General features: G+C 70.4%; 101 protein-coding genes, 2 tRNA genes and 1 pseudogene (2 of these 104 cut by a window edge). 57 read left to right on the top strand and 47 right to left on the bottom strand.

The features are described from left to right. A protein-coding gene (locus ACTWP9_RS22555) for a serine hydrolase domain-containing protein (RefSeq protein ID WP_443248041.1) crosses the window boundary here: on the top strand, nucleotides 1-140 show its 3' end. 1,078 nt of this gene lie to the left of the window's left edge; 140 of the gene's 1,218 nt are visible here — the last part of the coding sequence; its start codon lies beyond the left edge, outside the window; the stop codon is at nucleotides 138-140. Between the two features lie 87 nt (nucleotides 141-227). On the opposite strand, the gene ACTWP9_RS22550 is transcribed toward ACTWP9_RS22555, so the two are convergent. The 5 genes from ACTWP9_RS22550 to rsmI all read right to left on the bottom strand — a co-directional run bounded on the left by ACTWP9_RS22550 (nucleotide 228) and on the right by rsmI (nucleotide 4,489). Beyond that, nucleotides 228-1,160 (bottom strand): 4-(cytidine 5'-diphospho)-2-C-methyl-D-erythritol kinase, encoded by a 933-nt coding sequence (locus ACTWP9_RS22550; RefSeq protein WP_443248040.1) that lies wholly within the window; start codon nucleotides 1,158-1,160, stop codon nucleotides 228-230. Continuing rightward, nucleotides 1,157-2,128 (bottom strand): 16S rRNA (adenine(1518)-N(6)/adenine(1519)-N(6))-dimethyltransferase RsmA, encoded by a 972-nt coding sequence (gene rsmA / locus ACTWP9_RS22545; protein ID WP_443248039.1) that lies wholly within the window; start codon nucleotides 2,126-2,128, stop codon nucleotides 1,157-1,159. The genes ACTWP9_RS22550 and rsmA overlap by 4 nt, the downstream gene beginning before the upstream one ends. A gap of 77 nt (nucleotides 2,129-2,205) precedes the next feature. Then, on the bottom strand, nucleotides 2,206-3,084 hold the full coding sequence (locus ACTWP9_RS22540; RefSeq protein WP_443248038.1) for a TatD family hydrolase: 879 nt from the start codon (nucleotides 3,082-3,084) through the stop codon (nucleotides 2,206-2,208). Nucleotides 3,085-3,151: 67 nt separating this feature from the next. Next, nucleotides 3,152-3,451 carry a hypothetical protein gene (locus ACTWP9_RS22535; RefSeq protein ID WP_443248037.1) on the bottom strand — a complete coding sequence of 100 codons (300 nt, stop codon included), beginning with the start codon at nucleotides 3,449-3,451 and terminating at the stop codon, nucleotides 3,152-3,154. Nucleotides 3,452-3,601: 150 nt separating this feature from the next. Continuing rightward, nucleotides 3,602-4,489, bottom strand: coding sequence for a 16S rRNA (cytidine(1402)-2'-O)-methyltransferase (rsmI, locus tag ACTWP9_RS22530; RefSeq protein WP_443248036.1), 888 nt, complete (start codon nucleotides 4,487-4,489; stop codon nucleotides 3,602-3,604). A gap of 103 nt (nucleotides 4,490-4,592) precedes the next feature. Between rsmI and ACTWP9_RS22525 the strand changes: the two genes are divergently transcribed. From ACTWP9_RS22525 to ACTWP9_RS22500, 6 genes are all read left to right on the top strand, one after another. After that, nucleotides 4,593-6,389 carry a dolichyl-phosphate-mannose--protein mannosyltransferase gene (locus ACTWP9_RS22525; protein ID WP_443248035.1) on the top strand — a complete coding sequence of 599 codons (1,797 nt, stop codon included), beginning with the start codon at nucleotides 4,593-4,595 and terminating at the stop codon, nucleotides 6,387-6,389. 372 nt (nucleotides 6,390-6,761) lie between these two features. Beyond that, nucleotides 6,762-8,405: a penicillin-binding transpeptidase domain-containing protein gene (locus ACTWP9_RS22520; RefSeq protein ID WP_443248034.1), complete on the top strand. Its 1,644-nt coding sequence runs from the start codon at nucleotides 6,762-6,764 to the stop codon at nucleotides 8,403-8,405. A 139-nt stretch (nucleotides 8,406-8,544) separates the two neighbouring features. Then, a complete protein-coding gene (locus ACTWP9_RS22515; protein WP_443248033.1) occupies nucleotides 8,545-9,417 on the top strand; it encodes an EamA family transporter in 873 nt (290 codons plus the stop codon). A 76-nt stretch (nucleotides 9,418-9,493) separates the two neighbouring features. Further along, nucleotides 9,494-11,371 carry an ABC-F family ATP-binding cassette domain-containing protein gene (locus ACTWP9_RS22510; protein ID WP_443248032.1) on the top strand — a complete coding sequence of 626 codons (1,878 nt, stop codon included), beginning with the start codon at nucleotides 9,494-9,496 and terminating at the stop codon, nucleotides 11,369-11,371. 260 nt (nucleotides 11,372-11,631) lie between these two features. Beyond that, entirely contained in the window at nucleotides 11,632-13,443 is a 1,812-nt protein-coding gene (locus ACTWP9_RS22505; protein WP_443248031.1) for an outer membrane protein assembly factor BamB family protein, read from the top strand. Between the two features lie 257 nt (nucleotides 13,444-13,700). Next, nucleotides 13,701-14,378, top strand: a complete 678-nt coding sequence (locus ACTWP9_RS22500; protein ID WP_443248030.1) for a helix-turn-helix transcriptional regulator — start codon at nucleotides 13,701-13,703, stop codon at nucleotides 14,376-14,378. 96 nt (nucleotides 14,379-14,474) lie between these two features. On the opposite strand, the gene ACTWP9_RS22495 is transcribed toward ACTWP9_RS22500, so the two are convergent. Together ACTWP9_RS22495 and ACTWP9_RS22490 are read right to left on the bottom strand one after the other, a co-directional pair. Continuing rightward, a complete protein-coding gene (locus ACTWP9_RS22495; RefSeq protein WP_443248029.1) occupies nucleotides 14,475-14,789 on the bottom strand; it encodes a hypothetical protein in 315 nt (104 codons plus the stop codon). Between the two features lie 28 nt (nucleotides 14,790-14,817). Beyond that, nucleotides 14,818-16,488, bottom strand: coding sequence for a sodium:solute symporter family protein (locus ACTWP9_RS22490; protein WP_443248028.1), 1,671 nt, complete (start codon nucleotides 16,486-16,488; stop codon nucleotides 14,818-14,820). 220 nt (nucleotides 16,489-16,708) lie between these two features. Here ACTWP9_RS22490 and galT point away from each other — a divergent pair, with 220 nt between their 5' ends. From galT to ACTWP9_RS22465, 5 genes are all read left to right on the top strand, one after another. Then, nucleotides 16,709-17,821: a galactose-1-phosphate uridylyltransferase gene (gene galT, locus ACTWP9_RS22485; protein WP_443248027.1), complete on the top strand. Its 1,113-nt coding sequence runs from the start codon at nucleotides 16,709-16,711 to the stop codon at nucleotides 17,819-17,821. Nucleotides 17,822-17,890: 69 nt separating this feature from the next. Beyond that, entirely contained in the window at nucleotides 17,891-18,898 is a 1,008-nt protein-coding gene (galE, locus tag ACTWP9_RS22480) for a UDP-glucose 4-epimerase GalE (protein ID WP_443248026.1), read from the top strand. After that, nucleotides 18,895-20,052, top strand: coding sequence for a galactokinase (gene galK / locus ACTWP9_RS22475; RefSeq protein ID WP_443248025.1), 1,158 nt, complete (start codon nucleotides 18,895-18,897; stop codon nucleotides 20,050-20,052). Before galE ends, galK begins: the two co-directional genes overlap by 4 nt. Before the next feature lie 280 nt (nucleotides 20,053-20,332). Next, nucleotides 20,333-21,274 (top strand): response regulator transcription factor, encoded by a 942-nt coding sequence (locus tag ACTWP9_RS22470; protein ID WP_443248024.1) that lies wholly within the window; start codon nucleotides 20,333-20,335, stop codon nucleotides 21,272-21,274. Nucleotides 21,275-21,382: 108 nt separating this feature from the next. Next, on the top strand, nucleotides 21,383-21,814 hold the full coding sequence (locus tag ACTWP9_RS22465) for a PPOX class F420-dependent oxidoreductase (protein WP_443248094.1): 432 nt from the start codon (nucleotides 21,383-21,385) through the stop codon (nucleotides 21,812-21,814). Nucleotides 21,815-21,836: 22 nt separating this feature from the next. Here ACTWP9_RS22465 and ACTWP9_RS22460 read toward each other — a convergent pair whose 3' ends face one another. Both ACTWP9_RS22460 and ACTWP9_RS22455 read right to left on the bottom strand, forming a co-directional pair. Next, the gene (locus tag ACTWP9_RS22460) at nucleotides 21,837-22,598 is read right to left on the bottom strand and encodes an SDR family NAD(P)-dependent oxidoreductase (protein WP_443248023.1); all 762 of its coding nucleotides are present in this window, start codon (nucleotides 22,596-22,598) and stop codon (nucleotides 21,837-21,839) included. Nucleotides 22,599-22,709: 111 nt separating this feature from the next. After that, entirely contained in the window at nucleotides 22,710-23,207 is a 498-nt protein-coding gene (locus ACTWP9_RS22455) for a MarR family winged helix-turn-helix transcriptional regulator (RefSeq protein ID WP_443248022.1), read from the bottom strand. 71 nt (nucleotides 23,208-23,278) lie between these two features. On the opposite strand from ACTWP9_RS22455, the gene ACTWP9_RS22450 reads away from it, so the two are divergent. After that, nucleotides 23,279-24,082, top strand: coding sequence for a trans-aconitate 2-methyltransferase (locus ACTWP9_RS22450; protein WP_443248021.1), 804 nt, complete (start codon nucleotides 23,279-23,281; stop codon nucleotides 24,080-24,082). A 93-nt stretch (nucleotides 24,083-24,175) separates the two neighbouring features. Here ACTWP9_RS22450 and ACTWP9_RS22445 read toward each other — a convergent pair whose 3' ends face one another. The 5 genes from ACTWP9_RS22445 to ACTWP9_RS22425 form a co-directional block, all read right to left on the bottom strand. Next, a complete protein-coding gene (locus tag ACTWP9_RS22445; RefSeq protein WP_443248020.1) occupies nucleotides 24,176-24,739 on the bottom strand; it encodes a GNAT family N-acetyltransferase in 564 nt (187 codons plus the stop codon). A 103-nt stretch (nucleotides 24,740-24,842) separates the two neighbouring features. Further along, on the bottom strand, nucleotides 24,843-25,496 hold the full coding sequence (locus ACTWP9_RS22440; protein WP_443248019.1) for a TetR/AcrR family transcriptional regulator C-terminal domain-containing protein: 654 nt from the start codon (nucleotides 25,494-25,496) through the stop codon (nucleotides 24,843-24,845). Nucleotides 25,497-25,575: 79 nt separating this feature from the next. Then, on the bottom strand, nucleotides 25,576-26,220 hold the full coding sequence (locus ACTWP9_RS22435; protein WP_443248018.1) for a Uma2 family endonuclease: 645 nt from the start codon (nucleotides 26,218-26,220) through the stop codon (nucleotides 25,576-25,578). Between the two features lie 92 nt (nucleotides 26,221-26,312). Then, the gene (locus ACTWP9_RS22430) at nucleotides 26,313-26,978 is read right to left on the bottom strand and encodes a TetR family transcriptional regulator (protein WP_443248017.1); all 666 of its coding nucleotides are present in this window, start codon (nucleotides 26,976-26,978) and stop codon (nucleotides 26,313-26,315) included. Nucleotides 26,979-27,051: 73 nt separating this feature from the next. Continuing rightward, the gene (locus tag ACTWP9_RS22425; protein WP_443248016.1) at nucleotides 27,052-28,200 is read right to left on the bottom strand and encodes an acyl-CoA desaturase; all 1,149 of its coding nucleotides are present in this window, start codon (nucleotides 28,198-28,200) and stop codon (nucleotides 27,052-27,054) included. Nucleotides 28,201-28,597: 397 nt separating this feature from the next. Here ACTWP9_RS22425 and ppc point away from each other — a divergent pair, with 397 nt between their 5' ends. The 4 genes from ppc to ACTWP9_RS22405 all read left to right on the top strand — a co-directional run bounded on the left by ppc (nucleotide 28,598) and on the right by ACTWP9_RS22405 (nucleotide 35,027). Next, on the top strand, nucleotides 28,598-31,333 hold the full coding sequence (ppc, locus tag ACTWP9_RS22420; protein ID WP_443248093.1) for a phosphoenolpyruvate carboxylase: 2,736 nt from the start codon (nucleotides 28,598-28,600) through the stop codon (nucleotides 31,331-31,333). Between the two features lie 270 nt (nucleotides 31,334-31,603). After that, a complete protein-coding gene (locus ACTWP9_RS22415) occupies nucleotides 31,604-32,080 on the top strand; it encodes a hypothetical protein (RefSeq protein WP_443248015.1) in 477 nt (158 codons plus the stop codon). 15 nt (nucleotides 32,081-32,095) lie between these two features. Continuing rightward, entirely contained in the window at nucleotides 32,096-34,375 is a 2,280-nt protein-coding gene (locus ACTWP9_RS22410) for a hypothetical protein (protein WP_443248014.1), read from the top strand. A gap of 10 nt (nucleotides 34,376-34,385) precedes the next feature. Further along, the gene (locus tag ACTWP9_RS22405) at nucleotides 34,386-35,027 is read left to right on the top strand and encodes a hypothetical protein (protein ID WP_443248013.1); all 642 of its coding nucleotides are present in this window, start codon (nucleotides 34,386-34,388) and stop codon (nucleotides 35,025-35,027) included. A gap of 231 nt (nucleotides 35,028-35,258) precedes the next feature. On the opposite strand, the pseudogene ACTWP9_RS22400 reads toward ACTWP9_RS22405, so the two are convergent. Both ACTWP9_RS22400 and ACTWP9_RS22395 read right to left on the bottom strand, forming a co-directional pair. Further along, a pseudogene (locus tag ACTWP9_RS22400) lies at nucleotides 35,259-35,504 on the bottom strand (helix-turn-helix domain-containing protein); the annotation flags it as partial. Between the two features lie 460 nt (nucleotides 35,505-35,964). Then, entirely contained in the window at nucleotides 35,965-37,137 is a 1,173-nt protein-coding gene (locus ACTWP9_RS22395; protein ID WP_443248012.1) for an epoxide hydrolase family protein, read from the bottom strand. Nucleotides 37,138-37,240: 103 nt separating this feature from the next. On the opposite strand from ACTWP9_RS22395, the gene ACTWP9_RS22390 reads away from it, so the two are divergent. Beyond that, nucleotides 37,241-37,816 (top strand): CGNR zinc finger domain-containing protein, encoded by a 576-nt coding sequence (locus ACTWP9_RS22390; RefSeq protein WP_443248011.1) that lies wholly within the window; start codon nucleotides 37,241-37,243, stop codon nucleotides 37,814-37,816. Between the two features lie 291 nt (nucleotides 37,817-38,107). Here ACTWP9_RS22390 and ACTWP9_RS22385 read toward each other — a convergent pair whose 3' ends face one another. Further along, nucleotides 38,108-38,623: a hypothetical protein gene (locus ACTWP9_RS22385; protein WP_443248010.1), complete on the bottom strand. Its 516-nt coding sequence runs from the start codon at nucleotides 38,621-38,623 to the stop codon at nucleotides 38,108-38,110. 199 nt (nucleotides 38,624-38,822) lie between these two features. Between ACTWP9_RS22385 and ACTWP9_RS22380 the strand changes: the two genes are divergently transcribed. From ACTWP9_RS22380 to ACTWP9_RS22340, 9 genes are all read left to right on the top strand, one after another. Next, nucleotides 38,823-40,043: an SUKH-4 family immunity protein gene (locus tag ACTWP9_RS22380; RefSeq protein WP_443248009.1), complete on the top strand. Its 1,221-nt coding sequence runs from the start codon at nucleotides 38,823-38,825 to the stop codon at nucleotides 40,041-40,043. 152 nt (nucleotides 40,044-40,195) lie between these two features. Further along, a complete protein-coding gene (locus tag ACTWP9_RS22375; protein WP_443248008.1) occupies nucleotides 40,196-40,525 on the top strand; it encodes an ArsR/SmtB family transcription factor in 330 nt (109 codons plus the stop codon). Next, nucleotides 40,522-40,791: a hypothetical protein gene (locus ACTWP9_RS22370; protein WP_443248007.1), complete on the top strand. Its 270-nt coding sequence runs from the start codon at nucleotides 40,522-40,524 to the stop codon at nucleotides 40,789-40,791. The genes ACTWP9_RS22375 and ACTWP9_RS22370 overlap by 4 nt, the downstream gene beginning before the upstream one ends. Before the next feature lie 130 nt (nucleotides 40,792-40,921). Next, nucleotides 40,922-43,309 (top strand): MMPL family transporter, encoded by a 2,388-nt coding sequence (locus tag ACTWP9_RS22365; protein WP_443248006.1) that lies wholly within the window; start codon nucleotides 40,922-40,924, stop codon nucleotides 43,307-43,309. Further along, nucleotides 43,306-43,491 (top strand): hypothetical protein, encoded by a 186-nt coding sequence (locus tag ACTWP9_RS22360; protein WP_443248005.1) that lies wholly within the window; start codon nucleotides 43,306-43,308, stop codon nucleotides 43,489-43,491. The genes ACTWP9_RS22365 and ACTWP9_RS22360 overlap by 4 nt, the downstream gene beginning before the upstream one ends. Nucleotides 43,492-43,496: 5 nt before the next feature. Continuing rightward, the gene (locus ACTWP9_RS22355) at nucleotides 43,497-44,243 is read left to right on the top strand and encodes a methyltransferase domain-containing protein (protein ID WP_443248004.1); all 747 of its coding nucleotides are present in this window, start codon (nucleotides 43,497-43,499) and stop codon (nucleotides 44,241-44,243) included. Nucleotides 44,244-44,401: 158 nt separating this feature from the next. Continuing rightward, nucleotides 44,402-45,115: a hypothetical protein gene (locus tag ACTWP9_RS22350; RefSeq protein WP_443248003.1), complete on the top strand. Its 714-nt coding sequence runs from the start codon at nucleotides 44,402-44,404 to the stop codon at nucleotides 45,113-45,115. Next, entirely contained in the window at nucleotides 45,112-45,759 is a 648-nt protein-coding gene (locus tag ACTWP9_RS22345; RefSeq protein WP_443248002.1) for a hypothetical protein, read from the top strand. The genes ACTWP9_RS22350 and ACTWP9_RS22345 overlap by 4 nt, the downstream gene beginning before the upstream one ends. 332 nt (nucleotides 45,760-46,091) lie before the next feature. After that, complete coding sequence (locus tag ACTWP9_RS22340) at nucleotides 46,092-46,760, top strand: hypothetical protein (RefSeq protein WP_443248001.1); 669 nt, start codon at nucleotides 46,092-46,094, stop codon at nucleotides 46,758-46,760. Between the two features lie 13 nt (nucleotides 46,761-46,773). Here the strand turns inward: ACTWP9_RS22340 and pth are convergent, their stop codons facing one another. From pth to ACTWP9_RS22315, 5 genes are all read right to left on the bottom strand, one after another. After that, the gene (pth, locus tag ACTWP9_RS22335; RefSeq protein WP_443248000.1) at nucleotides 46,774-47,364 is read right to left on the bottom strand and encodes an aminoacyl-tRNA hydrolase; all 591 of its coding nucleotides are present in this window, start codon (nucleotides 47,362-47,364) and stop codon (nucleotides 46,774-46,776) included. Between the two features lie 124 nt (nucleotides 47,365-47,488). Further along, on the bottom strand, nucleotides 47,489-48,094 hold the full coding sequence (locus ACTWP9_RS22330; RefSeq protein ID WP_443247999.1) for a 50S ribosomal protein L25/general stress protein Ctc: 606 nt from the start codon (nucleotides 48,092-48,094) through the stop codon (nucleotides 47,489-47,491). A 228-nt stretch (nucleotides 48,095-48,322) separates the two neighbouring features. Beyond that, a complete protein-coding gene (locus tag ACTWP9_RS22325; RefSeq protein WP_355450850.1) occupies nucleotides 48,323-49,300 on the bottom strand; it encodes a ribose-phosphate diphosphokinase in 978 nt (325 codons plus the stop codon). Between the two features lie 164 nt (nucleotides 49,301-49,464). Further along, entirely contained in the window at nucleotides 49,465-51,048 is a 1,584-nt protein-coding gene (gene glmU / locus ACTWP9_RS22320) for a bifunctional UDP-N-acetylglucosamine diphosphorylase/glucosamine-1-phosphate N-acetyltransferase GlmU (RefSeq protein ID WP_443247998.1), read from the bottom strand. A gap of 131 nt (nucleotides 51,049-51,179) precedes the next feature. Then, a tRNA-Gln gene (locus tag ACTWP9_RS22315) sits at nucleotides 51,180-51,250 on the bottom strand. A 225-nt stretch (nucleotides 51,251-51,475) separates the two neighbouring features. Here ACTWP9_RS22315 and ACTWP9_RS22310 point away from each other — a divergent pair. Next, nucleotides 51,476-53,074: a sensor histidine kinase gene (locus ACTWP9_RS22310; RefSeq protein WP_443247997.1), complete on the top strand. Its 1,599-nt coding sequence runs from the start codon at nucleotides 51,476-51,478 to the stop codon at nucleotides 53,072-53,074. A 41-nt stretch (nucleotides 53,075-53,115) separates the two neighbouring features. On the opposite strand, the gene ACTWP9_RS22305 is transcribed toward ACTWP9_RS22310, so the two are convergent. After that, complete coding sequence (locus tag ACTWP9_RS22305; RefSeq protein WP_443247996.1) at nucleotides 53,116-53,658, bottom strand: SUKH-3 domain-containing protein; 543 nt, start codon at nucleotides 53,656-53,658, stop codon at nucleotides 53,116-53,118. Next, nucleotides 53,655-54,287, bottom strand: a complete 633-nt coding sequence (locus tag ACTWP9_RS22300; RefSeq protein ID WP_443247995.1) for a YwqJ-related putative deaminase — start codon at nucleotides 54,285-54,287, stop codon at nucleotides 53,655-53,657. The genes ACTWP9_RS22305 and ACTWP9_RS22300 overlap by 4 nt, the downstream gene beginning before the upstream one ends. A 186-nt stretch (nucleotides 54,288-54,473) precedes the next feature. Here ACTWP9_RS22300 and ACTWP9_RS22295 point away from each other — a divergent pair, with 186 nt between their 5' ends. The 6 genes from ACTWP9_RS22295 to mfd all read left to right on the top strand — a co-directional run bounded on the left by ACTWP9_RS22295 (nucleotide 54,474) and on the right by mfd (nucleotide 64,854). Next, complete coding sequence (locus tag ACTWP9_RS22295) at nucleotides 54,474-55,340, top strand: hypothetical protein (protein ID WP_443247994.1); 867 nt, start codon at nucleotides 54,474-54,476, stop codon at nucleotides 55,338-55,340. Nucleotides 55,341-55,441: 101 nt separating this feature from the next. Continuing rightward, complete coding sequence (locus ACTWP9_RS22290; RefSeq protein ID WP_443247993.1) at nucleotides 55,442-56,455, top strand: SMI1/KNR4 family protein; 1,014 nt, start codon at nucleotides 55,442-55,444, stop codon at nucleotides 56,453-56,455. Nucleotides 56,456-56,462: 7 nt separating this feature from the next. Further along, nucleotides 56,463-58,985 (top strand): SUKH-4 family immunity protein, encoded by a 2,523-nt coding sequence (locus ACTWP9_RS22285; RefSeq protein ID WP_443247992.1) that lies wholly within the window; start codon nucleotides 56,463-56,465, stop codon nucleotides 58,983-58,985. A gap of 70 nt (nucleotides 58,986-59,055) precedes the next feature. Then, nucleotides 59,056-60,066: an LCP family protein gene (locus tag ACTWP9_RS22280; protein WP_443247991.1), complete on the top strand. Its 1,011-nt coding sequence runs from the start codon at nucleotides 59,056-59,058 to the stop codon at nucleotides 60,064-60,066. A 90-nt stretch (nucleotides 60,067-60,156) separates the two neighbouring features. Then, nucleotides 60,157-61,077, top strand: a complete 921-nt coding sequence (locus ACTWP9_RS22275; RefSeq protein WP_443247990.1) for a cellulose-binding protein — start codon at nucleotides 60,157-60,159, stop codon at nucleotides 61,075-61,077. A 189-nt stretch (nucleotides 61,078-61,266) separates the two neighbouring features. Continuing rightward, complete coding sequence (mfd, locus tag ACTWP9_RS22270; RefSeq protein ID WP_443247989.1) at nucleotides 61,267-64,854, top strand: transcription-repair coupling factor; 3,588 nt, start codon at nucleotides 61,267-61,269, stop codon at nucleotides 64,852-64,854. Here the strand turns inward: mfd and ACTWP9_RS22265 are convergent, their stop codons facing one another. Beyond that, complete coding sequence (locus tag ACTWP9_RS22265) at nucleotides 64,855-66,117, bottom strand: FUSC family protein (RefSeq protein WP_443247988.1); 1,263 nt, start codon at nucleotides 66,115-66,117, stop codon at nucleotides 64,855-64,857. A gap of 252 nt (nucleotides 66,118-66,369) precedes the next feature. Here ACTWP9_RS22265 and ACTWP9_RS22260 point away from each other — a divergent pair, with 252 nt between their 5' ends. Continuing rightward, nucleotides 66,370-67,038 (top strand): SurA N-terminal domain-containing protein, encoded by a 669-nt coding sequence (locus tag ACTWP9_RS22260; RefSeq protein WP_443247987.1) that lies wholly within the window; start codon nucleotides 66,370-66,372, stop codon nucleotides 67,036-67,038. 45 nt (nucleotides 67,039-67,083) lie between these two features. Further along, nucleotides 67,084-68,064, top strand: a complete 981-nt coding sequence (locus tag ACTWP9_RS22255) for a nucleoside triphosphate pyrophosphohydrolase (RefSeq protein WP_443247986.1) — start codon at nucleotides 67,084-67,086, stop codon at nucleotides 68,062-68,064. Between the two features lie 14 nt (nucleotides 68,065-68,078). Here ACTWP9_RS22255 and ACTWP9_RS22250 read toward each other — a convergent pair whose 3' ends face one another. The 7 genes from ACTWP9_RS22250 to ACTWP9_RS22220 all read right to left on the bottom strand — a co-directional run bounded on the left by ACTWP9_RS22250 (nucleotide 68,079) and on the right by ACTWP9_RS22220 (nucleotide 74,931). Further along, nucleotides 68,079-69,038, bottom strand: coding sequence for a Ppx/GppA phosphatase family protein (locus ACTWP9_RS22250; protein ID WP_443248092.1), 960 nt, complete (start codon nucleotides 69,036-69,038; stop codon nucleotides 68,079-68,081). Between the two features lie 2 nt (nucleotides 69,039-69,040). Then, a complete protein-coding gene (locus ACTWP9_RS22245) occupies nucleotides 69,041-69,580 on the bottom strand; it encodes a DUF501 domain-containing protein (protein ID WP_443247985.1) in 540 nt (179 codons plus the stop codon). Nucleotides 69,581-69,635: 55 nt separating this feature from the next. Then, a complete protein-coding gene (locus tag ACTWP9_RS22240; RefSeq protein WP_443247984.1) occupies nucleotides 69,636-70,121 on the bottom strand; it encodes an FtsB family cell division protein in 486 nt (161 codons plus the stop codon). A 110-nt stretch (nucleotides 70,122-70,231) separates the two neighbouring features. Next, nucleotides 70,232-71,512, bottom strand: coding sequence for a phosphopyruvate hydratase (gene eno / locus ACTWP9_RS22235; protein ID WP_443247983.1), 1,281 nt, complete (start codon nucleotides 71,510-71,512; stop codon nucleotides 70,232-70,234). Nucleotides 71,513-71,655: 143 nt separating this feature from the next. Beyond that, complete coding sequence (locus ACTWP9_RS22230) at nucleotides 71,656-72,735, bottom strand: transglycosylase family protein (RefSeq protein WP_443247982.1); 1,080 nt, start codon at nucleotides 72,733-72,735, stop codon at nucleotides 71,656-71,658. A 179-nt stretch (nucleotides 72,736-72,914) separates the two neighbouring features. After that, a complete protein-coding gene (locus ACTWP9_RS22225) occupies nucleotides 72,915-74,189 on the bottom strand; it encodes a cytochrome P450 family protein (protein WP_443248091.1) in 1,275 nt (424 codons plus the stop codon). 82 nt (nucleotides 74,190-74,271) lie between these two features. Continuing rightward, nucleotides 74,272-74,931 (bottom strand): lysoplasmalogenase family protein, encoded by a 660-nt coding sequence (locus ACTWP9_RS22220; RefSeq protein ID WP_443247981.1) that lies wholly within the window; start codon nucleotides 74,929-74,931, stop codon nucleotides 74,272-74,274. A gap of 499 nt (nucleotides 74,932-75,430) precedes the next feature. Between ACTWP9_RS22220 and ACTWP9_RS22215 the strand changes: the two genes are divergently transcribed. Continuing rightward, nucleotides 75,431-76,879, top strand: coding sequence for an NAD(P)/FAD-dependent oxidoreductase (locus ACTWP9_RS22215; protein WP_443247980.1), 1,449 nt, complete (start codon nucleotides 75,431-75,433; stop codon nucleotides 76,877-76,879). Between the two features lie 205 nt (nucleotides 76,880-77,084). Then, nucleotides 77,085-78,503, top strand: coding sequence for a class I SAM-dependent methyltransferase (locus ACTWP9_RS22210; RefSeq protein ID WP_443247979.1), 1,419 nt, complete (start codon nucleotides 77,085-77,087; stop codon nucleotides 78,501-78,503). Nucleotides 78,504-78,592: 89 nt separating this feature from the next. Here the strand turns inward: ACTWP9_RS22210 and ACTWP9_RS22205 are convergent, their stop codons facing one another. Further along, nucleotides 78,593-81,130, bottom strand: coding sequence for an ABC transporter permease (locus ACTWP9_RS22205; protein ID WP_443247978.1), 2,538 nt, complete (start codon nucleotides 81,128-81,130; stop codon nucleotides 78,593-78,595). A gap of 222 nt (nucleotides 81,131-81,352) precedes the next feature. Then, nucleotides 81,353-82,102: an ABC transporter ATP-binding protein gene (locus ACTWP9_RS22200; RefSeq protein WP_443248090.1), complete on the bottom strand. Its 750-nt coding sequence runs from the start codon at nucleotides 82,100-82,102 to the stop codon at nucleotides 81,353-81,355. 531 nt (nucleotides 82,103-82,633) lie between these two features. Between ACTWP9_RS22200 and ACTWP9_RS22195 the strand changes: the two genes are divergently transcribed. Further along, nucleotides 82,634-82,719 (top strand) — tRNA-Leu (locus tag ACTWP9_RS22195). A gap of 151 nt (nucleotides 82,720-82,870) precedes the next feature. On the opposite strand, the gene ACTWP9_RS22190 is transcribed toward ACTWP9_RS22195, so the two are convergent. After that, nucleotides 82,871-83,230: a hypothetical protein gene (locus ACTWP9_RS22190; RefSeq protein ID WP_443247977.1), complete on the bottom strand. Its 360-nt coding sequence runs from the start codon at nucleotides 83,228-83,230 to the stop codon at nucleotides 82,871-82,873. Nucleotides 83,231-83,425: 195 nt separating this feature from the next. On the opposite strand from ACTWP9_RS22190, the gene ACTWP9_RS22185 reads away from it, so the two are divergent. From ACTWP9_RS22185 to ACTWP9_RS22170, 4 genes are all read left to right on the top strand, one after another. Next, nucleotides 83,426-83,854, top strand: coding sequence for a VOC family protein (locus ACTWP9_RS22185; RefSeq protein WP_443247976.1), 429 nt, complete (start codon nucleotides 83,426-83,428; stop codon nucleotides 83,852-83,854). 89 nt (nucleotides 83,855-83,943) lie between these two features. After that, the gene (locus tag ACTWP9_RS22180; RefSeq protein ID WP_443247975.1) at nucleotides 83,944-84,726 is read left to right on the top strand and encodes an SDR family NAD(P)-dependent oxidoreductase; all 783 of its coding nucleotides are present in this window, start codon (nucleotides 83,944-83,946) and stop codon (nucleotides 84,724-84,726) included. Nucleotides 84,727-84,803: 77 nt separating this feature from the next. Then, entirely contained in the window at nucleotides 84,804-86,030 is a 1,227-nt protein-coding gene (locus ACTWP9_RS22175; RefSeq protein ID WP_443247974.1) for an aminotransferase-like domain-containing protein, read from the top strand. A 538-nt stretch (nucleotides 86,031-86,568) separates the two neighbouring features. Beyond that, nucleotides 86,569-87,474: a nitroreductase/quinone reductase family protein gene (locus tag ACTWP9_RS22170; protein ID WP_443247973.1), complete on the top strand. Its 906-nt coding sequence runs from the start codon at nucleotides 86,569-86,571 to the stop codon at nucleotides 87,472-87,474. Here ACTWP9_RS22170 and ACTWP9_RS22165 read toward each other — a convergent pair. Then, entirely contained in the window at nucleotides 87,423-87,932 is a 510-nt protein-coding gene (locus tag ACTWP9_RS22165; RefSeq protein WP_443247972.1) for a MarR family winged helix-turn-helix transcriptional regulator, read from the bottom strand. The genes ACTWP9_RS22170 and ACTWP9_RS22165 overlap by 52 nt on opposite strands. 118 nt (nucleotides 87,933-88,050) lie before the next feature. On the opposite strand from ACTWP9_RS22165, the gene ACTWP9_RS22160 reads away from it, so the two are divergent. Continuing rightward, nucleotides 88,051-88,629: a DoxX family protein gene (locus tag ACTWP9_RS22160; RefSeq protein ID WP_443247971.1), complete on the top strand. Its 579-nt coding sequence runs from the start codon at nucleotides 88,051-88,053 to the stop codon at nucleotides 88,627-88,629. A gap of 182 nt (nucleotides 88,630-88,811) precedes the next feature. Next, nucleotides 88,812-89,690 (top strand): Bax inhibitor-1/YccA family protein, encoded by an 879-nt coding sequence (locus ACTWP9_RS22155; protein WP_443247970.1) that lies wholly within the window; start codon nucleotides 88,812-88,814, stop codon nucleotides 89,688-89,690. Nucleotides 89,691-89,857: 167 nt separating this feature from the next. Here ACTWP9_RS22155 and ACTWP9_RS22150 read toward each other — a convergent pair whose 3' ends face one another. Beyond that, nucleotides 89,858-90,085, bottom strand: coding sequence for a DUF4287 domain-containing protein (locus ACTWP9_RS22150; protein WP_209237481.1), 228 nt, complete (start codon nucleotides 90,083-90,085; stop codon nucleotides 89,858-89,860). A gap of 114 nt (nucleotides 90,086-90,199) precedes the next feature. Between ACTWP9_RS22150 and ACTWP9_RS22145 the strand changes: the two genes are divergently transcribed. Further along, entirely contained in the window at nucleotides 90,200-90,565 is a 366-nt protein-coding gene (locus tag ACTWP9_RS22145; RefSeq protein ID WP_443247969.1) for a hypothetical protein, read from the top strand. On the opposite strand, the gene ACTWP9_RS22140 is transcribed toward ACTWP9_RS22145, so the two are convergent. The 3 genes from ACTWP9_RS22140 to ACTWP9_RS22130 all read right to left on the bottom strand — a co-directional run bounded on the left by ACTWP9_RS22140 (nucleotide 90,552) and on the right by ACTWP9_RS22130 (nucleotide 94,509). Then, entirely contained in the window at nucleotides 90,552-91,604 is a 1,053-nt protein-coding gene (locus ACTWP9_RS22140; RefSeq protein ID WP_443247968.1) for a hypothetical protein, read from the bottom strand. The two genes, ACTWP9_RS22145 and ACTWP9_RS22140, sit on opposite strands and share 14 nt — an antisense overlap. 285 nt (nucleotides 91,605-91,889) lie before the next feature. After that, a complete protein-coding gene (locus ACTWP9_RS22135) occupies nucleotides 91,890-93,110 on the bottom strand; it encodes an acetyl-CoA C-acetyltransferase (RefSeq protein ID WP_443247967.1) in 1,221 nt (406 codons plus the stop codon). A 358-nt stretch (nucleotides 93,111-93,468) separates the two neighbouring features. Next, complete coding sequence (locus ACTWP9_RS22130) at nucleotides 93,469-94,509, bottom strand: SGNH/GDSL hydrolase family protein (RefSeq protein WP_443247966.1); 1,041 nt, start codon at nucleotides 94,507-94,509, stop codon at nucleotides 93,469-93,471. 316 nt (nucleotides 94,510-94,825) lie between these two features. On the opposite strand from ACTWP9_RS22130, the gene ACTWP9_RS22125 reads away from it, so the two are divergent. Further along, entirely contained in the window at nucleotides 94,826-96,214 is a 1,389-nt protein-coding gene (locus ACTWP9_RS22125; protein ID WP_443247965.1) for a cystathionine beta-synthase, read from the top strand. A gap of 179 nt (nucleotides 96,215-96,393) precedes the next feature. On the opposite strand, the gene ACTWP9_RS22120 is transcribed toward ACTWP9_RS22125, so the two are convergent. Further along, on the bottom strand, nucleotides 96,394-96,831 hold the full coding sequence (locus ACTWP9_RS22120) for a hypothetical protein (RefSeq protein WP_443247964.1): 438 nt from the start codon (nucleotides 96,829-96,831) through the stop codon (nucleotides 96,394-96,396). A gap of 147 nt (nucleotides 96,832-96,978) precedes the next feature. Between ACTWP9_RS22120 and ACTWP9_RS22115 the strand changes: the two genes are divergently transcribed. Continuing rightward, entirely contained in the window at nucleotides 96,979-97,830 is an 852-nt protein-coding gene (locus ACTWP9_RS22115) for a MurR/RpiR family transcriptional regulator (RefSeq protein WP_443247963.1), read from the top strand. A gap of 120 nt (nucleotides 97,831-97,950) precedes the next feature. Further along, entirely contained in the window at nucleotides 97,951-98,646 is a 696-nt protein-coding gene (locus ACTWP9_RS22110; RefSeq protein WP_443247962.1) for a GNAT family N-acetyltransferase, read from the top strand. Here ACTWP9_RS22110 and ACTWP9_RS22105 read toward each other — a convergent pair. After that, nucleotides 98,634-99,398 (bottom strand): maleylpyruvate isomerase N-terminal domain-containing protein, encoded by a 765-nt coding sequence (locus ACTWP9_RS22105; RefSeq protein WP_443247961.1) that lies wholly within the window; start codon nucleotides 99,396-99,398, stop codon nucleotides 98,634-98,636. The two genes, ACTWP9_RS22110 and ACTWP9_RS22105, sit on opposite strands and share 13 nt — an antisense overlap. A gap of 4 nt (nucleotides 99,399-99,402) precedes the next feature. Then, nucleotides 99,403-99,810 (bottom strand): VOC family protein, encoded by a 408-nt coding sequence (locus ACTWP9_RS22100; protein WP_443247960.1) that lies wholly within the window; start codon nucleotides 99,808-99,810, stop codon nucleotides 99,403-99,405. A 204-nt stretch (nucleotides 99,811-100,014) separates the two neighbouring features. On the opposite strand from ACTWP9_RS22100, the gene ACTWP9_RS22095 reads away from it, so the two are divergent. After that, entirely contained in the window at nucleotides 100,015-101,190 is a 1,176-nt protein-coding gene (locus ACTWP9_RS22095; protein WP_443247959.1) for a PP2C family protein-serine/threonine phosphatase, read from the top strand. A gap of 78 nt (nucleotides 101,191-101,268) precedes the next feature. Here ACTWP9_RS22095 and ACTWP9_RS22090 read toward each other — a convergent pair whose 3' ends face one another. Next, nucleotides 101,269-102,165, bottom strand: coding sequence for an aldo/keto reductase (locus ACTWP9_RS22090; RefSeq protein WP_443247958.1), 897 nt, complete (start codon nucleotides 102,163-102,165; stop codon nucleotides 101,269-101,271). A gap of 34 nt (nucleotides 102,166-102,199) precedes the next feature. Then, nucleotides 102,200-102,913, bottom strand: coding sequence for a type 1 glutamine amidotransferase domain-containing protein (locus ACTWP9_RS22085; RefSeq protein ID WP_443247957.1), 714 nt, complete (start codon nucleotides 102,911-102,913; stop codon nucleotides 102,200-102,202). 256 nt (nucleotides 102,914-103,169) lie between these two features. Between ACTWP9_RS22085 and hutU the strand changes: the two genes are divergently transcribed. The 4 genes from hutU to hutI all read left to right on the top strand — a co-directional run bounded on the left by hutU (nucleotide 103,170) and on the right by hutI (nucleotide 108,724). Continuing rightward, the gene (gene hutU / locus ACTWP9_RS22080; protein ID WP_443247956.1) at nucleotides 103,170-104,840 is read left to right on the top strand and encodes a urocanate hydratase; all 1,671 of its coding nucleotides are present in this window, start codon (nucleotides 103,170-103,172) and stop codon (nucleotides 104,838-104,840) included. 74 nt (nucleotides 104,841-104,914) lie between these two features. Next, entirely contained in the window at nucleotides 104,915-106,096 is a 1,182-nt protein-coding gene (locus ACTWP9_RS22075) for an allantoate amidohydrolase (protein WP_443248089.1), read from the top strand. Continuing rightward, entirely contained in the window at nucleotides 106,093-107,508 is a 1,416-nt protein-coding gene (locus ACTWP9_RS22070) for a formimidoylglutamate deiminase (protein ID WP_443247955.1), read from the top strand. The genes ACTWP9_RS22075 and ACTWP9_RS22070 overlap by 4 nt, the downstream gene beginning before the upstream one ends. Before the next feature lie 25 nt (nucleotides 107,509-107,533). Then, nucleotides 107,534-108,724, top strand: a complete 1,191-nt coding sequence (gene hutI, locus ACTWP9_RS22065; protein ID WP_443247954.1) for an imidazolonepropionase — start codon at nucleotides 107,534-107,536, stop codon at nucleotides 108,722-108,724. On the opposite strand, the gene ACTWP9_RS22060 is transcribed toward hutI, so the two are convergent. Continuing rightward, a complete protein-coding gene (locus ACTWP9_RS22060) occupies nucleotides 108,664-109,170 on the bottom strand; it encodes a helix-turn-helix domain-containing protein (RefSeq protein ID WP_443247953.1) in 507 nt (168 codons plus the stop codon). The two genes, hutI and ACTWP9_RS22060, sit on opposite strands and share 61 nt — an antisense overlap. Nucleotides 109,171-109,449: 279 nt before the next feature. On the opposite strand from ACTWP9_RS22060, the gene ACTWP9_RS22055 reads away from it, so the two are divergent. The 3 genes from ACTWP9_RS22055 to ACTWP9_RS22045 are packed head-to-tail and all read left to right on the top strand — an operon-like array spanning nucleotide 109,450 to nucleotide 111,442. After that, nucleotides 109,450-110,871, top strand: coding sequence for an MFS transporter (locus ACTWP9_RS22055; RefSeq protein ID WP_443248088.1), 1,422 nt, complete (start codon nucleotides 109,450-109,452; stop codon nucleotides 110,869-110,871). Next, nucleotides 110,868-111,311 (top strand): MarR family winged helix-turn-helix transcriptional regulator, encoded by a 444-nt coding sequence (locus tag ACTWP9_RS22050; protein ID WP_443247952.1) that lies wholly within the window; start codon nucleotides 110,868-110,870, stop codon nucleotides 111,309-111,311. Before ACTWP9_RS22055 ends, ACTWP9_RS22050 begins: the two co-directional genes overlap by 4 nt. Next, the gene (locus ACTWP9_RS22045) at nucleotides 111,308-111,442 is read left to right on the top strand and encodes a hypothetical protein (RefSeq protein WP_443247951.1); all 135 of its coding nucleotides are present in this window, start codon (nucleotides 111,308-111,310) and stop codon (nucleotides 111,440-111,442) included. The genes ACTWP9_RS22050 and ACTWP9_RS22045 overlap by 4 nt, the downstream gene beginning before the upstream one ends. A gap of 88 nt (nucleotides 111,443-111,530) precedes the next feature. Here the strand turns inward: ACTWP9_RS22045 and ACTWP9_RS22040 are convergent, their stop codons facing one another. Then, nucleotides 111,531-112,469, bottom strand: partial view of an RNA polymerase sigma factor SigF gene (locus tag ACTWP9_RS22040; protein ID WP_443247950.1) — the 3' portion only. The gene runs 57 nt beyond the window's last position; only the last 939 of its 996 coding nucleotides appear in the window; its start codon lies off the right edge, out of view; its stop codon occupies nucleotides 111,531-111,533.

Genomic DNA, 112,469 nt, shown 5'->3' with positions numbered 1-112,469 from the left:
GCTCCCTCGGCTTCGCCGACCCGGAGACGGGGGTCTCTTTCGGCTATGTCACTGGTGCGCTGCACCGTTCGGTGACCAGTGACCCGCGTCCGCAAGCTCTGATTCGGGCCTTGCGCTCCGCGGTGGGCGCCGCGGGTTGAGGGTCCCCGCGAAGCTTGGGCAGTCTGTGCCAGGGGCGCAGGGTGGGCAAGCGCAGCCCCCTTTGCGGGGCAAGCTTCGAACGCGGGTCACACCACCGTCGCGCCCGGCGCCGGGCTCGTGGTGGCGCGAGCCGCACGGCAGGTGCCGGACGCGGTGAGATTGTGCGCCGTACGGGCCGCGGAGTCGGCGTCGGCCACCAGGAACGCGCAGGTGGGCCCGGATCCGGAGACCAGCGCCGCCAAGGCGCCTGCGGCAAGGCCGGTGTTGAGGGTCTCGGCGAGGGAGGGCCGCAGCGAGAGCGCGGCGGGCTGGAGGTCGTTGCGCAGCGCACCGGCCAGCGCCTGCGCGTCGCCCGCGCGCAGCGCGGCCAACAGCGCTTCGGAGGCCACCGGTTCGGGCACGTCGTCGTCGGCGCGCAGTCGGTCGCACTCGCGGTAGACGTCCGGCGTGGACAGTCCGCCGTCCGCGGCGGCGAACACCCAGTGGAAGGTGCCGCCCACCTCCAGCGGAGTCAGCACCTCGCCCCGGCCCTCGCCGAGCGCCGCACCGCCCGCGAAGCTGAACGGCACGTCCGAGCCCAGCTCGGCGCAGAGCCCCAGCAGCTCCTCGCGCGGGGTGTTCAGACCCCACAGCCGGTCGCAGGCCAGCAGGGCGCCCGCGGCGTCCGCGCTGCCGCCGGCCATGCCGCCCGCGACGGGGATGTCCTTGGCGATGTGCAGATGCACCTCGGGCGCCAGCCCGTGCCGCTCGGCCAGCAGCTCCGCGGCGCGCGCCGCCAGATTGGTGCGGTCCTGCGGCACCAGCGCGGCGTCCGGTCCGGAAACGGTCAGCCGGGGCTCCTCGGCGCGGGTGGCGCTGACCGAGTCGTACAGGCCGACGGCGAGGAAGACGTTGGCCAGGCTGTGGAAGCCGTCGGGGCGCAGCCCGCCGACCGACAGCTGCACATTGACCTTGGCCGGAACGCGGACCGTGATCGTCCCGGTGGGCTCGGCAGGGGTGGCGGCGGCTGGCTGCGTCACGCGGTGTGCTCCTCGTCTCCGTTCCGGTCGTCGTCCAGCCGGCTCCGGCCGTCGTCCGCCGGTGCGCTGTCACGGCGCGGGCCGGCCTCCGCGATCGCGGCGAACTCGGCGACGGTCAGCGACTCCCCGCGCGCCTGCGGGGAGACACCGGCTGCGCGCAGCGCCTCCTCGGCGGCGGCGCCCGAGCCCGCCCATCCGGAGAGCGCGGCCCGCAGCGTCTTGCGCCGCTGGGCGAACGCCGCGTCCACGACGGCGAACACCTCCTCGCGGCTCGCGGCGGTCGCGGGCGGCTGCGCGCGTCGTACGAGCGAGACCAGCCCGGAGTCGACGTTGGGTGCGGGCCAGAAGACGTTCCGCCCGATCGCCCCGGCGCGCTTGACCTCGCAGTACCACGCAGCCTTCACCGACGGCACCCCGTACACCTTCGAGCCCGGCGGCGCGGCCAGCCGGTCGGCGACCTCGGACTGCACCATCACCAGCGTCCGGGCGATGCTCGGGAACGTCGCCAGCAGGTGCAGCAGCACGGGAACGGCCACGTTGTAGGGGAGGTTGGCGACCAGCGCGGTCGGCGCCGGTCCGGGCAGCTCGGTGACCCGCAGCGCGTCCTCGTGCACCAGGGAGAAGTGCCCGGCGCGCTCCGGCAGCCTGGCCCGTACGGTCGCGGGCAGGGCCGCGGCCAGCACGTCGTCCAGCTCGACCGCGGTGACATGTGCCGCCGTCTCCAGCAGCGCCAGGGTGAGCGAGCCCAGCCCGGGGCCGACCTCCAGGACGACGTCGTCGTCGCGGACCTCGGCGGTGCGCACGATACGGCGCACCGTGTTCGGGTCGATGACGAAGTTCTGCCCGCGCTGCTTGGTGGGCCGCACCCCCAGCGCTTGCGCCAGCTCCCGCACCTCTGCGGGGCCGAGCAGCACGCCGCTGCCGGAGGCGTCGGGCGTGGTGGACGGGTCGGAAGGGGCAGCGCTCACCGCGCCAGTTTACGGCCGCGCACGGGGCGCGGAGACCGCAGCGCGGACCCGGCCCGCAGCAAGCAGGGGCCGGTGCCTCAGTAGCCGAAGGCCAGCGCCGTGTTCGCCGCGATGTGCCGGGCCAGCCGCTCCTCGTCCATGCCCTTGGTGCGGGCCATCGCGCGCAGTGTGAGGGGGATCAGATAGGGCGCGTTGGGGCGGCCCCGGTACGGCGCGGGGGTCAGGAACGGTGCGTCCGTCTCCACCAGCAGCAGCTCGGGCGGCGCCACGGCGAGCGCTTCCCGCAGCGGCTGCGCGTTCTTGAACGTGATGTTCCCGGCGAAGGACATGAAGTAGCCCTTGGCGGCGCACAGCCCGGCCATCTCGGCGTCGCCGGAGAAGCAGTGGAAGACGGTCCGCTCGGGAGCGCCCTCCTCGTCCAGGACGCGCAGCACATCCGCGTGCGCCTCGCGGTCGTGGATGACCAGCGCCTTGTCCAGCCGCTTGGCCAGCTCGATGTGGGCGCGGAACGAGCGCTGCTGCGCGGCGACGCCCTCCGGGCCGGTGCGGAAGTAGTCCAGGCCACTCTCGCCGACGGCCAGTACGTGGGGGAGCGCGGCGAGCTTCTCGATGCCGGCGAGCGCCTCGTCCAGCGCCGCCTCGCCGCCCGCGGCGGCCAGCCGGGGGGCCTCGTTCGGGTGCAGCGCGACGGCGGCCCAGACGTTCTTCCACGCGGCGGCCGTCTCGGCGGCCCACCGGGAGCGCTCCAGATCGCAGCCGACCTGGATGACCGTCGTCACACCCACGGCGGCGGCCGCGGTGAGCGCGTCGGCGACCGCGGACTCCTGCATGTCCAGGTGGGTGTGGGAGTCCGCGACCGGAACGGCGAGCGGCTCGGGCGGCGGCGGGGGTGCCTGCGCCGCCCGAGCCTTCGCGGCGTTCGTCGCTGCGCTGTTCGGGGCCGGGGAGGTGGACATACCGGCGATGATAAAGCGCGGCCGTGTCACTGCTCTCCTGGCGGGGAGGGGCCCTCAGTGGTGCGCTTCAGTGGTGCGGAAGCGCAGCCTCTGCCTTCGAGACGCGACCCGACCGCATGATGCGGACGAGATGCCCGTCACAGAACCGGCACGTGGGCCTGGTGAGCGGCGAGGGAACGCGTTCTCCGTCCTCGTAGTACACGATCAAAGGCTTGCCGTCCGCGTATTCGAGATGCTGGATCTCGTAGTCCTGCTCCCAGCCGTGACCGCACTTCATGCAGGCGAACGCATACGCCTCGTGCACCGTCTCCGGGGCGGTGTGGGACGCGCCGGCTATGTCCTTGCCGATGCCGCTCTCGTCCTTCATGGCAGCTCCCTTCCTTCGGGCAGTGCGCCCACAGCCAGTGCACTCCTCCGATGAGCGCACTGGAAGGAAGCTCAGTAGTGCTTTTCCTTCGTTTGGGGAAATTTGGGCGAAGCGTCAAGGTAACGGGTGTCCATGGACCTTCCCTTTGCTCTACCGCGCAAGTCCTTTACCCGGCGGCCCGCCCTCGCGGGCTCCCCCGGCGTTCTTCGCGGCGACCACTGCGTCGAAGACCTCCCGCTTCGGTACGCCCGCCTCACGGGCCACCTCCACGATCGCCTCCTTGCGCGGCTGGCCCGCCTGCTCGCGCTCCGCCACCCGGCGGGCCAGCTCCGCCGCGTCCGCCTCGCCCGCCGCCGGTGCCTCGGCACCCCGTACGACGACGGTGATCTCGCCGCGCACGCCCTCGGCGGCCCACTGCACCAGCTCGCCCAGCGGACCACGCCGTACCTGCTCGTAGGTCTTGGTCAACTCCCGGCACACGGCCGCCTGCCGCTCCGCGCCGAAGACCTCGGCCATGGCGGCGAGCGTGGCCTCCAGCCGGTGCGGAGCCTCGAAATACACCAGCGTGCGCCGCTCTTCGGCCGCCTCCTGCAGTCTGCTGTGCCGCTCGCCCTGCTTGCGCGGCAGGAATCCCTCGAAGCAGAACCGGTCCACCGGCAGCCCGGAGACCGCCAGCGCCGTCAGCACCGCCGAGGGGCCGGGGACGGCGGTGACCGGCACCCCGCGCTCCACGGCCGCCGCCACCAGTCGGTAGCCCGGGTCGGAGACCGAGGGCATGCCCGCGTCCGTCACCAGCACCACCCGCGCTCCGTCCACCAGCGCCTCGGCCAGCTCGGGCGTACGGGCGGCCTCGTTGCCCTCGAAGTAGGAGACGATCCGCCCGGCCGGTGTCACACCCAGCGCCTGCGTCAGCTTGCGCAGCCGCCGGGTGTCCTCGGCGGCCACGACATCGGCGGCGGCCAGCTCGGCCGCGAGCCGCGGCGGGGCGTCGGAGGGGTCGCCGATGGGGGTCCCGGCGAGTACGAGGGTTCCAGTCACCCGTCCATCCTCGCAGCGTCCACCGGCAGTCCTGGCCCCATCACCCGTCCGACCGGGCACCGGCGGCGACGCGCCCGCACACGGCGCCCCCGCGATCCCTACGATGGCCCGCGTGACGACCAGTGACACCGTGGGGGACGCCGACCGTAAACAGGGCGGGCCCGACAGCCCGGACTGCGAGGGCAGCACCGGGCGCGGGCACGGCCCCCCGAGGCTCCCCAGGTGGCAGGCGCGGCTGCGCCGGTTCGGCTATGCGGCCCGGCCACGCGCCGGTGTCCGCGAACGGCTCACCCCGCCGTTCCCGGAACCGGATCCGCGCCCTGGCGCCGTCTTCGGGCTCGCCCCCGAAGTGTCGCTGCGGCTGGCGCGCTGGGCGGCCTGGGGCGGGCCGCTGCTGATCGCGCTGGTGGCGGGGGCGCTGCGCTTCTGGCAGTTGGGTTCCCCGCATGCCGTCATATTCGACGAGACGTACTACGCCAAGGACGCCTGGTCGCTCATCCACCACGGGTACGAGGGGACCTGGCCGGACAACGCCAACGACAAGATCCTGGGCGATCCGCAGCGCATCCCCCTCTCACCGGAGGGCTCGTACGTCGTCCACCCGCCCGTCGGCAAGTGGATCATCGGGCTCGGCGAGGCCCTCTTCGGGCTGAATCCGTTCGGCTGGCGGTTCATGATGGCGCTGCTCGGCACCCTCTCGGTGCTGATGCTGTGCCGTATCGGGCGCCGGCTGTTCCGCTCGACGGTACTGGGGTGCCTGGCGGGTGCCCTGATGGCGGTGGACGGGCTGCACTTCGTGATGAGCCGCGCAGCGCTGCTGGACCTGGTGGTGATGTTCTGGGTGCTGGCCGCGTTCGGCGCTCTGCTCGTCGACCGTGACCGGACCCGGGAACGGCTCGCGGCGCTGCTGCCACGCGGCGGCACCGATGAGGGGCCGGACACCGGCGTGCCGCTGCCTGACGCCTTCGTGGGGGACCGGACGGGCCTTGGCCTGCGGCCCTGGCGGCTGGCGGCCGGGGTGTGTCTGGGGCTGGCCTGCGCCACCAAGTGGAACGGGCTGTACGTACTGGCCGCGTTCGGCATCCTGACCGTCCTGTGGGACATGGGCGCGCGCCGCACCGCGGGCGCCTCGCGGCCCCTCCTGGCGATGCTCCGCAAGGATGCGCTGCCCGCCTTCGTCTCGCTGCCGGTGGTCGCGGTGGTCACCTACATCGCCTCCTGGTCGGGCTGGTTCGCCACGTCCGGGGGCTACTTCCGCGACTGGGCGGACAAGCAGGGCGCCGCCGGCCCCTGGGGCTGGCTGCCCGGACCGCTGCGCAGCCTGTGGCACTACGAGAGCGAGGTCTACGACTTCCACGTCAACCTCACCTCGGGGCACACCTACCAGTCCAACCCGTGGAGCTGGCTGGTCCTGGGCCGTCCCGTCTCCTACTTCTACGAGTCGCCCAAGGCGGGCACCGACGGCTGTACGGACAAGGCCGAGGGCTGCGCCCGGGAAGTCCTCGCGCTGGGCACCCCGGTGCTGTGGTGGGCCGCCTGCGCCGCGCTCGTCTACGTCTTCTACCGCTGGTTCTTCCGCCGCGACTGGCGCGCGGGCGCGATCCTGTGCGGGGTGGTGGGCGGCTATCTGCCCTGGTTCGCCTACCAGGAGCGCACCATCTTCCTCTTCTACGCCGTGGTCTTCCTCCCCTTCCTGTGCCTCGGCCTGGCCATGGCGGCCGGCGCGCTGGCCGGACCACCGGGTACGGACGACAGACGGCGCACCATGGGCGTGATCACGGTGGGCGTCGTCGGGCTGCTCATCGTCTGGAACTTCATCTATTTCTGGCCGATCTACACCGGAGAGACGATTCCGCTCGGAGAGTGGCGGCACCGGATGTGGCTGGATTCATGGATCTGACGGCCCGGTCTGACGGCACGGTCTGACGGCATCGTCCATCGTCCGGGCATAGTCCGACGGCATCTGAGGACGGCCCGAACACAACGTTCGGATGACCCGAAGATCGCGATTCGGACACATGGCCGTGATCCGGAACCGATCGCCCCATGCTGCTCGTCTGCCTCAGGGCCGCGGGCGCGCGGCCGCCGCGGTGCGGTGGTTCCGCTCTCCGGCAGGGTTTCCCGGAACCGGTGAATCCTGGAAGCCAGATCCGCGGAAGAAGGGGCCGAACGGGCATACCAGGACACGTTCTGTCATGGACGTGCTCTAGGGTGCCTCGCGTCAGGACTTCGGCCGCACAAGGCCAAGGCGGGGTGGAGGGGCAGAACTCGGATGCGCGACACACAGAAGATGGCCGTGATCGGCGGGGTCGCCGCCGTCGTCGTCGGGCTCACCGGCGTCGGCGTCTACGCCCTGGTCGACAGCGACGGTGAGGAGCCCAAGGGCACCGTCGCCGCCGACGGCGAGGGCAAGGCGCCGCGCAAGGTCAAGAAGGGTCCGCTGAGCGCGCAGGAAGTGCGCACCGCCGCGAAGGAGTTCCTCGGTGCCTGGGCCGGCGGCGAGCCGCGGAAGGCCGCCAAGCTGACCGACGACCCCGGAACGGCCGGCAAGGCGCTGGCCGCCTTCCGCAGCAAGGCCCACATCTCCAAGGTCGCCGTCACGCCCAAGGCGGCCGACGGCGAAAAGGTGCCCTTCCACGTCGCGGCGCGGGTCGCCTACGGCCAGAAGCGCTCCGCCTGGACGTACGACTCCGCGCTGGAGATCGTCCGCGCCTCCGGCACCGGCGAGCCGGTCGTCGACTGGAAGCCGTCCGTGCTGCACCCCAAGCTCAAGGACGGCCAGACGATCAGGACCGACGAGTCGGGCACCCCGCCCGTCACCGCGGTCGACCGCGACGGCTCCAAGCTCAGCACCCGAGAACACCCCACCCTTGCCGACGTGATCAGCGACATCGGCAAGCGCTACGGCGACAAGACCGAGGGCTCGCCGGGTGTGCAGACCCGGATCGCCGACGCCAAGGGCAAGACCGAGACCGTGCTGCGGCAGCTGTCCAAGCCCAGCCCCGGCAAGCTGAAGACGACTCTCGACGCCAAGGCGCAGCGCGCGGCCGAGGCCGCCGTACGCGGCAAGCCGAAGGCGTCCGTGGTCGCCGTCAAGCCCAGCACCGGCGAGATCCTGGCCATCGCCAACTCTCCCGCCGGCGGCTTCAACAGCGCTCTGCGCGGCTCGCTGGCCCCCGGCTCCACCATGAAGGTCGTCACCGGCGCCATGCTGCTCGACAAGGGCATCACCTCGCCCGGCAAGGCGCACCCGTGTCCGAAGTACTCGACATACGGCGGCTGGAAGTTCCAGAACCTCGACAAGTTCCAGATCAAGGGCGGCACCTTCGCGCAGAGCTTCGCCCGCTCCTGCAACACCGCCTTCATCACTCAGGCGCCCAAGCTGAAGGACGACGACCTCACCAAGGAGGCCCGCGAGGTCTTCGGTATCGGCCTCAACTGGAAGACCGGTACCGGTACGTTCGACGGCAGCGTCCCCGTGCAGTCCGACGCGCAGATGGCGTCCTCCCTCATCGGCCAGGGCGGCGTGCGGATGAACCCGCTCACCATGGCGTCCGTCTCCGCCACCGTGCAGAACGGCACCTTCAAGCAGCCGTATCTGGTGCCCGCCTCGCTCGACAAGCGCTCCCTCGCCAAGGCATCGCGCGCCATGAAGCCCGGCGTCCAGAAGGACCTCAAGTCGCTGATGAAGCTCACCGCCACCAGCGGCACCGCCGCCAAGGCCCTGTCCGGGCTCAGCGGTGACGTGGGCGGCAAGACCGGTTCCGCCGAGGTCGACGGGCAGAAGAAGCCCAACGCCTGGTTCACGGCGTACTCCGGTGACATCGCCTCCGCGGCCGTCGTGCCCGCCTCCGGGCACGGTGGTGACAACGCGGGACCCGTCGTCCGCAAGGTCCTGGAATCCGCCGGGGGTTGAGCCCCGCGCATGCTCCGGCCCACCCGTCCCCTCAGGGCGGGTGGGCTTCGGCACCCCGCAGGAAGGGGGCCGGTCAACTCGCCGGTAGCGTCCCGTGCATGACGCATTCACCCCGCACGGGCGCAGTGGACGGCGACCGGTGACGCCGATAGTCGTCGCCGCGGTGCTGGCCGCGGCGCTCACCCATGCCACCTGGAACGCCCTCGCGCACGGCATCCGCGACCAGCTGCTCGCCTTCACCCTGGTCGGCGGCGGTGGCAGCCTGTGCGGCGCGGTGCTGGCCTGCTTCGTACCGCTGCCGGCCGCCGGAGCCTGGCCGCCGCTCCTCGTCTCGGCGGCGCTGCACGTCCTCTACCAGGCGCTGCTGATGCGCTCCTTCCGGATGGGGGAGTTCGGGCAGATGTACCCCATCGCACGGGGTACGGCGCCGCTGGTGGTCACCGTGCTCGCGGCGGTCTTCGTGCACGAGATGCCCGACCCCTGGCAGCTGGCCGGGGTGCTGCTGGCCTCGGCGGGGCTGGTCGGGGTCGCCCTGTGGGGGCTGCGGGGCAAGGGGCACAGCGGGGCGGGCACCGGCGCCGGACCGCAGTGGCCCGCGCTGACGGCCGCCGTGTGCACGGGGCTCGCCATCGCCGCGTACACCGTCGTGGACGGGGTGGGCGTACGGGCCTCCGGCACCTCGCTCGGCTATATCGCGTGGCTGATGATCCTGGAGGGGCTGGCGATCCCCGCATGGGCGATCGCCACCCGCCGCCGCGAGCTGGCCGCGCAGCTCCGCCCCGTCGCGCTGCGCGGGCTGCTGGGCGGCGCGCTGTCGGTGCTGGCGTACGGGCTGGTGCTGTGGGCGCAGACGCGGGCGCCGCTGGCACCGGTGGCGGCGCTGCGGGAGTCGTCGATCATCGCGGGGGCCGCGATCGGTGCCGTCTTCTTCAAGGAGCGCTTCGGCTGGCCCCGCACCGCGGCGAGCGTGCTGATGGTGGGCGGCATAGCGCTGATGCTGCACGGCAGCTGAGGCCCTGGCCCCGGCCGCTGCCCGGCGGCGGCCCGCGCGGGACTACCCTTGGGGGCTGGTCCCCAACAGGAGTGAGATGGCTGGCAACCGCGGCACCCCCGTGAACCTCGTCAACATGGAAGCCGTCGACAAGGTGCACGGCACGCGCACCCTCCTCGACGCCGTCTCCCTGGGCGTCAGCGAGGCCGACAAGATCGGCGTCGTCGGCCGCAACGGCGACGGCAAGACCACCCTCATCAAGATCCTGGCCCGCGAGGAGGAGCCGGACGCGGGCCGGGTCACCCACGCCGGCGGTCTCCGCACCGGTGTGCTGACGCAGCACGACTCCCTCGATCCGCAGGCCACCGTCCGGCACGAGGTGGTCGGCGACATGGCCGACCACGAGTGGGCGGGCGTCGCGCGGATCCGCGATGTGCTCACCGGGCTGTTCGGCGGCCTGGACCTGCCGGGCTTCCCGCAGGGCCTGGACACGGTGATCGGCCCGCTCTCCGGCGGCGAGCGCCGCCGGATCGCGCTCGCCAAGCTGCTCATCGCCGAGCAGGACCTGATCGTGCTGGACGAGCCGACCAACCACCTCGACGTGGAGGGCATCTCCTGGCTGGCCGGCCATCTGCGGGCCCGCCGCTCCGCGCTGGTGTGCGTCACGCACGACCGCTGGTTCCTCGACCAGGTCGCCACCCGGATGTGGGACGTGCAGCGCGGTGCGGTGCACGAGTACGAGGGCGGCTACTCCGACTACGTCTTCGCCCGCGCGGAGCGGGAACGTATCGCCGCGCAGGAGGAGACCAAGCGGAAGAACCTGATGCGCAAGGAGCTGGCCTGGCTGCGGCGCGGTGCTCCGGCGCGTACCAGCAAGCCGCGCTTCCGTATCGAGGCGGCGAACGCGCTGATCGAGGGCGAGCCGCCGCCCCGGGACAGCCAGGAGCTGATGCAGTTCGCCAACTCCCGGCTGGGCAAGACGGTCCTGGACATGGAGGACGTGACCGTACAGGCCGGGCCCAAGGTGCTGCTCAAGCATCTGACGTGGCAGCTGGGGCCCGGCGACCGGATCGGCCTGGTCGGGGTCAACGGCGCGGGCAAGACGTCCCTGCTGCGGGCTCTCGCCGACACGGCACGCACCGGCGGCGAGCAGACGTCACCGCTGGTGACCGAGGGCCGGATCAAGGTCGGCAAGACGGTGAAACTGGCGTACCTCTCCCAGGAGGTCGCCGAGCTGGAGCCCACGCTGCGCGTCCTGGAGGCGGTGGAGGCCGTACGCTCCCGGATCGACCTGGGCAAGGGCCGGGAGATGACGGCCTCGCAGCTGTGCGAGCGGTTCGGCTTCGCCAAGGAGAAGCAGTGGACGCCGGTGGGTGATCTGTCCGGCGGTGAGCGGCGGCGGCTGCAGATCCTGCGGCTGCTGATGGACGAGCCCAACGTGCTCTTCCTGGACGAGCCGACCAACGACCTGGACATCGAGACCCTCACACAGCTGGAGGACCTGCTGGACGGCTGGGCGGGCTCGCTCGTCGTCATCTCGCACGACCGGTACTTCATCGAGCGCACCACGGACCGCGTCCACGCGCTGCTGGGCGATGCGACGCTGCGGATGCTGCCGCGCGGTATCGACGAGTATCTGGAGCGCCGGGCCCGGATGGAGGCCAGGGCCGCCGCTGCGGCCCCCGTGGCGGCACCGGCCGGGAACGGGACCGCGGCCAAGGCGTCGGCCACGTCGGCCAATGCGCCCGCCAAGCCCGCCGCGCTTTCCCGTGCGGCGCAGAAGGAGATGCAGCGGATCGAGCGCCAGCTGGAGAAGGCCGAGCAGCGCGAGGCGGCCCTGCATGCCGAGATGGCCGAGCACGCCACCGACTTCGAGCGGATCGGGGGCCTGGACGCTGAGCTGCGTGAGGTGCGGGAGAAGCGCGAGGAGCTGGAGATGCGCTGGCTGGAGCTGGCCGAGTCGGAAGGCGACTGAGGGGCGCGGCAGCGGACGACAGGCACGCGTAGCGGTCCCGCGCGCGTTCCGACTCGGTCCCGAGGTGATTGCGACTCGGTGTCACGGGGGCGGTGGCCGGGAACCGGCGCGGTGGCCGGATCGTGTCCGATGGTAGAAAGAACTTCCGCTCTGAAGTCTGCCATTGGCAGGCCACATGTCCGATTCGCTCGGCCCTACGGGGGTTTGCCCGTAAGGGGTTGAAGGTCCGGCGCCGGTCTGCCCGTAACGAGGGATTGTTCATGTCGCAGCCGCCTCCGCCGCCTAGCCAGCCGCCATCCGGAGGCTACGGCGCACCGCAGGAACCGCCGCGTGATCCGCAGGATCAGCCGTCCTACGGCTACCCGCAGCAGCCGGACCCCGGCCAGTCGTCCTACGGCTATCCGCAGCAGCCCCCGCAGCCTCCGCAGCAGCCCCCGCATTCGCTCGGGAAGTCGTCGGAGCCGCCCACGCCCGCGGCGCCGCCCGGCTACGGCTACCCGCAGCAGAACGCGCACGCGGCGCCCACGCAGGCCGCCTTCGGTGCGGTGTCCCCGCCCTCGGGTCCGCCCGGCCCGCCCGGCCCGCCCCCGGGAACGCCTGCGCCCCCCGGCCCGCCGCCCGGCGGCTACGGGCAGCAGCCCCCGGCCGGTTACCCGTACGCCAACACCTCAGGCGGCATGCCCGGTGGCGGTGGCGGCAACAACAACTCCAAGATCATCGCAGTGGTGGCGGGCGTTGTCGTCGTCGCGCTGATAGCCGTTGCCGGTGTCTTCTTCCTGACCAAGGACGACAAGAAGAACGACGAGTCCAAGGACGGGGAGAAGAACTCGCAGCAGAAGGACCCCAACACGCCGCCGAAGGACCCGCAGGCGAAGCAGATCGTCGACATGAAGGCGCCCGAGGTCAAGGACGTCACCACCGTCGCCGGCGCCTGGGCCACCGACAAGGTGTTCGCCAAGTCCTCGGTACGGGAGATGCTCGTCCAGGACTTCAAGTCGGGCAACGAGACGAAGATCCCGCTCAAGGGCAATGTCTGCGCGGCCTCCAACGAGATGACCAAGGACCACAAGGTCGCCGTCATCGTCCAGGAGACCATCTCCAACAGCGCCGACTGCACCCGTATGGTCATCGTGGACCTGGACGCGAAGAAGATCGCCTGGGACAAGACGATGCCCAACTCGGACACCAGGTCCATCGACAACGTGGCCATCAGCGGTGACACCGTCGCCTCGGCGTGGATCGGCGGCTCGGTCGGCTACAAGATCTCCTCGGAGAAGAAGCTCTGGGAGGCCAAGCCCAGCAACTGCCGTGACACCGGCTACCAGGGCGGCAAGTCGCTGGTCGCCGTTGTGGAGTGCGGCCACGACTTCGACAAGCCGCAGGTCTCCGTCCAGAAGCTCGACCCGGACACCGGCAAGGCCAAGTGGAAGTTCGAGCCGCCCAAGGGCGTCAAGAACGTCCGCATCGCCTCCACGGACCCTCTCGTGCTGGTCACCGGGGCCGGCGACGAGCTGGCCAGCGACGTGTTCACCGTCGGCGAGGACCACAAGCTCAAGGCCAAGATCTCGCTGGGGAAGCGCTACAACAAGCCCTGCGAGCTGGAGGTCAACGGCTGCTACGGCATGGCCGTCGGGCCCGACGCGGTCTACCTCTCCACGACCGAGCACGACGGCGAGAGCGACGACCTGTCCGACACCAACGAGATCATGGCCTTCGACTTCAACACGGGCCGGACGAAGTGGAAGTCGGAAGCGGGCGCCGACCGCAACATCATCCCGTTCAAGATGCAGGGCAGCCATGTGCTGGGCTACAAGACGCCCAGCCTGGGCAAAGGCGGCGAGATCGTCAGCGTCGACCCGAAGGGCGGCAAGCAGACGACGCTGCTGAAGATGCCCGCCTCCGACTTCGACCAGGGCGAGCAGGCGTTCTCCGTCGACGCCTACTCGGTGGACTCCCCGCTGATCTTCGAGAACAACAGGTTCTTCCTCCAGGACAACCTGATCTCGGAACGCTCGTCCATCAGCGACTCGGCGCCGCGGCTGGCCGTCGGGTTCGCGCCGACCAGCGGCTGAGCACAGCTGCCGGCCGCCGGCCGAAAGATGGTTGAACCGGCGTCCGACAAGTGGTCCGAGAGACCGCGTTGGCCCGTCACGGTGCGCCGTGGCGGGCCAACGGCCGTCTTCAGGCACCTGGTTCAAGCCCTACCTTGGGGATTTCACCCCGTAAGGGGCGCGGAACGGCGAGTGAGCGTGTAGCTTCCCGGAGAACAGAGAGGGGCTGCGTTCGGGGGTACGGGGCCATCGGGAGTGTTGTGGGGGGAGCGAGCTTGATGAGCGTGCGGCTCATGGTGGTCGACGACCATCGCCTGCTCGCCGAGGCTCTTGCCTCGGCGCTGAAGCTGCGCGGGCACCGCGTGCTCGCGGCGGCCGCGCCCAGCGGCGGCGCCGCCGAGCTGGTGATCAGCAGAGCACCGGAGGTGTGCCTGCTGGGTACGGCGACGCCCGCCGAACCAGGCGTCTTCGATCCGGTGGTGCGGATCAAGAGAGAGAAACCGCAGATCGCAGTGGTGGTGCTCGGTCCGGTGCCGAGCCCTCGCGGGATCGCCTCCGCCTTCGCGGCGGGGGCGTCCGGCTATGTACGGCACGACGAGCGGATCGAGGGCGTCGAACGGGCCATGGTCAAGGCCCGGGCGGGGGAGGCGGCCGTCGCACCGCAGTTGCTCACGCAGTCGTTCGCCGAGCTGCTGAACCCGGCGGCGGAGCCGGACGACGAGGGGGCCCGGCTGCTCCAGATGCTGACGCCGAGGGAGGTGGAGGTGCTGGTGCGGGTCGCCGAGGGCGAGGACACCCGGCTGATCGCCGCCGGGATGGGCATCGCGCCGTCGACGGCACGTACGCATGTGCAGCGCGTGCTGATGAAGTTGGGGGTCGGCTCGCGACTGGAGGCCGCAGCCTTGGCCGCCCGCACGGGGCTGCTGGAACGGGCGGGCGGTGGTGCGGGCGCGTGACCGGGTGCGCAGCCCCGCGCCCCGAAAGGGGCGCGGGGAACGGCGCGAGCATCCACGGTAGGCCCGCAGTCCGCGGACGGTGGAAAGGGGCAGCCCCTACTCGTCGCTCTCTTCCACCGGTGGTGGCGGAATCGTCGGGCTCAGCCGGAGCCACAGCAAGAAGGCCAGGCCCAGGGCGAGCATGGCGAGGCCCGTCCACAGGTTGATGTTGATGTCCTGTGCCTTCTTGAGGTCCTCGTCCGAGGCGAAGATCCCGGCGATGGTGACGATCACGCCGTAGACCACGAACAGACCGCCGATGATGCGCCGTACGTCGAAGAGGCGGGCCGCGGTCTGTGACCGCCGCTCCAGTTCCTCGACATCCTTGGCCACCTGCTGGGCGGCGGGCTTTGGGGTGCTGTTGTCGCTCATTGCGCTTCAGTGTCCTTCGCGTCGGAGCTCAGAAGGAGAAGGGGATGTAGCAGAGGGCGGCGAGGATCATGGCGCCCCAGCCCAGCAGCGCGGGCTTTCGGTACCACGCGTCGTCGCCCTCGCCGGGCGGCTCCGGCTCGCCCGGCGAGCGGGTGCCGTAGACGAGCCCCGCGAGTTCCTCGGCCGGCTTGGGCTTGGTGAAGAGTGTGACGACCACCATCACCACCGCGCCCACCACGAAGGCCACGATCGAGGAGACGAAGTTGGCGCCCTGGTCGCTGGGGATGTCGATGACGCCCTGCTTGTAGAACCAGAAGTAGTTCACCATCGCACCGACGGTGCCGGTCAGCAGTCCCCAGAAGCCGGCCGCCGGCGTGGTCTTCTTCCAGAACATGCCGATGATGAAGACCACGAACAGCGGCACGTTGAAAAAGGAGAACAGCGTCTGGAGGTAGTTCATGATGTTGCTGAACTCGGAGGCGATGAACGCCGTCCCCATGCCGATCAGCACGCCGACGACGGTGACCCAGCGCGCCGTGGCCACATAGTGCTCGTCGGGCCGGTCCTTCTTCAGGTACGCCGCGTAGATGTCGTTGGTGAAGACGGTGTTGAAGGAGGAGATGTTGGCCGCCATACCGGCCATGAACGCCGCCAGCAGACCGGTGACCGCGATGCCGAGCACACCGTTGGGCAGCAGGTCGCGCATCAGTACCGGGATGGCGTCGTTGTACTGCAGCCCGTCCTTGGTCTTGCCCAGCGTCGGCTCCATGACCAGCGCGATCAGGCCGGGTATGACCACGACCATCGGGATGAAGATCTTGGGGAACGCCGCGATCAGCGGGGTGCGCCGGGCCGCGGAGAGGTTCTTGGCGGACAGCGCGCGCTGCACCTCGGCGAAGTTGGTCGTCCAGTAGCCGAAGCTCATCACGAAGCCGAGTCCCAGCACGATGGTCAGCCAGTTGGCGCCCAGCGGGTTGGCGGAGCCGATCCCGGTGCCGTCCCACGCGGTCATGAAGGCGCCGCCCTTCTCACCGGAGAGGGTGTCGGTGATGCCGCCCCAGCCGCCGACGCGCTTGAGGCCCACGACGGTGAGCGGGATCAGCGCGGCGAGGATCACGAAGAACTGGAGCACCTCGGTGTAGATCGCCGAGGACAGTCCGCCGAGCGTGATGTACGCGAGCACGAAGAAGCCCGCGACCACGACGGAGATCCACAGCTCCCAGCCCAGCAGCGCCTTCAGTACGAGCGCCAGCGCATAGAGGTTGACGCCCGCGATCAGCACGGAGGAGACCGCGAAGATGACCGAGCTGAGCAGGTGGGAAGAGGGCCCGAACCGGTGCAGCAGGAACTCTGGCACCGAGCGGACCTTGGAGCCGTAGTAGAACGGCATCATCACCAGGCCGAGGAAGACCATGGCGGGGATGGCGCCGATCCAGTACCAGTGCACGGTGTAGACGCCGTACTGGGCGCCGTTGGCGGCCATGCCGAGAATCTCGGTGGCGCCGAGGTTGGCGGCCACGAAGGCGAGACCGGTGATCCAGGCGGGGAGCGACCGGCCGGAGAGGAAGAAGTCGAGGCTGGTCTTCACACTGCGCCGGGCGGCGAAGCCGATCCCGAGCACCACGGCGAAGTAGATGCCGAGGAGTGTGTAATCGAGTCCGTTGGTGGGGAGCCGTAGCCCTTCGGCCAGGTGCAACATGGGTCACTCGCTTCATTGCGCGATCGGAACGGACGCGAACGTACCCCTGATGTTTCAAGTTTTGAAAGGTCATGTTGCAAGAGTTTGTTTGATTGTGATGATTCCCCTCGGGGTCTGAGGGTTCGGCGGCGGGCGATCGGTGCTGGCGGCGACCGATGGCTGTTGGCTCCTGGTTCCTCGTGTGTGATTATGTTTGGGTCCAGGACCGAGGAGTCACCCCGTGAAGAAGACCTCAGGCCGTCTGGCCGACGGCCGCGAGATCGTTTACTACGACCTCCGCGACGATGCTGTCCGTACCGCCGTCGACCGGCGTCCGATGCCCGCCATGGAGGCGCTCTCCGAGATCCGGCACGATCCGCTGCTGGACGAGTGGGTCGGCGTGACCGCACACCGCAACGCCCGCACCTACCATCCGCCGGCCGACGAGTGCCCGCTGTGCCCCTCCCGCGACGGGCGGATGAGCGAGATCCCGGAGTCCGACTACGACGTCGCCGTCTTCGAGAACCGCTTCCCCTCCTTCCGCGGCGCACCCGGCAAGGAGGAGAGCGAAGGCCCCTCCGGACTCTTCCGGCATGCGCCCGGTGCCGGCCGCTGCGAGGTCGTCAGCTTCACCTCCGACCACCACGCCTCCTTCGCCGACCTCGACGAGGAGCAGGCCCGCCTCGTCCTGGATGTCTGGACCGACCGCACCGCCGAGCTGTCGCAGTCGCCCGGCGTCGAGCAGGTGTACTGCTTCGAGAACCGCGGCGAGGAGATCGGGGTGACCCTCTCCCACCCGCACGGTCAGATCTACGGCTATCCGTTCACCACCCCGCGCACCGCCCGCATGCTGCGTTCCCTGGCCGAGTACGGCACCGGGCCCGGCGGCAACCTCTTCGACGAGCTCGTCGCGGCCGAACTCGCCACCCGGGAGCGGGTCGTCATCGAGGGCGCACACTGGACGGCGTTCGTCCCCTACGCCGCGCACTGGCCGTACGAGGTGCATCTGTACCCCAAGTCCCGGGTGCCCGACCTGCGGGCGCTCGGCGAGGAGGCCCGCGCCGAGTTCCCCGGGATCTATCTGGAGCTGCTGCGCCGCTTCGACCGGATATTCGGCGAGCACGAGCCCCGCACCCCCTACATCGCCGCCTGGCATCAGGCGCCGTTCCTCCGCGAGGACGATCCCCGCCTCGCAGCGCGCGAGGAGTTCGCGCTGCATCTGGAGCTTTTCACCATCCGACGGGCTCCCGGCAAGCTGAAGTTCCTCGCCGGTTCCGAATCCGGCATGAACGTGTTCATCAACGACGTGCCGCCGGAAGCCGCGGCGAGGCGCCTGCGAGAGGTGGCTTCGTGAATCGCACAGAAAGAGGTGGTTTCGTGGGCGTCGTGCGTGGAGATGGCGACCGAGCAAAGGACAGGCGCAATGGCTAAGTACCTGGTGACCGGCGGGGCCGGATATGTGGGCAGCGTGGTGGCGGCGCACCTGCTTCAGGCAGGACACACCGTCACGGTGCTCGACGACCTCGACACCGGTTTCCCCCAGGGCGTACCGGCCGGCGCCGAGTTCGTCGAGGGCCGTATCCAGGACGCCGGGCGGGTGCTGGACGCCTCGTACGACGGCGTGCTGCACTTCGCCGCGCACTCCAAGGTGGGGGAGTCCGTCGAGCAGCCCGAGAAGTACTGGCGCAACAACGTCGGCGGCACCGTCGAGCTGCTGGCCGCCATGCGGGAGGCGGGCGTGCGCAAGCTGGTCTTCTCCTCCACGGCCGCCGTCTACGGCGAACCCGAGCGCACCCCGATCACCGAGACCGACCCTGCCGCGCCCACCAGCCCGTACGGGGCCTCGAAGCTGGCCGTCGACCACATGATCAGCGGCGAGTGCCAGGCGCACGGTCTGGCCGCCGCCTCGCTGCGCTACTTCAACGTCGCGGGCGCCTACTTCACCGCCGACGGCACCGCGTACGGCGAGCGCCACGACCCCGAGTCGCATCTCATCCCGCTGGTCCTCCAGGTCGCCCAGGGGCGGCGCGAGGCGATCTCCGTCTACGGCGACGACTACCCGACCCCCGACGGCACCTGTGTACGCGACTACATCCACGTCGCCGACCTGGCCAAGGCACATCTCCTCGCCCTCGACCACGCCGCGCAGGGCGCACATCTGATCTGCAACCTCGGCAACGGCAACGGCTTCTCCGTACGGGAGGTCATCGAGACCGTCCGCAAGGTCACCGGCCATGAGGTGCCCGAAAAGGTCGCCCCGCGCCGGGGCGGCGACCCCGCCGTACTCGTCGCCTCCGCCGACCGGGCCCGCCAGGCGCTGGGCTGGCGGCCGGAGCGCAGCGGACTGGAGGAGATCGTGGCGGACGCCTGGCGGTTCGCGCAGCACGCCTCGGGTGTCGCACAGGAGCGCACGCCGGAGGAGACCCCGTGAGCCAGGACGCCCGGGAGGGGTTCCGGGAGGTCTACGGCGCCGAGCCGGAGGGTGTCTGGGCGGCGCCCGGCCGGGTCAACCTCATCGGCGAACACACGGACTACAACGACGGTTTCGTGATGCCCCTCGCCCTCCCGCACACCGTGCACGTCGCTGCCGCACGGCGCGACGACGGCGTGCTGCGGCTGCACTCGGCCGAGGTCCCGGGCGCCGCCTACCAGCTGCGCCTCGACGAGCTGACGCCGGGCGCCGACGGCGGCTGGGCCGCGTATCCGTCCGGTGTCGTATGGGCGCTGCGGGAGGCGGGGCTGCCGGTCGGCGGTGCCGATGTGCAGATCACCAGCACCGTGCCCACCGGCGCCGGGCTCTCCTCGTCGGCCGCGCTGGAGGTCGCCAGCGGCCTTGCGCTGTCCGAGCTGTACCAGCTGGGGCTGTCCCGGCCGGAGCTGGCGCGGCTGTGCCAGCGCGCCGAGAACGACTTCGTCGGCATGCCCTGCGGGATCATGGACCAGATGGCCTCTGCCTGTTGCACCGAGGGCCACGTACTCCACCTGGACGCCCGCAGCCTGACTCAGCGTCAGGTGCCCTTCGACCTCGCCGCCGAGAGGCTGCGGATGCTCGTCGTCGACACCCGCGTCAAGCACACCCTGGCCGACGGCGCCTATGCGGGACGCCGCCGGGCGTGCGAGGCGGGCGCGGCTGCGCTCGGCGTGCCGGCGCTGCGCGATGTGGCGTACGAGGAGCTCGACGCGGCCCTCGCACGCCTGGAAGCCCGGCTGGACGATCCGGAGGTGCGCAGCTGTGTGCGGCACATCGTCACGGAGAACCGCCGGGTCGAGGAGACGATCGAGCTGCTGGACGCCGGCGACCCGAGCGCGGTGGGCGCGGTGCTCACCGCGGGGCACGCCTCCCTGCGGGACGACTTCCGCGTCTCCTGCGAGGAGCTGGACCTGGTCGTCGACGTGGCGCTCGCCGCGGGCGCGCTCGGTGCCCGGATGACCGGCGGCGGCTTCGGCGGCTCGGCGATCGTGCTGGCCGAGGAGAGCCGGACCGAGAAGATCGGTGAGGCGGTGACCTCGGCGTTCGAGGCGGCGGGCCACCTGGTGCCGCACGTGTTCGAGGCGGTACCGAGCGCGGGCGCGCGGCGCTTGTGAGGCGCACGTGTCTCCGCCCGCATACGCGCGCTCCCGACGCGCCCTGGTGCACCCCCGCGGGGTCACGAGTAGAACGACTTTTGTGATTTGCCTTCCGTTGTCACAGCTCGGCCGTACTCTGAACCTTGTGTGCAGCATCGGTGGGGGCCGGTGCTGATCAGGGGGCGAGACAGCCGGGTACGACGCTCAGGGGCGGGGTAGACAGCGAACACGGCGGCGGCCGTGTCGATAGCGCGCTTTCCCGCGCATGGGCGCCGTGCCCGCACTGCCAGGGGGTGCCATGCAACGTATTCGCGTGCTGGTGGTCGACGACCACCGCATTTTTGCCGAGTCCTTGGCCGCCGCGCTCGCGGCCGAGCAGGATGTCGAAGTGGGCGCGGCGGGCAGCGGTGCGGCGGCGCTGCGTCATCTGGAACGCGGCGCGGCCGAGGGCCGCCGGTTCGACGTCCTGCTCGTGGACGCCGACCTGGGTGCGTCGCTGAACGGGACAGCACCGTCACCGTCCCACCAGGGCGCGCTGCCCGCGCCGGGGCCGGTGCCCGGCCAGGGCGGGCCGCCCCACCCGGGCATGGCGCGGTCGAACGGCGAGAAGCCCGCATCTGAACCCGCCCCTGCCCCCGGGAAACTGCTCGGCGTGCCGGACGACACCGCGGTGGGCGCGAGTGCCGCCGGATCCGCCGGCGGCGCGTCCGCAGCGGCCGACGTCCCCGCCGCCGTGGTAGCAACGGGCGGATTACCGCTGGTGGCGCGCGTGCGCGCCGACTATCCTGCGGTGCGCACCGTCGTCCTCGCCGAGCGCGACGACCCCCGGCACGCCGCTGCGGCGCTCCAGGCGGGCGCGGGAGGCTGGGTCGCCAAGGACTGCTCCCTCTCCCGGCTCCTCCAGGTGATCCGCGGTGTCCTCAAGGACGAGACGCATCTGCCGCCCGCGCTCCTCACCGGCGTCCTCAAGGAGTTGACCGCCAGCCGCAAGCACCGCACCGAGAGCGAACGCCTCGTGGAGTCCCTGACCCCGCGCGAGCGGGAGGTGCTGCGGTGCATGGTGGCGGGGCTGGGCCGCAAGGCCGTCGCGGAGCGGCTGTATCTGTCGCCGCACACGGTGCGGACCCATATGCAGAACGTCCTGGGCAAGCTGGGCGTCCACTCCACACTACAGGCCGTCGCCCTGGCCCGGCGCGCCGGGGTGGGCCCGGCGGAGCTGGAGCCGGCGGGAGCACGCTGACGCGCTTGCGCCGTGGCGTCGGGCCTGGTTGTCGGCCCCTCGCTCTAGGCTCTGCGGTCTGATCACTTCTGATCACATCGGAAGCCCGACGACCGTGGAGACATGGCAATGCAGCAGATGACCGAAGCCCAGTGGCGCGACTTCGTCCTGACGGGCACCCGCACCGGCAAGTTGGCGACCACCCGCAAGGACGGCCGCCCCCATGTCACCCCGGTGTGGTTCCTGCTGGACGACGAGGGCCGGCTGCTGTTCAACACGGGCAGCCACTCGCTGAAGTACCACGGCCTGCGCCGCGATCCACGCTTCGCCCTGTGCGTGGACGACCAGGAACCCCCTTTCAGCTTCGTGATGCTGGAGTGCGTCGCCGCGGAATTCCTCGACGACCTGGAGCTGATGCGCGAGTGGGCCGGCCGCATCGGCGGCCGCTACATGGGCGCGGACCGCGCCGACGAGTACGGGCAGCGCAACGCCGTCCCCGGCGAGTATCTGGTCCGGGCCCGCGTCGAACGGGCCGTCGCCTACGCCGACATCGCCGACTGAGGCGGGAGGGGCCGGGGCCCGCTCACACCGAGTTCTTGAAGACGCTCCAGCCCCCGTCCACCACCAGGCTCGCGCCGGTCACGAAGGAGGCGTCCTCCGAGAGCAGGAAGGCGATGGCGGCGGCGACCTCGTCGGGGCGCCCATGGCGGCCGATCACCGTCTCCGTCGCGGCCTGCCGCCGGTCCTCCTCCTCGACCCCGTCCCAGGCGGGCGTCATGACCGGGCCCGGCAGCACGGAGTTGACCCGTACCCGGGGGCCGAAGTCCGCGGCGAGCTGGCGGCCCAGCCCGGTCAGCCCCGCCTTGCTGGCGGCGTACGCGGGCCGCCCGTGCAGTCCGACCAGGGCGTGCACGGAGGAGGTCAGCACCATGGCGCCGCCCCGCTCGCGCAGATCGGGCACACAGGCCCGTACCCCGAGGAAGGCTCCGGTCAGATTCACCCCGAGCTGGGCCTCCCAGTCGGAGAGGGAGATCTCGTCTGCGGCACCGGTGCGCACCAGCGCCGCATTGCAGACGAGCCCGTCCACGGGGCCGAACCCCTGACGTGCCGTCTCCACTGCGCGGGCCCAGGCCGGTTCGTCCGTGACGTCACCGAGGACGAACGCCGCCCGGCCGCCCGAGGCCGTGATCTCCCGCGCGGTGCGGTGCGCCCCGGCCTCCTCCTTGTCGAGGATGACGACGGCCGCTCCCTCGTCGGCCAGCCGGTGCGCCGTCGCGGCACCGATGCCGGAGCCGCCCCCGGTGATGACGACCGTACGTCCCTCGAACCGCGCGCCCATGGCCATGCGCGTGATCGTACGGCCCGGAACAGGCGCGGGGTAGGGCACTTGGCCGACCCGGCCCGGTCGCGGAGGGAGCTCGGGCGGGGCGCCGCCGGGTGGGCCGGGATCCGCGGCTCAGATGGGGATGTTGTCGAACGGTGCCGTCAGCTGCCGCAGCAGTGAGGCCAGTTCGCCGCGCTGCACGGGGGAGAGCTCGGCGAGGATGGCGCGTTCCTGGTCGAGCAGTCCGGCCAGGGCGCTGTCCGCTCGGTCCTGTCCCTCGATGGTGAGCCGGACCAGCACGCCCCGCCGGTCGCTGGGGTCGGGCAGCCGTTCGACCAGCCCCTTCTTGGTGAGGCGGTCGATGCGGTTGGTCATCGTCCCGGAGGTGACCAGCGTCTGGGTGAGCAGCTGGCCGGGGGAGAGCTGGTACGGGGTGCCCGCGCGGCGCAGCGCGGTCAGTACGTCGAACTCCCAGGGCTCCAGTCCGTGCTCGGAGAACGCGATACGGCGGGCGCGGTCCAGATGCCGGGCCAGTCTGCTGACCCGGCTGAGCACCTCGAGCGGTTCGACGTCGAGGTCAGGGCGCTCCCGACGCCAAGCTGCCACCAAACGGTCGACCTCGTCCTCCATGGGATCAGTGTAGAGGTTGTGTCGACGTGAAGTCTCTTGACGTCAAGAGAGGCTGCATGCACCCTGCTGCCATGTGGGACCCCCAGCAGTATCTCCGGCACTCCGGCCCTCGCCTGCGCCCCGTACTCGATCTTCTCGCACATGTACCCGACCGACTGCCCGGTCATCCCCGCGTCCGGATCGCCGACCTCGGCTGCGGTCCCGGCGGCCCCAGCGCGCCCCTCGCCGAACGCTGGCCCGAAGCGCACATCACCGGATACGACAACTCGCCGGAGATGCTCCGCGAGGCGGCGGAGCACACCCGGCCCGGCCGCCTCGACTTCGCCCACGCCGACCTCGCCCGCTGGCGCCCCGACCCCGCCGAGAACTTCGGTCTGCTCTTCTCCAACGCGGCCCTCCACTGGGTGCCCGGCCATCAGCACGCCTTCCCCGACTGGATCGCGGCCCTGCCGTCCGGCGGCACCCTCGCCTTCCAGGTGCCCGGCAACTTCGCAGCGCCGAGCCACACCCTGCTGGCCGAACTGCGCGACTCCCCGCGCTGGCGCGACCGCCTCGGCGCCCCCTCCCGTACCGCCTCCGTCCTCACCCCCGCCGAGTACGCGGACATCCTCGCCCCGCTCGGCCCGAACGGCTGCGCCGTCGAGGCATGGGAGACCACCTATCTCCACCGGCTGACCGGCCCCGATCCCGTCCTCGAATGGGTCAAGGGCACCACACTGCGCCCCGTACTGGCCCGCCTCGCCGACGACCCCGCAGCCCGCGACGGCTTCCTCGCCGAGTACGCGGAGGCGCTACGCGAGGCGTATCCGCCCGGCGCGGACGGCACGACCGCGTTCCCGTTCCGCCGCGTGTTCGTCGTCGCGGTGAAGCGGTGAGGGGGTGCCCCTGTCCGTCGTACGCGGACTGCGGGTGAGTTGTGGTTTGTCGCGCAGTTCCCCGCGCCCCTTCGGGGCGAGGGTACGCAAGACCTACGGCTGCTGCTTCGCGGCCCGCCACTCAGGAGCTAGAACTGACCAGATCTCCATGTCGGCCCGATTGCCCCGGTAGAAGAAGCTCTCCCGCAGCACGCCGTCCCTGGTCATGCCGAGACGGCGGGCCACGGCGATGCTGGGCTCGTTCGACGAGGAGACGTGCCACTCGACGCGGTGGATGCCGCGCTCTTCGACGGCCCAGTCGATGATGCGGCGTGCCGCCCGGGTCACCAGGCCCTTGCCCACCGCCGACGGCTCCAGCCAGCAGCCCGCCTCGGCGGTGCCCTGGGCCAGGTCCATCGTGCGGAAGAGCACCCCGCCGACCAGCTTGCCGTCCGCCGTCCAGATGCCGTGGATCCGCCCGGTGTCGGTGGCGGCCTTCTCCGCGTACGACTGGAGGAAGGCGCGGGCCGACTCCAGATCCTTGTTGGCGTCCGGCAGCCCCACGTGCTGCCCGATGAACTCCCGCCCCCGCTCGATGTGGGCCAGGAACTCCTCGGCCTGCCACGGTTCGAGCGGGCGCAGCTCGGCGCCGTCGTCACCCAGGGATATCGCGAACATCCTCGTCCTCCGCAGTGAACGTGTGCACACCCAAGGGCACACTGCGGGGGGAGCTTCGCACACGCCGGCGCGCGCACCGAGGGATTTTCCGGCGCAGCGCCGCTCAGCGCTCCGTGCCGCCCTGTGCTCCCTCCAACCGGCACCCTTCCGGGGCGATTTCGCGGGCGATGCCGTCCAGGACCAGCTTCAGGCCGTGCTCGAAGTCGCCCTCGGTGAGACGGAAGGTGCTGTGCTCGCCGGTGAGGGCCGCAGCAAGGGTGGGACGGTTCGCCAACTCCTCGGGCGTGAGCGGGATCCCGGGGCCGACGGCGGTCAACGTGGCGCCCAGCGCGTACGACTCGGTCAGCAGCACGGCACGGGCCGCGTCCTGCACCGGCCAGCCCGCTGCTGTCAGCACGCTGAGCACGGTGTCGAAGCTGTCGAGGGAGCGCTGGTTGCGGGTGGGACGGTGCATCACCAGGGGCACCGCGTTGGGGTGCCGGCGGAAGGTGTGGAAGTAGCGGCGGGCCAGCCCGTCCAACTCCGCGCGCCAGCTTCCCTTCGGGCTCCAGCCCTCGTTGATCTCCTGGACGATCGCGTCCACGACCGCATCGAACACGCCCTCCCGGTCCCGTACGTACTTGTAGAGCGACGGGCTGGTCACCCCCAGGCGCTGCGCCAGCCTGCGCATCGACAGGGCCTCGATGCCCTCCTCGTCCAGCGTGCGCAGCGCCTCGTCGAGCACTGCGGTGCGGGAGATACGCGGCGGGCGAGGCATGAGGGAACTCCTGGGACTCGCGGGAGATGGCGCGCCCGATCCTAGGGGGGTACCTGGTGGGAGGGACTGCGACAGAACGTCAGAACTCGTCGAGCGCTTCCAACGTGATGTCGATGTCGAGTGCGAACGGCACGCTTACCTTGAGCCGGTCGTGATGGATGCCGGTGAGCGCATACGCCTTCGTGACCGGGTCCAACTCGTAGACCCGTACGACGGGGTGCTCATCCGCACCTGCTCGTTCCACCAGCCAGAAGTTCGGGATACCTGCTGCGGCGTACTTGTGAGGTTTGGTGTCGTGATCGCGGGCTTCCGACTCGGGGGAGACGACCTCGACTGCGAGGTGGACATCCTCTGCGGCGAACCGGGTCAAGCTCCGGTCGGTGACGGCCTTGGCGTTCACAACGCAGATGTCGGGCTCGGGAGCGTTCTTCCGGTCCAGCACGACTGCCATCTCGCGGCGCACCTTCAGAGTCTTCGGGACGCTGGTGCGCAGTCCCGCCAGCAGCAGATCGATCATGGTGCTGTGGTAGTACTGCTGCGGACTTACGAAAACCAGACTCCCGTCGATCAACTCCGTGTGCGGCGGGAGGTCGGGCAGCGTGAACAGGTGGTCCACGGTGTATCCGTCCTGAGGCGGCCTGGGCCAGCGCCTGCCGGGTTCACGCGCAGTCTGACGCTCGGGCTCGGGATCGGGCTCGTGCCCTGCGATCGGCTCGGCAGTCATTGTTCCTCCCATAAGCGGGATTCTGGCCAGCGTCTCCGCAGTAGCGGGCGGATCCGAAATGGCTCACCACAAAGAGTGACAACCGCGGAGGTTTACGACCGCCTGTGACCTATCAGCCGCGGCTTCTGTTCCAGGCCGTCGAGGCCGTGCCAGGCGAGGTTGACGAGGTGGGCCGCAACCTCGGCCTTCTTGGGTTTGCGGACATTGAGCCACCACTGTCCCGTCAGGGCGACCATGCCGACGAGGGCCTGGGCGTAGAGGGGGGAGAGCTTGGCGTCGAAGCCGCGGTTCTTGAACTCGCGGCCGAGGATGTCCTCGACCTGGGTGGCGATGTCGGAGATCAGCGAGGCGAAGGTGCCGGTCGACTGGGGGAGCGGGGAGTCCCGCACCAGGATGCGGAAGCCGTCGGTGTACTGCTCGATGTAGTCGAGCAGGGCGAACGCGGCCTGTTCCAGCAGCTCACGGGGGTGCCCTCCCGTGAGCGCCCCCGTCACCATGTCCAGCAGGCGCCGCATCTCGCGGTCGACGACGACCGCGTACAGGCCCTCTTTGCCGCCGAAGTGCTCATAGACGACCGGCTTGGACACGCCGGCCTTGTGGGCGATCTCCTCGACCGACGTTCCTTCGAAGCCGCGTTCGGCGAAGAGAGTGCGGCCGATGTCCAGCAGCTGCTCGCGGCGCTCTTTGCCGGTCATCCGGCGGCGGGCGCGCTTCTTGGGACTGCTGCTGGACGGCGGCGTCGTCTCGTCGGTCGGCACGGGGTGGGCCTTCCCTGTCGTATGGCTTGCTGGGAGCCCAGGGGTCTGGCCTGGCCCCTGGGTCAGCACAGCATCATGCCGCCCTGGCCGACTGCTCCGGACGGCGGGAGTCCGAGCCGGACGCGTCGTTGGCCGCCGAGTCCTGTTCCGAGCTGTGCGGGGCGCTCTGCTCCGGTTGTGCCGTCTGCTCCGGCTGTGCTGTCCTACGGCGCCGCGAGCTGTCCGTGTTGCGCCGCGAGTCCAGCCGGTCGTGCTTCGGCCAGCGCACGTCGTACGCCCAGCCGGCCTTCTCGAACCAGCGGATGATGCGCGCGCTGGAGTCGATCTGTCCGCGCTCGACACCGTGCCGGGCGCAGGTGGGGTCCGCGTGGTGCAGGTTGTGCCAGGACTCGCCGCAGGAGAGGACCGCCAGCCACCACACGTTGCCCGACCGGTCACGGGACTTGAACGGGCGCTTGCCGACGGCGTGGCAGATGGAGTTGATCGACCAGGTGACGTGGTGCAGCAGTGCGACGCGCACCAGCGAGCCCCAGAAGAACGCGGTCACCGCGCCCTGCCACGACCAGGTGGCGAGTCCGCCGATCACCGGCGGGATCATCAGCGAGACGACCGTCCACATCACGAACTGGCGGGAGACGGCGCGCAGCGCGGGGTCCTTGACCAGGTCGGGCGCGTACTTGTGCTGCGGCGTCTGCTCCTCGTCGAACATCCATGCGACGTGCGCCCACCACAGGCCCTTCATCAGCGCGGGGATCGTCTCCCCGTACCGCCACGGGGAGTGCGGGTCGCCCTCGGCGTCGGAGAACTTGTGGTGCTTGCGGTGGTCGGCCACCCAGCGCACCAGCGGGCCCTCCACGGCGAGCGAGCCCATGACGGCGAGTGCGATGCGCAGCGGTCGCTTCGCCTTGAAGGAGCCATGCGTGAAGTAGCGGTGGAAGCCGATCGTGATGCCGTGGCAGCCGATGAAATACATCGCGACCAGCAGCCCCAGATCCAGCCAGCTCACCCCCCACCCCCAGGCCAGCGGCACCGCGGCCACCAGCCCGACGAACGGAACGGTGATGAACAGCAGCAGCGCGATCTGTTCCGCGGAGCGGCGCTTCTCACCGCCCAGCGTCGCGGAGGGCAGTGGGTCGGGGGCCTGCGGCGAGCCGGGGCCCTGCGGCGAGTCGGCGGGGGCGGCCTGTGGCGAACTGTCGAGCACGTCCGGGCTTGTCGTCATAGATGTCCCTCATTGGACCTCGGCTTGGCTACGGTTCCGTAACCTACGGCGACGTAAGTATGGCAGCCGTAAGTCACGGGACAAGAGGGGTGCGCACCGGGGCGGGGTCCGCCGCGCTGCCCACCCCTCGGACGGGAGTCCTGTACCACGCTGAGGCCGACCTATCCTTGTTCCGTCGGACAGCGCGGTCCGCCACCTGCCCGAAGCAACCCCGCAAGGGAAGCAACCCCGCAAGGGAGCCGCACCTGTGAGCAGCGCCGACAGCAACCAGCGAACCCCCGAGCCGTCCGAGAACCTGCCCGGATCGAGTGACCCCGGGACGGTGGGAAGCGCCTCCGGCTGGAAGCCTTCCGGCGGGGTGTCCTCCGGGGAGTCACCGGGCAGCCACGGCGTCAGCGTGGACAGCGTCGACGCGGCGGCGTCGACCTCCGCGCTGCGTGCCGACATCCGCCGGCTGGGTGATCTGCTGGGCGAGACGCTGGTCCGCCAGGAGGGCGCGGAGCTGCTCGATCTCGTCGAGCGGGTACGCGCGCTCACCCGCAGCAACGGTGAGGCAGCCGCCGAGCTGCTGGGCGAGACCGATCTGGAGACCGCAACCAAGCTGGTGCGGGCCTTCTCCACCTACTTCCACCTGGCCAACGTCACCGAGCAGGTGCACCGCGGCCGTGAGCTGCGGCAGCGCCGTTCCGGGGACGGCGGGATGCTCGCCCGTACCGCCGACATGCTCAAGGACGCCGATCCGGGGCACCTGGCGAACACCGCGCGTCACCTCTCCGTACGCCCCGTCTTCACCGCGCACCCCACCGAGGCGGCCCGCCGCTCGGTGCTGACGAAGCTCCGCAAGATCGCGGAGCTGCTGGAGGAGTCCGACGGGCAGCTGGGCGGGGCCGAGCGCCGCCGTGCCGATCTGCGGCTGGCCGAGAACGTCGACCTGATCTGGCAGACCGACGAGCTGCGGGTCGCCCGCCCGGAGCCCGCCGACGAGGCGCGTAACGCCATCTACTACCTGGACGAGCTGCACCGCGGCGCCGTCGGCGACGTGCTGGAGGACCTGGCCGCCGAGCTGGAGCGCGCAGGAGCGCCGCTGCCGTCCGGCACCCGCCCGCTGACCTTCGGCACCTGGATCGGCGGCGACCGCGACGGCAACCCCAACGTCACGCCCGAGGTCACCTGGGACGTGCTGCTGCTCCAGCACGAGCACGGCATCACCGACGCCCTCGCACACGTGGACGAGCTGCGCGGCGCCCTGTCCAACTCGATCCGTAACTGCGGCGCCACACAGCCGCTGCTGGACTCCCTGGAGAAGGACCTCGCCCGGCTCCCGGAGATCAGCCCCCGCTACAAGCGCCTCAACGCGGAGGAGCCCTACCGGCTCAAGGCCACCTGCATCCGGCAGAAGCTGCTGAACACCCGCACCCGGCTGGCCGAGAAGCTCCCGCACACCGAGGGCTGGGACTATCTGGGCACCGGCGAGCTGCTGGCCGACCTCGCCCTCGTCCAGGACTCGCTGCGCGAGCACCGCGGCGGTCTGGTCGCCGACGGCCGCCTGGAGCGCGCCATCCGCACGACGGCGGCCTTCGGCCTCCAGCTGGCCACCATGGACGTCCGCGAGCACGCCGAAGCGCACCACCACGCGCTCGGCCAGCTCTTCGACCGGCTCGGCGAGGAGTCCTGGCGCTACGCCGACATGCCGCGCGACTACCGACAGCGGCTGCTCGCCAAGGAGCTGCGCTCCCGCCGCCCGCTCGCCCCGAGCCCGGCGCCGCTGGACGCGGCCGGTGCCAAGACGCTCGGCGTCTTCGAGACGGTCCGCAAGGCGCTGGAGACCTTCGGGCCCGAGGTCATCGAGTCGTACATCATCTCGATGTGCCAGGGCGCCGACGACGTGTTCGCCGCCGCCGTGCTCGCCCGCGAGGCCGGGCTGATCGATCTGCACGGCGGCTGGGCGAAGATCGGCATCGTGCCGCTGCTGGAGACCACCGACGAGCTGAAGATCGCCGACGAACTGCTCGACGCGATGCTCTCCGACCCCTCCTACCGCAAGCTGGTCTCGCTGCGCGGCGACCTTCAGGAGGTCATGCTCGGCTACAGCGACTCCTCCAAGTTCGGCGGCATCACCACCAGCCAGTGGGAGATCCACCGCGCCCAGCGCCGCCTGCGTGACGTAGCACACAGGCACGGCGTGCGATTGCGGCTCTTCCACGGCCGGGGCGGCACCGTCGGCCGCGGCGGCGGCCCCACCCACGACGCGATCCTCGCCCAGCCCTGGGGCACCCTGGAGGGTGAGATCAAGGTCACCGAGCAGGGCGAGGTCATCTCCGACAAGTATCTGGTGCCCTCCCTCGCCCGGGAGAACCTGGAGCTGACCGTCTCGGCCACCCTCCAGGCGTCGGCCCTGCACACCGCGCCCCGCCAGTCCGACGAGGCGCTGGCCCGCTGGGACGCCGCCATGGACACCGTCTCCGACGCGGCGCACCGTGCCTACCGCAAGCTGGTCGAGGACCCGGACCTGCCCGCGTACTTCTTCGCCTCCACCCCCGTCGACCAGCTCGCCGAGCTCCATCTGGGCTCCCGCCCCTCCCGCCGCCCCGACACCGGCGCGGGCCTGGACGGGCTGCGGGCCATCCCGTGGGTGTTCGGCTGGACCCAGTCGCGGCAGATCGTCCCCGGCTGGTTCGGGGTCGGTACGGGCCTGAAGGCCGCCCGTGAGGCCGGGCTCGACAGCGTGCTCGAAGAGGCGCACACGCACTGGCACTTCTTCCGCAACTTCCTCTCCAACGTCGAGATGACGCTGGCCAAGACGGATCTGCGGATCGCCCGCCACTACGTCGAGACGCTGGTCCCCGAGGATCTGCGGCACGTGTTCGCCACCATCGAGGCCGAACACGCCCGCACGGTGGAGGAAGTGCTGCGTATAACAGGCGAGAGCGAGCTGCTGGAGGCCAACCCGGTTCTCCGGAAGACGCTGAAGATCCGCGACGCCTACCTCGACCCGATCTCCTACCTCCAGGTCTCCCTGCTGCACCGCCAGCGGCAGGCGGCGGCACTGGGCAAGGAGCCGGACGAGAACCTGAGCCGTGCACTGCTGCTGACCGTCAACGGCGTGGCGGCCGGCCTGCGCAACACGGGCTGACGTCCGGCCGGGGGCCGGGGGCCGGGGACTGAGGGCCGAGGGCTGAAGGTCGAGGGCCTGAGGGCTGTCTCAGAAGCTGAGCAGCGCCCAGGCCCTCCCGTGATTCAGCGCCACCAGACCGGCCCGCACAAGGAGCAGGAGCCCACGCTCAGCCACTCTCCTGACTCTTGGTGACCTCTCCACTACACTCGCCGGTAACTGTCCGGGGGGGCGCGCTCACGCTACGCGCGTCCGCGTGCCGGTGAGCGAGGGGGAGAGGGGCGGCGCTGTATGTCGTTCAAGAACGAATGGGAACAGCACAAGCAGAACGGGGGGTCACCGGGACTCCAGCTCAACCAGGCAACCACTCCGGATCTTGGCCCTGGCGGCGGAAGGCGGACGGACGGTTCCGGCTGGCTGGTCGTCAAGGACGAGGAACTGGGCAAGATCGGTCATGCCGCCTTCGGCCTCTACCAGGGGCTGAAGAAGAACGCGGACATCGAAAACGCCGGGGACAAGGCAGCGATCACCCGGGCCGCCGCGCACTTGAGCGCGCACTCCTTCCTGCTGGGCAAGGCCCTCGGCCGCACGGCGGAGGTGTGGGGCTCGCAGCTCAAGACGGTGATGCAGGGATGCGCGCACATCTCCAACCACCTGGACTACTCGAAGAGTTCACAGAAGGAGGAGGACAGGAAGATCGGCGCGCAGATCTTAGGGAAGGACGGCACGGCTCTGCCGCCGTCCAAGATCTCCCGCCTGCTGGGCTGAGGGGCGGAAGGCCGTATGCCGGAATCACAGCTCACATACACGGACCTGATCACCGTCAACTTCGGCAGCTTCGGTGCGACCGTGGGGGACTGGAAAAGAGTCCAGAGCGCGCTGAAGCGGTTAGCGAAGCAGGCGCGCAGCGACATGCGGGCGAAGTCGGAGAGAGCAGACTGGGCGGGCGCCAACGCCGACGCGGTCCGCCCCTTCATCCGGAAGATCGCGAATGAGGTCGGCGACCTCCACACCGAGGCCCAGAGCATCTGGAACGTCATCGACGACGCCCACCGCGAACTCGTCAGGATCCAGGGTCGCATCGAGGACGAGCGGGAGAGGGCGAAGCGGAAACAGATCTCGATCAAGGACAACGACGATGGAACCGTCACCTGCGACTTCGCGGCCGGCACAGACGGGGCCACGACAGCCAGCGGCTACTACGTCGGCGGATCCGCGGACTCGGACAAGCCCAACGAACCCCGCAGCAAGGCCGACCGTGAGGCGAGGGACGACATCCAGTCCCGCATCAACCACCTCATCGGCAAGGCCCGCGAAATCGACGCCTCAGCGAGCCGCGCCCTCCAGCGCAGCCACAAGGGCGACCGGCACAACGCGGGGCACGCGTCGTACAAGTCCCTGGACCACGCGCAGGCATCCGAGGCGAAGGGACTGGCGGAAAAGCAGCTGAAGCTCTACCGAGAGGGCAAGGAACTCAGCAGCAAGGACCTCGCCCGCCTGGCCGAAATCACCAAGTACAACGCCAGGGACGCGGAGTTCAGCACGACCTTCTACCGCGACCTGGGTCCGAAGAAGGCGCTGCTCCTCCATGCCCAGATGGGCATTGATGCCTCGACCGACGGCGGAGAACACCGCCTGGAGCTGGCCCGCACCGTCCAGAATTCCATGGGAACGGGACTCGCGACGGCCACCCAGACCCCCGGCAACCCCCTCGGCGCCGACGGCGACCGCACGCATCTGGGCGAGAACTGGATCGCCACTCTCAAGCGGGTGGGCAAGGACGAGCTCCCCCTCAGCAACGGCGGCAACCAGCGGACACTGGGATATCAGGTCCTCGGGAACGTTCTGCGGCACGGCGAATACGACAAGAAATTCCTCAACGTCGTCGCCAACGACATGGTCACGTACGAGCGCAAGCACGGCGGCCCGGGCCGGGCCTGGCCACTGCCACTGACCCCCGAGAACGGGGGGCCGGACCTCAACCTGGACAAGGGTAAGGACCGGGGTTTCGACCCCATGACCGGCCTGATGAAGGGGTTGGGACACAGCCCGGATGCGGCGACTGAGTTCTTTCGGGGGTCAACGGAGGCTGACGGTAAGGAAGTCGACAACTTCGATTACTTCCTGGGCGACGAAGAGGGAAAGAAAGTCCGGGACTGGCCGACGGGCGATTCCGGCAAGGACGCCCTCGGCGGTGCGCTTGAGGCAGCCACGACGGGGCGCCCGGCGGGGGATGAGGGGAAGCCGGTAAAGCACACCGAGGAACAGGCGGCTCTTTTTTACGAGGTGGTGGAGCGTCTCGGCAGTAAAGAAGGCTTCTCGCTGGTGCGACATGACGGCGAGTTGGCTCCGCTGCAGGGGCATATGGGAGCAATGGCCGCTGACTATATGCGCGGAGTGCACAGGGGGATGACAGATTCCCCCGGTGGAATGATTGGTATGCGCGGGGCGGATCCGGGACTGGGCGAATTGGGTGGGGATGCTCTTAAGCGATTTGTCCGTAGCGCTTCACAGGACTCCGATGGATACGCATCAATCATGCATTCCTCTCATGTCGTCTCGCGAGAGTCGATCCAGGAAGCGATGACCCATCCGGCCTCAGACCACAGTCCGTCAGAAGCGGCTTCAATGGGCGCGGAGCCCGGAGCGAAAGTAGCTGCCGCAGCCTCCGAGGGACGAGTGGATGGCATCGAGGCTGCCGAAGACAAGATCGGGGCAGCCGAGCGCTACAACGAGTCGCTCGAAGCAAAACAGGAAGTTGTCGGGCAGATTGTGGACGTGGGCGTGGGGATGATGCCGAGGGGCGGGGAGGCAGTGGGGCTCGTGGTCGGCGAGATCCAGGACGCCATCTTCAACGGCTACAGAAAAGATCCGGAGGAGATCGCGGAGCAGGTTCAAGAAAGCCGCAGGGATGTCCTGGCAGGAGAGCGCAAGCGGGAAGGGGAAACAATGGAAAGGATTACGCGAAGCGCTGGCCAGGGCGCAGGGCTGGATCCCCGTTCAGTTGACTGGGCGGCGTCCAGAGTGCATAACGATGTTGAACGTGGGTTCCCGGACAAGTAGTGGAGTCGACATGCCGGGCAAGCGAATCCTCGCAATTTGTGGGGTAATGGCTCTTGTTATCGCAGGATCAATGACCTGGTGGCTTCAAGGGAGAGGGGAGGAAAACCTGGGGGTGCCTGAGAAGGTGTGCAACGAGAGCTTCTCCGGTGATGAAGTGGAACCCCTTTTCCCAAGCGTGAATGGAGAGTTGGATTCCCTGGTCCGGGAGAGCTTTCCGGGGCCGTTTGAGAATACCTCTGGATTCAGCGCATCGACTTCCTGTGAAATGACAATAGATGGCCATGGCGTCAGCTTCCGGGTGAGCCATCCGAGCTACTCGGATCCGCCTGGCCGGATGGCCAAGGAGTACGAATATATCGCCGAGCTTGGAGATGTGTATGGCGCGTACTTCCCCAGGGGGGGAACGCTGAGGACAGTTGTGCGCTGCCCGGTTCCTGGCAACGAGAGGGACAAGCTCGTGATTGTCACGGGAGCGGACGTTGCTGAGCGGGGAAGTGATGCGTATGAGGGATTTGATAAGGGTGTGGGGAAGCTCGCTCAACTGAGTGGGTACGCTACGCGAACGCTCGCTCGGAAGGTCTACAAGTGCAAGGGGGCAGGTGAAATCCCCCGGGGCCCAGTAAGGATAAAGCCCGGTAAAGGGGGTAGCTGAAGGGCGGAAATGGTGAATATTTCTACGCGTCTGACCGTAGCGGTGGTAGCAGTTCCAGTACGTTTGCGCTGGCTGAGTGCGGAGCTGATGGCGGGTCCGGCACCAAAGAGAATATCGAGGGTGCGAAGAATCTTCTGAGCTCGTAACACGATCTTGTTGAAGGTGTTCTGGCCGAGCGTGGGTGTCGTGAGTGTTCCGCCCGCACAGCGGATTCGACGCCCAGTTCCATCATCAGGTTTGGCTGAAGGTGCGTCGGTAGGCGCCGGGTGTGGTGCCGAGATGGGCCCGAAAGCGGCGGCGCAGGTTGACTGCTGAGGTGAGTCCGACGCGGGTGGCGATGGCTTCGCCCGGCAGGTCGGTCTGTTCCAGCAAGACACGTGCCGCGTCGATGCGTTGGTCGAGCAGCCACTGCCCTGGGCTGGTGCCGAGTTGTTCGGTGAAGCGTCGGGCGACGGTCCGGCTGGAGAAGAGACCTGCATTCGTTTGCCGGATCAGCTCGCCATGCTGTCAGCTACAGCTCCGCCTGCACTCGCTGGCGGTACTGGAAACTCCGCGAGCCCTCCCCTATGGATGTGGGCCCCCGGCAAGTCCAACGAGATCAAATCCCGCGTCGGCTTCCAGTCCCACAACGTCCCCCACCGGCGGCACCCCCATGACACCGGCCCCCGCCGCGAGCGGTGGGAGCCGCCCTCCAGATGGTACGAACCCCGCATTACCGGTTCTTCGCAGTTGAGGGTGTAGTCGGGCGTATTGGCGGGTGGGCGTCGAGGTCTACCTTCCGAAAGACCTCGACATGCTCCACGCTGTCTTCGCCGCGGCCTGTCCGACCACGTTCTGCCGTCTCGATGAACTCGGTCGGGGTGAACTCGGTCGGGAAGCCGTCGGGCAACGCCTTGAGCCGGATCAGGCGGTGATGGAGGCCGACACCCAGCCGCGTTCACCGATTGGCGGCCAGCACTGCCGCGAGGCCCTCTTGCAGGTCCTTGACGAAATACTCGGGAACCTCCAGCGCCGGGAAATGCCCCCCGTTTTCGGGCGTCCTCCACCGGACGATCTGTCGGTACCGCTCCTGTGCCCAGGGGCGCGGGCACTTCTCGACGTCGCGGGGATACATAGTGAGTGCTGAGGGGACGTCGACCCGAAGTTCGGGGTCCAGCGAGTTGTGGCTTTCGTAGTAAATGCGGGCCGCCGATGCGCCGGTCCGCGTCAGCCAATACAGGGTGACGTCGTCGAGAACGCGATCTCTGGAAATCGTCTCGAACGGGCTGTCCTCGGTATCTGACCACTCGGCGAACTTGTCGAGGATCCAGGCGAGAAGCCCGACCGGTGAGTCGACGAGCGAGTAGCCGATGGTCTGCGGACGGGTCGCCTGCTGCTTCGCGTACGCCGCGCGGTGGCTCCAGAAATCGCGGGTTTCCTCGACCCACTCGCGCTCGACCTCCGTCAGTCCATCCGTTGTCAACCCGGGCGGTCCTTCCGCGAACGTTGTGTGGATGCCGAGAACGTGCCCCGGGAACCTGCCGCCGAGAACCGTGGTGATATTGCCTCCCCAGTCGCCGCCGTGGGCTACGAACTTGCTGTAGCCGAGCCTTCCCATCAGTTCCACCCACGCGGCCGCGATCTTTTCGGTTCCCCAGCCGGTGGTGGCCGGCTTGTCGCTGTAACCAAAGCCCGGCAGCGACGGGGCAACCACGTGGAACGCCGGCGCGGCTGCGTCTTTCGGATCTGCCAACTCGTCCACTACATCGATGAACCGGGCAATGCTGTCCGGCCAGCCGTGCGTCAGGATCAGCGGAGTGGCATCCGCGCGCGCGGATCGGCGGTGCAGGAAGTGGATTCCCAGATCATCAATGGTCGTACGGAACTGGCCGATCTGGTTGATGCGCTCTTCGAACGACCGCCAGTTGTACCCGGTGCGCCAGTAGTTCACGACATCGACGAGGTCGGCGAGCGGAACGCCCTGTTCCCATCGGCGAGGGTCGGGCGCGGCGCGATGGACCGTCTCGGCCTCCGGCAGCCGCGCCGCGGCCAGTCGCGCGCGCAGATCGTCGAGGTCAGCGTCAGTTGCGTGGGCTTCAAATGCTTGCACGTCGCTGGTTGGGCGGGGCATGAGACCTCCTGGCCATCGCGGAACCGGCTACGACCTGTCGCGAACCGGCTAAGACGGTTCTAGCATGTCTACGTGTCGGCGAGCAACCAGCTAAGGTGGTTCCATGCGTACTGGCTTCCCTGACTTCCGCCTCGGCAGCGTGCTGGCGACCAGCTTCACGGGCACTCTGTCGGAGCGTCATGGCGACGCTGTGGAGCGCATTCCCACGCCGCAGCGACTCGTCGACTGGCTGGCGGTGTACGGCCTCGCCGTGGACTCCTGCACCACCGCCCAGCTCGACCTCGCTCGGGAACTGAGGGAGTCGATTCACGCCGCCGCGACAGCGGCCGCGATCCAGGACGCTCTCCCTGCGTCTGCTGTCCAAGTCATCAATGACTTCAGCGCTCAGGGTCGGGCCGCGGCGATCCTGACGCCCGAGGGCAATCGTCAATGGCGGCTCAGCTCGGCTTCCTGCGTGGAAGATGCCCTCAGCGTGATCGCCGCCGACGCGATCAGCATCATCGCAGGCGAACGAGACGGAAAATTGGCCCTGTGCGCATCGCCAACCTGCCAAGCTGCCTTCTTCGACACCAGCCAAAGTCGCAGCCGCAAATGGTGTGACATGAACACGTGTGGGAATCGTCAGAAGAAGGCGCGCTTCACTGCCAAACAGCGCAAAAACCCCAGCTCAGCGGAGTGATCGTTACCTCGGTACATCCAAGTGGGCCCCACGCCTCGAAAGCCGACGGTCGGCACGGCGAGGCCAGCCACGAAGGCGGTGGGTCAGGCGGCAGGAACGGGGATGTCCACCGGGCTGACAACGGCAAACCGGGGTGACAAGGGCAAGTGGTACCGACCGCGACTGAGCTGTCTCTCGTTCATGAGGGCGGTCAGGACGATGGCGCAGGCCAGCGCACTGGGGCACCGCGATCGTCGTCGGTACCCGGACCGCGCCGCGCGCCCCGGCGTACCCGGACCTTCTTCTGGGACATCAGAAGCTGAGCAGCGCCCAGGCCCCGCCCATGATCAGTGCCCCGCACACCCCGGTGAGCAGGGCCGTCTTCCGCATCCGCAGGCCGCCCGCGATCACCAGCGAGGCCAGCAGCAGCGCACCGCCCAGCGGCACCCACGCATACAGCACCCCGGCGGGCCCGGTCCGTATGACGTGGTCCGTACCGGGCTGTACGGCCACATCGAGCGTCTGGCCCTTGCCGCCGGAGACGAACTCGGAGACGGTCACCTTCTCGGGCTTCGACGTCTTCTTGTTGAGGAACGTCCCGGTGCACTCGTCCTCCCCGCACTTCTTGACGGTGACGGTGCCGCGCTCGGCCCCCGACATGGCGGTGTTCGCGGTGTCCCATGACGTCCACACCCCGGCCACCACCAGCACCAGCGCAATCAGCGCCATCAACCCGGCCCGCGCCAGCAGCAGCATCCCGAAGGCGCTCTCGCCGAGCCGCCGCATCCGGCTGCGCCTGGCGTTGGACTGTGCGGCTCGTGAAGACATGGCGGAGATCCTGGCCACTTGACGGTAGTCGGTCAACCTCGGCTGACCGGCTTGCGCATGCTTGGGTCACTATCGGAGTCGCGTCTTCCGGTGCCGAGGGGCAGACTGCTCGCGATTCCGGGGATGCGATTCCGGAGATGCGAGGTTCCGCAGATGCGGCATTCCGGAGATGCGCGGCTCCGGGGACGAGGGGGATGACATGGCGGCGGACTCACCCACGCGTCCATGGCGTCGCCTGGACGCTGCATCGCTCCCCGAGACCCTGCGGCACGAGCCGAGCCGGCGCTTCCTCACCGAGGTCGGCCTGCCCGAACAGGCCGCGGAACTGGACTTCACCAGCCTCCGGGACGGACACCTGCCACCGCTCACCGAGGACGTGTCGGAGGACGGCGCGCCCGTCGCACTCGACGGACGGTTCCTCGTTCTCGGCCGCACCGACCACTGGGAGGCCCGGCTGGTGCTCGACGGCGACGGAGGCGGAGTGCACCTGGTCGCCTGGGAGGGCGAGGACCTGTGCCACGACCTGATCGCTTCCGGGCTGCCCGAACTCGCCGGGCTGATCCGCGAGATCGAGGCCGTCTCCGGGAGCCCTCGCGACCCCGTACCACCAGGTCAGCAGCGCGGGATGGCCGCTTTGGCGCGGATACGCGAGGAGACCGCGCGGCGGCTGCGCCGTATCGACCCGCGCCTGTATGCGCTGTACGACGCGGAAGAGCCGGTCCGCGAGCCCGCGCACTGGGGCACCGCGCTGCTCGTACGCACCCTGCACCGGGCGGCACGGCCGGGCGCGCCGGGGGAGCTCGCGTACGAGATCGAGCCGGAGATGGTCGCAGAGCTCGCCGAGGGCGGAGGCGGAGGCGGCGGCGGGATACGCCGGTTCACCGAGGCCGAGCTCCCCGCCGGGCTCACCCACGCGCCCACCCGCCGCCTGCTCACCGAGATCGGACTGCCCCGCGCGGCTGACATGTACGCCCTCTTGGACGGCCCCCTGCGCACCATGGCAGAGGCCCACCCGCACTACTTCGAGGCCGACGCCGAACTGCCCACCCGCGGTTACCAGCGCGACTTCTTCGCCCTCGGCTGGTGGGCGCCGGACCTCGCGCTCGCCCTGGACGGGGCCACCGGCTGCGTGGAACTCCCCGACTGGTACGACCACGGGAGCCCCGCCGCCTATCTCCACCAGGACCTGTCGGCCCTGTTGTTCGCCTGCTGGACCTACCAGCAGGCGCACCGTGCCTGGGCCCGCTGGGACATCGGCGCGGGCGGCGAGCCCGCGCCCTGGCTCGTCTACTCCCCGAAGGACCTCCTGGAGTGCCGGGTGGCCTCCCTGGTGGAAGCCGTCGACCCCGCCGCATGGGCCACCGAGTGGCACTGGTGGTCCCAGATGGAGAACGACGACCACACCGGTGGCCTGCTCTGATCCTGATATCGCTCCTGATGCTTCGTCTTCCGCGCCTCAGGGTCCGCTCGGCCCGCGTATCAGGGTCTGCTCAGGGTTCCGTCGCCGGCCAATGAGCGCAAGCACCTGCTAACCTTTTTTTGCATATGCTGCTGCTGGTGCTGGATGGTGCGATGAGAGACCCCACGTCGACGGGCGACGACCTGGTGCGGGTGCTGGCCACCCTCTCCAACCCGCACCGGGTGCGTGTCGTAGCGGCTCTCGCGGGCGGGCGGAACTACGTGAGCCGGCTGGCGCGCGAGCTCGACATCAGCAGGGCGCTGCTCCAGGTCCATCTGAAAAAGCTGGAGGCGGCCGGTCTGGTCTCCTCCCAGCTGGAGCTGTCGGAAGACGGAAAGGCAATGAAGTTCTACGAGGTGAACCCTTTCTCGGTCCACCTGACACCGGAACTCCTGGCGAGCGCCGCCGAGACGCTGACCATCGAGAAGGGAACACCGCGATGAACGAGCACGAGTGGCAGGAAGTCATAGGCACCATCGGCATGTTCACTCTGCTCATTGCCGTGGTCGTCACAGTCATCTGGCAGACCGCCGCCGGGCGGCGGGCCAAGGCTCAGCTGGCCGGGGAGAGCGAGTACAAGAAGCTTGCCGAAGCCGCTGCCACCAGACAGCAGCGGATCGAGGAGCAACTGACCGAGATCGGCAGCCAGGTCTCCGATCTGCGGAGCCGAACAGACACGATCGAACGGGTCCTCAAGGACGTCGAATAGCCCCTTTCCGCCCGTGGACACCCCGGGCCGTCGAGCTGCAACTCGACGGCCCGGGCAACGGGGAGCCGAACCACCTCGCCGCAGGCGAGTTTGCGCAGGAACACTCCACCGAGAAAGAGGAGAGCAGCTCATGCTGCCCAAAAGCAAGTCTGTCCACAGCCCACCCGACAGCACCGCCGCGGGCAGTACCAGCAGTGCGGATGGCCGTGCGGACGGCAGCGCGGACGGCAGCGCGGACCCCGCGGACGACTCGGGCGGCGAGCGCCTGCCGACCGGTTCGGGGACGGTCACGCCGGAGCGCCGGGGAATGATCGAAGCGGTGGCCGTGTGGTCCACCCGCCACCGCACCCTGGCGATCAGCGGGTGGCTGGTGCTGGTCGTGCTCGCCGTACTGTCCAGCATGCCGGTGACGGGGGAGCCGGCCCGCTCGGTCGACCCCGGTGAGGCCGGTCGTGCCCAGCAGCTGGTGGAAGCCCAGCGCAGCGGTGACTCGATCCGGGAGAACGTGCTGATCCGGTCCCGTGCTGCCGACGGCGACCGGCAGTTCGCAGCCGATCCCGAACTGCGTGCAGCCACCGAGGACCTGGTGGCCGAGCTGCGCCGGGCGCCGGGCGTGGTGCGTGACCTCGGCTCCCCGCTGGAGGGCCAGGGCCGGCGCTGGATATCGAAGGACGGCAGCTCCGGGCTGGTGACCTTCGAAGTGGCCGGTCCTGACGACCGGTTCGAGAAGCACTACGCGGCTGCCGTCAAGGCCGTGGAGCAGGTACGGGAGCGCCACCCGGGCGTACGGCTCGCCCAGGCGGGCGACCGTAGTCTCTCCGAGGCGGTCAACGAGGGGATCAAGGACGACTTCACGCGTGCGGAGACGACCTCCCTGCCGCTCACGCTGCTGGTCCTGCTGGCCGTCTTCGGTTCGCTGATCGCTGCCGGGATACCTCTGCTCCTGTCGGCGACGACTGTCGCGGCCGCGTTCGGGCTGCTGCAACTGGTCAGTCACTGGGTGCCGTTCAACAGCGCCGCCTCCTCCATCGTGCTGCTCATCGGCATGGCGGTAGGCATCGACTACTCGCTGTTCTCGCTGCGCCGGGTACGCGAGGAAAGGGCGGCCGGACACTCGGTGCCCGAAGCGCTGCGGATCACGGCACGTACCTCCGGCCATGCCGTCGTGGCCTCGGGCTTGACCGTGATGGTCTGCATGGCCGGGCTGCTGTTCACCGGTGTGGACGTCTTCAAGGGCCTGACCGCCGGAACGGTCCTGGTGGTCGGCCTGGCGGTGCTCGGCTCGGTGACGGTGTTGCCCGCGCTGCTCGCCGCACTCGGTGACCGGGTCGACAAAGCGCGGATTCCCTGGCTGGGCAGGCGCAGGATTGCGGCACAGGAGTCGCACTTCTGGGGGCGGGTGGCGGGCTGGGTCGTACGGCGGCCGCTGATCGCCGGAACGTCGGCGGCCGTGGCACTGCTGGTCATGGCGCTGCCCGCGCTCGGTATCCGGCTCCAGGACGCCGCCGTCACGGCCAGCCTGCCGCCCGGCGTCTCGGCGGCGGTGGACGCGGCGACCGAGATGCAGGAGCAATTTCCGGGTTCGGCCACCGCGGCCCGGGTGGTCATTGACCGTACGGACGGCGCGTCGGCCGACACCCCCCGGGTACGGGAGTCGATCGCCGAGCTGCACGAGCAGGCCGCCGACAGCGGCGGCGCGCTGCGGGAGCCGATCACGGCCGTGCCGGTCGGCGACGCCATGGTGGTACGGGTACCGCTCGCGGGCGCCGTCACCGATCCTGCCGCGGACCGCGCCCTGACGACCCTGCGCGATCAGGCGCTTCCGGGCGCCTTCGGCACGGTGGAGGGCGTCGAGTACGCGGTCGCGGGCAAGACGGCCATGCCGCACGACTTCGCGGAGCGGGTGAACAGCCGGACCCCGGTCGTCTTCGCCTTCATCCTCGGACTCGCGTTTCTCCTGCTCATGGTGGTGTTCCGGTCGTGGACCATCCCGCTGGCGTCGATCCTGCTCAATCTGCTGTCCATCGGCGCCGCGTACGGTGTGCTGGCCTGGGTCTTCCAGGACGGCAACCTGGAAGCACTGCTGGGATTCAACTCCTATGGTGGCGTGGTCAGTTGGCTCCCGCTGTTCATGTTCATCATTCTGTTCGGCCTGAGCATGGACTACCACATCTTCATCCTCAGCCGGGTCAGGGAGCGATGGCTCGCGGGTGCGGGGCCGCGCGAGGCGGTCGTCGGCGGAACTGCCGCCAGCGCCGGTGTTGTCAGCGGTGCGGCACTCATCATGATCGGTGTCTTCTCGGTCTTCCTGACCCTGTCCGCCATCGAGTACAAGATGCTGGGCCTCGGTATGGCATCGGCCATCCTCATCGACGCGACCGTCGTGCGCGGTGTGCTGCTGCCGGCCGTGATGTCCCTGCTCGGCGAGCGTGCCTGGCGGCTGCCGCCCCCGCTCCGACGAGGCCCGGGCAGGTCCGCGCCGTCGGCTCACGGGCCCCGGACACGTGTGCCCATGTGACAGCTCGGCAGCTGCGGCAGTCCGCGGCCCGCGGCGCGCAGCCCCGCATCACCGCAGTGGCGGGGCTGCGGCACCTCGGACAACGACTGGCAGCCATCGAGGAGTTGCTACTGGCCGACAGGGTGACAGCCGCTGATATGGACGCGCAGAGCCACCCGGCGGGCACGCCTTTCGCATACTGACCGGCATGGCCACCTACGACACGCTGGGCACGACGTATGCCCGGACACGACAGCCCGATCCGCGGATCGCCGCGCAGATCCACGCCGCACTCGGAAACGCCTCCGACGTGGTCAACGTCGGAGCGGGAAGCGGCTCGTACGAACCGCCGGAGACGGTCCTCGCGGTCGAACCCAGCCAGGTCATGCTCGCCCAGCGCCCGCCGGAATCCGCGCCCGCCGTACAGGCGGTCGCCGAGCACCTCCCGCTGCGCGACAACGCCGCCGACGCCGTCATGGCGCTGCTGACCGTCCACCACTGGGCCGACCTGGCAGCCGGAATCAGCGAGCTGCGCAGGGTCGCCCGCCGCCGGATCGTCATCCTGACGTGGGACCAGGACATCTTCCGCGAACGGTTCTGGCTGGTGCGGGACTACCTCCCGGAGGCTGCTGCCTTCGACGACACCCGCGCCGTCCCGACCGGCCGACTTGCCGACCTGCTCGGCGGGGCGCGCCGACAGCCGGTCCAGGTCCCCCATGACTGCGCGGACGGATTCGGCGCCGCGTTCTGGCGCCGCCCGCACGCCTATCTCGACCCGCAGGTGCGCGCGGGGATCTCCATGCTCGCCCAGACCGGAGAGGACGCCGTCGCCCCCGGTCTGAACCGCCTCGCCGACGACCTGACGACCGGCCGCTGGCACACCCGCTACGCCGAGCTGCTCGCGCAGGAAACCCTCGACGTCGGATACCGGTTGCTGGTGGCCGAAGGCCCGTAACTCCCGTGCCTGCGAAGGCCCATCCCCCGTACCCGGAGTGCCGTAATCCTCTCCCCAGAGAGTGACAAGGCCACTACTCTCCCCGAGAGTGCCTGTACGTAACAGTAGAGACACGGCCCGTGGGTGGCGGCCCGGGAACGGATGGAGCGGTGGACGGGGTGTCCTTCGAGCAGGAGTGGAACAACCTCAAGAGCGGCGCGGGCGGGACGGAATCGACTGCCCTGCGGCTCAATCAGGCCACCACGCCCGACACCGGACCCGGAGGCGGTAGTCGTACGGACGGATCCGGCTGGCTGATCGTCGAGCGAGACGATCTCGGACACGTGGGCCATGCCGCCTACAACCTTTGGCGCAAGCTTCGTAAGTCCGCCGACCTCGATGGTGGCGACGGCGGCAAACGCTCGGGCGCGACCGAACGCGCCGCTGTGCATCTGAAGGCCCACTCCCTCCTGGGCGCTGAACTGGCCCGCACGGCGAAGTTCTGGACTTCCCAGGTGAACACGGTGCTTCAGGGATGCGCTCATATCTCCAACCACCTGGATTTCTCCAAGAACTACCACGGTGAGGAGGACCGGAAGATCGGCGCTCAGATTCTGGCGAAGGACGGGAGTGAATTGCCGCCGTCGCAGGGGGAGCTGAAGTCGGACACCATCTGCGGCTTCCCAGGAAATCGTCGCGACTCGAAAGCCACTCTGTTCCTCAACACGGGAGCGAGCATGGCCCGCGAAGGCGAAAAGGGAAGCAAAGCGAAGCTCGCAGACCTGACCGGCTACGCGGCCCGCGCCCTCGCCCAGAAACTCTACAAGTGCAAGGGCGCCGAGGAACTTCCGAAGGGGCCCGTCCAGATAAAGAGAGGAGAGGGAAGCCGGTGAGCTCATTCATGCGGGCAGCAATGGTGACGGCGGCGGTATCCGGTCTCGTGTTGCTGAGCGCTTGCGGTGGCGGCGACGGCTCCGGCAAGAGCGACGACATCGAGGGGGCGAAGGATGGCAAGAAGTCGCCCTCGGCGTCGCCGAGTTCGAGTGCGTCGGAGGATTCGGACGCGCCGGAGTTCGACTTTCCCAAGGGCTTCCGCGTTGTCTTCGAGGACGACATCACGGGGGACCCGAAGAAGGACGAGGTCCTGCGGGACCACGAGTATGCCACCAAAGCAATATCACTATCCTATGCGAAAGGTGACCCGGACCTGCCTGTGGCAAAGCGGTATGTCCAGGACGCGGCGGGGGAGACCTTCCGATACAACCTCAAGAAGTACCGGAAATCGGGAAAAGTATCGACGGGTACCACCCGCTACTACAACCGCAAGGTGGAGCTGGGCAAGAAGGCTGCAGCAGTGACCTTCTGTGAGAGCCAGCGGGATGCGTTCGCCAAGATGGTGGACACCGGGAAGGTCGTCCGTACAAAACCCAGTCTGAGCGACTTCACGAGCGTGAAGGACATCATGGAAAAGCGCGGTGGAACCTGGGTTGTCATATCCAGTAGCGCGAAAGGAAGTGATGAAAAATGCGCTCGCTGAACTTACCGCGGAAAGCCACACTGGCGCTGGTCACTGCGGTGGTGCTGGGAGCGCCTGCACCCGCAGTGGCCGGTGGAAGCGGCCAAAGAGAGGATTCCGCGAAGCCGGTGCCGCACCGAGAGGGGGGTAAACCCAACGACATCACCTCCCGCGTCCAGTTCTCCCTCCACAACACCCCCGAATCCGGCGGAACTCACATGGCCCCTGGGCGAGGTGCGGAATGGGAGCCGCCCGTGTGCTGGTACGAGCCTCGGTACTCGCCCGAGGAGTTCTCCGCGTACGCGACGCAAGTGGATGTCCGGCATGGGGAAGCGAGGGACGGGAAAGGTGGGGTGCGGGAGAAGTACCCCGATATGCATATCGGGGACAAAGGCGAGTGGTACGTCATGCGGTATGACACCGACACAACCGGCGGCACCCCCAAGGAGTGTCTGGACCAGAACGGCTTCGTATTCATCGGGCCGGACGACCCGGCACCGCCGAATGCACCGGTTCTCGATCCGGAAATCCTTGCCGGGCTCGCCTACAAGAAGACCACCCTGCCCGCGCCCCCGCTCACCCTTTCCCCGAAGCCCGGGAATCAGGTGGTGAATCTCGACACCCATGCCCGCTTTTCCAAGAAACTGAGCCGCGTGTGGGTGACTGCCCGCATCCAGGAGGCGGGGCTGGATCTGGCCGCGACCACCGTCGCGGAACCCGATCGGCTGCGGCTGGAGGCGGGTGCGCGCGACGCGGACCCCGCGTCGTGCACGTACGACCTGGGCAAGGGCAGCGACGGCGGCTATGCGGTGAACACCAAGAACGCCGACTGCAACATCACTTACCGCCGCGCCACTGCAAAGGGAGCGCCCCGCACGCTCAAGGCGTATCTGATATGGCGCGTCTCCTGGGCGGAGGGGGACAGTCCGGACGGAACCCCGCGCCATGGGATGCCCCAGGGGGAGTCCGTCGAGGAAGTAGCGGTCACTGTGCGGGAGATCCAGTCCATCAACCGCGACTGACCGCGACCGGGCGTCAGCTGTTGTACGTGCTCTGAGCCCTCTCCAGGCCGTCGGTGATCAGGGACTCGCAGGCGTCGGCCGTGCGGTCGACGAAGTAGGCGAGTTCCTTGCGCTCCGCGGAGGAGAAGTCTTTGAGTACGTAGTCGGCGACCTGCATCCGGCCGGGGGGTCGGCCGACGCCGAAGCGTACGCGGTGGTATTCGCGGCCGAGGACCTTGGTGAGGGACTTCAGGCCGTTGTGGCCGTTGTCGCCGCCGCCGAATTTGAGGCGGAGGGTGCCGTAGTCGATGTCGAGCTCGTCGTGGACGACGACCAGGCGGTCGGTCCCGATGCCGTAGAAGTCGAGCAGTGCTTTGACGGGGCCGCCGGAGACATTCATGTACGACATCGGCTTGGCGAGCACCACGCGGGTGCTGGTGGTGCCGGGGATGCCGATGCGGCCCTCGAGCACCTGGGCGCGGGCCGCCTTGTGGGACTTGAAGGCGCCGCCCATCCGGCCGGCGAGCAGGTCCGCGACCATGAAGCCCACGTTGTGTCGGTTGCCGGCGTAGTCGGGGCCCGGGTTGCCGAGTCCGGCGATGAGCCACGGAGTGGTGGCCGACATGGGTGGTCCTCCGGTCGTCAGATGTTGCCCGGCTGCGCCGGTCCCCTCGGGGTTCCCGGTCCGCGAGCGCCGGACGGACCACTGTCAGCAGGCCGTCCGGCGCTCGCAGAACACAGGGTGGGTCTTACTCGGCGGCCTCGGCAGCCGCGGCCTCGCCCTCGGCCTCTTCGGCCTCGGCGGTCGGCTCCTCGGCCTGCGCGGCGAGGATCTGGATGACGGTCTCGTCGCCCTCGATGGCGAGCGAGGTGCCGCCCGGCAGGGCGATGTCCTTGGCGAGGATCTGGTCGCCGGCGTTCAGGCCCTCGACGGAGACGGTCACCGACTCGGGGATGTGGGTGGCCTCGGCCTCGACCGGCAGCGAGTTGTAGACGTGCTCGATCAGGTTCTGGCCCGGGGCCAGCTCGCCCTCGATGTGGATCGGGACCTCGACCTGGACCTTCTCGCCGCGCTTGACCGTCAGCAGGTCGATGTGGACCAGGAAGCCGCGGATGGCCTCACGCTGGACGGCCTTGGGGATGACGAGTTCCTTCTTGCCCTCGACGTCCAGGTGGATCAGGACGTTCGGGGTCTTGAGCGCCATCATCATGTCGTAGCTGGGCAGGGCCACGTGGACGGGGTCGGCGCCGTGACCGTAGATGACGGCGGGGACCTTCTCCTCGCGGCGGAGACGACGCGCCGAGCCCTTGCCGAACTCGTTGCGGATGGTCGCGCTGATGTTGACGTCAGCCATGCTGCGCTCCTCGTAAGCGACGGTGGTACGGATGTCTGCGGTGCCACTCGGTCCCGACGGACCTGCTACGAAGAGCGCGCGTCGATAACGGAGCATCCGGCCCGTATGCACAAGACGTACGTACGGAAACGGACCGGCCTCCCTCGCCGAGCGACTCGCAGAGTCTACGCGGCGGGGGAGGCCGGCCGGAAATCGATCAATCGATCAGCTGCTGGGCGCGCCCGTGAGCTACGCCTGCTCGTCGAAGAGGCTGGTCACCGAGCCGTCCTCGAACACCTCGCGCACCGCGCGAGCGATCGTGGGTGCCATCGACAGCACCGTGATCTTGTCGAGCTCCAGTTCGCCCGGGGTGGGCAGCGTGTTGGTGAAGACGAACTCGCTGACCTTGGAGTTCTTCAGCCGGTCGGCGGCCGGGCCGGAGAGCACGCCGTGCGTCGCGGTGACGATGACGTCCTCGGCGCCGTTCGCGAACAGCGCGTCAGCCGCCGCGCAGATGGTGCCGCCGGTGTCGATCATGTCGTCGACCAGGACGCAGACCCGGCCCTTCACATCGCCGACGACCTCGTGCACGGTCACCTGGTTCGCCACATCCGGGTCGCGGCGCTTGTGGACGATGGCCAGCGGGGCGCCGAGCCGGTCGGCCCAGCGGTCGGCCACCCGGACCCGGCCCGCATCGGGCGAGACGACGGTGAGCTTGTCGCGGTCGGTCTTGGCCGCCACGTAGTCCGCCAGCAGCGGCAGCGCGAACAGGTGGTCGACCGGGCCGTCGAAGAAGCCCTGGATCTGGTCGGTGTGCAGGTCCACGGTGAGGATGCGGTCCGCACCGGCGCACTGGAACATGTCCGCCATCAGCCGCGCCGAGATCGGCTCGCGCCCGCGGTGCTTCTTGTCCTGCCGGGCGTAGCCGTAGAACGGGACGATCACGGTGATGCTCCGCGCCGACGCCCGCTTCAGGGCGTCGATCATGATGAGCTGCTCCATGATCCACTTGTTGATGGGGGCCGTGTGGCTCTGCATCAAGAAGCAGTCGGCGCCGCGCGCGGACTCCTGGAAGCGGACGTAGATCTCACCGTTCGCGAAGTCGAAAGCCTTGGTCGGGACCACGCCGATACCGAGCTGCTTGGCGACCTCTTCGGCGAGTTCGGGGTGGGCGCGGCCGGAGAAGAGCATGAGCTTCTTCTCGCCGGTCGTCTTGATCCCGGTCACTGCTGTTGTCTCCCTGTGTGGTGCGCCGCACGGCGGCTCAGCGGGGGGCGGCGTCGGTTTGCGGGGCCGCATCGGTCAACGGGGGCGGCGTCGGTTTTCGGCCGCATGGCCAATCAGGCTCCTCATAACCGTACGCCCAGCGTCTTACAACCGGATACCCGGTCTTAACCCTCTTCGGCGGGAACGTGCCCGGACGCGGCCCTGGCGGAACGGGCGGTTTCGGCCCCGTCGGAAGCTGTTCCGGAGTGCGCTCCTGCCGCCCCCTGGGCACCTGCCGCAGAGTTCTTCTGCGCCTCCTGGCCGTCTGCCGCATGCCGCTCCTGGGCCTCCTGGGCGGCCTGCGCCGATGCGCTGCCCGGGCGCTTGCGGGCCACCCAGCCCTCGATGTTGCGCTGCTGGCCGCGCGCCACGGCCAGCGAGCCGGGCGGCACATCCTTGGTGATCACGGACCCGGCGGCGCTGTAGGCGCCGTCCCCGACCGTGACAGGAGCCACGTACATGTTGTCCGCGCCCATCCGGCAGTGCGAGCCGACGGTCGTGGTGTGCTTGTTCTCACCGTCGTAGTTCACGAAGACGCTCGCGGCGCCGATGTTGCTGTGCTCGCCGATCACCGCGTCACCCACGTAGGAGAGGTGCGGCACCTTCGTGCCCTCGCCGATCTCGGCGTTCTTCATCTCCACATAGCTGCCGGCCTTCACCTTGCGGCCCAGCCGGGTGCCCGGACGCAGATAGGTGTACGGACCGACGGAGGCGTCCTCGCCGATCTCCGCACCCTGCGCGACGGTGTTGCTGACCGTCGCGCCCGTGCCCACCCGGGTGTCCGTCAGCCGGGTGTTCGGGCCCACCTCGCTGTCCGCGCCCAGATGTGTGCTGCCGAGCAGCTGGGTGCCCGGGTGGACCATGGCGTCCGGCTCGTAGGTCACGCTCACATCCAGCCAGGTGGTGGCCGGGTCGATGACCGTGACCCCCGCCAGCATGGCGTCCTCCACCAGCCGGCCGTTCAGCATCCGGCGCGCCTCGGCCAGCTGGACACGGTTGTTGATGCCCGCGATCTCCCGGTGGTCGCCCGCGACCGCTGCGCCCACCCGGTGACCGGCTTCCCGCAGGATGCCGAGTACGTCCGTGAGGTACTCCTCGCCCTGGCTGTTGTCCGTACGGACCTTGCCCAGCGCCTGTGCCAGCAGCCGGCCGTCGAACGCGAACACTCCCGAGTTGATCTCCCGGATGGCGCGCTGCTCCTCGCTCGCGTCCTTGTGCTCCACGATCGCGGTGACCGGGCCGCCGCCGCTCTCCCGCACGATGCGGCCGTAACCGGTCGCATCCGGGACCTCGGCCGTCAGTACGGTCACGGCGTTGCCGTCCGCGTCATGGGTGTCCGCCAGCTGCTGCAGCGTCTCACCGGTCAGCAGCGGGGTGTCGCCGCAGGTCACCAGTACGGTCCCGGCGGGGCCGTCCCCGCCCAGCTCTTCCAGGGCCATCCGGACCGCGTGCCCGGTGCCGTTCTGCTCGTGCTGCACGGCGGTTCGGATACCGGCGTCCAGCTGCGCCAGATGCGCGGTGACCTTCTCCCTCGCATGCCCGACGACCACGACCAGCTGCTCGGGGTCCAGCGCCTGGGCGGCGCTCACCACATGGCCGAGCAGCGAACGGCCGCAGATCTCGTGCAGGACCTTGGGGGTCGCCGACTTCATGCGGGTGCCCTCACCCGCTGCGAGAACGACGACGGCTGCCGGGCGAGTGACGCTCACGGATGTGCCCTTCGGCTTCGGGGGTGGGTGCTGTCCCGCAGGATACCGGTGGGTCGGCGCGCGGCGGCGTCGACGGGTACGCGTGGCAGCGGTGCGGGGAAGGGGAGATCACCCGTGAAGGGAAAACAGGGCTCCCGGGGAGGGATTCGAACCCCCATCGACGGCACCAAAAACCGCTGACTTGCCCTTAGTCGACCCGGGATCAACTGTATGTCCGACGCGCCGTTCCGGCTGATCGGCACCCCATACTATGCCGCACGATCAGGCCCGCACGCGACGGTAATGGCGAGCAGACAGGGGTGTTGTCCGGTCGGACCGCCCGCCATGTTGCCCAGTGAAACCGTCCGGTCACGGACGAACGAGCGGAATGGGATGTTCCGGGGATCGGCCGGACAAGGTGGCGGCCTGCGGTCGTAGGGTGGTCGGTATGACCGAGACGGGGGAAAACCGTACGCGGGGCGGGCCGTGGTGGTGGGAGAGACCACGGAGTGCGGTGCTCGATATCGCCCTGGGCGCGGGCTCCGCCGCGGAGTGTGCCATCCAGGGGCAGGGCTTCGCCCAGGAAACGGGGATCCCCGGTGTGCTCGCGGTGCTGCTGGGTGCTGTCGCGGGGGCGACCCTGGTGCTGCGCCGCCGCTGGCCGATAGCCGTCGTCCTGGTCGCCATCGCCGTCATACCGGCCGAAATGGGCACCTTCCTCAGTGTCGTCGGCCTCTACACGCTCGCCGCGACCGAGGTGCCGCGGCGGATCACCGGCCTGCTGGCCTCCATGGCCGCCATCGGGATGCTGGTGATCACCACTTACCGGCTCGAGCAGAGCATCGGACAGGACCCCGACTTCAACCCCTCGGCCTGGTTCGTCCCCCTCGTCTCGGTCCTCATGTCGATCGGTGTGACGGCCCCGCCCGTGCTGGCCGGCCTGTACGTGGGGGCGCGGCGGCGGCTCGTGGAGTCGCTGCGGGAGCGTGCCGACGGCCTGGAGCGCGAGCTGTCGCTGCTGGCCGACCGGGCGGAGGAGCGCGCCGAGTGGGCGCGCAACGAGGAGCGCACCCGTATCGCGCGGGAGATGCACGATGTGGTCGCACACCGGGTGAGCCTGATGGTGGTGCACGCGGCGGCGCTCCAGGCGGTTGCGCTCAAGGACCCGGAGAAGGCAGCCAGGAACGCCGCACTGGTGGGCGACATGGGCCGCCAGGCCCTCAACGAACTGCGCACCATGCTGGGCGTACTGCGCTCCGGCGAACCGGAGAAGGAGAAGGGGGAGAAGAAGACGGAGATGGCGGAGAAGAAGGCGGAGAACGGGGAGCGGGCCGGTCTCGACGGTGCCTCCCCGGCCGATGCCCCCGCCTCCTCCGGCGCTTCCACTGCCTACGCCGGTTCCGTCGCATCCGGAGCCTCCCGTGCCTCCGGAGCTTCCGGGGCTTCCGGGGCTTCCGGCACCCCGGACGCTCCCGCTCTCCGGCAGTCCGGTGACGGTACTGCCGAGGCGTCCTCGCGGCTGGCCGAGTTCGCCGCGGCGGCAGCCGGGCGGGTGAGCGCAGGTGCTGCGGACGCCCGGAAAGAGGGAGCGCACAAGGGAGCGCAGGACGGTGCGCTCCGCACCGACCACGGTGCGGCGTCCTCCGGCGCACCCTCGCTCGCGCAGCTCGACGTGCTGGTCGGACAGTCGCGGGCCGCGGGAATGACCGTGGAGCTCAGCGTCGAGGGGAGCCCCGACGGCGCCTGCCCGCCGCCCGTACAGCAGACCGCCTACCGGGTGGTGCAGGAGGCGCTGACCAACGTGCACAAGCACGCGGCGGGCGCGGCCACCCGGGTGCGGGTCGCGCACCGCGCGGCAGAGGTCGCGCTCCAGGTCGAGAACGACCCGGCTGCCGACGGCGCGGCCGACGCGGGCCTGCCCAGCGGCGGCAACGGCCTGGTCGGAATGCGGGAGCGGGTGACGGCGCTGGGTGGCGGCTTCGTCTCTGGGCCGACGGACGCGGGCGGCTTCCGCGTCTCGGCGATCATCCCGTACGCGCGCCCGTAAGCCTGATACGCAGCCTGATACGCCTTCGTGAGCACCCTCGGTCATCCCGTATGCGCGTCCGTGAGTCCCTCGGGCCCGGTGCTCTCCTGGTGGGGAACGGGCGGCGGCGGGCTGGTGCTCAGTCTGGCCGGGACCAGGCCCATCAGCAGCGCCGAGAGCGCGGAGTCGAAGTCGGTGCCCAAATACCAGTCGCCGGTCGCATCGATGCTGTAGACGCGGCGCTCGGCGTCGATGGCCAGCAGCGCCTCGTCCTCGCCCTCGGTGCCGATCGGGCAGACCTGGGTGCCGAGCGCGCGGCCCAGGTCGGAGAACGTGCGTGCCGAGTACAGCCCGGGGAGCGGGTCGATGTACACGGCGGAGGGTGCGAGGTGGCGGCCGGGGCCCGTGGGCGTGATGTGCAGGGTGCCGAATTCGGCCCACACCTCGACGGCGGCGGGGAAGACCGCGTGCCGGTGGCCGCCGGCCGAGATGTGGCCGCGCAGGGTGTCGGCCCACTGCTCGGCCTGCCGGATGTCCCAGCGGCCGGGCTTCCACCCGGCGTTGCGCAGCGGGTCGTCGACGGCGACGGGGAAACGGGTGGTCACTGCGCGCTCTCCCGTGCCGGGTCGACGGCCCGCACCCCGAAGTGGGCCAGCAGGGCTCCGCAGGAGCGGCACGGTGGCGCGTAGCTGCCGTGCAGCGGGTCGCCGTCCTCGCGGATACGGCGCGCGGTGAGCTTGGCGTGTTTGAGGGCGCGCTTGGCCTCGTTGAGCGTGAGTGGCTTGGGTGCCTTCGCGGAACGCGACCCCCTGCCTGCCGCACCCCGGCCGCTCTTGGCGCGCCCGCTGCGCTTGTCCGCGCGGGCGGCCTCGGTGGCGGTCAGATAGCGCGACAGCAGTACGGCCTCGGGGCAGCGGCCCGTCTGGCGGGAGCGGCGCTCCGTGGTGAGGGTGTCCAGGAAGTCCTGCACCAAGGGGTGGTGGGCGGGCGGACGTTCGCCCTTGCTGCCGGTGCAGGTGAGGGTCTCGCCCCGGATGGACAGCGCGGCGGCGACGGCTGGCAGAATGCCGTCGCGGCGCTGGAGCAGTACCGGTGCGGTGGCGCTGAGGGAGTCGACGGCGGCTATCCAGCCGACGCGCGGGTCGCCGCTGCTGTACGAGGTGGCGTACGAGCCGTGCTGCGACTGCGGCGCTTCTTGCTGCCGCGGCGTATGCGCCTGTGGTGCCGTGTGCAATGGAGCTTCCTCCCGAAGTGTCCCCTCTGCGCCGGGGCTCGCCCAAGTATGCAGTGTGGCGTACGAGTCGATCATTCCGCCGGTGATGTCATGGAATTGTGGCGACGGTGATGGTGCGGTGAAGGGTGCCTTGTCGCCCCCCGGGGGGCAACGGATGATGGCCAGTCCCAACTGAGAGGTGTGGCCATGACCCGCACGACGAGGCGTGCGCGTTTCCGCGCGCTGCGCCGTACGTTCGCGGCTGCCGCCGTACTGCCCGCGCTGCTGCTGCCGCTCGCCGCCTGCGACAGCGGTGGAGACGACGGCGGGGGAGCCAAGAGCAGCGGCAAGAACAGCGGCGGCAGCGATGAGGGCGGCAGCGAAGACAGTGGCAAGGGGGGTGAAGCAGACGGCGGCAAGGGCGGCGAGGACAACGGCACGGGCGGCGGTAAGAACGACGAGACCGGCAAGCCCGACAAGGGCTCCGCGAAGCCGCTCAGCGAGGAGCAGTTGCGCTCCGCGCTCCTCAACTCCAAGGAGGCGCCGGGCTATCGGGCGCAGGAGAGCAAGTCGGCGCTCGACGAAGACCCCCCGCAGACCGGCGAGGAGTGCCGTCCGCTGATCGACCTCTTCAGCAAGGACTCCGAGCAGAAGCGCACCGCATGGGTGGCTGCCAGCCTGGTCAAGGGCGGCAAGGGGCAGTTCAGCACCCAGAGCACGATCCACCAGATCCTGCTCTCCGCCTACAAGCCGGGCGATGCCGAGACGTTCCTGGGGAACCTGAAGACGGCGACGGACAAGTGCCCGGAGATCGTCGATACGCCGGACGGCAGCGGGAAGCAGGAGAAGGTGCTGGTCGAGCCGCAGCCCTCGCCGGGACTGGGGGACGATTCGGTACGGTTCGCCATGACTAGTGCCGAGGACAAGCCTTCTGGGATTCAGGTGACGGTTGTCCGTTCCGGTGCCAACACCATGACCTTCATGTCGACCTCGCTGACGGGCAAGGGGCCCGAGTCGCCGAAGCAGCTGGTGGACAAGCAGTTGGCGAAGCTGGAGAGCGCCGGGGAAGGCTGATCACGGGCTGATCACGGGCCGACCACCAGGGGCGGTGTCTGCCTGCTGCCGTACCGCATAGGCTGTTCGGTACCAGCCAGAAGCAGCAGGGAGCCAACGCCATGACGACAGGTCGGCTTGGGGTGGGGGCACCTCCCGGCCCCCAGGGCCGGGAGAATGCCGCCGCACCACCGAACCGGGCGTACGCCGGGCAGGTCGTGAATTTCCCGGATCCCGTCAGGGCGGCGCGCTACCCCCAGGGGGTGCGCGTCGACCACAGCGGGTTCCCGGACTTCTCCGCGTACGCCCGTGCGGCTGCGGAGATCGCGGAGCCCCCGGAGGGCTTCGGCGGTGACGAGCTGCGCCTGACGGACTATGTGTCGGCCAACGCCGCGCTGCATGCCGAGGGGCACGAGCTGTGGGCGGACCTGCCGCCCGTGGCGACCCCGCACGGCTGGACGTGGCACCACGTACCGCACAGCCGCCGGATGGAACTCGTCCCCGTCGAGGTCAAGGCGCTGCTGCGGCACCACGGCGGGCTGACGACGGCGGCCGTGGATCACGAGAAGACCGGTACGCGTCCGCTCCAGGAGACCCGGCCCGCGCACTTCGCCGTCCCGCACGGCCCCGAGTCGGCGGTGAGCGAGCGGCAGATCGTGGACATCGAGGAGCGGCTGGGCTACCGGCTGCCCGGTGCCTACCGGACCTTCCTCAAGGTCGCCGGCGGCTGTGCCCCGCAGGGTGTCGCGCTCGACGCGGAGCTGGGCCTGCTGGTGGACCAGCCGTTCTTCACCGTCCGCGACGACGCGGCGGTCAACGACCTCGTCTACATCAACAAGTGTCTGCGCGACCACCTCACCAAGGACTACCTCGGGGTCGGCTTCGTACAGGGCGGGCTGGTCGCCGTGAAGGTGAAGGGCGACGCGCTCGGCTCGGTGTGGTTCTGTGCGTACGACGATGCCCGGGACTCCGACGGCCTGCAGGTCCAGGAGCGGGTGGAGCGGCTGCTGCGGCCGTGCGGCGCGGACTTCGACGAGTTCCTGCTGCGGCTGGCCGGGAACCCGCCGGAGCTGGAGACCGTGGCGAACCTGATGGTGGACGGCGGCTTCGCCCGCGCCGTCCCGTTGGAGAGGTGAGAGCGCGATGGTGACCTTGGCGCAGGCCCAGGAGCGCGCCGAGCGCTGGGTCAACGGTGACGTACCCGCATACCAGCACCGTGAGGTGCGTGTCCGCGAGTTCGACCTGGGCTTCGTGGCCTGGGCCGAGGACCGCGAGAGCGGACCGGCCTCGGACGGCGGCAACGTCCGGCTGGTCATCGCCCGCGACAGCGGGGAGACGACGCTGTGGCCCGCGCTGCCGGTGGGCGAGGTCATCCGCCGCTACGAGGAGGAGTACGGCGAGGAACCGGCCGCGACGCCCCCGCCGCCTCAGCAGCGGCTCGACCTGGAAGCGACCTCGTTTCTGCTGACGCCGCCCGAGTGGCTCCAGCAGGCGGCCGACAAGATGGGCATCCCGGACCGGCGCACGGACGGCCCGGCCGGGCCGGGTGCGTCCGACGGCGCGGGTACGTCCGCCGCGCCCGGTATGCCGGACACGCCGCAGCCCGTCGCCCCTGCCGCTCCCGCCGTCTCCGGCGAGGACTCGCTCGGTGGGAACGCCGCCGGAGCCAGCCCCTGGGACGGCGCCGACACCGGGGGTGCCGGAAGCGGTGAGGCGCAGGCCCCGCCGGCGACCGTGTTCGCGCCGCCGCTGATGGGCACCGACGAGGACGACACCCCGCCGCCGCCCGGTTCGGAGGCGCGTACGGCACTGCTACCGGAGGGCAGCGCGCTGCCCAGAACGACTGTGGCACCTGCGATCGACGCCGGTCCGGACGCCGACTTCGGGCAGTCGCTGTCCAAGGCGCCGGACCAGGCCCAGCCGCCGCAGATCCCGCCCCAGCAGCCCCCGCAGGCTCCGGGGCAGCCGTCCCAGGGTGGTGCTCCGGGCGGCGTAACCGGTTCAGGCGGTGACGATTCCCGTGGTGGCGGAGTGCACCACGCCGCCACCATGCTGGCCGACCCCTCCCAGGGTGGCCTCCAGATGCCGGGCGCCCCCGGCGCTCCCGGCGCCGATGACATCTCGGACGCCGCGACCAGCCGTGCCCCGCGCGGCGCCGCCCCCGCGCGGCCGGCGTCCCGCGGCACGGGCCCCTCCGTACCGCCGCCGCCCGGTGCCCCGGGCGCCCCTGGCACACCGGGCGCCCCCGGCTCCCGCTCCGGCGCCGGCGGCCACGGCACCCCGCCGCCGCCCTCCGCGCCGGGAGCGCCCGCCGCGCCCGGTGCTCCGAGCGCCCCGGGCGGCGGTGGCTATGTGCCGACGCAGATGGTCTCGTCCGACGAGCTCGCCGAACAGATCAAGCAGAGCGGGCAGCAGCCGAAGGTCGACACCCCCACCCCCGGCGACTCCGCCACCCCGCCGCCCGGCGGCACGGGCGGCGGCAGCGTGCACCAGGCGGCGACGATGCTCGCCGGCCCCGGCCCCGGTGGCCCCATCGCGCCCGTACCCCCCGGTGCACCCGGAGCCCCCGGTACGCCACCGCCCGGCGCCCCCGGCATGCCGCCGCCCGGCGCTCCCGCTCCCGCCATGGGGCCCGGCATGGGCGCGCCGCAGCCCGGCGCTCCGCAGCCGCAGCCCGGGCAGCCCACGGTCGGCCCCGGATATATGGCCGTGCTCCGCTACCGCGCGCCCGACGGCTCCGAGCAGCAGCTGATCCGCCGCTCGGCGCCGGGCACCCCGCACCCGGAGTGGCAGCTGCTGCACGAGCTGCGGGCCATGAACGTGCCCCCGCAGCAGGTCGTCGAGCTCCACACCGAGCTGGAATCGTGCGACCTGCCCGGCGGCTACTGCGCGCGCATGATCCGCGAGAACTGGCCGCAGGTACGGGTCAGCCACACCGCCTCGTACGGCACCGATCACACCTCCCGGCAGCAGGGCATGCGGCATCTGATCGAGCATCAGGGCGAGCTGCACCAGGTCGCCGACGGGCCCGCGCGGCCCGCGCCCAACCGGGTGCCGCTGCCGCCGCCGGGCCAGATCCCGCCGGCCCCGCCGATCCCGCCCGACGCCATCGGGCAGGAACTCATGCAGGCGTTCGGCCCGCAAGGCGTCTTCCGCTTCGACCAGCGGGCCGTCTCCCGCGCGGGAGTGCCGGACATCGTGGCGCAGACGCTGGTCTGGGCGGGCGTCCCCATCGACATAGGTCCGTTCTTCTGGGGCCAGGCCCAGCCCGGCCGCCCGGTGCCGACGCTGGCCGAGCTCGCCCAGGAGCGCGGCGTGCAGCCCGCTTCGGACGCGGGGTCCTATCTGGTGATGGGGACGGACTTCGGGCGGCAGCTGTGCGTTCAGTACGGCACGGCGAACATCGTCGCCGTACCGCTGGAGGCGGGGCCCGGTGGGCAGCCCGCACCGCCGCAGTTCGTGAACACCGGGCTGCCGGAGTTCGTGCGGTGCATGGCCATGCTGGGGCGGATGTGGCGGCTGCGGTTCGGGCTGACCCCCGATCAGGCCGGCCGCTGGACTGTCGACTTCCAGACCCAGCTCGCCGCGCTGGACGCCGCCGCTCTGGCCTCGCCCGAGAACTGGTGGTCGGTGCTCCTCGAACAGATGTGGGACGGCTTGTTCTAGCGGTCGGAGGACTCCGGCGGACGGACCGTTCCGGCGTGCCGACGGGCGCACTGTGCGGGACGCTCGGTCCATGTACGGGGAGAGCAGCACCCTCTACCGCGCCGGTGGCCCGCGAGGGCGGCGCAAGTGGCCCCGGGTCGCACTGCTCGTGCTCCTGGTGTTGCTGCTGGCCTGCGCAGTCGGGCTCTCCGTCACCTACGGCTGGGCGGAGAGCCGGGTGCGGCACACGGACGCGTTCCCCGGCTACCCGGGCCGGCCCTCTCCGGGCAAGGGCACCAACTGGCTGATCATCGGCACCGACACCCGCGCCGACCTCAGCCCGCGGCAGCGCGAGGAGCTGCACGTCGGCGGGGGCGGCAGGCGCAACACCGACACGGTGATGGTGCTGCACTACGGCAAGGCGGGCCCGTATCTGGTGAGCATCCCGCGCGACTCGTACGTCACCGTTCCGGGGCACGGCCGCGGGAAGATCAACTCGGCCTATGCACGCGGCGGCCCCCGACTGCTCACCCGCACCGTCGAGCAGGCCACCGGGCTGCGTCTCGACCACTACGCGGAGATCGACTTCCTCGGCTTCACCCGCGTCGTCGACGCCCTCGACGGCGTACGGATCTGCCTCGGGAAGCCACTGCGGGACAGCAAGTCCGGCGCCGATCTGCCCGCCGGCTGCCAGCGGCTCGACGGCGAGCAGGCGCTGGCGTTCGTCCGGGCGCGCCACAGCGATCCGAAGGGGGACCTCGGACGGGTCGAACGGCAGCGCCGGCTGCTGAGTGCACTCGTGAGCGAGGGGTCAGGACCGGCAACTGTGGGGAACCCGTTCCGGTTCTATCCGTTCCTCGGTTCGGCCCTGGACGCGGTCACCGTCGACAAGGGGAGCTCAGCGCTGTCACTCACACGAATGGGCTGGAAGATCAGACGGCTGACGGAGGGCGACGGGGGTACGACGACCGTTCCCGTGGCGAACCCCGGGCTCAGCGTGCCGGGCGCCGGAAGCGTGGTCGCTTGGGAGCCATCCGGGTCACGTTCTCTTTTTCATCAGTTGCGGCAGGATGTGCCGATTACGGCAACCCCTGTGAAATAGCGCATCCTGGGGCGGGCCGGTCTCGTACGTGATCGTGGGGATCGACGAGATCGCAGAGAGTGACGGGATAGCCGAGATAAGGGGCTCGATATGAGTGCGTCGTCGCCGCACGGCTTCACGGTCGTCCGGGGCCGCGGATACCGGCCCGAACAGGTCGACGTCCGCGTGGCCGAACTGAACGCGGAACGCGAGGCCGCCTGGCACCGCACCGCACAGCTCACGCAGCACACCCAGGAGCTGGCCGAGGAAGCGGAACGGCTGCGCGGTGTCGCCGCCGCGCTGCCCCCGCAGACCTACGAAGCGCTCGGCCCGCGTGCCCAAGGGCTGCTGGCCACCGCCGAGTCCGAGGCCGCCGAGGTACGGACAGCGGCCGAGACGGAGGCGCAACAGCTGACCGAGCGGGCCGAGGAAGAGGCCCGCGACGTACGCGACGCCGCCCGCGAGGCGGCCGCCCGCCGCCGCGCAGACGCCGAGGCCGCCGCCGCCAGGACCCTCGACGCCGCCCAGGACCGCGCCGACGAGCTGCGCGCCCAGGCGCGGACGCAGGCCGAGAAGATCAGCCAGGAGGCGTCCGATGCGCTGAAGGAGATGTCCCGCAGGTGCGCGGCGCTCCTCACCGAACAGGAGAAGGAACAGGCAGCCCAGGCGGACGCCACCGACCGGGAGCTGGCCAAGCAGGAGGCCGACTTCCAGGCGTACGCCGCCGAGCTGGAGGAGCGCGGCCAGCGCGCCCTCGCGGACGCCAAGCGGGAGCACGCGGAGGCCGAGGAGGCGGCGCGGCACCGGCAGGAGGACGCGGAGGCGCGTGGCGCGGAGATCCTGGCGGAGGCAAGGGTGCGGGCCGAGGGCATCGAGCGGGAGACCGAACGAGTGCTGAGGGAGCACGCCGAACGGTCCGAGGAGTTGCGGCAGCACATGGCGCATGTCCGCTCCTCCCTCGCGGCCCTCACCGGCCGCACCCCGGATGACACCGCCCTCCCCGCCCAGCAGGCGGCCTCCGCGACGGACTGAGGGGCCCGTCCGGCCGGGGGCCGCCCCGCGGCCGGGCGGGGGTGTCACCGGTGCGGCGTACCCTGGGAGGAACCCGGTTTGCTTGCGAGCCGGGCTCTCGTCGTGCGCGCCCAGCACGACGGAGCCCGCACCCGCGCCTCGCGCAACAAACCGTGCGCCCCCGGACGGAAAGCCGAAAGCGAAGCCCTCATGAGCCTGCACGGTCTGCTCGACGCCGTCACCAAGGACCCCGCGCTGGAGGAGGCCGTCAAGGCCGCCGCCGACGGCAATCGGCACCACGTCGACATCGTCGGCCCGGCGGCGGCCCGCCCCTTCGCCGTCGCGGCGCTGGCCCGCTCGGCCGGACGGCCGGTGCTGGCGGTGACGGCGACCGGCCGGGAGGCGGAGGACCTGGGGGCTGCACTGCGCTCGCTCCTCCCGGAGGAGGGCATCGTCGAGTACCCGTCGTGGGAGACGCTGCCGCACGAGCGGCTCAGCCCGCGGTCCGACACGGTCGGCCGCCGCCTCGCCGTACTGCGCAGGCTGGCGCACCCGGACCCGTCGGACCCGGCGACCGGCCCGGTCTCGGTCGTCGTAGCGCCGATCCGATCGGTGCTCCAGCCGCAGGTCAAAGGGCTGGGCGAACTGGTGCCCGTATCGCTCAAGCAGGGGCAGAGCGCCGATCTGGAGGAGACGGTCGACGCGCTGTCGGCTGCCGCGTACGCGCGCGTGGAGCTGGTGGAGAAGCGCGGCGACTTCGCGGTACGCGGCGGCATCCTGGATGTCTTCCCGCCCACCGAGGAGCACCCGCTCCGGGTGGAGTTCTGGGGCGACGAGGTGGAGGAGATCCGCTACTTCAAGGTCGCCGACCAGCGCTCTCTCGAAATCGCGGAGCACGGCCTGTGGGCGCCGCCGTGCCGCGAGCTGCTGCTGACGGACGACGTCCGGCGGCGCGCGGCGGAGCTGGCCGAGGTCCACCCGGAGCTGCACGAACTGCTCGGCAAGATCGCCGAGGGGATCGCGGTGGAGGGTATGGAGTCCCTGGCGCCGGTGCTGGTGGACGAGATGGAGCTGCTGCTGGACGTACTGCCGGCGGGCAGCATGACCGTGGTGTGCGACCCGGAGCGGGTGCGTACCCGCGCCGCCGACCTGGTGGCGACCAGCCAGGAGTTCCTCCAGGCGTCCTGGGCGGCGACGGCCGGCGCGGGTGACGGGGATGGCGCCAAGGCCCCCATCGATGTGGGCGCGGCCTCGCTGCGCGGGATCGCCGAGGTCCGGGAGCACGCCCGCGAGCTCGGCATGATGTGGTGGTCCGTCAGCCAGTTCGCCGCGGACGCGGAGGCCGAGGGCGACGGGGACACCCTCCAGCTCGGCCTGCACGCCCCCGAGTCGTACCGCGGTGACACGGCCCGCGCGCTCGCCGACACCAAGGGCTGGCTGGCCGAGGGCTGGCGGTGCGTGTACGTCACCGAGGCGCACGGTCCCGCAGCCCGCACCGTCGAGGTGCTCGGCGGGGAGGGCGTGCCCGCGCGGCTGGGGGCACCTCCCGGACGAAGCCTGGGGGAAGGGCCCGAGCTGGCGCTGGACCCCTCACTGGTGCACGTGGCGTGCGGCTCCCTCGACAACGGTTTCGTCGCCCCCGGCCTCAAGCTGGCGGTGCTGACGGAGACCGATCTGTCGGGCCAGAAGGCGGCGGGCAAGGACGGCACCCGGATGCCGGCGCGCCGCCGTAAGCAGATCGACCCGCTCACGCTCCAGCCGGGCGACTACATCGTGCACGAGCAGCACGGCGTGGGCCGCTACATCGAGATGGTGCAGCGCACGGTGCAGGGCGCCACCCGTGAGTATCTGCTGGTGGAGTACGCGCCCGCCAAGCGCGGCCAGCCCGGCGACCGGCTGTTCGTGCCCACGGACCAGCTGGAGCAGATCACCAAGTACGTGGGGGGCGAGCAGCCCACCCTGCACCGGCTGGGCGGCGCCGACTGGACGAAGACCAAGGCGCGGGCCAAGAAGGCGGTCAAGGAGATCGCCGCCGACCTGATCAAGCTCTACAGCGCGCGGATGGCCGCGCCGGGGCACGCGTTCGGCGCGGACAGCCCATGGCAGCGGGAGCTGGAGGACGCGTTCCCGTACGTGGAGACGCCGGACCAGCTCACCACCATCGGCGAGGTCAAGGAGGACATGGAGAAGTCGGTTCCGATGGACCGGCTGATCTGCGGGGATGTCGGCTACGGCAAGACGGAGATCGCCGTGCGGGCCGCGTTCAAGGCGGTGCAGGACGGCAAGCAGGTGGCCGTCCTGGTGCCGACGACGCTGCTGGTGCAGCAGCACTTCTCCACGTTCACCGAGCGGTACGGCCAGTTCCCCGTCAACGTCCGGGCGCTGTCCCGGTTCCAGTCGGACACCGAGGCGCGGGCCACGCTGGACGGGCTGCGGGAAGGCACCGTCGACATCGTCATCGGCACCCACCGGCTCTTCTCCTCGGAGACGAAGTTCAAGGAGCTGGGCCTGGTCATCGTCGACGAGGAGCAGCGGTTCGGCGTCGAGCACAAGGAACAGCTGAAGAAGCTGCGCGCCAACGTGGACGTACTGACGATGTCCGCGACGCCGATTCCCCGGACGCTGGAGATGGCCGTCACCGGCATCCGCGAGATGTCCACCATCACCACGCCGCCGGAGGAGCGGCACCCGGTGCTCACCTTCGTCGGCCCGTTCGAGGAGAAGCAGATCGGCGCGGCGATCCGCCGTGAGCTGCTGCGCGAGGGGCAGGTCTTCTACATCCACAACCGGGTCGAGTCCATCGACCGCGCCGCGGCGCGGCTGCGGCAGATCGTGCCGGAGGCCCGGATCGCCACCGCGCACGGGCAGATGAGCGAGCAGGCGCTGGAGCAGGTGGTGGTCGACTTCTGGGAGAAGAAGTTCGACGTGCTCGTCTCCACGACGATCGTGGAGAACGGCATCGACATCTCCAACGCCAACACCCTTGTCGTCGAGCGCGGCGACACCTTCGGGCTCAGCCAGCTCCACCAGCTGCGCGGCCGGGTCGGGCGGGGCCGCGACCGCGGTTACGCCTACTTCCTCTACCCGCCGGAGAAGCCGCTGACGGAGACCGCGCACGAGCGGCTGGCCACCATCGCCCAGCACACCGAGATGGGCGCCGGTATGTATGTGGCGATGAAGGACCTGGAGATCCGCGGCGCGGGCAATCTGCTCGGCGGCGAGCAGTCCGGACACATCGCCGGGGTCGGCTTCGACCTGTACGTACGGATGGTCGGCGAGGCGGTCGCCGACTACCGCGCGGCCCTGGAGGCCGGGGAGGCGGGCCCGGTGGAGGAGGCGCCGCTGGAGGTCAAGATCGAGCTGCCGGTCGACGCGCACGTCCCGCACGACTACGCGCCGGGCGAGCGGCTGCGGCTCCAGGCGTACCGGTCGATCGCCTCCGCCAACACGGAGGAGGACATCGCCGCCGTACGGGAGGAACTGACCGACCGCTACGGACCGCTGCCCGAGCCGGTGGAGAACCTGCTGCTGGTCGCCGGACTGCGGATGCTGGCCCGCTCCGCGGGGGTCACCGATATCACCCTCCAGGGCAACAACATCCGTTTCGGCCCCGTCGAGCTGCGGGAGTCCCAGGAGCTCCGCCTCAAGCGCCTCTACCCGGGCTCCGTCATCAAGCAGGCCACCCGCCAGGTGCTGGTCCCCCGTCCCAAGCCCACCAAGATGGGCGCCAAGCCCGTCTCGGGCCGCGAACTCCTCGCGTGGGTGGGGGAGTTCCTGGCCACGGTGCCGGGGGCCTAGTCAGCGTTCCTCCTCCCACTCCAGTTCGCGCTCCTCCTCCTGCTCGCGTTGGCGGGCGCGTTCCCGGTTGCGGAGCTGGCGGATGCGGCGGAGGACGGGGTTCTTCTCGCGCTGCTCGCGGGACTGGCGGTCCAGCTCCTCCCACAGGCGCTCGGAGCGCTTCTCCACGTCCAGCTCGTCGAGGAGCCGGTCGGCCTCGGCGAGCAGGGCGCCGTGCAGCTGCCACTGCCGGGGATGCTCGCGGACCTTGTCGAGGAGCTGGAAGGCGACGGTGTCCCGGCTGGCGCGGCTGGCCTCCAGCTCCCGGACGAGCCGGTCCTCGGCCTCCTCCGCGTTGGCGCTGACCGGCGTGGTGATCAGCACGGCGAACGCCTCGACCGCGGCGGACATGTGGATGTACAGCTCCCGCATGCTGGTGGCGATCTCCTCGCTGAACAGCGGCTCGTCCAGACGCTTCTTGGCCAGGTCGGTCACCGTCCGGGCCGTCGTACGCAGCACGACGGCGCAGATCTCCAGGGCGTCCAGCCCGGTGCGCATCACGACGCGGGAGAGCAGGCCCTCGCGGACGCGCGGGTTGAGCCGCAGGCTGTCCTCGGCGCGCCGCAGCTCGACGTCGACCTCCACGATGTCGTGGTCGAGCTGGCGTGCCTGGTGCAGCCGTTCGGCGGCCTGGCTGACCGGGGTGAAGCCGCACACGTCCTCGCCGAGGCCCACCAGCAGCCGCCGCATCCGGCCCGCGAGGTCGATGACCGCCTCCCCGGCGGGCTGCACCCATACGGGTGGGACGAACAGCACGTTGAAGCCCAGCCCGACGATCGCGCCGATCAGTGTCTCCAGAATCCGGTCCCAGGCCATCTGTGCCACCTGGTTCTGGGTCACGCCCAGCACCAGCATGGCGCTGATCGCCGTCTCGGGGACGAACTCGCCGGCCTTCACGAAGCGGCCGACGATCAGCGCCATGAGGATGACCACCCCCAGGCTCCACCAGCTCAGCCCTACCAGTGCGCTGAAGCCGCTGGCCAGCAGCACGCCGGCGACCACGGAGTTGACGCGGCGCATGCCTGTCCGCAGCGTCGTGTAGAGGGTCACCTGGGTGACCAGCAGCGCGGTCAGCGGCGCGGTCAGCGGCGCGGGCTCGGTGCTGAGCTCGAGGGCGACGGCGTAACTGATCACGGCGGCGATGGTCGACCGGGCCGTCTGGGCGACCACGGGCTCCCGGTGCCGCCGCACCAGGTTCAGCAGTGGGTCGGTGACTTCGCGCACCCTGCGTCCCTCCCCGCTTTCCCTCCCGTTGCCACAGGCAGAGCGCCGTCGGGGTGACACCGGGCCGCCGGGTGCGCACCCGGTGCGGGGTCGACCGGCCGACGAGTGCGCGGAGGAGAGCTACCCAACCGCTTCCGAATCGTTGGTCGATTTGATGTCGAACCGGTGGTCATGGACCCGTTCGACTCCCTACCATCGATCACCGCCGGGTCGCGCGAGGACGCGTGACCGTAGCCGCCGCCGGGAGGCCCCATGGAAAGCCGTCACCGCAGGTCCGCGCTCACCCTTTCCGCCGTCGCGGCGCTCGTCGCCGCGGCACCGCTGCTCACCGCGTGCGGTGACGACGCGCACCCCGGCGCGGCAGCGCTGGTGAAGGGCGACCGGATCAGCATGGCGCAGCTCCAGTCCCGGGTCGGGGCTGTGCGGGACGCGCAGCGCGAGGCGCCCCAGGGCGAGCAGATGATCAAGCAGAGCGGCAAGCTGACCCGGTCCACGCTGGACGGCATGATCCGCGAGCGCATCGTCGAACAGGCGGCCGACGAAGCGGGGGTGGGCGTCAGCCGCCGCGAGGTCCAGCGCATCCGCGGGCAGCTCGAAACGCAGGCGGGCGGCAGCAAGCAGCTGGAGTCGATGCTGCTGCGGCAGCAGAGCGTCGCGCCCCGCGACATCGACGACCGCATCCGTATGCAGCTCCTCGTCGAGAAGATCGCCAAGGCCAAGGGCATCGACCCGACGTCCCCGCAGGGGAACCAGCAGCTCACCACGGAGCTGGCCAAGGTCTCCAAGAGCATGAAGATCAATGTGAACCCGCGGTACGGCAGGTGGGACACGGGCCGCTCCACGCTCACCGGGGCGAAGACCCCATGGCTGCGCGATCTGACCGGCGAGGCGGCGGACCGGGCCCAGGCCCAGCAGCTGTAGCCCCTGTCGGAGAAAGTCCCCGGCAAAACGCAGTACGTTCGTAGGGTGAACGAGATCCCCGAGACCGGCCGTGTCGTCCTGCTGACCACCACCCACCGGGTGGCGCCCGGACTGCTGTCCTGGCCCGCCTGGGAGGCGCTGCGCACCGCCGACCGCGTGCTGTGCGCGGACCCGGCCCACCCGCAACTGCCGTATGTACGCGACGCCGGCATCAAGGCCGAGGAAGGCGTCGAGCTGGACGCGCGGGCCCTGGTGGAGGAGTGCGCACAAGGCGGTGGCCGCTCGGTCGTGGTGCTGGCCACCGCCGAGGGCGAGCCCGCGCTCACCGAAGGGCTGGCCCGGCTGGCGGGCTCCGGCCGCCTGGCCATGCCCGAACTGGAGCTGCTGCCCGGCTCCTACGACCTGCCGGGCGCCCGGCTGCTGGACGCCGTACAGGTCATGGACCGGATCCGCCGCGAGTGCCCGTGGAGCGCCCTGCGCACCCACAAGGACCTGCTCAAGTACGGCGTCGAGGAGGTCTACGAACTCATCGACGCCATCGAGCGCGGCGACCGCGCAGAGCTGCGCGAGGAGCTCGGCGATGTACTGCTCCAGGTCGTCTTCCACGCCCGTATCGCCCAGGACGACCCCGACGAGCCGTTCGGCATCGACGATGTGGCCGCAACCCTGGTGGAGAAGCTGGTGCACCGCCACCCGCATGTGTTCGGCGACGACGTCGCCGAGACCGCGGCCGAGGTCGAGACGCACTGGCGGCGCCGTAAGGCCCTGGAGAAGAATGAGCGGGTCTCGGTGACCGAGGGCATTCCGCTGGGCCAGCCCGCACTCTCGCTCGCCGCCAAGCTCGCGGGCCGCGCCCGCACGGCGGGCCTCGCAGCGCCGGAGGGCGCCGGCAGAGGGGTGGGCTACGCCCTGCTGGCCCTGGCCGCGGAGGCCGAGCGGGAGGGCGTCGACCCGGAGTCGGCGTTGCGGGCTGCCGCCCGCGAGTACCGCGACCTGATCCGGGAGAGGGAGCAGCGGACGGAGTAGCCGGGCCCTGGCACCTACGAAGGCGACTCGCTCGCCGCGTGGAACGCGATGCCGTCCAAGATGTCGTGTTCGCTGACCACGACCTCCTCGGCGCCGATCCGCTCCATGATCGTCAGCAGCACGAGGGCACCCGCGTTGATGACGTCGACGCGGCCCGGGTGCATGACCGGGATGGCGGCGCGCTCGTCGTGCGTTGCGGTCAGCAGCCGGTCGGTGAGCTCGCGGACCCCCGGCAGCGGGATGCGGGTGTGGTGGATGCGGGACGAGTCGTAGGCGTCCAGGTCCAGGGCGATACCGCCCAAGGTGGTGACGGTGCCCGCCAGGCCGACCAGGGTGCGGGCCCGCTCCAGCGGCACGGTGCGGGCCACCTCGTCCAGCGCAGCGTCCACATCGGCGCGGACCGCCTCGACCTGCGCCCGGGCCGGGGTCTCGGTGAGCACGCCGTCCACCGTGAAGTGACGCTCCATCAGCCGGACGCAGCCGATGTCCACACTGCGGGCCGCCTCGACGCGCTCGGCACCCAGCACGAACTCCGTTGAGCCGCCGCCGATGTCCACCACCAGATAAGGCGGTGCGAACGTGCCCTCAGCCAGCTCCTTGGTGGCTCCCGTGAACGAGAAGTCCGCCTCCTGGCCGCCGGTGATCACCTCCGGCTCGACGCCGAGGATGTCCAGCACGCCGCGGACGAACTCGTCCCGGTTCTCCGCATCCCGGGAAGCGGAGGTGGCGACGAACCGGGTCCGCTCGGGCGGTACGCCGAACTCGGCGATGACATCGGCGTACCGGCGGCATGCCGCGAACGTCCGCTCCAGCGCCTCGGGCGCCAGCCGCCCGGTGCGGTCCACGCCCTGCCCCAGCCGGACGATCTCCATCCGGCGGTCCAGGTCCGTCAGCGCGCCCGTCTGCGGGTCGAGGTCCGCCACCAGCAGGCGGATTGAGTTGGTGCCGCAGTCGATCGCGGCCACGCGGCTCATCGTCATGCCCGACCGTCCTCGCTCTCCTCCGGCACCGTCACACACGGGCCCTTGCGCCACCACTCGGGCAGCATCGCCAGCGCCTCGTCGCCCAGCGGATTGACGCCGGGGCCCGCGACCAGCGAGTGCGCCACCAGTACATGCAGGCACTTCACCCGGTCGGGCATCCCGCCCGCGCTGGGGAAGCCGACCAGCTCCTCGATGGCGTCGCGGCGTGCCAGATAGTCCTCGTGCGCAGCGCGGTAGGCGTCGGCCAGCTCCACGTCCTCGCGGAGCCGCGCCGTCATCTCCTTCATCACACCGTCCGCCTCCAGCGTCCCGATGGCGGAGGCGGCGCGTGGGCACGTCAGGTAGTACGTGGTGGGGAACGGCGTACCGTCCTCCAGCCGGGGCGCGGTCTCGACCACGTCGGGCAGTGAGCAGGGGCAGCGGTGGGCGATGGCGCGCAGCCCGCGCGGCGGGCGGCCGAGCTGCTCCTTGAAGGCCGCGATGTCCGCGTCGGTGGGCGGAGTCGGCTCGGTCCGGGGCGGTGGGGTGTCCATGGGTGAGGGTGCTCGTCGCTTCGTCTCGTCGAGGGAGGGTGTGGCCCGGGGCAGTTCACTCGGCCTGGCCGGCCTGGTCAGCGCTGTCCACACCGTCCCACATGTTCTGGTACCAGGCCCGGTCGGCGGGCCCGTGCTCGCGGGGGCGGCGTACCTCGGCCGTGCCGTCCCGCATGGTGTAACCGGTCTCGCCGGGCCGTACGAAGTGCAGATGCGCGCGTGCCTGCCGCTCCACGTACGCGGGATCACGCCAGCGGGCCCGCTGCTCGCGCAGCCGCTTCACCTCGGCCCGCGCCTGCTCGGCCTGCCGCCGCTGGTCGGCGATCTCGGTGCGCTGGGTGACGTACTGCCGGGTCGGATACGCGAGCGCCACGACGAGGGAGCACAGTACGAGCGCCAACAGCGCGGCCCGGCCGGTGAGCCGCCCCTTGCGCGGGGTGCGTACTTTCCGCCCCTGTGCGCGGTAGACCCGCTCGGCGGCCTGGGCGCCGAGGGCGCGCAGGCGCGTCGCGGTGGAGAAACGGTCCCGGTCCGCTCCCATACCTCTCCCCTGCGGGTGCTACCCGTGGTGCCGTACCCCCTCGACCACGAGGTGGTACGGCACCGTGGGTCGGCCGACTGCTCAGCGTCCGATACTCGGCGTTCCGATACTCAGCGCTTGTAGCGCGGGAACGCCGAACGGCCGGCGTAGACGGCCGCGTCGTCCAGGATCTCCTCGATACGCAGCAGCTGGTTGTACTTCGCGACGCGCTCCGAACGTGCCGGGGCACCCGACTTGATCTGACCGCAGTTGACCGCGACGGCCAGGTCGGCGATCGTCACGTCCTCGGTCTCGCCCGAGCGGTGCGACATCATGCACTTGAAGCCGTTCCGCTGCGCCAGCTCGACCGCGTCCAGCGTCTCGGTCAGGGAACCGATCTGGTTGACCTTGACGAGCAGCGCGTTGGCCGCGCCCTCCTCGATACCGCGGGCCAGCCGCTCGGGGTTGGTGACGAACAGGTCGTCGCCCACCAGCTGCACCTTGTCGCCGAGCTTGTCGGTGATGGTCTTCCAGCCCGCCCAGTCGTCCTCGAACAGCGGGTCCTCGATGGAGACCAGCGGGTAGTCGGCGACGAGCTGCTCGTAGTACTCGGTCATCTCGGCGGCCGAGCGCTTCTGGCCCTCGAACGCGTAGACACCTTCCTCGTAGAACTCGGAGGCGGCCACGTCCAGTGCCAGCGCGATGTCCTGGCCCGCGTTGTAACCGGCCTTCTGGATGGCCTCGATGATCAGATCGAGGGCCTCGCGGTTCGAGCCCAGGTTGGGCGCGAAGCCGCCCTCGTCACCCAGCCCGGTGGCCAGGCCGCGGTCCTTGAGCACGCCCTTGAGCGCGTGGTACACCTCGGCGCCCCAGCGCAGCGCCTCGGAGAACGACTCCGCGCCGATCGGCGCGATCATGAACTCCTGGATGTCGACGTTCGAGTCCGCATGCGAGCCGCCGTTGAGGATGTTCATCATCGGCACCGGCAGCTGGTGCGCGTTCGGGCCGCCGAGGTAGCGGAACAGCGGCAGGTCGGACGCCTCGGAAGCGGCGTGTGCGACGGCGAGCGAGACACCGAGGATGGCGTTGGCACCCAGCGACGACTTGTCGGCGGTGGCGTCCAGGTCGAACATCGCCTGGTCGATCAGGCGCTGCTCGGTGGCGTCGTAGCCGACCAGCTCCGGGCCGATCTGCTCGATGACGGCGAGGACGGCCTTCTCGACGCCCTTCCCGTTGTAGCGCGCGGCGTCACCGTCGCGCAGTTCGAGCGCCTCGAAGGCGCCGGTCGAGGCGCCGGACGGTACGGCAGCACGGCCGGTGCTGCCGTCGTCGAGGCCGACCTCGACCTCGACGGTGGGGTTGCCTCGCGAGTCGAGGATCTCGCGGGCTACGACGACGTCGATGGACGGCACGAGGTTTCTCCTTCGTCTGGGACGACTTTCTCCGCCCAGAGCCTAACCGTCCCACCCAGCCCACCCACGCGGCTGTCCCATTTCCTCCCCGGGTGTCCCACCCGGGGCCCTCGTCCCGCGCCGCCGACGGCGGGCAACAGGGGTCAGAACTTCAGGTGCTGACCCGGGCGGAGGAGGTCGGGGTCGTCGCCGATCGCCTCGCGGTTCCGCTCGTAGAGCTCGGCCCAGCCGCCCGCGACGTTCTGCTCCGCAGCGATCCCGGAGAGGGAGTCCCCGGCCCGGACGGTGACCCGGTGCTTGCCGCCGCCCTCGCGGGAGTGATCGCGGTCCTTGCCGCGCGAGGCGCGGTCGTCGTCTGCGGGGCGCCCACGGTGCTTGCCCTTGCCGGACTTTCCTGGCTTGTCGGGCTTCTCGGCCTGCTCGGGCTTCCCGGCCTCCTCGGACGGGGACTGCAGCCGGTCCGGGCCGCCCGGCCCCAGGCCGGACCAGCCGGAGGAGCCCGAGTCGGCGGATTCGTCGTCGGACGGGCCGGAGTCGGGCGAGCCGTCGTCGGACGGCTTCGACGGCTGCGGCGGCTTGGAAGCCCCGCCCTCCGGCGCGTCGGACTCCTCGTCCGACGGCGACGGGCTCGCGCTGTCGTCCGGCGTCGGTTTCGCGTCCGGCGAGCCCTTGCCGGGCTTGTTGGGCTTGTCCGGCTTATCGGTCTCATCGGGCTTGCCGGAACCATCCGGCTTACCGGATTCGCCGGCATCGTCGGAGGGGGTCTCGGACGGCGTCTCGGAGGGAGTCTCCGACGGCGTCTCGGGCGGCGCCGGTTCCGCTTCCTGCGGTTCGTCGTCGTCCAGACCCGGTACCTCGACCTCAAGGCCGTCCGAGCACTGCGGGAAAGCGTGCGGGCCCTCGGCCTCGAGGATCTTCTCGCCGACGGCTATCTGCTGGCTGCGGCTGGCCAGGTCCGGCCGCTCGGCGTACATCGTGCCGCCGTAGTACTTCCAGGTGTCCAGGTCCAACTGGAGCCCGCCGTAGTACCCGTTGGAGTCGTTGGCGCTCCAGACCCCGCCGCTCTCGCAGTCGGCGACGCGGTCCCAGACGCCGGCGTCGGCGGCCTGGGCGCCGGTGGCGCCGAGCAGCGGAATGGCGATCCCGGCACCTGTGACCCCGGCGGTGACGAGCAGAGCGGGGGCTTGGCGGGGGCGGCGATGCCGACCGTTCCCGGAGCGCATGGTTGACCTCTCGTAAGCGGACAAGCGGGACGACTACCGAAGTCGGTGAGGATAGTCGATGACCGAAGTCGGTGACCGAACGTAGCTGCGAACGCCGACAGTCACAAGCCAATGTCGTCCACATCACGCCGCGATCACATAAGTGACGCCCCATCACATCGCCCGCACATCTCCCGCCCTCAGCTGTCGGCCGCGGTGAACTCCACCGGCAGGGTCCGCAGTCCGCGCATGATCAGTCCGCCGCGCCACCGCAGCTCGGCGGGGTCGGCGGCCAGCCGCAGATCGGGGAGCCGGCGCAGCAGCGCGGCCAGCGCGGTCTGCCCTTCCAGCCGGGCCAGCGGTGCGCCGAGACAGTAGTGGATGCCGTGCCCGTATCCGAGGTGCTGGTTGTCCTGCCGGGTGAGGTCCAGGGTGTCGGGCGCCGAGAACTTCTCCGGATCGCGGTCGGCCGCCGCGAGGACGACCAGCACCGGCTCGCCCTCCCGCACCCGCTGCCCGCCGATCGTCAGCTCGCGGGTGGCGAAGCGCCAGGTGGCCAGTTCGACGGGGCCGTCGTAGCGCAGCAGTTCCTCGACGGCACCGGCCAGCAGCCCCTCGTCCCCGTCGGCGACCGCGCGCTGGAGGACGGCCCGCTGCCCGGGGTGGCGCAGCAGCGCGTACGTACCGTTCCCGATCAGGTTGACGGTCGTCTCGAACCCGGCGAACAGCAGGATGAACGCCATCGCGGCGGCCTCGTTCTCGGTGAGGTGCTCGCCGTGGTCGGAGGCGCGGATGAGCCCGGAGATCAGATCGCCCGACGTCAGCTCTTCGCCGCCCTCGGCACCGGCCGGTTCCGCACCTGCCAGTTCGGCGCGCTTGCGGTGGATCAGCTCAGCGAGGTAGCCGCGCATCCGCTTGACCGCGCGCCCCACGCCGCCGCGCGGGCTGCCGGGCTGATGGAGCATCATGCCCGCCCAGGTGCGGAAGTCCTCCTGGTCCTCACGCGGTACGCCGAGCATCTCGCAAATTGCGTAGATCGGCAGCGGAAAGGCGTACTCGTGGATCAGATCGGCCTCGCCCCGCGTCGCGAAGGAATCGATGAGACCGTCCGCGAGTTCCCGTACCCGGGGCGCGAAGGCGGCGACCCGGCGCGGGGTGAACGCCTTGGAGACCAGCCGGCGCAGCCGGGTGTGGTCCGGCGGGTCGATATTGAGCAGATGCGTCATCAGGTTCGCGCTGCGCTCGCCCGGAATGCCGACCTTGCCCTTGCCGTGTGCGCCCTGTTCGCCGTGATGGTGCGGGTTCTTGCTCAGCCGCGGGTCGGCGAGCGCCTGCCGCGCGTCGGCGTACCGGGTCACCAGCCACGCCTCCACCCCGCTGGGCAGCCGCGTCTTGCGTACGGGCGCGTGCTCGCGGAGCCAGGCGTACGCGGGATAGGGGTCCGCCGCGAACCGCCAGTCGAAGAGCGGCGGCATGGGCGGCGCGGACGCGGGCGCGGAGCTGGGGTCGTTCGGGGCGTGCACGTCCACGACGGTAGGCGCTGACCGCGGGTCGCGCTCAGGCCGGTGCGGGGGACGGTGCGCGCTCCAGCCAGCCCGTCGTGATGAGGTACTGGCCCAGCAGATACCCCGCCATGATCAGCACTTCCTGGGAGGGGAACTCGTGCCCCGCCGCCTGGAGCCCGATCAGCGCGTCGGAGGCGATGAACGCCAGCGCGCCGGTGGCGACTTTGCCGCCGACGCCGAGCGCCGCGGCACCCATCGCCGCGAGCGCGAGGCTGTAGCCCGCCACCGGGAGGCGCAGCCGCCGCTCCAGCGTGGGGGCGAGCACCGCGTTGACGGCCCCCCATGCGGCGAACGCGGCGGCGGCGCGCTTCGGGCGGGCGCGCAGCCCTCGTACGGCACCGAGCTGCGCCGTCATCCCCGCCGTGTAGCTGACCTGGGTGCCGAGGAAGGCGGCCATACCGGTCAGCAGCGCACGATGGTGGCGGTCCCAGAGCAGTGCGGTGTCGCCGGCGGTGGCACAGGCGAGCCCGGCCAGCAACGCTGCGGGCGGGCGTCCAGGCTGTGCGGAGCGCCGGGCGTGCGCCGCGAGTGCGGGCATGAGGAAGGGCTTCGCCGCGCGTGCCGGGCCTCTCGGGGCCTTCGCGGTGGCGTACAGGTCCGCGGCGGCCAGCGCGGCGAACGTTCCGAGGGTCTTCCCCTTGCTGATCGCCATCCGGGCAGTGTTACTGCCGAGTAGAGCGCCGTCAACCCTGCGAAGGGACGCCGGTGAGGGGCGTCGGCGAGGGGGCGGCAAGCTCTCACTTGAGCAGAGCATCTCTCTGCTGATAGGTGTTGGAGGGGCCTCACGAGGGCCCGTGAGCGCTGCGTCGGACGAGTTTCGTGAATTGTTTCACATGAGAAAGTGCCCGGTGAGCCAAGGTTTTTGGGTTAGAAGGCAGGGTTCCGGATGTGCCCTCGCCGCAACGGGCACCCGCCGTCCGGTCAGCAGGACATGAGCGGCTTCGCCACCGTCGCGTGGTCTACCCGATGCTCCGCTGATACCCGCAGCTCAAAAGCTCCAGCAACGCCGCACGCCGCCCGGTGGTTCCCCGTACGCCTCATGAAAAGTGTGTGGGCTCGATCACGGGGCGGCGCAGTGTAGCAGAGGGTGCGCCCTTGCTTGTGAAGGCCCTCACGAAGTGACCCCCACAGGTGGGTGGATACTCGATTTCATGAGCACCACGGAGCGTCCCCGAATCCTCGTAGTGGGCGGCGGGTACGTCGGTCTGTACGCAGCGCGGCGCATCCTGAAGAAGATGCGCTACGGCGAGGCGACCGTCACGGTCGTCGACCCGCGGTCGTACATGACGTACCAGCCCTTCCTCCCTGAAGCTGCCGCCGGCAGCATCTCACCCCGCCACGTCGTGGTCCCCCTGCGACGCGTGCTCCCCAAGGCTGAGGTTCTCACCGGCCGCGTCACCTCCATCGACCAGGACCGCAAGGTCGCCCACGTTGCGCCGCTGGTCGGCGACGCGTACGAGCTGCCCTTCGACTACCTGGTGATCGCGATGGGCGCGGTCTCCCGTACCTTCCCGGTTCCCGGTCTCGCCGAGAACGGCATCGGTATGAAGGGTGTGGAAGAGGCGATCGGCCTGCGCAACCACGTCCTCGAGCAGCTCGACAAGGCGGACTCCACGCAGGACGAGGAGGCCCGCCGCAAGGCCCTCACCTTCGTCTTCATCGGTGGCGGCTTCGCCGGTGCCGAGACCATCGGCGAGGTCGAGGACATGGCGCGTGATGCCGCCAAGTACTACCCCAACGTCAGGCGCGAGGACATGCGGTTCGTCCTCGTCGACGCGGCCCCCGGGATCCTTCCCGAGGTCGGCCCGAAGCTGGGCGAGTGGGGCCTCGAACACCTCAAGAAGCGCGGCGTGGAGGTCTATCTGAACACCTCCATGGAGTCCTGCGTGGACGGCCATGTGGTGCTCAAGAACGGGCTGGAGGTCGACTCCAGCACCATCGTGTGGACCGCGGGCGTCAAGCCCAACCCGGTGCTCTCCCGCTTCGGCCTGCCCCTCGGCCCCAAGGGCCACGTGGACGTGGACGCCGGCATGCAGGTCAAGGGCGTGGACTACGCCTGGGCCGCAGGCGACAACGCGCAGGTTCCGGACCTGGCCGCCGGCAAGGAGGGCGCGTTCTGCCCGCCCAACGCGCAGCACGCGCTGCGCCAGGCCAAGGTGCTCGGGGACAACGTCATCTCCGGGATGCGCGGCTTCCCGCAGGGCAAGTACAAGCACGCGAACAAGGGCGCCGTCGCCGGGCTCGGTCTGCACAAGGGCGTCGCGATGATCGTCTTCGGCAAGACCAAGATCAAGCTGCGTGGCCGGCTGGCCTGGTACTTCCACCGTGCCTACCACGGCATGGCCGTACCGACCTGGAACCGCAAGATCCGGGTCTTCGCCGACTGGACGCTGGGGATGTTCCTCAAGCGCGAGGTCGTCTCGCTGGGTGCCATGGAGCACCCGCGCGGCGAGTTCTACGAGGCGGCGGCGCCGGTGTCCGCGGCCGCGCTCGGCAAGTCGGAGGCGTCCGCGCCCACCGACACCAGCAAGGCCACCGCCGACAGCCGGGCCGACAGCCCGGTGGACGGCAAGAGCGAGAAGGCAACTGCCTCCTCCTGACCTGATGACCCGCAGGCCGGCCCGCAGCAGGGCCGGCCGTAGGGACCCCGAGAGGGGCGTGCGCCATCCGTGGGGCGCACGCCCCTCTCGTCGTATTTCGTCATACCGAATCGACCGTTCCGTTGGGCACAGTGGGCATACACCCAGCCCTGCACACGTTATGTGTACGGGGAATCCACCCCTTCCTGACACGGAGGTGTGCTCAATGGCCGGTGACGCCCAACGGATTGTCGCGCTCGCGGAGCAGCTGCTGGGGAACCCGCTCCCGGTCAGGGTGCGGGCGTGGGACCACAGCGAGGCGGGGCCGCCCGGGGCCCCCGTACTGGTCGTACGCAGCCGTCGGGCACTGCGCCGGGTGCTGTGGCGGCCGGGAGAACTGGGGCTGGCGCGGGCCTGGGTCGCCGGGGAGCTCGATGTCGAGGGCGATCTGTACCAGGCGCTCGACCTGCTGGCCGGACTGCTCTGGGAGCGGGACGAGCGACCCGCAGCCGCGGCCGGATCGGACAACACCCCTGCGATCGGCCCGGGTTGGGCACGTGGCGCGCTGTCGCTGGCCCGGGACCCGGCAGCCCGGCAGGCCGCCACCGAGCTGCTGCGGCTGGCAGGGCCCGGGCTGCCGCCCCCGCCGCCCGCGGAGGAGGCCCGGAGCCGCACCGGGCTGCGCCACACTCTCGGCCGCGACCGCAAGGCCATCAGCCACCACTACGACGTCGGCAACGACTTCTACGAGCTGGTGCTGGGCCCCAGCATGGTCTACTCCTGCGCCTACTGGCAGCCGGGCGCTTCCCCCACCCTGGAGGACGCCCAGCGCGACAAGCTCGACCTGATCTGCCGCAAGCTCGCACTGCGCGAGGGCCAGCGGCTGCTGGACGTCGGCGGCGGCTGGGGCTCCCTCGTGCTGCACGCGGCGCGCGAATACGGAGTACGCGCCGTCGCTGTCACCCTCTCCCGCGAACAGGCCGCCTACGGCCGCAAGCGGATCGCCGAGGAGGGACTGGCGGACCGCGTGGAGATCCGCGTACAGGACTACCGCGAGATCGCAAAGGAACAGGCGGCGCGAAGCGCCTCGGACAGGGGCGGTGGTCGGGCGACGGGTGGGCCGTATGACGCCATTTCGTCGGTCGGCATGGCCGAGCACGTCGGCGGGGCGCGCTACCGCGAGTACGCCGACAATCTGAACGCCCTCCTGAAGCCCGGCGGGCGGTTGCTGAACCACCAGATCGCGCGACGGCCGGTCGCCGACGAAGAGTCGTACGAGGTGGACCCGTTCATCGACGCCTACGTCTTTCCCGACGGGGAACTCGCACCCCTCGGGCGCACCGTGGGGATGCTGGAGCAGGCGGGCTTCGAGGTGCGGGACGTCGAGTCGCTGCGCGAGCACTACGCGCTGACGCTGCGCGCCTGGGTCCGCAATCTGGAAGCCGACTTCGCGCGGGCCGCGCGGCTGACCACGCCGGGCCGCGCGCGGGTCTGGCGCCTCTACATGGCGGCTTCCGCTTTGGCGTTCGAGCGCAACCGCATCGGCGTCAACCAGGTGCTCGCCGTGAAGACTCCCGAGTCCGGCGCCTCGGGGCTGCCCTTGCGGACCCGCCGGTGGACGGCGGACGGGGACGCGCTCCCCTGAGAAACGGATAGGGGTGGAGCAGGGGCCAGACCAACCCCTGCCCCACCCCGGTCGGTGGGGTCCGGGGCCCCGCGAAGGGGCCCCGGCGCTCACTCCGTCTTGATGGCGGCCAGCATGTTGAGCCGGGCCGCCCGGCGTGCGGGCCACAGCGCGGCGAGTACGCCCACCAGCGCGGCCAGCCCGAGGAAGATACCCATCCGCCCCCAGGGCAGGACGAGCGAGTAGGTCCCCAGCGAGCTGGCGATCAGCTCACCGGCGGCCCAGCCGAAGAAGACGCCGAGGCCGATCCCGAGCACCCCGCCGAAGAGCGAGATGACCAGCGACTCCAGCCGCACCATCCGCTTGACCCCACGCCGGTCGAGACCGATGGCGCGCAGCATCCCGATCTCCTGGCCGCGCTCGAAGACCGACATGGCGAGCGTGTTGATCACGCCGAGCACGGCGACGATGACGGCCATCGCGAGCAGCCCGTACAGCATGTTCAGCATGATGTTGATCATCTGAGCGATGCCCTCGGAGATGTCCTTCTTGTCCTCGACCTTGACGGCGGGGTTGTCCCCGAGCTGCTTTTCGAGGGACTTCTTGACCTCGGCCGTCGCGCCGTCCTTGGTCTTGGCCAGGACCTGCATGTCCGCGACCTTCGCCATGTGCGGGGTCACGGCCTTGTTGTCGACGAGGATCCCCTTGATCAGCTCGTTGCCCTTGTAGACCCCGGCGACCGAGAGCCGGCCCTTCTTGCCGTCGCGGTACGTCACCTCGAACCGGGAGCCGGGCTTCCAGCCCTGCTGCTTGGCCGTGTTGGTGTCCACGACGACCTGCTTGCCGCCGGCGATGCCGGACCAGCCGCCCTTGGTGAAGTCGAGCGAGGTGAGCTGGGCGATGGTGGAGCCGTTGACGCCGGTCAGATACTCCGGTTCGCCGTCGATGTCGGCCCAGGTGTTGCGCAGCGGCGAGGTGGCGGCGACCTCGTCCGACCGGGCCAGCTTCTTCTCCACCGTGGGGGAGAGGGGGGTGAAGTTGGCCATGGAGATGGTGTAGTCGGCCTTCAGCGAGTCCGACGCCATCTTTTCGATGGCTTGCTGCACGCCGCTGGCGATGACCGTCAGACCGGTGATCAGGGTCAGGCCGACCATCAGCGCGGAGGCGGTGGCGGCCGTGCGGCGCGGGTTGCGTACCGCGTTCTGGCGGGCAAGCTTGCCGCTGACGTTGAAGAGCCGCAGCACCGGGGCCGCAGCCGCGATCAGTGGGCGGGACAGCAGCGGGGTGAGGACGAACACGCCGATCAGCAGCAGCCCGGCGCCCGCCCCCATGGGGGCCTTGCCTCCGTCCTCCATCTTGGTCGCCATCAGCACCAGCACCGCACCGGCGGCGGACAGCAGCGCACCGATGATGTTGCGGACGATCAGCGAGCGGGTCGTCGCCGGGGCATGGACGCTGCCCATCGCCGCGACCGGCGGGATCTTGGCCGCGCGCCGGGCCGGCAGCCAGGCCGCCAGTACGGTGATGACGACGCCGACGAACAGCGAGATGACGACCGTGTTCGGCTCGATCACCAGCGGTCCGTCGGGCATGGTGCCCATGCTGCCGACGAGGGAGCGCAGTCCCACCGCGATGCCGACGCCGGCGGCCATCCCGGTCAGCCCCGCGACGACGCCCACGGCCAGCGCCTCGATGAGCACCGAACGGGTGACCTGGCGGCGGCTGGCACCCACCGCGCGCAGCAGCGCCAGCTCCTTGGTGCGCTGGGCGACCAGCATGGTGAAGGTGTTGGCGATGATGAAGATGCCGACGAACAGCGAGATCCCGGCGAAGGCCAGCAGGCTGGTCTTCATGCCGGACATGCCGTTCTCGATCTGCTTGGACTCGTCGTCGGCGAGCTTCTTGCCGGTGACGGCCTCGGCGTCGGAGGGCAGGATCTTCTCGGCCCGCTGCTTGAGCGCGGTCTGCGAGACGCCCGGCTCGGCCTTGAGCTGGATGTCGGTGTACTCACCGGGCTTGGCGAACAGCTTCTGCGCGGTGGCGTTGTCGAACAGCACGAGAGAGCCGCCGGCGGCGACGTTGCCGTCGTCGGTGGTGTAGATGCCGGTGACCTTCTCGTTGCGTACCGGACCGTTCACCGACATGCGGACGGTGTCGCCGACCTTGTAGCCGGTGCGCTCCGCGGTCTTGGCGTCCAGCGCGATCTGGCCCGGGGCGCGCGGCGCGGCGCCGTCCTTCATCGGGTAGCGCGGGTCGGAGCTCTTGCCGTCCCGGCCGGCGTAGTAGTTGGCGCCCTCGGTGGAGAAGCCGTCACCGACGAGCTTGCCGTTCTTGTCGGAGAGGGCGGCGAAGCCGGAGACGACACCGGTCGCGGACTTGGCGCCGGGCAGCTTGCCGGCCCGGTCGAGGGTGCGCTGGCTCAACGGCGAGACGGTGCCCCGGCCTTCGGGGGAGTCGCTTTTGTCCTGGCGTATGGAGACGTCGACGTTCGCGTAGCCCTTTTCGGAGCTCTTCTGGAAGGCGTCGGAGATGGTCGAGGTGAAGACCAGGGTGCCGGAGACGAAGGCCACGCCGAGCAGCACGGCGAGCATGGTCATCAGCAGCCGGGCCTTGTGCGCGAAGACGTTGCGCAAGGCTGTTCGGAGCATGAGGAAGTCCTGGAAGGTCCTTCTGCGAGAGGCGAGAAGCCGGCTGCGGGAGGCCGGCCGCGGAAGCGTGTACGGCGCGCCGAAGCGTGTACGGCGCGAACCGGATGCGGCGCGTACGCGTGTACGGCGCGGAAGCGTGTACGGCGTGAGAGCACATACGGCGGACGGCGCCGGGCGGACTGGCGCCGCAAGGCGCGGGAGTTCGGAGCTGGCCCGCTCGGCTCAGCTCGTCCGGGCCTTGGCGTCGAAGGACTTCATCCGCTCCAGCACGCTGTCGGCCGTCGGGCCGGCCATGTCGTCGACGATGCGGCCGTCGGCGAGGAAGACGACCCGGTCCGCGTAGGCGGCGGCCACCGGGTCGTGGGTGACCATGACGACGGTCTGGCCCAGTTCGCGTACGGAGTTGCGGAGGAAGCCGAGCACCTCGGCGCCGGCGCGGGAGTCGAGGTTGCCGGTCGGCTCGTCCCCGAAGATGATCTCCGGTCGGGAGGCGAGCGCCCGAGCCACGGCGACCCGCTGCTGCTGACCGCCGGAGAGCTGGTTGGGCCGGTGCTTGAGCCGGTCGGCGAGGCCGACGGTCTGGATGACGCGGTCCAGCCACGCCTTGTCCGGCTTACGGCCCGCGATATCCATCGGCAGCGTGATGTTCTCCAGGCCGTTGAGCGTGGGCAGCAGGTTGAACGCCTGGAAGATGAAGCCGATGCGGTCGCGCCGCAGTTGGGTCAGCTTCTTGTCCTTGAGGGCGGTCAGTTCGGTGTCACCGATGCGGGCGCTGCCGCTGGAGATCGAGTCGAGCCCCGCCATGCAGTGCATCAGCGTGGACTTGCCGGAGCCCGAGGGGCCCATGATCGCGGTGAACTCGGCCTGCCGGAACTCGACCGATATCCGGTCGAGCGCTACCACCTTGGTCTCGCCCTGGCCGTAGACCTTGGACAGGTCCGTGGCACGCGCCGCGGCGACGCCGGTGCTCATACGGTCGGCGGGGGCTCCGGGGTACGGGCCGCCCGCGGTGTGGTGCTGACGGGTGCTGGTCGTCACGGCGCGGTGCTCCTGTCGGACGTTGGTCTGGTGAAAGACGGAACTTTCCATGTGCCTCCATCGTTCCGTCGGATCCGCGCTGCTGGATCAGCCCCGGCTCTTGTTTCCGGGGCAGCCTTCGGAGGGAGTTGCGGCCCCACGGTCATCCTTGGGTATGACGGCCGACCCTGAGACGGAGGAGCGAGCCGTCCCGGCAATAGCCAGGGGCATATGACCCTGGTGGACTTGGGTCGCGAACTCCCGTGACTGAACGGCGACTTTCCGTCATTCCTGGCGAGCCGGGCGCGGAGGGGAGACCGCTGCGAAGTGGTGCATGTGACACTGATGGGCCGTCAGTTGCCAATAAAATAAGACAACATCGGTCTGTCGATCCGCTGTTCGGGGGATGACCCTGGATAGGCTCGTCCCGCGCCCTGGGGAGGGCCGTCTGCGCCCGGCGGCGTACGACGCGGTCCAGGAGCCGGTGCCCGGATGGTGGAATGCAGACACGACGAGCTTAAACCTCGTTGGCCCTAAGGGCCGTGCCGGTTCAAGTCCGGCTCCGGGCACCAACCGGCCGAACGCCGATCTGTTGGAGCCACCCCCGCCGTACGGAATCCGCATCTCGCACGTACGGGATCCGCATCGCCCACGTACGGAATCCGCAGCAGAGAAGTTCGCAAACGCTCGTCCGGAATCCGCGGCGAGGAGCTCGGCGTGCGTTCAGCGGGTCTCCAGACGGAGCCGGAGCTGCTTCTCCTGGTCGCCGGCGACCTCCAGCACCTCCACCACGCCGAACGCTTCCAGCAGTACGCGGTGCAACCGCTCGACCGCCTGCGGGGAGCCCTGCAGCTCCGCCGTCACCTGCGCGCCGAGCGTCACGGCCTCCGGGCGCCCGCTGTCGCGTGAGACGTCGAACCGGGACAGCCATACGTTGGCCTTGCGGCCCTCGGGTTGCAGCTCCGTCCAGTCCGAGGGGAACAGTGCGCTCAGCACCCGGAAGACCGCCTCGGCGTCCTCGCAGGCACAGCCGCTGAGCTCCACGGATACTTCCATCTCCCCTTCGGACATCTCCGCCGTCATGTGCGGGCCTCCCTTTCTCGCGAATTCGCTCCAGGGCCCAATATCGGCCCGCAGGTACCCGTTCGGCGTGACCCCAACCGGCGATTCGCGCCCCCGGTGCGGCGCGCGTGCCGAGGCAACCGTGCCGGTGCGATGAAGAAGGGTGCGATGGATGGTCCGTATCCGAAGGTCCGCAACCACTCCCAGGAGGTACCCATGGCCGCCACCCGAACGCTCGGAGCCGTCACCGTCAGTCTGCCCGTCGCCGAGCGCATGACCTCGTACACCTTCTACCGGGACGGGCTGGGCCTGGAGGCCGTCGGAAAGCTGGCCGAGGACGGGGTGCCCGAGCCGCTGCGGTTCATCGTCAACGACGGGCTGCGGCTGATGCTCATCCCCACCGGCGGTTTCGACTGGGTCACCGGCGACCACACCGTCGCGGAGCCCGGTCAGAGCGAGTGTGTCCTCGCGGTGCCGGTCGCCGAGGAGAGCGACGTGGACGAGATGATCGCCCGCGCCGTCCGTGCCGGTGCCCGGACGATCAGCGAACCGGCACACCAGCCCTGGGGCTATTCGGGCGCCTTCGCCGACCCGGACGGCCACATCTGGCTGGTCCAGGCCGGGGCAGCGGGCGAGGGCCACTGAGGCGGGCGGGGCGGGAGAGGGATCCTGGGCCGGGTGCCGCCGTCGGAAATCCGGTTGAGCGGGTCAGCGCCCGCTGTCACGGTCAAGTGATGATCGATCCTGGACTCTCCGGACGCACCGTGCTCGTGACCGGCGCCGTGGGCGGGATCGGCGAGGCGACGGCGCTCGCCTTCGCCCGCCTCGGCGCCCGCGTCGCCGCGCACTGGTATCCGGCCGACGGCAGCCCGCAGAGCGTCCCGTTCGCGCACCGGACGCCAGGGCGCGAGGAAGCCGAGGTAGTGCTGCGGCGGCTGCACACAGCGGGCGCGGCGGCGGCCGAGCTCTTCCCCGCCGACCTCGCGGACGGTGCGGCGCCGGGTCCGCTGCTCGACGCCGTCGGCGCCCGCCTCGGGCCCGTCGACGTGCTCGTGAACAACGCGGCGCACTGCGAAGTTGTCGACAGCGCCGACGAGCTGACGGCCGAGTCCCTGGAGCGCACCTACCGGGTCAACACCTACGCGCCCGCCCTGCTGATCGCCGACCTCGCCCGGCGGGGCCGGGAGGCAGCCGTGGTCAACATCTCCACGGACGCGGCCCGCGCCTTCCCCGGACAGACCGCCTACGGCACCTCCAAGGCGGCGCTGGAGGCCCTCACCCGGGCGACGGCACTCGATCTGGGCCCGCGCGGCATCCGCGTCAACGCCGTCGCACCCGGTCCGGTGCAGACGGGGTGGATGCCGGACGAACTCGTCGAGCAGGTCCTCCCGCAGATCCCGCTGCGCCGGGTCGGGCTGCCGGACGACATCGCGGACGCGGTGGTCTTCCTCGCCTCCCGCCAGGCCCGTTGGGTCACCGGTCAGGTCCTCCAGGCCGCGGGAGGTCACGCGCTCTGAAGCGGCGGGCCCACGCCCGCTGTCCACGTTACGGAAATCACTGCGGCGGTTCCCCAGGACGCTTCTAAGCTGCGGGAATGACTCCCAGCACGCTCCCGGGACCCGCTCCCGCCACCGCTCCCGCACCACCGCTCGCCGCCCGCGCCGCCTCGGTCGGCTCCTCGCCCGTACGGGAGATCCTGGCGCTGACCGAGCGGCCCGAGGTGATCTCCTTCGCCGGCGGGCTCCCGGCGCCCGAGCTCTTCGCCGCCGAGGCGATACGCGCCGCCTACGACCGGGTGCTCGCGGAGCAGCCGCAGCGGGTGCTTCAGTACTCCACCTCCGAGGGCGATCCGGCGCTGCGCGGGGCGGTGGCGCGGCGGCTGGGGGAGCGCGGCCTGCCGACCGGGCCCGACGAGCTGCTGGTGACGACCGGTTCGCAGCAGGCCCTCACCCTGCTGGCGACCACACTGCTGGAGCCTGGCGACACCGTGCTGGTGGAGGACCCGACGTATCTGGCGGCGCTGCAGTGCTTCGGTTTCGCGGGTGCGCGCGTGGTGCCCGTCCACGCCGACGACGAGGGTGTCGACCCGGTGGCGCTGGCGGAGGTGGTGGAGCGCGAGCGTCCCAAGATGCTCTATCTGATCCCCACCTTCCAGAACCCGACCGGACGCACCCTCCCGCTCGCCCGCCGGCAGGCCGTCGCGGAGGTCGCCGCGCAGTACGGGATGTGGATCGTGGAGGACGATCCTTACGGAGAGCTGCGCTTCGAGGGCGAGCACGAGCCGTGGGTCGCCTCGCTGCCGCAGGCCGCCGACCGCACGGTGCTGCTGGGCAGCTTCTCCAAGGTGATGGCGCCCGGACTGCGGCTCGGCTGGCTGCGCGCCCCGGCCGCACTGCGCCGCGCCTGCGTCATTGCCAAGCAGGCGCTGGATCTGCACTGTTCCACCGTCGACCAGGCGGCAGCCGCCCGCTATCTGGCGGACAACGACCTGGACGCGCATCTGACGCGGGTCCGCGACGCCTACCGCGACCGCCGTGACGCGCTGCTGGAAGGGCTGTCCGCCGCACTGCCGTCGGGCAGTACGTGGAACCACCCGCAGGGCGGCATGTTCGTCTGGGCACGGCTGCCGGCGGGGTACGACGCGACGGAGCTGCTGCACGAGGCCGTGGCGAAGGACGTCGCCTACGTTCCGGGTGCGCCCTTCTTCGCGGGCCCTCCCGACCCTGCCGCGCTGCGGCTGTCGTTCACCACGCACACCCCTCAGGAGATCCGGGAGGGGCTGCGGCGGCTCGGGGAGGTACTGCGGCCGGCCGAGCGGTAGCCGTCCGGGTCCGGAGCGGGCCGGACGCGGGGAAGCGCGAGCGCGAGCAGTGCGATCACGCCGAGCACGCCCGTCATCGTGACGAACACGCGGCCGTGGCCCGTCCCGTCCGGCCCGGCCTCGCCTGATACGGCGGCCCTCTCCTTCGGCTCCGCTGCTTCCGCTCTGCCGCTTCTGCTGTTCTTCCGCTCTTCCGCCGGATCCGGGGAGCTCTTGAAACAGAGGCAGGCGGCCGGTTGAATAGCCAGCTGTGCCGCGTGCCGCTGTCGCTTGTACGGCAGTGTCATGGAGGCACCCTGACGTGAGGAGTGCATCGTGGGTACACACACCGCCGGGCTCGTCTGACACGTGATCTCTGACGGCCTGCGCGCAGCGCAGCCGCCGTTCCGCGCCGCCTGCTGACAGAACGAGCGCGCCCTTTCTCTTCCACTTTCCTCGCCGGGCTCTCCCCTGCCCGGATGTGCCCGGGTGCCGTTCCGGCCACCCGTGCGCCCACCCATGTCCTGGGGAGAGCTCCCTTTCCCATGGAGCTGCTTTCTTGACCCCTTCACCCATTCAGTCCGACCCGCCCCGCGTCACGGACTTCAACCGCGCTGTCATCGAGGAGTTCCGCGCCAATTCCGGCCGGGTCGGCGGGCCGTTCGCCGGCGGTGATCTGCTGCTGCTGACCACTCGCGGAGCCCGTACCGGCCTGGAGCAGACCTCACCGCTCGCGTTCGTCCGCGACGAGGACGGCCACCTTCTCGTCGTCGCCTCGGCGGGCGGCGCGCCCCGTAATCCCGCCTGGTACCACAACCTCCTCGCACACCCGATGGTCCGCGTGGAGGTGGGGTCCGACTCGTTCGGCGCCGTGGCCGTGCCCACCGAGGGGGCCGAGCGGGCACGGCTGTTCGCGCACGTGGTGCGGCAGCAGCCCGGGTACGCCGACTACCAGGCGCGGACGGGCAGACCGCTGCCCGTGATCCGGCTCGAACGCCCGTACGCGGACGCGCCCTTCACCGGCCTCGTCGACAAGCTGCTCGAGGTGCACACCTGGCTGCGTGAGCAGCTGCGTCATGTGGCGGCCGAGGCGGAGGCGCACTTCTCGGCGCGGAGCGTCACCGATGACGCCCCGCCGCCTCCGCTCGGACTGCAGATCCGGCAGCACTGCCTCGCCTTCTGCGAGTCCCTGCACGTCCACCACACCTCGGAGGACCAGGGGGTCTTCCCCGTACTGGCGCAGAAGTTCCCGCATCTGGCCCCGGCGCTCGAACGGCTGCGTGCCGAGCACCGCACGGTGGAGCGGATCCGTGGCGAACTGGAGGCGCTGCTGGCCGATCTGGCGACGGCCGATCCGGACCGCTTCCGGGCCGAACTCTCCCGGATGACGGGCGAGCTCGAAGCACACCTCGACTACGAGGAGGAGGTGCTGATCCCGCCGCTGGCCGCCATGCCCGCGCCCTGACCCGGAGGCCGCAGCCGCGCGCCGACGCGGCCCAGCGCGCGGGCGACGGCATCGAGTTCGTCCCGCTCCAGCACGTCGATCAGGGCGGCGCGGACGGCGGCCACATGACCGGGGGCCGCGGCACGCAGCGTGTCGCGGCCCTCCGTGGTGAGCACCGCCAGAACACCCCGTACGTCGGTGGGGCAGGAGCGGCGCTCGACCAGGCCGCGCTTCTCCAGCTGGCCCACCTGGTAGGTGAGGCCGCTCTTGGAGGTGAACAGACCGTGTGCCAGATCGGTCATCCGGACCTCGCCGTCGGGTGCCGCGGCGAGCTTGACGAGGATCTCGTACTGCGCATGGGAGAGCCCGGCGTCGTCCTTCAGCTGCTGCTCCACATGGCGGGACACCCGGCTGGTGGCTTCCAGAAAGCCCAGCCAGGCCGCCATTTCGCGCTCATCGAGCCACCCGGTTCCAGCCATGGCAGCCATCCTACTCGGTTGTTCAAATTCGAACCTCTTGTTACGGTCGAGGCCCGCCATTCAAATCTCAACAACCTGTCCGGCCGGTCCCGCCGCACAGGTGCAGGAGGCTCCGCTCATGTCGTCCCCCCACGCCCCAGAGACCACTGACACCGCCCGGTACGCCCCGATATCCGGCGTCCCAGGCAGTCCCGACACCGCACCAGCCGAGCAGTCCGGCTACGACGCCGGGCTGTTCGTGCTGCGCCTGGCGGTCGGCCTCACCATCGCCGCGCACGGATCACAGAAACTGTTCGGCTGGTTCAGCGGTGGCGGGATCGACGGGACCGCGCAGTTCTTCGGCGCCTCCGGCTACCCCTCGGCGAAGACCATGGCCCTCGTCGCCGGGCTCACCGAAACCCTCGGCGGCCTCGGCCTCGTGCTGGGCCTGCTCACTCCGCTCGCGGGTGCCGCGGTGTTCGGCACCATGCTCAACGCGCTCGCGGTGAAGTGGGGCGGCGGCTTCTTCGCGCCCGAGGGCGTCGAGTACGAACTGCTGCTTGCCGCGGGCGCCGCGGCGCTCACCCTCACCGGCCCCGGTCGGCTGGCGGCCGACCGGGTGCTGCCCCTGCCGCGCCCCCACCGGCTCACCCACGGCGTGGCCCTGCTCGTGCTCGGCGCCGTACTCGCGGGCGCTGTGCTGCTCATGCGTTCCTGACCCTCTCGGGGGCGACACCCTCTCGGGGCGACTTGAGATCCGCCCGGGTGAGGTCGGCGCCGCACAGGGGAAGGGAACAACAGACAGCTTTCGCTCGTTCTTGACTCTGCACTAGCGTGCTGTTTTTGCTAACGCATTACGCTGTACTGCAAGGCCGCGCTGTGTGGCCATGGAGGAGTGAGATGAGGAGCAGCAACCCGGTCTTCTCGCGACGGGGGTTCAGCCGCTCAGGCGGCTATGCCGGTTTCGACGCCCAGCAGCAGCAGCCGCCGCAGGCCGGGAACCCCTACGCGACCAACCCTTACGCCGCGAACCCGTACGGACAGCAGCCAGGTCCGTATGCCGCCCAGCAGACTCAGGCCCCCGGCCAGCCGTACGCGCCGCCGGCCGCACCGCCGTCCGCCGGGCGGATGACGATCGACGATGTCGTCGCCCGTACGGGTATGACCCTCGGCCTCGTCATCGTCACCGCCGCCCTCGCCTGGATCACCGGGCTGTCGCTGCCGCTCGCCCTCGGCGCGGGCCTCGTGGCGATGGTGCTGTCGCTCGTGCAGGCGTTCAAGCGCAAGCCGTCGCCCGCACTCATCCTGGCGTACGCCGCCTTCGAGGGTCTTTTCCTCGGTGCGCTGAGCAACTTCGTCAACCAGTTCGTGAACGGTGCCGCGATGCAGGCGGTGCTGGGCACGCTGGCGGTGTTCACCGCCGTCCTGGTGCTCTACAAGACCCGCGTCATCCGCGTCACCCAGCGGTTCTACCGCTTCGTGATTGCTGCGGCGATCGGCTTCGTGCTGCTGATGGCCGTCAACCTGATCTTCGCCGCCTTCGCCGGCGGTGACGGGCTCGGCTTCCGCAGCGGTGGCCTGGGCATCCTCTTCGGCGTCATCGGCGTCGTGCTCGGCGCGCTGTTCCTCGCCCTGGACTTCAAGCAGGTCGAGGACGGCATCGCCTACGGCGCCCCCAAGGAGGAGTCGTGGCTCGCCGCCTTCGGGCTGACGCTGACCCTGGTGTGGATCTACCTGGAGTTCCTGCGTCTGATCGCCATCTTGCAGGGCGACAACTAGTCGTCGTCGGCGGCAGGTGACGAAAGCCGCCGGTAGCCGACGCCAAGAGCACCGCGAGGGCCCGGGAGGTGACTGAACCTCCCGGGCCCTCGGCGTGCTCGCGTCCTTTGTCCTAGGGTCTTCCGGGTCTTCGGGTCGTCTGTCCGGACCGGGGCACGAGGCCCGGCCTAGCGGTGGCGCGCTGCGCGCCGCAGATCGTGCTCGTGGATGATTGCTTTGGCGTGCCCGTAGGCGAGGTTGTGCTCACCGCGGAGCCAGCTCACCTTCTCCTCGAAACGGAGCAGGGCAGGGCCCTCGTCGACCGCGCGGAGCCATTCTGAGACTTCACGACCAGTGCACTGAGGAATGCGGGACAGCATGTTCCGGTGGGTCTCTTCGGAGAAGACTTGGGACATCGGCGCCTCCGGACGCTTCTGCAATGAGTCCTTGCCGACACGTTGCCTGAGCGTTCGTGTGTTGGCAACAGTGCGGAGGCGCCGCGCCGGAGCACGGCCGAATAGGGTGGGGGTGTGCCCTGGCTCGACACCCGCCCCCTGACCGATGCCGTGGAACGGCTCGCCGAACGGCTGCGGGCCCTCCCGCAGAGCACCTTGCAGCGGGGGGCCGCTGCGGAAGGGCTCTCCCTCGCGCGGGAGTTGGCGCTGCTGGCCCAGCGCCTTGAGTTTCCCGGGAACTGCAGGTCCCGGGTGCTGCCCGACGCCGGTGTCTTCGCCGTCGGCGATCAACTCGCGGTCGCAGGTCACGATGTGGTTGCGGCCCTGGAAGCGGCCCCTCCCGCCGTTGCGGAATCCGCCCTGCGGGAAGCCCTCCATCTGCTGGAGAGCTCCCCGCTGTCCTCGCGGGGGGCTTTCCCGCGGGGCGCTACAGGGGCGTGATGATCCGGTCGGCCAGCAGGTAGGCGGTCCTGCCGTCGGGGAAGCCGAAGGTGAGTGTGTAGGAGCCGGCGATGCCGGAGCCGCCCATCAGCACCGGTGGCTCGCCCCGGCGTATACCGTCGGCCAGCGCCTCGCTCGTGGCGCGATGGCCCGGCGACAGACACACCGTCGTACCGTCCTCGAAGACGTATACGTCCAGCGTTCCCAGCGGTCCGGGGCGAACGTCGGCCAGCGGCGTACGCGAATCGGCGAGTTCGGCCAGCCGCTCGACGGTGCGCTCGTGGAACGTGACGGTGGGGGTCGCCGGAGACGGCGCGGCGCCGGGGGTGACCGGCTCCCCGTTGAGGTTGTAGTCCGGCTGGGACGGGTGACGGCGTCGCGCCGCTGCCAGCCCCGGGGACTCCGCCTCCGCGGTGTCGTCCTCGTCATCGCTACGGGCCGCGTCGGATGCCGCGCGGAGTTCCGCGTCCGCACCGTGCTCGTCGTCCGCGCGGTCGTACGGGGCGACATCCGTCCCGATGTCCATGTCCCCGTCCTCGGGGCCGAGCTGGCGGGGGATGAAGAGTCCGCGGGCCTCGGGCTCCAGCAGCGCGTCCAGGTCGTCGGTGAACTCGTCCCCGACGTCGTCCGGTGCCACCTCGTACTCCGTGCCGTGGCCGGCCAGCAGCGAGCCCGTCCCGGGACCCGCGTCGCGTGCCTCCTGGGCGGCCCAGAAGGCGCGGGCCTCGGCCAGTTCGCGCTCGCGCTCGTCGGCCAGCGCCGCGGCGACAGCGGCGCGGATCTCCTGCGCGAAGGCGGCGGCCGGCTTCGCGCCGTCCGCACCGCGTTCGTCGGCCTGCTGATCGGCCTGCCGGTCGGCCGTCGCGGCGTCGCGGGCCCGCGGGATCGCGGTGGCCGGGGCCGCCGTCGGTGCCGTCTCCAGCTGTGCACGCAGCGCCGTCAACTGGCGGCGCAGACCGCGCGCTGTGTGCAGTGCCGCACCGCCCAACGCGGTGGCCGCAGCCGCCGCGCACAGCAGGATGAGGGATATGGCGCTCACTGACTTGACTCCCGGTTCCGGTTCGGTCCCCTGACGCGGTCCCCCCGGTCATTGCCCCTGCATTCCTACAACAGCGCTGTATTACTACAACAGCGTCGTCGGGAAGGTTGTTCAAGGTTCTTCGACCGTAGTGCAAATCCCGTCGAACTGGACAGAGGAACTCCGGAACCCGTCCCGCACGCACCGCTGTGACCTGCGAGAACGCCGCGCCCTCAGGGTGTATATCACATCCTGAGGGCGCTTCGGTCTCGCTGTCGTATACCGGTACGTGGCGACTTCTGTGCGTCAGCTCAGCCGCTCGAGCACCATTGCCATGCCCTGGCCGCCGCCCACACACATGGTCTCCAGGCCGAACTGCTTGTCGTGCCACTGGAGCGAGTTGAGCAGCGTCGTGGTGATACGGGCGCCGGTCATCCCGAAGGGGTGACCCACGGCGATGGCGCCGCCGTTGACGTTGAGCTTGTCCAGGTCGATACCGAGGTCCTGGTAGGAGGGAATCACCTGGGCCGCGAACGCCTCGTTGATCTCCACCAGGTCGATGTCGCCGATCGACATGCCCGCGCGGGCCAGCGCCTGCTTACTCGCCTCGACGGGGCCGTAGCCCATGATCTCGGGGGAGAGTGCGGAGACGCCGGTCGAGACGATCCGGGCCAGCGGCGTCAGACCCAGCTCACGGGCCTTGGTGTCGGACATGATGACGAGAGCGGCGGCACCGTCGTTGAGCGGGCAGCAGTTACCCGCCGTGACCATGCCATCGGGGCGGAAGACGGGCTTGAGCCCCTCGACACCCTCCAGCGTCACGCCCGCACGCGGGCCGTCGTCGAGGCTGACCACGGTGCCGTCAGGGGTGGTGACGGGTGTGATCTCGCGCTCCCAGAAGCCGTCGGCGATGGCCTTCTCGGCGAGGTTCTGGGACCGTACGCCGAACTCGTCCATCTCACGGCGTGTGATGCCCTTGTGGCGCGCCAGGTTCTCGGCGGTCTGGCCCATGGCGATGTAGACGTCCGGGGCCTTCCCCTCCTCGCGCGGGTCGGCCCACCCCTCGCCTCCCTGCTCGGCGCGGGCCGCGGTGCGGGCCTCTGCCTCGGCGAACAGCGGGTTGTGGGTGTCGGGCATCCCGTCGGAGCTCCCCTTCACCGAGCGGGAGACCGTCTCGACGCCCGCCGAGAGGAACACATCGCCCTCGCCGGCCTTGATCGCGTGCAGCGCCATCCGGGTCGTCTGGAGGGACGACGAGCAGTAGCGCGTGATGGTGCAGCCCGGCAGGTGGTCCATGCCCAGCTGGACGGCCACCACCCGGCCGAGGTTGTGGCCCTGCTCGCCGCCGGGGAGGCCACAGCCCAGCATCAGGTCGTCGATGTCGGCCGGGTCCAGCTCCGGCACCTTGGCGAGAGCCGCCTTGATGATCTCGGCCGTCAGATCGTCCGGGCGGACGTCCTTGAGGGAGCCCTTGAAGGCGCGGCCGATGGGGGAGCGGGCGGCGGAGACGATCACTGCTTCGGGCATCAGGGCTCCTGAGGGAGTCGGCGAGTGGCTACGCTGCGGAAGCTACCCGCCCGTAGGGTGCGGGTCACGGCCCCGGCGATGTGATGCGGGCCTCTTCTAAGCGTTTGCTTTTTCCGCCTCCCGGTCAAGAGAACGCCGCCACCAATGGAGGGCCCGCGCTCAATGGTGGGCCCGCGAACTTTCGCCGTCCCCCTCCCGCTGCGTCCCTCCTTCCCGCCGCAGCGGTGCTCAGCGACGACGTAGGTGATCGGCGGTGCCGAACCCACCGGCGAGGGCGGGTTCGGCACCGCCGATCAGGCTCGTTTCGCCTCCCGCCGTCGCGGCGGGGAGAGGGGGCACCCCGCAAGAGAGCCGGTCGTCAGCGGTTTTCGGCGACGCCCTCGGGGGGTTTGGGGCGGGCCTCCTCCGGAGGAGGCAGCCGGCGCCGGCGGCGGTGCTTGAGCAGGGCCCAGGGGCCGCGCATCCCGGCGACCTCGGTGCCGCCCTCGGCGGCAGCCTCCGCCGCCGCGCGGGCGACCGGCAGGATGCCCTCGCGCCGACGGGCGTCCGGCCGCTCGTCCTCGGTCGGCCACAGCCCCAGCGCCGCGCACAGCGTGGGCAGTATCGCCATCGTGGCCGTGGCGTACCCCTCGGCGGAGGGATGGTAGTTGTCAGGTCCGAACAACTCGCGAGGATTGGCGGAGAACTCGGGTCCCAGCAGATCGCCCAGCGAGACCGTACGGCCGCCCTCCTCGACGACGGCGATGGTCTGGGCCGCCGCCAGCTGACGTGACAGCCGCCGCGCGATCCAGCGCAGCGGCTGTCCGACCGGCTCGACGCTGCCCAGGTCGGGGCAGGTGCCGACCACCACCTCGCAGCCGGCCGTACGCAGCCGCGCCACCGCGTCCGAGAGATAGCGGACCGAGCGCGCCGGGGGCATTCGATGGGTGACGTCGTTGGCGCCGACCATGATGACGCACACGTCCGGCGCCTCGGCCAGCTCCCGCTCGCTCAGCAGCAGGGTGATCTGCCGCTCCAGGTCGTCGGACATGGCGCCGGAGAGGGCCACGTTGCGCAGCTCGACGGGGCGTTCGGCGATGGCGGCAAGCGCCGAGGCCAGCAGCGCGCCGGGGGTCTGGCGCGGGCGATGCACACCCTGGCCCGCCGCCGTGGAGTCGCCGAGGAAGGCAACGCGCAGTGGCCGTCCGGAGTAGAGCCTGCCGAAGGCGCTGCCGTACAGACCGTCGGCCCTGGGCGGCTCGTCCTCGGAGCCGCCGATATGACGTTTCGCCAGTTGGAGCTCGGTGAAGAGCAGCCCGACCGCCGCTCCACCGACCAGGCCGAGTCCGCCGCCTCCGTAGGCGGCCGCGGTCGCGATTCGCCGGGCTACTCTCGCGCTCGACGCCTTCGACATCGGCATTGTGCTGTTCCGCCTCCCGAGTTCTCGGCCCCACCGGCTCTCGCGGTCTTGGGTTCATGGCTGCTTGGTACGTCTGCTGCTTGGTACGTCCGTCTGTTCATGAGGTCGTGCGTCCTGGTCCTGTAGGTTCCGGGTCCGGCGTGCTCCGGGAGCGCACTGTCCGTACGTGCGCCGGGGCTCACAACCTCCAAGACTGTGTTGCCCCGTGCGGCCCGCCCTGCAACGCACCTGAGGTGTGCACGTGTTGCCCATAGGCTGTCGGGAACGGGCTCGCGACCCCGCGGCCCTGCGACCACGACTACGCGCGGAGACCACGGTGCAGTATCACGAGTCGATGATCGAGCTTGTCGGAAACACCCCGCTGCTCAAGCTCAACAGCGTCACGGACGGCATTCAGGCCACCGTCCTTGCCAAGGTCGAGTACTTCAATCCAGGCGGTTCCGTGAAGGACCGGATCGCGCTGCGCATGATCGAGGCGGCAGAGGAGTCCGGCGAACTACGGCCCGGTGGGGTGATTGTGGAGCCGACCTCGGGAAACACCGGCGTGGGACTGGCCATCGTGGCGCAGCAGAAGGGGTATCGGTGCCTCTTCGTCTGCCCCGACAAGGTCTCCATGGACAAGATCAATGTGCTGCGGGCGTACGGAGCGGAGGTCGTCGTCTGCCCAACGGCCGTCGATCCGGAACATCCCGACTCTTACTACAACGTTTCCGACAGGCTCGTCCGCGAAACCCCGGGCGCCTGGAAGCCCGACCAGTACAGCAACCCCAACAATCCCCGCTCGCACTACGAAACGACGGGCCCCGAACTGTGGGAGCAGACCGCCGGTCAAATCACCCATTTCGTGGCGGGTATCGGCACCGGCGGCACCATCAGTGGCACCGGGCAATACCTGAAAGAGGTCAGTGGTGGCCGGGTGCGGATCGTGGGCGCCGACCCGGAGGGCTCGGTCTACTCGGGCGGTTCGGGCCGTCCGTATCTGGTCGAGGGAGTGGGTGAGGACTTCTGGCCCGACGCCTACGACCGGGACATCACCGACGAGATCGTGGCCGTCTCCGACAAGGACTCCTTCCAGATGACACGGCGGCTGGCCAAGGAGGAGGGGCTGCTGGTCGGCGGCTCCTGCGGGATGGCCGTGGTCGGCGCGCTGGAAGTGGCCAAGCGGCTCGGGCCTGACGATGTGGTGGTCGTGCTGTTGCCGGACGGCGGGCGTGGCTACCTGAGCAAGATCTTCAACGACGAATGGATGAACGACTACGGGTTCCTGGAGGAGGGCGGCACCACCGGGGCGCGGGTCGGCGAGGTGCTGCGCTTCAAGGCGGGCCCCATCCCCTCCCTCGTGCATATGCACCCGGAGGAGAAGGTGGGCGAGGCCATCGAGGTGCTGCGCGAGTACGGCGTCTCGCAGATGCCCGTCGTCAAGCGCGGCGCCGGGCACCCGGATGTGATGGCCGCCGAGGTGATCGGGTCCGTCGTCGAACGGGAGCTGCTTGATGCGCTGTTCACTCAGCGGGCCTCCCTGGATGATCCGTTGGACAAGCACATGAGCGCGCCGCTGCCGCATGTGGGCGCGGGGGAGAGCGTTGCCGACCTGATGGCCGTGCTGGAGGGTGCCGATGCGGCGATCGTCCTCGCGGAGGGCAAGCCGAGCGGGGTGGTGAGCCGTCAGGACCTGCTGGCGTTCCTGGCGAACGAGGGCCGGTGAGGGCGCCGCGCGTGTGGTGAGACATGCGTGTAGTGACACGTGCGTGTGGTGACGTGGGATGTGGCTCCCCTGCGCCTGTCCTCCCGTTCTCCGACGGGAGGCGGCGCGGGGGCGCTGCCGCCGGGGGCTCTGCCGCCGGGCGGTCTGGGAGCCCTGTTCGGGCCGGGCCTTACCGGGCCCTACTCGGTGTCGTTTCCGCCGCGTCCGCCGCGGGAGAACCAGGAGCGGCTGGCCTGGAGGCCGTTGACGGCGACGATGCCCGCCCAGCAGGTGACCAGGCCCGTCAGCCCCGCGTTGGCCACGGCTATCGCCGAGAGCGGGATCGCCAGCACCAGGGAGGCCACCGCCAGGCCCAGCCGGGCGCCGATCCCGTCCGGCAAGCCGTGCGGCGGCGTCTGCCGCTCCTGGCGTACGCCGGTGCTGCCGCCCCGTGCGACCACCATCTGCTGCTCGGCCAGCTGGCGGCGCACCCGTTTGTCGACGACGTTGTCCAGCCGCTGTTCCACCTTCGCCAGGAAGGAATCCAGCAGCTCGTCCTCGTACTCGGGGCCCAGTTCCCGGCGCGTCTGCACGGTCGCGTCGAGTTCCTTCTTCAGCTCGGGGTCGGGTGCGCTCATACCCGTTACAGTACGGGCGCCACGCCCTCGGGGCAGTGGTGCTAGCACCACTTCTGCCGGACGTCCGTTCCGGCTTCGCCTTGCCGGAGGCGGCCGGTGCTGCATAGTCTTATGCAGGGGAGGCGCGGGCTGAATGAGAGGTGTGGGATGAGCAGCGCGAGCGCGCGGTTGCTGAAGCTCTTCGAGGGGCATCGGCTGACCCCGACGCAGCGCCGTATCGCGCACTGCATGGTCCGCAGGGCAGGTGATGCGCCGTTCCTCTCCAGCGTCGAGCTCGCCGAGCTGGCCGGGGTCAGCCAGCCCTCCGTGACGCGGTTCGCGGTGGCGCTCGGTTTCGACGGCTATCCGGCGCTCCGCCGCCACCTACGGGAGAGCGAGCCGCCCGAGGGGGCCGAGTCCACCGGCGAGGGCGAGGGGCCGGGCGGGTTCAACGAGTACCAGCAGGCCGTGCACGCCGAGATCGAGAATCTGCGGCACCTGGCCGCGCTGCTGGACGACCCGGCGCCGGTCGAGCGTGCCGGAGCACTCCTGGCCGCCTCCCGCCCGCTGCCCGTACTCGGGCTGCGGGCCGCAGCCGCGCAGGCGAGCGGCTTCGCGTACTTCGCCGCCAAGGTCCACCCCGACGTACGGCTGCTCACCGAGGGCGGCTCCATGCTGGCGGACCGTATCGACGGCTGCGTACGGGCCGGGGCCGACGTGCTGCTGTGCTTCGCGCTGCCGCGGCACCCGCAGGAGACGGTGGAGGCGCTCGACAGCGCGCGGCAGGCGGGGCTGTCGATCGTCACCGTCGCCGACAGCGCCTTCGCACCCGTTGCGCACCCAGGGGATCTGCTGCTGCCCGCCGCCGTCGGTACGGGCCTGGCCTTCGACACGGCCTGCGCCCCCATGCTGCTGGGGCGGGTGCTGCTGGAGGCGATGTGTGACGGGCTGCCGGACGCGCAGGCACGGCTGGAGGAGTTCGACGCGAGGGCGAGCGAGCGCGGCCTCTTCGCGGAGTGAGCGCAGGGCCGAAATCCGGGTGCTCCAGGGTGCGTTCTGTCGTACTGTGCGCGGCCGTAAGCCATGCATCGCATGCGCGTCACATACGCACCTCATGCGCATCCCACAGGAGAACCCTGATTGGACGACTCCCGTTTTCCGGGTCTGCCGCACCCTGCCGCGGACCCCGAGCTCATCAGGAACTGGGTGGCGGGCTGGGCCGCCTCCCGAGGTACCCCCGCACCGGTGGAGCGCCCGTGGGGGCTCTACATGGCGGTAGGGGACGAGCGTCTGGTGGAGCGGCACGTGCTGCTGCACGCCGACGAGGCGACGGTGCACCAGGCCGCCGCCGCGGTGACCGTGCCGCAGACCTGGCTGATGGTCTTCGACGAGCCGGAGCAGGTCGCCGCCTGGCTGCCGCCCGGTTGGGAAGTGGACCATGCGGAAACCGGCCACCTCATGGCCGTTGATCTGCAGGTGACCGGGCCGGTGCCGCCCGAGGGCCATTCACGTACGCCCGAGGGCTATTCGCGTACGGTCGAGACCCGTGACGGCGTCACCTATGTGTGCGTACACGACGACGCGACAGACGAGACCGCGGCCTGCGGCCAGGCGTCCGTGCTGGGGCAGAACGCCGTCATGGACCGTATCCACACCGAGGAGGCACACCGCCGCCGCGGCCTGGGCAGCCTCGTGATGCGCACCCTCGCCGACAGCGCGGTGGCCGGCGGCGCCACCCTCGGCCTTCTGGGCGCCACTCCGCAGGGGCGGGCGCTCTACGAGACGCTGGGCTGGAAAGCGCACAGCATCCTGACGGAGTGCGTCTACCGGCCGTAGGCCGGATCGCGGCCGAGGAAGGCCAGTAACCGGTCCCCCAGTGGGGCGCCAGGTGCGACGGGGGCCTCCGGCGCGAACAGCGGATGCCGGGCACCCTCGTGCGGCACCAACTGCCGGGCCACGGGCAGCAGCCGGGCCGCCAGCGGCGCCGGGATGGGCCGGTCGGCGCTGCCGGTCGCCCGTGCGATGTCCCACCCGTGCACCGCCATCTCGACCGCGCCCGTCAGCGCCAAGGCCGTCGCCGTCAGTGGTGCGTCGGCCACCACGATCAGGCGGCGGTCCGGACCGGCGGCGGTCCACGCCCCCAGCAGCCGGGCCGCCCGCAGCCGGAAGGCCGCCGCGGGGTCGCCGCCCGCGGGGTCCCCGGTCTCTGCGGTGCACCCGGTCTCCGCGGCCCCGCTCTCCGCGGTGCACCCGGTCTCCGCGGCGGCCCCGCTCTCCGCGCCGTCCCCGCTCTCCGCGCCGTCCCCGCTCTCCGCCGCCCTCCCCGGCGCACGGTTCGGGTGCAGCGCAACAGTGCCCTCCGCGATGCCCTCGTGCAGCGCCGCCAGGGAGTCGTCCGCATGGGCCATCAGCCCGCCCAGGTCCCACTCCGTGCACGGGGTGGGCAGATGCAGCAGGGCCGGGGTCACGCACTGCGCGGTGCCCAGTGCGTAGCCGACCGCGTGCCGCAGCAGTTCGGTGGCCCGCGCCGCGCTGTCCCGGCTGCCACCACCTTCCCGCGATGATCCGTCCTCCTGCTCGCGGAACATGTCGCTAGGAGGGCGACTTGGTGTCGGTGGTGTCGGTGCCGCCGGTGGTCTCGAAGAGCTGCACGTAGTTGCCGTCCGGGTCCTCCAGGGTGCCCAGCAGGACGTGCTCGTCCGCTGCCTCGACCGGCCGCACCCAGCGCGGATCGAGCTGCTCGGTCAGCCGCTCGGCCATGCCGTGGATGTCCGTCACCTCGAAGTTGACCAGGATCCTGCCGGGCTCGACGGACCTGCGGCCAACGTCCTCCCGGCTCTCGAAGATGAGGTACGTCCCGGACAGCTCCAGGCCGAGCATCGTCCCGTCGCCGTCCTCCGCGTCCGGGGCGAACGCGGTGCGATACCACTCCCACAGTCTCTTCGGGTCCGTACTGCCCAGCACGATGCCGCCCACCCGGGGACCGATTGCTTCGGTCATGAGGTCTGCCTCCTGCAACTCTCGGACGCCGGGCCCGTTGCCCGGCTCTCGTAGGGATGGACCGGGACCGGCCGGAAAACTCATCGCCGGGCGCGGATCTCCCGCTGCGGTACGGTCCTTCGCGGGACTCTTCCGGAACGGCTGAGCCACTGCGATCCCTGCCCGCGGGGTCATCGTCAGCCCCGCACAGAACCAGGACCGCTCGTGGACAGATTCGCCGCCGTTCAACAGGCCCTGCGCAGCGCGCCGCCGCACGCCCTCGCCCAGGTCGTCATCGCGGAGCTGCGGGAGCAGTACGGTGCCGATCTCGTCGAGATCCGCATGGTCGACTACGGGATGCAGTCGCTGCAGATGGTCGACGGCTATGCGGCCAAGAGGGAGCCGGTGTCGGTGCACGACAGTCCGCAGGGGCGCGCTTTCGGTTCCCAGCAGCCGTTCCTGACCCAGCAGCCGGAGGGCGGGATCGTCGTCCACCTTCCGATCACCATCCGCGGCGACCGGCTGGGCACCCTCTCGACCGGTCTGCCCTCCGCCGCCGACCCGAACGGCCTGCTCCCGGTGCTGCGGCAGCTGTGCGAGGCGCTCGGTCATGAGATCCTCGTCGCCGAGCGCGACACGGACCTGTTCGTGCTGGCCCGCCGCGCCTCACGGCTGACGCTGGCGGCGGAGATGCAGTGGCAGCTGCTGCCCGGACGCTCCTGTGTACGCGAGGAGTTCGAGGTCGGGGCCCATCTGGAGCCCGCGTACGCGATCTTCGGCGACAGCTTCGACTGGGAGGCGTCCGAGCGGTTTTTGACCCTCACCGTCACCAACGGCATGGGCGAGGGCATAGCGGCCGCACTGCTGACCAACCTCGCCACCAACGCGCTGCGCAACGCGCGCCGCGCCGGGCTGGATCTCGTCGGCCAGGCGACCCTCGCCGACCAGGCGGTCTATGCGCAGTACCAGGGCTCGGCGTATGTGTCCGTGCTGCTGCTGCGGTTCGAGCTGGCCACCGGCCGGGTGGAGGTCGTGGACGCGGGCTCCCCGAGGGTGTGGCGCGGGCGCGGCCGCAGTGTGGAGGAGCTGCCCTTCGACCACCAGCTGCCGCTGGGCATGTTCGAGGACACCGTCTACGCGGAGGAGCACTTCACCGTGCAGCCCGGCGACCGGTTGCTGATCGGCAGCGACGGCGTCTACGGCACTCCCGGGCGGGGCGGCGAGACGTACGGCGAGAGCGCACTGGCCCGCTCCCTGCCGGGGCACCGGCTGCTCCCTGCCGGGCAGGTGCCCGTCGCGGTGTTGCGTGAACTCGCCGCCTACCGGGGTGAGGCGCCGCTCCAGGACGACGCGCTGGTGATGTGCGTCGACTGGCACGGCCGCCCCAAAGCCCCGGCCTAGCTCTCCGGCCGCGGCCGACGGCCTCAGCCCTTGGATCTCAGCCCTTGGATCTCAGCCCTTGGATCTCGGACCTGGGTCTCAGACCTGGACCGCGGCGGACAGCTCCTCGAACTCCGCGTCGGTGAGTTCGATCCGGGCCGCCTGCGTGTTCTCCTCCAGGTGTGCGAGCCGTGAGGTGCCCGGGATCGGCAGCATCACCGGGGAACGGCGCAGCAGCCAGGCCAGCGCGAGCTGGGAGGGGGTGGCGCCGTGCTGATGGGCGGCGGTCTCCAGCGGGCCGCCCGGGCGGGCGAGTTGACCTGTGGCGATGGGGAACCAGGGGATGAAGGCGACGTTCTCCTGCTCGGCGTACTCCAGCACCGGCTCCGCGCTGCGGTCGGCGAGGTTGTACAGGTTCTGTACGGAGACGACGTCCGCCAGTTTCCGGGCCTCCTCCAGCTCTGCCACCGAGACCTCGGACAGTCCGATGAACCGGATCTTGCCCTCCTGCTGGAGCAGGGACAGCTCGCCCAGCTGGTCGGCGACCGGCACCTTCTCGTCGATGCGGTGCAGCTGGTAGAGGTCGATACGCTCCAGGCCCAGGTGACGCAGGCTCAGTTCGCACTGCTGGCGCAGATACTCGGGCCGGCCCACGGGGCGCCAGTCGTCCGGGCCGGGCCGGGTCAGTCCGCCCTTGGTGGCGACGACCAGCTCGTCCGGGTACGGATGCAGGGCCTGGTGGATGAGGCGCTCGCTGACGAACGGGCCGTAGGAGTCGGCCGTGTCGATGAAGTTGACGCCCAGCTCGACGGCGCGCCGCAGTACCCGTACGGCCTCGTCCGGGTCCCGGGGCTCGCCCCAGACGCCGGGGCCGGTGAGCTGCATGGCGCCGTAGCCGAGCCGGTTGACGGGCAGCTGTCCGCCGAGCGAGAAGGTTCCGGCGGCGCCGACGGGCCGGCCGGCGTGGATCGCTGAGGCTGCTGGGGAGTCGGACACGAGTCGTTCCCTTCGTCGGTGACGCCTGACGGATTCAGCCGAGCATCTTGATGATCTCGGCGGCCACCGGCCCCGCTGACGCCGGGTTCTGACCGGTGACCAGGTTGTGGTCCACGACCACGTGCGGGGCCCACGGTTCACCCGCGTCGAAGTGTGCCCCGGCCTCGACCAGCCGGTCCTGGAGCAGCCACTTGGCCTTGTTGGCCAGCCCCGTCCGGTGCTCCTCGGCGTTGGTGAAGCCGGTCAGCCGGTACCCGTACACCGCGCTGGCGCCCTCTTGGGTGTGGGCGGCCAGCAGTGCAGCGGGCCCGTGGCAGACCACGCCGAGGGGCCTGCCGGAGGCCAGCGTCCGCACCAGCAGCGTGCCGGAGTCGGAGTCGGTGGCCAGGTCCTCCATGGGGCCGTGCCCGCCGGGGTAGAAGACGGCGTCGAAGCCGGCCGGGCCGCCGCCGCTGTCGATCCGTACGTCCTCGATGCTCAGCGGCTGGCCCAGCTCGGTGAAGGACTCCAGCCCCGCGGCCACCCGGTCGGCGTTGTCCTGTCCGCCGTTCGCGTCAGCGGACAGGCTGGCCTGGTCGACGCTGGGGAGTACCCCGCCGGGGGTGGCGACGACGACCTGGTGACCCGCCGCCTTGAACGCCTCGTAGGGGGCGACGGCCTCGTCGGCCCAGAAGCCGGTGGGGTGCTGGGTGCCGTCGGCGAGCGTCCAGTGGCGGGCGCCGGTCAGCACGAAAAGGATCTGCGACATGTCGTTCTCCGGGGGCTGCGGGGGAGGGCTACCCGACGACGGTAGGCCGCTGCGGGCGCCCACAGTGGCTGACGTCACCGGGCGAGGCCGCCGCATCCCCTGGCCGCCGCAGCCCGGGGAGGCCGAGGACCCGTTGACTAGAACTATTCAGCGCGTATCGTTGGTGAATAGATTCGTTACGCGATCACAGGCGTGCGCGTCCGGCACGACACCACTGGCGTGCGCGTACGACGCGAGTCGAGGAGGCAGGGCCAACATGACCAGCACCGCAGGACCGCGCCCGGTCAGGGCACCGCGCGGCAACGAGCTGAGCGCGCTCGGATGGCAGCAGGAGGCCGCACTGCGGATGCTCCAGAACAATCTCGACCCCGAGGTCGCCGAGCACCCCGACAAGCTCGTCGTCTACGGCGGCAGCGGAAAGGCGGCCCGCGACTGGGCGTCGTTCGACGCGATGGTCCGCACCCTGCGCACGCTGCGCGGCGACGAGACGATGCTCGTACAGTCCGGCCGTCCCGTCGGGGTGATGACCACCCACGAGTGGGCCCCGCGCGTGCTGATCGCCAATTCCAACCTGGTCGGCGACTGGGCCAACTGGGAGGAGTTCCGGCGCCTGGAGCAGCTCGGTCTGACCATGTACGGCCAGATGACAGCGGGTTCGTGGATCTACATCGGTACCCAGGGCATCCTCCAGGGCACCTACGAGACGTTCGCGGCGGTGGGCGCCAAACGCTTCGGTGGCTCGCTGGCCGGGACCATCACCCTGACCGCCGGGCTCGGCGGGATGGGCGGCGCCCAGCCGCTCGCCGTCACCATGAACGACGGCGTCGCCATCGTCGTCGAGTGCGACCCCTCGCGCATCGCACGCCGTATCGAACACGGCTACCTGGACGTCCGGGCCGAGAACACCGCGGAGGCGCTGCGGCTCGCCGTCGAAGCCAGGGACGCGCGCCGTCCGCTCTCCATCGGGCTGCTCGGCAACGCCGCAGAGGTACTGCCCCAGCTGCTCGCCGACGGTGCCCCCATCGACATCGTCACCGACCAGACCTCGGCCCATGACCCGCTCGCCTACCTGCCCGTCGGTGTCGACTTCGCGGACATGGGCACGTACGCCGCCGAGAAGCCCGCCGACTTCACCCGGCGCGCACGCGAGTCGATGGCCGCGCACGTCGAGGCGATGGTCGGCTTCCAGGACGCCGGCGCCGAGGTCTTCGACTACGGGAACTCCATCCGCGGCGAAGCACAGCTCGCCGGGTACGCGCGCGCGTTCGACTTCCCCGGCTTCGTCCCCGCCTACATCCGCCCGCTCTTCTGCGAGGGCAAGGGCCCGTTCCGCTGGGCGGCGCTGTCCGGCGACCCGGCCGACATCGCCGCGACGGACCGGGCGCTGCTCGACCTGTTCCCGGAGAACGCGTCGCTGGCGCGCTGGCTGAAGCTTGCCGGTGAGCGCGTGCACTACCAGGGGCTGCCCGCGCGGATCTGCTGGCTCGGCTACGGGGAGCGGGCCGCGGCCGGCGAACGGTTCAACGACATGGTGGCGGCAGGGGAGCTCAAGGCCCCGCTCGTGCTGGGCCGTGACCACCTGGACTGCGGGTCCGTCGCCTCGCCCTACCGTGAGACGGAAGCCATGCGGGACGGCTCGGACGCCATCGCCGACTGGCCCATGCTGAACGCCATGCTCAACGTCGCCTCCGGCGCCTCCTGGGTCTCCCTCCACCACGGGGGAGGGGTCGGCATGGGCCGCTCCCTCCACGCCGGCCAGGTCACGGTCGCCGACGGTACGGCCCTGGCGGGCGAGAAGCTGCAACGAGTGCTCACCAACGACCCCGGCACGGGAGTGATCCGCCACGTCGACGCGGGGTACCCCGAGGCGGAGGCGGTCGCGGAAACCCGCGGAGTCCGCATTCCGATGCGGGAGGGAGAACTGTGAGGGACGGGGACGGCTCGTCCGCCGGCCCGCACCGGCCACCGGCCGCGGGCGGCACCCCACCGTCCTTCCACCAGATGTGGAAAGAGCTGCTCCCCCTCGGCCGGGCAAGCGGCGGCGGCTACCGCCGGTTCGCCTGGTCGGGGCCCGACATGGAGTGCCGGGCGTGGTTCCGGGAGCAGGTGGAGGCGCGCGGCCTGGCGTACGAGGTCGACGGGAACGGCAACCAATGGGCGTGGGCCGGTGTCAGGAGCGCCGGGAACGCGCTGGTGACCGGCTCCCATCTCGACTCCGTACCCGAGGGCGGCGCCTTCGACGGCCCCCTCGGCGTCATCTCGGCGTTCGCCGCTTACGACGAACTCCTGGGCCGCGGCGTGGAGTTCACCCGTCCCTTCGCGATCGTCAACTTCGCCGACGAGGAGGGCGCCCGCTTCGGGCTGTCCTGTGTGGGCTCCCGCCTGCTGACCGGCGCCCTCACCCAGGAGGGCGCCCACGCGCTGCGGGACGCCGACGGGGTGACGCTCCCGCGGGCGATGGAGGCGGCGGGGTACAGCCCCGAGGAGCTCGGCCCCGACGCCGGGCGCCTCGCCCGGATCGGCGCGTTCGTGGAGCTCCATATCGAGCAGGGCCGCGCGCTGTCGGAGACCCCGCATCCAGTTGCCGTCGCCTCGGCGATCTGGCCGCACGGACGCTGGCGGTTCGACTTCCGGGGCGAGGCCAACCATGCGGGCACCACCCGGCTCGAGGACCGCCGGGATCCGATGCTCACCTACGCCAACACCGTCCTCGCAGCCCGCAAGAAGGCGCGGCTGGCGGGCGCGCTGGCCACCTTCGGCAAGGTGGCGGTGGAGCCGAACGGGGTGAACGCCGTTCCGTCCCTGGTCAGCGGATGGCTCGACTCGCGGGCTCCGGACGAGGAGACGCTGGCCGCCGTCGTTGCCGAGATCGAACGCGCGGCCGGGGAGCGGGGCGGGCGCGACGGCGTGGACGTCGAGGTCACGCGGGAGTCTCAGACGCCGCTCGTGGAGTTCGACCATGTGCTGCGGGACCGGATGGTCGGGCTGCTGGGCGGCGACGTACCGGTACTGCCCACCGGCGCCGGACACGACGCGGGTATTTTGTCCGCTTCGGTGCCCACGGCCATGCTGTACGTCCGCAACCCGACCGGTGTCTCGCACTCGCCCGCCGAGTTCGCCGAGGAGGACGACTGTGTGGCGGGCGTCAGCGCGCTCGCCGACGTACTGGAGGGTCTGGTGTGACCACGAGGACCAGGACGAACCCCAACGCGACAGGCCCCGATCCCGGCGGCGCTCCGGCCGAGAAGGTCTACTGGTGCGAGCACGCGTGGCTCAACGGCACCGTCGAACCGCACGTTGTCCTGGAGGTGACCGCCCAGGGCCGGCTCGGCGCCATCCGTACCGGCGTCCAAGCGTCACCACCTGGGGCGGTGACGCTGCAAGGGCTGACGCTGCCCGGGCTGGCCAACGCCCACTCGCATGCGTTCCACCGGGCCCTGCGCGGCACCGTCCAGGTCGGCTCGGGCACCTTCTGGACCTGGCGCGACACTATGTACCAGACGGCGTCGCTGCTCACCCCGGACAGCTACTACGCGCTGGCGCGCGCGGTGTACGCCGAGATGGCACTGGCCGGGATCACCTGCGTGGGCGAGTTCCACTATCTGCACCACGCGCCGGGGGGCGAGCGCTACGACGACCCCAACGCGATGAGCCAGGCGCTGGTCGCCGCCGCCGCGGACGCCGGTATCCGCATCACCCTGCTGGACACCGCCTATCTCGCCTCCGGCATCGGCCGGAAGGGCCGTGGCGAGCCGCCCACCCGGCAGCAGCTCCGCTTCAGTGACGGCACCGCCGAGGCATGGGCCGAACGTGCCTCCGTCTTCCGCCCGGACGGCAGCCACGCGCGGGTCGGTGCCGCGGTGCACTCCGTACGGGCCGTGCCCGCACGGGAGTTGCGCACTGTCGCCGAGTGGGCCGAACAGCGTGCCGCGCCGCTGCACGTCCATCTGTCCGAGCAGACCGCGGAGAACGAGGCGTGCCAGGGCGTGCACGGCATGACGCCGACCGCGCTGCTCGCCGCGCACGGCGTACTCGGTCCCCGCACCACCGCCGTTCACGCCACCCATCTGTCGGCGGACGACATCCGCACAGTGGGCGGCTCCGGAACAGGTGTGTGCATGTGCCCGACCACCGAACGCGACCTGGCCGACGGCATCGGCCCGGCGCCGGCGCTCGACCGTGCCGGGGCCGGGCTGTCGCTGGGCAGCGACAGCCATGCCGTCATCGACCTGTTCGAGGAAGCCCGTGCCCTGGAACTGAACGAGCGCCTCGCCAGCCGTACGCGGGGCCACTGGACCGCGGGACAGCTGCTGCGGGCCGCCACCGAGGGCGGGCACGCCGCGCTGGGCTGGCCCGAGGCGAGCCGCCTGGAGACGGGGGCGCTGGCGGACTTCGTCACCGTCGCGCTGGATTCGGTGCGGACGGCCGGGCCTGTGGCGCGGCTGGGTGCCGAGACGGCGGTGTTCGCCGCCACCGCTGCCGACGTGCGCCATACGGTGGTGGGCGGCCGGCATGTGGTGCGGGACGGCTCCCACACCCTCGTCGACTCCGTCCCCAAGGCCCTCGCCGAAGCCGTTGCCGCCCTCCGCCCCTGACACCTGCGCCAAGGACAACCGACCCATGCCTCACGCCACGTCACGCTCCCTCTCCCTCACCGACATCGCGACCCTCGTCACCAACGACCCTGGCCAGGGCGACGGAAGCCCGCTCGGCATCATCGAGAACGCCGCCCTCGTCATCGAGGGCGGCGAGGTGGCGTGGGTAGGCCCCAGCGACAAGGTGCCGACGGCCGACGAGACGTACGACGCGGGCGGCAGGGCCGCGATCCCGGGCTTCGTCGACAGCCACTCCCATCTGCTCTACGCGGGCGACCGCACCCAGGAATTCAACGCCCGGATGTCCGGCCGCCCCTACACGGCGGGCGGCATCCGCACCACCGTGCAGGCGACCCGCGAGGCCACCGACGAGGCCCTGGCAGCAACCCTGGAGGCCCATCTGCGGGAGATGCGCGCCCAGGGGACGACCACTGTCGAGACGAAATCGGGCTACGGGCTCTCTCCCGAGCACGAGGCCCGTGCCCTCCGGGTCGCGGCGGAGTCGGGCGTGGACGAGGTCACCTACCTCGGTGCCCATATCGTCCCGCCCGAGTACGCGGCGGACCCCGACGCGTACACCGCGCTGGTGGCGGGCGAGATGCTTCAGGCGTGCGCCCCGTACGCCCGCTGGGTGGATGTCTTCTGCGAGGAGGGCGCGTTCGATGAGGACCGGTCGCGGGCCATCCTCCTGGCGGGCAAGGCCAAGGGGCTCACCCCCCGCGTGCACGCCAACCAGCTCACCCACGGTCCGGGTGTGCAACTGGCGGTGGAAGTGGGTGCGGCATCGGCGGACCACTGCACGCACCTCACGGACGCGGACGTCGACGCACTGGCGAACAGCGCGACAGTGGCGACATTGCTGCCCGGCTGCGAGTTCTCCACCCGTGCCGTCTATCCGGACGCCCGCCGCCTCCTGGAGGCAGGCGTCACGGTTGCGCTGTCCACCGACTGCAACCCGGGCTCCTCGTACACCTCCTCGATGCCGTTCTGCATCGCCATCGCGGTACGGGAGATGAACATGACGCCGGACCAGGCGCTGTGGTCCGCGACCGCGGGCGGTGCACAGGCGCTGCACCGTACGGATGTCGGCCGACTGACTCCCGGCTCCCGGGCCGACCTCGCGCTGCTGGACGCCCCCTCCCATGTCCACCTCTCCTACCGCCCGGGCGTCCCCCTGGTCGCGGAGGTGTGGCGGGAGGGCGTACGGGAGGTGTGAGCTGAGCCCTGCTGTGCTTGGGCAGTCTGCGCCAGGGGCGCAGGGTGGGCAAGCGCAGCCCCACGTGAGGGGTGCCCGGATTGGCGCAGGGCGTTGCTGCGGAAGGCTTGCGGGGCGACGCCGTATGCCCCGCGGAAGGCCCGCGTAAAGTCGGCGGCCCGGACGAAGCCCCAACTGGCGGCGATGGCCTGAATAGTGAGCCCGCCGAGCCTCGGATCGGCCAGATCGCGTCGGGCCCGATTGAGCCGCTGGCGGCGGATCCAGGAACTGACGGTGCAGCCCTGGCTCTGGAAGAGCCGGTGCAGGCTGCGCGTGGAGATGTGGTGAGCGGCGGCGACGGCGTCGGGGCACAGGCCGGGGTCGCCCAGGTGTTCCCAGATGAAGCTCTGGATCCGGGCGAACAGGGCGCGGTGGTGGTCGACGGTCTCCCGGGCGCCGGCCGGCACCGGGCGTTCTTTCTGGCAGGGCACCATGTTCTCCCCCGAAGGTCAGAAGCTGTTCCAGCCCTCCGGACGATAGAAAACCGCAGGCCGCGGCGAATCCCGTGCAGGTTCCAACTCCGGGGTCCAACCAGGGGTTGAGCCGCTCCCCGGGTCGTCCCGAGGCGGTAGTCGGTGACTGGTTGTACAGTTACAACTGTTGTAGCTGTGTAAGCAATGGGGGCCGCCTTGACCGAAGCCGAACCCACACCACGCCGCAGGCTGTTGGTCCTGGCCATCTGCTGCATGTCGCTGCTGATCGTCAGCCTCGATACGACGGCTCTCAATGTGGCGCTGCCCGACATCCGTGCCGACCTGGGCACTTCGGTGTCGGGTCTGCAATGGGTGGTCGATGCGTACACCCTGGTGCTGGCGGCCTTGCTGATGCTGTCGGGTTCGACGGCCGACCGGCTGGGGCGCAGAAGGGTCTTCCGCTGGGGGCTGGCCCTGTTCGTCGTGGGGTCGCTGCTGTGCTCTCTGGCGCCGGGGCTGGGCTGGCTGGTGGCGTCCCGCGCCGTGCAGGCGGTGGGCGGTTCGATGCTCAACCCCGTCGCGATGTCGATCATCACCAACACCTTCACCGAGCCCCGCGAGCGCGCCCGCGCGATAGGGGTGTGGGGCGGAGTCGTCGGCATCAGCATGGCGGCCGGCCCCATCCTCGGCGGGCTGCTGGTCGAAGTGAGCGGCTGGCGGGCGATCTTCTGGGTGAACGTGCCGGTCGGTCTGGCCGCGCTGGTGCTGACGACGCTGTTCGTACCCGAGTCCCGCGCGCCCAGGGCCCGCCGGGTGGACCCGGTGGGGCAGCTGCTGATGATCGTGCTGCTCGGCGCTCTCACCTACGGCATCATCGAGAGTCCGCACAGCGGGTTCACCTCACCGCTGGTGCTCGGCTGCCTGACCGCCGCGCTCGGCTGTCTGGTGGGCCTGCTGGTGTACGAGTCGCGCCGTGCCGAACCCCTCATCGACCCGCGCTTCTTCCGCAGCGTTCCGTTCGCGGGCGCGACGGTGACGGCGGTGTGCGCCTTCGCTGCGCTGGGCGGCTTTCTGTTCGTGACCTCGCTCTACCTCCAGGACGTACGCGGGATGAGCGCGCTGCGTGCGGGGCTGTGCATGCTGCCGATGGCTTTGATGACGCTGGTCTGCGCACCGCTGTCCGGCCGGCTGGTGGGCAGCCGCGGCCCCCGGCTGCCGCTGCTGGCGGCGGGGGCGGGGATGACGGCGGCGGGGGTGCTGCTGGCCCGTACCGCGTCGGCCGACCTGGCGCTGTGGGTGCTCTTCACCGGATACACGCTCTTCGGTATCGGTTTCGGCCTGGTCAACGCGCCCATCACCAACACCGCCGTCTCGGGCATGCCCCGTGCGCAGGCAGGCGTCGCCGCCGCCGTCGCCTCCACCAGCCGCCAGGTCGGCACCTCGCTGGGCGTCGCCGTGATCGGCGCCGTCATGGCCTCGGCGACGCTGACCGGCGGGGGCGGCACGGGGAGCTTCGTGGCCGATCAGCGCATGGCGTGGTGGATCATCGCGGCCTGCGGCCTCGCCGTTCTCGTCCTCGGGGCGCTCACCACGGGCCGCCGGGCACGTGCCACGGCGGAGAGGGCCGCGCGGAATCTGGCGGACGAAGGGCGCACCGCACCGGCGCCCCGGCAGAGCGAGGTGGCACCGCGATGAGTTCCAAGGACGCAGCGCCGGAGGTGGCCGTACGCGCCTGGCGTGCGATGCGTACGTACGTCCTGGAGAGCGCCGACACACGCAAGCAGGTCATGGATGCGCTCGGCATGAGCTTCTTCCGCGCCAAGGCGCTGCGCCTGATCGCGACCGAGGGGCCCCTCACACTGAAGGAGCTGTCGACGGGGCTGATGGCCGACGCGCCCTACACCACGATCACCGTCGACCACCTGGTCAAGCGCGGCCTCGCCACGCGCACCCCGCATCCCGGCGACCGCCGCTCGAAGCTGGTCCAGGTCACAGCGGAGGGCGCGGCGGCAGTGGCCGAGATGGTCCGTATCACGGACACCCCGCCCCAGGCCCTGCGCGCGCTCGACGCCGAGGACCTGGCGGCCCTGGACCGCATCCTTACGGAACTCACCACCCAGGAGGGCAATTCATGACGCAGGACGACCAGCCGTTCGTCACGTTCATCAACATCTTCGAGGTGGCCCCCGAGGACGCCGACGCAGTCGCTGCCAAGTGGCGCGAGCACGTGAGCTCTGAGCAACCCGAGGGCCCGGCCGGACAGTAACGCCGAGGGCCCGGCCGGACTGTGCTGCAAAGTCCGGCCGGGCCCTCGGCACGCGGAGTCGCCGCACCACGCTGGGCGGCGCCCCGTGTCACTCCTCGATCATCAGCCCCTTGCGGAGCTTGCCCAAGGTCCGGGAGAGCAGGCGGGAGACATGCATCTGGGAGATGCCGAGCTCCTCACCGATCTCCGACTGGGTCATGTTCGCCACGAAACGTAGCGAGAGGATTCTGCGGTCCCGCGCGGGAAGTTCGGCGATCAGCGGCTTCAACGACTCGACGTACTCGATGCCTTCGAGCCCGTGGTCCTCGTAGCCGATCCGGTCGGCCAGCGCGCCCTCGGTGTCGTCCTCCTCGGGCTGTGCGTCCAGCGAGCTGGCGGTGTAGGCGTTGCTCGCCGCCATGCCCTCGATGACTTCCTCGCTGGAGATGTTGAGCCGCTTGGCCAGCTCATCGGGGGTCGGCGACCGGTCCAGCTTCTGGGCGAGTTCGTCGCCCGCCTTGGCCAGATCGAGCCGGAGCTCCTGAAGGCGCCGGGGTACCCGCACCGACCAGGACGTGTCACGGAAGAAACGCTTGATCTCGCCGACGATGGTCGGCATCGCGAAGGTGGGGAACTCCACGCCGCGGTTCAGCTCGAAGCGGTCGATCGCCTTGATGAGGCCGATGGTGCCGACCTGGACGATGTCCTCCATGGGCTCGCTGCGCGAGCGGAACCGGGAGGCCGCGAACTTCACCAGGGCGAGGTTGAGTTCGACCAGGGTGTTGCGTACGTACGCGTATTCGTGGGTGCCCTCTTCGAGGTTCTCCAGCCGCTCGAACAGCGTCTTGGACAGGGCCCGCGCGTCCAGCGGACCGACCTCGTCATAGGGTGGGATCTCAGGAAGCTGAAGCTGGTCGAAGAGGTCGGCTTCGACCGCTTCCGCGATCTGTTCGGCGCTCGTCTGCTCGGTGAGCGCTTCGTGGGTCAGGGACTGGGAATCCGAATCCGGCAGCCGGTCCGTGCTGCGTTGCTCAGGAACGGCGGGAAC

The sequence above is a fragment of the Streptomyces sp. 3N207 genome, from assembly GCF_052246355.1.
Lineage (GTDB): Bacteria > Actinomycetota > Actinomycetes > Streptomycetales > Streptomycetaceae > Streptomyces.
The sequence above is the reverse complement of the archived record's forward strand: the minus strand, read 5'-3'. Positions and strand labels throughout refer to the sequence as shown.

What these genes read in the sequence shown, in the direction of transcription:
- ACTWP9_RS22540 (WP_443248038.1), bottom strand. Translation starts at nt 3,084, where the DNA reads ATGTCCACCTCCCCGGCCCCGAACAGCGCAGCGACGAACGCCGCGAAG.
- ACTWP9_RS22535 (WP_443248037.1), bottom strand. Translation starts at nt 3,451, where the DNA reads ATGAAGGACGAGAGCGGCATCGGCAAGGACATAGCCGGCGCGTCCCAC.
- ACTWP9_RS22525 (WP_443248035.1), top strand. Translation starts at nt 4,593, where the DNA reads ATGGCCCGCGTGACGACCAGTGACACCGTGGGGGACGCCGACCGTAAA.
- ACTWP9_RS22520 (WP_443248034.1), top strand. Translation starts at nt 6,762, where the DNA reads ATGCGCGACACACAGAAGATGGCCGTGATCGGCGGGGTCGCCGCCGTC.
- ACTWP9_RS22510 (WP_443248032.1), top strand. Translation starts at nt 9,494, where the DNA reads ATGGCTGGCAACCGCGGCACCCCCGTGAACCTCGTCAACATGGAAGCC.
- ACTWP9_RS22505 (WP_443248031.1), top strand. Translation starts at nt 11,632, where the DNA reads ATGTCGCAGCCGCCTCCGCCGCCTAGCCAGCCGCCATCCGGAGGCTAC.
- ACTWP9_RS22500 (WP_443248030.1), top strand. Translation starts at nt 13,701, where the DNA reads ATGAGCGTGCGGCTCATGGTGGTCGACGACCATCGCCTGCTCGCCGAG.
- ACTWP9_RS22495 (WP_443248029.1), bottom strand. Translation starts at nt 14,789, where the DNA reads ATGAGCGACAACAGCACCCCAAAGCCCGCCGCCCAGCAGGTGGCCAAG.
- ACTWP9_RS22490 (WP_443248028.1), bottom strand. Translation starts at nt 16,488, where the DNA reads ATGTTGCACCTGGCCGAAGGGCTACGGCTCCCCACCAACGGACTCGAT.
- galE (WP_443248026.1), top strand. Translation starts at nt 17,891, where the DNA reads ATGGCTAAGTACCTGGTGACCGGCGGGGCCGGATATGTGGGCAGCGTG.
- ACTWP9_RS22470 (WP_443248024.1), top strand. Translation starts at nt 20,333, where the DNA reads ATGCAACGTATTCGCGTGCTGGTGGTCGACGACCACCGCATTTTTGCC.
- ACTWP9_RS22465 (WP_443248094.1), top strand. Translation starts at nt 21,383, where the DNA reads ATGCAGCAGATGACCGAAGCCCAGTGGCGCGACTTCGTCCTGACGGGC.
- ACTWP9_RS22460 (WP_443248023.1), bottom strand. Translation starts at nt 22,598, where the DNA reads ATGGCCATGGGCGCGCGGTTCGAGGGACGTACGGTCGTCATCACCGGG.
- ACTWP9_RS22455 (WP_443248022.1), bottom strand. Translation starts at nt 23,207, where the DNA reads ATGGAGGACGAGGTCGACCGTTTGGTGGCAGCTTGGCGTCGGGAGCGC.
- ACTWP9_RS22450 (WP_443248021.1), top strand. Translation starts at nt 23,279, where the DNA reads ATGTGGGACCCCCAGCAGTATCTCCGGCACTCCGGCCCTCGCCTGCGC.
- ACTWP9_RS22445 (WP_443248020.1), bottom strand. Translation starts at nt 24,739, where the DNA reads ATGTTCGCGATATCCCTGGGTGACGACGGCGCCGAGCTGCGCCCGCTC.
- ACTWP9_RS22440 (WP_443248019.1), bottom strand. Translation starts at nt 25,496, where the DNA reads ATGCCTCGCCCGCCGCGTATCTCCCGCACCGCAGTGCTCGACGAGGCG.
- ACTWP9_RS22435 (WP_443248018.1), bottom strand. Translation starts at nt 26,220, where the DNA reads ATGACTGCCGAGCCGATCGCAGGGCACGAGCCCGATCCCGAGCCCGAG.
- ACTWP9_RS22425 (WP_443248016.1), bottom strand. Translation starts at nt 28,200, where the DNA reads ATGACGACAAGCCCGGACGTGCTCGACAGTTCGCCACAGGCCGCCCCC.
- ACTWP9_RS22415 (WP_443248015.1), top strand. Translation starts at nt 31,604, where the DNA reads ATGTCGTTCAAGAACGAATGGGAACAGCACAAGCAGAACGGGGGGTCA.
- ACTWP9_RS22410 (WP_443248014.1), top strand. Translation starts at nt 32,096, where the DNA reads ATGCCGGAATCACAGCTCACATACACGGACCTGATCACCGTCAACTTC.
- ACTWP9_RS22405 (WP_443248013.1), top strand. Translation starts at nt 34,386, where the DNA reads ATGCCGGGCAAGCGAATCCTCGCAATTTGTGGGGTAATGGCTCTTGTT.
- ACTWP9_RS22395 (WP_443248012.1), bottom strand. Translation starts at nt 37,137, where the DNA reads ATGCCCCGCCCAACCAGCGACGTGCAAGCATTTGAAGCCCACGCAACT.
- ACTWP9_RS22390 (WP_443248011.1), top strand. Translation starts at nt 37,241, where the DNA reads ATGCGTACTGGCTTCCCTGACTTCCGCCTCGGCAGCGTGCTGGCGACC.
- ACTWP9_RS22385 (WP_443248010.1), bottom strand. Translation starts at nt 38,623, where the DNA reads ATGTCTTCACGAGCCGCACAGTCCAACGCCAGGCGCAGCCGGATGCGG.
- ACTWP9_RS22380 (WP_443248009.1), top strand. Translation starts at nt 38,823, where the DNA reads ATGGCGGCGGACTCACCCACGCGTCCATGGCGTCGCCTGGACGCTGCA.
- ACTWP9_RS22375 (WP_443248008.1), top strand. Translation starts at nt 40,196, where the DNA reads ATGAGAGACCCCACGTCGACGGGCGACGACCTGGTGCGGGTGCTGGCC.
- ACTWP9_RS22370 (WP_443248007.1), top strand. Translation starts at nt 40,522, where the DNA reads ATGAACGAGCACGAGTGGCAGGAAGTCATAGGCACCATCGGCATGTTC.
- ACTWP9_RS22365 (WP_443248006.1), top strand. Translation starts at nt 40,922, where the DNA reads ATGCTGCCCAAAAGCAAGTCTGTCCACAGCCCACCCGACAGCACCGCC.
- ACTWP9_RS22355 (WP_443248004.1), top strand. Translation starts at nt 43,497, where the DNA reads ATGGCCACCTACGACACGCTGGGCACGACGTATGCCCGGACACGACAG.
- pth (WP_443248000.1), bottom strand. Translation starts at nt 47,364, where the DNA reads ATGTCGGCCACCACTCCGTGGCTCATCGCCGGACTCGGCAACCCGGGC.
- ACTWP9_RS22330 (WP_443247999.1), bottom strand. Translation starts at nt 48,094, where the DNA reads ATGGCTGACGTCAACATCAGCGCGACCATCCGCAACGAGTTCGGCAAG.
- ACTWP9_RS22310 (WP_443247997.1), top strand. Translation starts at nt 51,476, where the DNA reads ATGACCGAGACGGGGGAAAACCGTACGCGGGGCGGGCCGTGGTGGTGG.
- ACTWP9_RS22295 (WP_443247994.1), top strand. Translation starts at nt 54,474, where the DNA reads ATGACCCGCACGACGAGGCGTGCGCGTTTCCGCGCGCTGCGCCGTACG.
- ACTWP9_RS22290 (WP_443247993.1), top strand. Translation starts at nt 55,442, where the DNA reads ATGACGACAGGTCGGCTTGGGGTGGGGGCACCTCCCGGCCCCCAGGGC.
- ACTWP9_RS22285 (WP_443247992.1), top strand. Translation starts at nt 56,463, where the DNA reads ATGGTGACCTTGGCGCAGGCCCAGGAGCGCGCCGAGCGCTGGGTCAAC.
- ACTWP9_RS22280 (WP_443247991.1), top strand. Translation starts at nt 59,056, where the DNA reads ATGTACGGGGAGAGCAGCACCCTCTACCGCGCCGGTGGCCCGCGAGGG.
- ACTWP9_RS22275 (WP_443247990.1), top strand. Translation starts at nt 60,157, where the DNA reads ATGAGTGCGTCGTCGCCGCACGGCTTCACGGTCGTCCGGGGCCGCGGA.
- mfd (WP_443247989.1), top strand. Translation starts at nt 61,267, where the DNA reads ATGAGCCTGCACGGTCTGCTCGACGCCGTCACCAAGGACCCCGCGCTG.
- ACTWP9_RS22260 (WP_443247987.1), top strand. Translation starts at nt 66,370, where the DNA reads ATGGAAAGCCGTCACCGCAGGTCCGCGCTCACCCTTTCCGCCGTCGCG.
- ACTWP9_RS22250 (WP_443248092.1), bottom strand. Translation starts at nt 69,038, where the DNA reads ATGAGCCGCGTGGCCGCGATCGACTGCGGCACCAACTCAATCCGCCTG.
- ACTWP9_RS22245 (WP_443247985.1), bottom strand. Translation starts at nt 69,580, where the DNA reads ATGGACACCCCACCGCCCCGGACCGAGCCGACTCCGCCCACCGACGCG.
- ACTWP9_RS22240 (WP_443247984.1), bottom strand. Translation starts at nt 70,121, where the DNA reads ATGGGAGCGGACCGGGACCGTTTCTCCACCGCGACGCGCCTGCGCGCC.
- ACTWP9_RS22230 (WP_443247982.1), bottom strand. Translation starts at nt 72,735, where the DNA reads ATGCGCTCCGGGAACGGTCGGCATCGCCGCCCCCGCCAAGCCCCCGCT.
- ACTWP9_RS22225 (WP_443248091.1), bottom strand. Translation starts at nt 74,189, where the DNA reads ATGCCGCCGCTCTTCGACTGGCGGTTCGCGGCGGACCCCTATCCCGCG.
- ACTWP9_RS22220 (WP_443247981.1), bottom strand. Translation starts at nt 74,931, where the DNA reads ATGGCGATCAGCAAGGGGAAGACCCTCGGAACGTTCGCCGCGCTGGCC.
- ACTWP9_RS22215 (WP_443247980.1), top strand. Translation starts at nt 75,431, where the DNA reads ATGAGCACCACGGAGCGTCCCCGAATCCTCGTAGTGGGCGGCGGGTAC.
- ACTWP9_RS22210 (WP_443247979.1), top strand. Translation starts at nt 77,085, where the DNA reads ATGGCCGGTGACGCCCAACGGATTGTCGCGCTCGCGGAGCAGCTGCTG.
- ACTWP9_RS22205 (WP_443247978.1), bottom strand. Translation starts at nt 81,130, where the DNA reads ATGCTCCGAACAGCCTTGCGCAACGTCTTCGCGCACAAGGCCCGGCTG.
- ACTWP9_RS22200 (WP_443248090.1), bottom strand. Translation starts at nt 82,102, where the DNA reads ATGAGCACCGGCGTCGCCGCGGCGCGTGCCACGGACCTGTCCAAGGTC.
- ACTWP9_RS22190 (WP_443247977.1), bottom strand. Translation starts at nt 83,230, where the DNA reads ATGACGGCGGAGATGTCCGAAGGGGAGATGGAAGTATCCGTGGAGCTC.
- ACTWP9_RS22185 (WP_443247976.1), top strand. Translation starts at nt 83,426, where the DNA reads ATGGCCGCCACCCGAACGCTCGGAGCCGTCACCGTCAGTCTGCCCGTC.
- ACTWP9_RS22180 (WP_443247975.1), top strand. Translation starts at nt 83,944, where the DNA reads ATGATCGATCCTGGACTCTCCGGACGCACCGTGCTCGTGACCGGCGCC.
- ACTWP9_RS22175 (WP_443247974.1), top strand. Translation starts at nt 84,804, where the DNA reads ATGACTCCCAGCACGCTCCCGGGACCCGCTCCCGCCACCGCTCCCGCA.
- ACTWP9_RS22165 (WP_443247972.1), bottom strand. Translation starts at nt 87,932, where the DNA reads ATGGCTGGAACCGGGTGGCTCGATGAGCGCGAAATGGCGGCCTGGCTG.
- ACTWP9_RS22160 (WP_443247971.1), top strand. Translation starts at nt 88,051, where the DNA reads ATGTCGTCCCCCCACGCCCCAGAGACCACTGACACCGCCCGGTACGCC.
- ACTWP9_RS22155 (WP_443247970.1), top strand. Translation starts at nt 88,812, where the DNA reads ATGAGGAGCAGCAACCCGGTCTTCTCGCGACGGGGGTTCAGCCGCTCA.
- ACTWP9_RS22150 (WP_209237481.1), bottom strand. Translation starts at nt 90,085, where the DNA reads ATGTCCCAAGTCTTCTCCGAAGAGACCCACCGGAACATGCTGTCCCGC.
- ACTWP9_RS22135 (WP_443247967.1), bottom strand. Translation starts at nt 93,110, where the DNA reads ATGCCCGAAGCAGTGATCGTCTCCGCCGCCCGCTCCCCCATCGGCCGC.
- ACTWP9_RS22130 (WP_443247966.1), bottom strand. Translation starts at nt 94,509, where the DNA reads ATGCCGATGTCGAAGGCGTCGAGCGCGAGAGTAGCCCGGCGAATCGCG.
- ACTWP9_RS22120 (WP_443247964.1), bottom strand. Translation starts at nt 96,831, where the DNA reads ATGAGCGCACCCGACCCCGAGCTGAAGAAGGAACTCGACGCGACCGTG.
- ACTWP9_RS22115 (WP_443247963.1), top strand. Translation starts at nt 96,979, where the DNA reads ATGAGCAGCGCGAGCGCGCGGTTGCTGAAGCTCTTCGAGGGGCATCGG.
- ACTWP9_RS22105 (WP_443247961.1), bottom strand. Translation starts at nt 99,398, where the DNA reads ATGTTCCGCGAGCAGGAGGACGGATCATCGCGGGAAGGTGGTGGCAGC.
- ACTWP9_RS22100 (WP_443247960.1), bottom strand. Translation starts at nt 99,810, where the DNA reads ATGACCGAAGCAATCGGTCCCCGGGTGGGCGGCATCGTGCTGGGCAGT.
- ACTWP9_RS22085 (WP_443247957.1), bottom strand. Translation starts at nt 102,913, where the DNA reads ATGTCGCAGATCCTTTTCGTGCTGACCGGCGCCCGCCACTGGACGCTC.
- hutU (WP_443247956.1), top strand. Translation starts at nt 103,170, where the DNA reads ATGACCAGCACCGCAGGACCGCGCCCGGTCAGGGCACCGCGCGGCAAC.
- ACTWP9_RS22075 (WP_443248089.1), top strand. Translation starts at nt 104,915, where the DNA reads ATGTGGAAAGAGCTGCTCCCCCTCGGCCGGGCAAGCGGCGGCGGCTAC.
- hutI (WP_443247954.1), top strand. Translation starts at nt 107,534, where the DNA reads ATGCCTCACGCCACGTCACGCTCCCTCTCCCTCACCGACATCGCGACC.
- ACTWP9_RS22055 (WP_443248088.1), top strand. Translation starts at nt 109,450, where the DNA reads ATGTCGCTGCTGATCGTCAGCCTCGATACGACGGCTCTCAATGTGGCG.
- ACTWP9_RS22050 (WP_443247952.1), top strand. Translation starts at nt 110,868, where the DNA reads ATGAGTTCCAAGGACGCAGCGCCGGAGGTGGCCGTACGCGCCTGGCGT.
- ACTWP9_RS22045 (WP_443247951.1), top strand. Translation starts at nt 111,308, where the DNA reads ATGACGCAGGACGACCAGCCGTTCGTCACGTTCATCAACATCTTCGAG.